The organism is Streptomyces sp. NPDC002138 (assembly GCF_040296485.1).
Classification (GTDB): Bacteria; Actinomycetota; Actinomycetes; order Streptomycetales; family Streptomycetaceae; genus Streptomyces.
Window position 1 is genome coordinate 1 of the sequence record NZ_JBEOXE010000031.1, and the last position, 90,986, is coordinate 90,986.

The window sequence follows — 90,986 nt, forward strand, 5'->3', positions numbered from 1 at the left end:
GCTTCTTGAACTTGACCAGGGCCAGGTCAGGCTCGACACCGGTGGTGTCACAGGACATCGCGAGACCGATGGTGCCGGTCGGCGCGAGCACGGAGCCGGGCCGCGGCCAGGGCGGCCAGCCCGTCGCGCAGCTCCGCCACCCGGAGGGCCCAGGGGTCCACGAGCAGGATCAGGGGTCCGGTGGACGGGGCGTCAGATGCGGCGCGCCGGACCCGCTCGACCTCGGCGGCGAGGGTGGAGACGTCCACCTGGTCGTTGAGGTGGAAGGCGAGGTCGGTGGCCACGTCCACGAGCGGCCGACCGGTCTCGGGATGGTACGGATTCCAGTCGTCCGGGCTGTCGCCGTAGTAACGGGGATCGCGCCCCTCGGGCAGGTTCCGCCTGGTGGGGGCCACCACGGCGAGCCGCAGGCTGTCCTCGGGCCCGGCGGTGGAGCGGGCGGTGGACCTGAACGCGGTCGGCGCCAGCCGGTAGTCGAAGGCCTCGGCGGGGCCGACTCGGGAGGTCTCTCCCACCGTGACGATCCTCCTGGCCAGCTGATACACCACGCGCTCGTACTCCTCGGCGTACGACCGGATCTTCATCAGTCCGTACAGCCCGTGTTCCGTGTACGACTCCCCGAAAGAGCTGGAATTGAACTGCAGTTGCCGCGCCACCGGCGGCATCAGCCCCGGTGGTACGGGAACCCAGACCGCGGGAACGATGGCGTTGACCGGTTCGGAGCTGCGCGCACGCTGGTAGATGGACCGCTGGGCGAAGGCGTACCACTCCCTGCCGCAGGTCTCGCTCGCGAAGTAGCGGGGCGAGTAGAGCGGGACGAACACCCGGCAGGTGGCCAGTACCTCGCTCAGCTGATCCGACCAGTTTTCCCCGGGGTGCATCTGGCGGTCCATGAAACCCGCGACGGCGCCCTCGCGGAGGTCCGTCATGGCCATCACCTCGGAGCCGAGATCGCGGAAGAAGCGCTCGACCCACAGGTCAGCGTGAGGGCCCTCCGAGCCGAAGCGTGGCGTGTGCGCGTAACTGAGGAAGAAATAAGGGCGGTTGTGGTCCAGCCCGCGCGTGCTCCGAGACCCGCCTCCCGCCCGGCCCTCGGGCGTCCCGCCGAGGCCCTGGAGCGTACGGCCCGACGCGCGGGCGAACGGTTCCAGTCCGGCGGCGATCCCCGCGTCCCCCTCCGCGTCGGGAACGAGGGCCGGGAAGCGGCCCGGGGCGCCGGTGTGCGCGGCGACGAACCGGCTCAGCGCGTCCCTCGCGCGCAGCTGGTCCCGCGCGCCGAGCCGCGGCGCCAGCCGTTCGCGTACGCCCTCCCGGAAGCTCAGCACCGGCCCGCCGCTGCGGCTCCCGGTCCCGCGGGCGCCCCCGCCCGCGCCCCCGTTCCCGCCTTCGTCCGCGTCGACGAGGAACAGGCCGCCCACGACCACCTCGGCCAGGTCGGCCGCGGTCGCCTCCGGGACGAGCTCCTGCCGGATCACATGGAGGAGGCCGGTGTGCAGCCGTGGGTACGAGGAGCAGAGCACCGCCAGCCGCACGGCCGGCGTCGAGGCCCGCCGCAGGAACGCCTCGGTCAACTGCCCGGCGTCGGCGGGGGGCTCCGGGAGGGCGGGCGCCTGGCCCGGCAGGCCCGGTCCGGGGACCAGGACCGCCTCGCACCCCTCCGGGTCCCCCCGCATCAGGGTGCGCGCCCAGCGGGAGACGGCGCGCGGGGACAGGCCGACGACCGGCAGCGGCAGCCAGGGGCTCCGGCGGCCGTCCGGCGGCGGGAAGGCCTGCTCGGCCAGGGGCGGAGCCGCGAACCGCAGCGCGGTGTTGGGCGCGCCCGGCGCACCCGGCGGGGTGACCTTCACGGCAGGGAGGTCGAGGCCGGAGTGCCGCCAGATCCGTGGCGGCAACGGGTTCACCAGCACGGTGGGGGTGGCCGCGGCCGAGCCGTGCAGCCGGTCCCAGAACGCGCGCTCACCCCCCGCGCCGGTCACGCAGTCCGAGAAGACGAGCACCAGCCGCCGTGGCCGCGCCGACCGCGCGCCGGTGCCCCCGAGGCCGCCCCGGCCCGCCCCGGCGGGGGAGAGCGGCTCCCACGGGCCCGCTTCCCGGACCCGCAGCGTCCGGAAGGCCCCCGTCGAGGCCAGCACCTTCACCAGCTCGGCGCCCGTGTCCTCCCAGACGGCCATGGTCGGCGACCGGTCGAGGACGACGGTCAGATCGAACCAGCGTTCCGGGGCCGGGCTGAACGCGGGCAGCAGCTCCCCGCTGCGCGCGTATCCCGCCACCGTCGCCCCGATGTCCAGACGCGTACCCCGGCCCGCCGTCCAGGCCCGGCGCAGCGGCCGCAGCGCGCGGGCGATCTCGCGGGCCCGCGGGAGCGCGGCGCCGCCGGGCATGGACACCTCCTGGGCGGGGATCGCGTCGCCACCCGGCGCGGACGGTCCGTACACCCCGCGGTCCGGATTCCACCGACCGATCCGGTCGCGCGGGTCGGCGGAGACCGCGCCGGCGCCGGGCTCGGCGACGGCCTCGACGGCGGCCGCCGGGGCACGGCCCTCCGCCGTGGCGGCCAGCCAGAGCAGCTCGGCGATCGCGAGCCCGTCCAGCCCCCGGCCGAGCCCGTGCAGGGCCGGGACCACGGCCGCCAGCGCGGCGCCGTCCCGGGCCGTCGGTTCCGGCGGGGACGCCGGGGCGTCAGGCACCCGAGAGGTCCCTCATGAGCAGACCGATCAGCTTCTCGCGCTCCGTGCCCTCCGACCGGGCCGGACCGTCCAAGAGGTGAAGCGTGCCCAGCAGTTGGTCGATGGCCACGCTCTCGCCCGCCGCCACCCGCCGGACGAAGTCGTCCACCAGCTCCGCCGCCGGACCAAAGTCGCCGACGTCCAGGCGCAGGTGGCCGCGTACGACGTCACGGATCAGCTCGGCCGTCGGCTTGGGCATCGTGTAGCGCACGCAACGCCGCAAGAAGGGCGCGGGAAGCTCCTGTTCGCCGTTGCTCGTCATCACGATGAAGGGGAACTCGGTGCACTGCACGTGCCCGTGCTCGACGAGGTGGCGGGCCTCGCTCTCCCAGACCCGCACCCGCGCCTCGTCCTGTTCCTCCCGCATCAGCTCGGTGACGCGGAACTCCCCGCGCTCCAGGACGTCGAGGAGGTCCCCGGGCAGGTCCAGGTCGGCCTTGTCGATCTCGTCGATGAGCAGCGCGCGGGGGCGCGGCGACGGCAGCAGCGCGGTGCCCAGCGGTCCGAGGGTCAGGAAGGCCGCGATGTCGTCCACGCCCGCGTCGCCGCCCGCCCGCGCCTTCTCCTGCTGGAGCCGGTGCGCGTGGATCCGGCCGAGCGCGTCGTAGCGGTACAGGGCGTCCGCGAGCGTGCTGCGGGAGGTGACGTGCCAGCGCAGTACCGGCCCCAGGGCCAGCTCCGCGGCGACCTGCTCGATCACCGTGGACTTGCCGGTGCCCGGGCCGCCCGTGATCAGCAGCGGGCGGCGCAGCGCCAGGGCCGCGTTGACGGCCTCGGGCAGCCCCTCCGGCGGCCGGAACACCCCGGCCGACGAGGGGATCGGGAAGGTCCGCCACGGCGGCGGTGCGGGCAGCGCGGCGGCCGGCCTCGGCACGCCGTCACCGCGGTAGTACGCGTCCCAGGTCATGGGGTCCCCTCATCTCGGTTCCGGACGCCGGGCGCCGTCCGGATGAGCCGGCAGAAGCGCAGCCAGTCCTCGTCGTCCCAGACGGCGCGCAGATCGGCGAGGTCCGCCCCGTCGGCGCCGCGCCAGCGCTCGCGGTAGGCGCGCGCCAGGGCTCCCGGCATGGCCCACCAGTCCCGGTCCAGGCTGCCGTGCCGCTCCTCGGGGAAGCCCGCCCCGGTGTGCGGCCACAGGAGGACGGGCGTGTAGGCCAGCAGGAGTTCCAGCAGTCGGGCATCGGCGCCGGGGTCCCGGGTGAGGCCGATCCCCCGCGCGTAGCGCCCGACCCGCAGGTGACCGCGCAGGGTCTGCGCGTCGGTGAGGTCCTCGTGCCCCAGCCAGTCCACGGGCGTGCTCCCCTGGCACCGGGCGATCGCCTCCCAACGCGCGGCGACCACGGGCTCGATGCTGCGCAGTGCCGCGTCGGGGGTGAGCCGGCTGCTCCAGTGGAGGCGTACGTCGTAACGGATGCCCAGCAGCATGGCGGCGCCCGCCTCTTCGGGCCGCCAGCTCAGGAGCAGCCCGCTCGGGACGGCCAGGTCCAGTCGTTTCAGGGGGAGTTCCAGGGGCCGGGCGTGGTCCTCGGCCCACAGCACCGCCTCTTCGACGGCGCCCTCGGCGCCCTTGCGGTCCCCGGTGTCGCTGGCGAACTGCTCGTGGTGGATCACCGAACCGTCGAGGAGCAGCCAGCCGTCGAGCACTTCGGGCCAGTCCCCGATGAGGGAGGAGTGCAGGCTGACGACGAGGCCGAGCCGTTGGCCGTCCGTCCGCCGGGCGGTGTGCTCGATGGCGTCGTTGACCTCGACGGGCGCCTCGATCCGCTCGGCCCAGGCGCGCAGTTCGGGGCCTCTCGGGTCCTTCCCGCAGACCTGGGCGAGGAGCGTGACGAACCGGGCCACGGTCGTCCTGCCGTCCCGGTCGGTGGCCGGGTGGTTGAAGGTCAGCTCGTCGATGATGCCGACGTCGGTGAGGTGCGGGGCGGTGGCGGGCAGCCGCCCTTCGGCCGCCAGCATGCTGTACAGGGCGTGCCGCAGCCGGGCGGTGGTCAGCTCGGCGCCGATCCACGACCGGATGAACGCGACCGTACGGACCGCGACGAGCAGTCCGTCGACGGCGCGCAGGGCGCGCTCGCGGTCCGGACCGGGCGGCCGGAGCAGCAGGTCCGCACGGCAGCGCAGCGCCGCCCGAAGGTCCGGGGCGCCGTCCGGGACGGGCAGCGGGGGATCCAGGGCGGCGAGCGACTCGGTGAGTTCCTCGCCGGCCAGTCGGCCGCCGAGACCGCCCAACAGCCCTTCGCGGACCCGCGCGTTGCGGGCGACCCACAGCGGTTCGCCGTCCGCGTCGTAGCCGAACCCGGAGACGTTCTGTCCGACGAGGACGGCGCGCAGCGCCTCGCGGGCGTCGGACACGCTGAGGGTGGCTCCGGCGCCGGGCAGCCCTTCCCCCATCAAGGTGGTCAGGTGCCGGGAGAAGGCGAGGTCCACGGCGGGCTGGCCGAGCGCGGAGGCCATCAGCAGCCCCAGCCGGGTCCGGCCGCCCCGGGCGCCCCCGGCCAGGTCCGGCAGTGCGGGTGGCGCTCCGGCGGCGTGGCAGGTGTCGACGATGCCGAGCACGCCGTCGACGCCCGGGTGGTCCACGGCCCGGATCAGCAGGTCGCTCACGTTCACCGCGCCGTGCCGCAGATCCTCGGTGGAGTCGGCGCACATGAGGTGCAGGGTGCTCGTGCGCCCGGCGGCGAAACCGTGCCCCAGGAAAGCCAGGACCAGCGTCGCGCGGTGCGCCGCGGCGTGGTCGATGGCCTCGCCCACCGTGTCCAGGACGGCCCGGCTCGTCAGCGCGTCACCGGTGACCAGCCCGCCGCGCCCGTCCGGCAGACCGGGCTCGCAGGCGCCGAGGGAGGCGTCGGCCAGCGCCGCGTACAGCCCGGCGGCCGCCTGCTCCAGCCGGGTCAGCCGGCCCATCGGCAGGCACTGGGGCGCGACCACCAGGACGTGCCGCCGCCCGGCCCGGCGGTGTCTCACCCGGGGTACCCGCCGGCTCCGCCCGCGAGCCGGGTCAGCTCCTGGGCGACGGGGCCCGCGACGGTCGGCTGGGCGAGGTACTTCTCGGCGGAGTGCACCCAGACCCCGTCCGATTGGACCGACCGGGACCGCGGCGCCACCCCGCGCCCGTTCGCCCGCACGTCCCGCTCCAGCCGGGGCCGCACGGCGAGGATGTCGTCCCGGTCCCAGACGTTCAGCCAGCCGCCGACGCCCTCGGGCACCACCGGCGGCTGCGGGACGAGCCGTGGCCACACGGCCGTCCGCATGGTGATCGGTGAGCCGATCGTGACGAACAGGGGCACGGATGCGGCGAGTTCGTGCAACGCCTCCAGCGCGACCACGGACCCCAGGGAGTGCGCCACCACCACGGCCGGGCCGTCCCCGATGGCCTCGGCGACCCGGGCGCGGATCCGGCGGTCGAGCCCGGAGCCGTCCGCTCCGGGCTCGCCGCGCGCCAGATAGCGCGCCACTTGCGAGAGGTGACTGACCATCACCTTGGGGGTGATCCACTGGGCTGCGCCGCCCCACGGCCGCAGGGCCAGCAGGGTGGTCGCCACGTTGAGCGCGCGCCGTACGACCTGCCCGCCGCCCTGCTCCTGCGCCCGGGGGGCGGCCTCCGCCCGGGCGTGGTCCAGGATCCGCCGCTCCTCCGGGTCGGCCTCCTCCGCGAGGGCGTCCACCCAGGCGACGAGCAGCTCCGACAGGACCGCGTCCGCCGCCGCCTCGCGTCCGCCGTCGGGATCACCGGCGCCCTGTGCCTGGTCCCGGCCGAAGAGGTCGCCGTAGTGTGCGAACGCGCACCGCGCGCCCTCGCCCGAGACCAGCGAGGCCGCCGCTCCGTCGTGTCCGGCGGCCCGCATGCCCGCGGCCAACGTCCGCGTCCATGAGGCGAGTTCGGTGTCCGGATCGCGCGGGCCGCCGATCCCGTGGACGAATACCAGCCGTGGCCGCATCGGACCCTCCCCGTGGCGCAGCGCGGTGTGCTGGCAGGTTAGCAACGGCGATCCGGGCCCGGGCCCGGATCGCGGAGATCGCCCGGGCTCACAGGAACGCCCTGACCGCGTCGGCCAGGACCCGGGCCGAGGTGTCCGCCGCGCCCGCCACCAGGCGGGTGCGCGTGAGGGCGAAGGACAGGCCCCGGGCCCGGTCCGCGAAGGCGAGGGAGCCGCCGCTGCCGTGGTGCCCGAAGGAGGTGGTCTCCCCGGCCATGGCGGGCAGCGCCAGGAAGTAACCGAGCCCCTTGGAGTGCTGGGCGAGCAGCATCCGGTCCTTCCCCTCGACGGCCACCGCGGCGGCGAGGTTCACCCGTTCGCGTGAGAGCAGCCGTACGCCGTCCACCTCGCCCAGCAGCGCCGCGTACAGCCGGGCCGCGGCGCGCGCGGTCGTCGTACCGCAGGCGGGCAGATCGGCGAGCAAGTAGTCCTGGCGGTTGGCGAGTTCCGCGGTGGTCCACACCGACGGGTTGGGCGCGACGAGGCGGACGAAGGGGGCGGTGGGCGGCAGGGAGGCCAGCCAGGCCGCCCAATTCCCCTCCACCAGTGGTGCGGTGCGGCCGAGGGCGGCCGCGGGCAGGCCGAAGTACAGCTCGTCGGCCACCCCGAGCGGTTCGGCGACGTACATGCGCAACGCCTCGCCCGGGGTCAGGCCGGTGGCCCGGCGCACGGTCTCGCCGAGGATCCACCCGAAGGTCCAGCCGTGGTACCCGCTGGTCGAGCCCGGCTCCCACAGGGGTTCCAGCGAGGCGACGACCGCGCACATCGCGTCCCAGTCGCACAGCTCGGCCGGGGTGAGGCCGACCGGGAGCTGGGGCACGCCGATCGTGTGCGTCAGCGCCTGGCGCACGGTCGCCCGCTCCTTGCCGTGCGCCGCGAACTCGGGCCAGTAGTGGGCGACCGGGGTGTCGTAGTCGAGGATTCCCCGCTCGGCGAGCACGTGCACGAGGGTGGCCGTGAAGCCCTTGCCGAGGGAGAAGCCGTGGATGAGTGTGTCCGTACCCGGTACGCCCGCGCAGGCGTCGACGATCAGCTCGCCGTCCGCGTACGCCGCCACCTGGAGCCCGCTCTCCGCGCCCGACGACACCAGCTGGTCCAGCAGCGCGCCGACGTGCTCCTGCGGGGTCGGGCCGTGCAGGGGTGACCGTGTCATGGGGGCATCGTTCCAGGCCCGCGGCCCGTCCGCGGGGCGGCCGGGCCGTCCGGATCGTCACGCGGGAGAAGGGCCGGGTTGACAGGGCAAAGATGTGAGTGGTCTATTACTCACATGAGTGCGACGAAGCCCCGACAGCTTTCCACGGCCGACGCCCGACGCGGCGAGGTGCTCGCCACCGCCGCGCGGGTGTTCGCCGGACGCGGCTATTACGGCACCTCCACCACCGAGGTCGCCAAGGGCGCCGGGATCTCGCAGTCGTACCTCTACCGGCTCTTCCCCGACAAGGAAGCGCTCTTCGTCGCCGTCGTCGAGAACTGCTCCCGGCTGATCCGCGAGCGGCTGGCCGAAGCGGTCGCCGAGGTGGCGAGCGCCGAGCCCGCCGCCGTGCTGGACGCGATGGGAGACGCGTACGCCCATCTCATCGCGGACCGGGACGACCTGCTGAGGGTGCTCATGCACGCGAACTGCGCGGCGAGCGAGCCGGCCATCCGGGATGCGGTGCAGGGCATGTACGCACGCCTGGTGGAGTACGCCCGCTCAGCTTCGGGAGCTCCCGACGAGCTGATCCAGGGCTTCTTCGCGACCGGCTTCCTCTGCAACGTCGCCGTCTCCATCGGCGCCACCGAGACCGACGCGCCCTGGACGCGCACCCTGCTGACGGGCATCCGGCACTACTGAGCACCCGAGGCGTCCGGAGGGACGGCCGCGCCGCCGCGCGGCCTTCTTTTCGGACCAAATAGAGAGTGGTCAATCACTCTCACTTCATTCTCTCCTGTGGAGGCACGCCATGGCCGAAACGGCCAAGCCCTATCTGACCGGTCACTACACCCCGGTCCCGGACGAGATCACCGCTCACGGACTGACCGTCCACGGCGCCATCCCGCCCGAGCTGAACGGCCGCTACTTCCGCAACGGCCACAACCCCAAGCCCGGCGTCATCCCCACCCACTGGTTCAAGGGCAGCGGGATGATCCACGGACTGCGGCTCCAGGACGGCCGGGCCGAGTGGTACCGCAACCGCTGGGTCCGGACCCCCGCCCTGGACGGGGTCCCGTACATCGGCGACGACGGCGTCCCCGACCTGCGCGTCAGCGACGCGGCCACGCACGTCATCGAGCACGCCGGACGCATCCTGGCGCTCCAGGAGGCCAACCTCCCGTACGAGCTGACGCCCGATCTCCGGACCGTCGGCGCCTACGACTTCGGCGGCAAACTGACCTCCGCGATGACCGCGCACCCCAAGACCGACCCGGTCACCGGCGAGCTGCACTTCTTCGGCTACAGCCCCTTCCCGCCCTACCTCACCCACTACGTCGCCGACGCCACGGGTGAGGTCGTCCGCGCGCAGACCGTCGACGGCGCCGGCCCGTCGCTCATGCACGACTTCGGCCTCACCGCCCACCACGTCATCTGGCTCGACCTGCCGGTCGTCTTCGACCCCACCGAACACTCCGGCATCCCCTACGGCTGGAGCGACACCCACACCCCGCGCATCGGCGTCATGCCGCGCTCCGGACCCCCCGTGGTGACCTGGTACGAGGTCGAGCCCGGCGCCCTGCTGCACGTGGCCAACGCGTACGAGGACGAGCGCGGCCGGATCGTCCTGAGCGGCCCCCGCTACGACCGCTCCGCCTGGGGCCAGACCTGGAAGTGGTGGACGGGCGCCCCGGGGTACGCGCCCACACCGATCGTCGGCGCCACCGCCCACCGGTGGATCCTGGACCCCGCCACCGCCGCGGCGCGCGAGGAGGCGGTCGACGACCTGGTGGCCGAGTTCCCCACGATCAACGAGGACCGCACCGGCCTGCCCCACCGCTTCGGCTACTCCGTCGCCTTCCCCGGGGCCGGCCTGACCGAGCACGCCCTCGTCAAGTACGACCACGCCACCGGGCGGCGCGAGGTGGTGCCGATGGGCCGCGACCGGATGCCGGGCGAGGCCGTGTTCGTACCGGCGGCCGGGGGCACCCGCGAGGACGACGGCTACCTGCTCACCGTCGTCAGCGACCTGGTCGCGGACGCCTCGCAGCTGCTCGTCCTCGACGCGTCGGCGCCCGGTGCGGGGCCGCTCGCCACCGTGGACCTCCCGCGCCGGGTCCCCTCCGGCATCCACGGCTCCTGGATCGCCGACGCCCCCGACGCCGCTCACACCCCCTCCGCCACCGGCACCACCACTCTCGAGGAGACCTCGTGATCACCACCCGGCACACCACCACGATCGACGCCCCCGTCGCGACGGTCTGGTCCCTGCACCTCGGCATCGCCGCCTGGCCCAGCTGGAGTCAGGGCATCGACACGGCCGCCATCGAGGGCGAGCCGCGGGTCGGCGCCACCTTCCACTGGCTCACGCACGGCCTCGCCATTGCCTCCACGATCACCGCGATCGACCCCGGCCGGAGCGTCGCCTGGGCCGGTCCGGCCGCCGGGATCGACGGGGTCCACCGCTGGACCTTCGACCCCGCGCCCGGCGGCGGGACCCTGGTCACCACCGAGGAGTCCTGGTCGGGGCCGCCGGTGGACGCCGACCCGGAAGGGCTGCTGGCCGCTCGACGGGTCGCTGATCGCCTGGCTGGCCGACCTCAAGGCGACGGCCGAGGCGCACCCGGTCCCGCCGGCCACGGCGGGGGACCCCGGGCCTCAGACCTGACCGGCGCCGCCGTCCACGGGCAGTTCGGCACCGGTGACGAAGGAGCTCTCCGCCGAGGCGAGGAACAGGGCGGCCGCGGCGACCTCCTCGGGGCGCCCGGCACGGCCGAGCGGGACGGCGGCCGTGACCCGGGCCCGGAGCTCGGCCGGGGCCCCAGCCAGGGAGGGCGTGTCGACCGGGCCCGGGCTGAGCGCGTTGACCCGGATGCCGCGCCCGGCCAGTTCCAGGGCCAGGCTGCGGGCCAGCGACCGGACGGCCGCCTTGGTGGCGGCGTACACCCCGTACCGGGCGGACCCGGCCGAGCCCGCGGCCGAGCCGAGCAGGATCACCGAGGCGCCGTCGCGGAGCAGCGGCAGGGCCCGCTGCACGGTGAAGAAGGTCCCGCGGAAATTCAGGTCCGAGACGGCGTCGAACCGCTCCTCGGTGCAGTCCGCGACGCCGCCCGCCGGTCCGCCGCCGCCCGCGTTGGCGACCAGGACGTCGATCCCGCAGCCCGCCTCCGCGATCCGGGCGAAGAGCCGGTCGAGAGCGGGCACTTCGGTGATGTCACCGGGGACTCCGCTGGCTGCATCTCCCAACTCAGCGACAGCGCGGGCGAGTTCGGTCTCCCGTCGGCCGGTGACGAAGACCCGGGCGCCCTCCCGGACGAACCGGTGCGCGATCGCCAGGCCGATCCCGGCCGAACCGCCCGTGATCACCGCGACCTTGCCGTCGAGCTGTCCCATGACGCCTCCCCTTCGGGGCGTGGGTCCGGCCGCGCGGGCGCCGTGATGGCCGCCACGCGGTGCACGCGCAGCGCGAGCTGGATCTCCAGGGCGCGGGACGGGGTGTTCCAGCTCTCGCCCAGGAGCTGCCGGATCCGCTCCAGGCGTTGCACCACGGTGTTGACGTGGACGTGCAGCGCGTCCTTCGCCTTGGCCAGGCTGGCGCCGTGCGCGTAGTACGCCTCCAGGGTGCGGACCAGCTCGGTGCCGCGCCTGCGGTCGTAGTCCAGTACGGGGCCGAGTACGCGTTCCACGTAGTCGCCCACGTCGGCGCGCTCGCCCAGCAGGATCCCGAGGAACCCCAGGTCGGGCAGGGCGGCGCCGTGCCCGGTGTGCCCCAGGGCGTGCATCGCGTCGAGGCAGCGCAGCGCCTCCGCGTAGGCGGCGGGCAGCCCGCCGGGGCCGGTGGCCGGACCGGCGGACCCCACGGTGACCGGTGATCCCAGGGCCTGCCCGAGATCCTCGGCCAGCGTCCGGGCCAGGGCGCCGGGCTCGCCGGTCGGCGCGAGCAGCACCACCCGGCCCTCGTACAGCCCGGCGAGCCCCTCCAGGGCCCGGGCCTGCCGGGCCGTCTCCGCGGCCAGCCGGGTCCGCGGCGCCGCGTCGCCGTGCAGCACCAGCACCACGTGCGGCCGGGTCAGGTCGACGCCCAGTTTGCGGGCGCGCAGGGACTGGCCATCGGGGTCCCGGACCCGGCCGCCGGGCCCGGCGGTCAGCAGATCGCCGAGCAGCTCGCCCCGGACCCGGTCCTCGGCCTGCGCCATCGAGCGGCGCAGCAGCAGGAGCAACGCCGTGACCAGCGCGGTGCGTTCGAAGAGCCGCCGGTCCGAGTCGGGCAGGTCCGGGCGGCCGGTCAGGCTGATGCTGCCCAGGAGTTCGGGCCCGGCCAGCACCGCGCAGACCCAGATCCCGTCCACGCGCACGGCCCGGCCCCCGGCCCGGGAGGCGGCGATCCCCTGCTCGCGGGCGGCGGCCGGCCCTTCCGTCGGCGCGGGGGAGACCCGGGCCAGCTCGCTCCCGTCGGCGTCGTGCACCACCAGACCGCCGCCCAGCAGCGCGGCGACCTCCCGGGCCAGATCGCCCGTGTCGGCGCCGCGCAGCACCAGTTCGGTGAGCCGGTCGTGGGTCTCGGTCGCCAGCCGCATCGCGTCGCTGTGCGCGCGGACGGTGTCGTTCGCGACGCCCAGGTCGACGAGGGCCGCGCGCGTCTCCTCCAGCAGCCGGGCGCCGTCGATGGCGACGGCCGCGTGATCGGCGAGCGAGGACAGCAGGGCGACCGCCTCGGGCGCGAAGGCGCGGACGGCGCGATCGGCGGCGTACAGCACGCCGATGACCCGGTTGCCCACCCGCAGCGGGACGCCGAGGATCCCGCGCAGCCCCTCCTCGCGGACCCCGCTGTCGATGGCCGGGGTGTGCTTGAAGCGGCCGTCGGTGCGGTAGTCGGCGGAGGCGTACGGGCGGGCGCTCTGCGCGACCAGACCGCCGAGCCCCTCGCCCATGCCCAGCCGCAGCTGCTGGAAGGCGGCCGAGACCGAGCCGTCGGTGACCCGCATGAAGGTGTCCCCGGCCACCGGGTCGTTGAGGGTGAGGTAGGCGACGTCCGTACCGAGCAGCATGCGCGCGCGGTGGACGATGGCCCGCAGTACCGCGTCCAGGTCGCGCAGGGCCGCCAGGTCGCCCGCGGTGTCGAACAGGGCGGTGAGTTCCGCTTCCCGGCGGCGGTGCTGGTCGAGGGTGTGCCGGACGCCCAGGGCCACCCGGGTCGCCTCCTCGACCAGGGCCTGCTCACCGGCCCCGGCCCCGGCCGCGCGGGCGTCCGCCGCGGGCCGGGCGAAGTGGTCGGGCGGAGCCCCGCGGTCCAGCAGCCCGAGCAGCTCCCGCAGCGCGGCGGCGGCCGGGCCGCCGGTCGCGGCGCCGGTCGGGGCGCCGGTCGGGCCGCCGTCCGCCGCCGGGTCGTCCGCCTTGCCCACCGAGGTCATACGGGAGTCCCTTCCCCTGGGCCGTCTCGGCCTCGGTGCGCGGACCGGGTTCAGGCGGTCCGCTGGGTCTGCGCAGCCTTCCGCTCGGGCCGCCCCGCCGGGCCGGGCGCCGAGGTGTCGTTCACGGTACGCGTCAGGTCGCGGCCACGGGTCTCCTTCGCGAAGGCCACGGTGACGGTGGTGACCACGGCCGCCGCGCAGAGGTAAACCGACACCGGGACCGAGGAGCCGTAGTCCTTGAGCAGTTCGACGGCGATGATCGGCGCCAGCGCCCCGGCGACGATCGACGCCAGCTGGGAGCCCATCGAGGCCCCGGAATAGCGGACCTCGGTGTCGAACATCTCGGAGATGAAGGCGGCCTGCGGCCCGTACATGGCGCCGTGCAGCAGCAGCCCGACGGTGACGGCCGCGGCGATGACGGGGAACGACTTCGAGTCGAGCAGGGCGAAGAAGCCGAACGCCCACAGGACCATGCCGCCGGAGCCGATCAGCGTCACCGGCCGGCGCCCGATCCGGTCGGAGAGCGCACCCCAGGCGGGGATGGTGACGAAGTGCACGGCGGAGCCGATCAGTACCGCGTCCAGGGCGGTGGTCTTGGGCAGCCCCAGGTGCGCGGTGACGTACACGAGGAGGAAGGAGGTCAGGACGTAGTACGAGATGTTCTCGCCGAAGCGGGTGCCGATGGCGGTGAGCACCTGGCGCCAGTCCCGGCGGAACACCCGGACGACGGGGGGCCGTTCCTTGACCCCGCGGGCCGCGTCGGCCTCGGCCTTGGCCTGGGCGGCGAGGAAGAGGGGGGATTCGGAGACCGAGAGCCGGATCCACAGTCCGACGATCACCAGCACACCGGAGAGCAGGAACGGGATCCGCCAGCCCCACGCCAGGAACGCGGCGTCCGACTGGACGGAGGCGAGGAGCGCGAGGACTCCGGTGGCCAGCAGGTTCCCGCCGGGCGCGCCGGACTGCGGCCAGGAGGCCCAGAATCCGCGGTGCTCGTCACCGCCGTGCTCGGAGACGATCAGCACGGCCCCGCCCCACTCACCGCCGAGCGCGAAGCCCTGCACCAGCCGCAGCGCCGTGAGCAGCACCGGCGCACCGACCCCGATGCTCGCGTGCGTGGGCAGCAGCCCCATCGCGAACGTCGCTCCGCCCATCATCAGCAGGCTGAGCACCAGCAGCTTCTTGCGCCCGACCTTGTCCCCGAAGTGCCCGAACACCACCCCGCCCAGCGGCCTCGCCAGGAAGCCGATGGCGTAGGTGAGGAAGGCGATGAGCGTCCCGGTCAGCGGGTCGGCCGTGGGAAAGAACAGCTTGTTGAAGACGAGCGCGGCGGCGGTGCCGTAGAGGAAGAAGTCGTACCACTCGATGGTGGTCCCGATGAGACTGGCGGCGACGATCCGCCGGATTCCGGATGGAGCCTTGAGGGCGGTTCCGTTGGAAACCATGTGCACCACTTCCAGGGTGTCTGCGGGGACGTCGGGTGTGGCCACAACGTAGGAGTCCGCAGGTCAGCCGCATATGTGGGCCGCCCTCACAATCGATCCACGACTGATGTACGCGCACACCACACGCCCCGGGACGCATGCCCCGCAACCCCTCCGGAACGGGGTCGTGCAGCCCTGCCGGAATTGCAGAGTTGCACCTGTTCTGGGGAGGTGGCGCCGACTCCAGTGCTGGTTTGGTGCTGGTTACGCTGGGTTGAGCGCGACCTGATTGGGGTCGAGGCAGGGCAAAGCGGAAGCGCGGAGAAGCAGGCTGAGTTCCGCCTCTCGGGCCCGTTTTCGCACTGGGCGTTGGCTGGGTGCCGCCGTGATCGAATGCGAGTGCACGACCCACCCCGGCATGCCGTAGGCAGTTGGCCGGGGTGCAACGAAGACCGGACTCTTGCCGGACCCGGACTTTGAGTACCAGCAGATTCTTCGTCTGTTGGTGGTACAGCAGCTGCATCGGTGCTGACCTGGGAAAACGGTGCTTTGTAAGGCTTTCGTGTGGGGTTGGTCCGGAAATGGTCCGGATCTTGGCCCCCGGAACTCGTGGGGGAGGATGAAGGCTGCGAGGTTCTGGAAATGATCGAGAGCGCGCTGGTCTCATGGGTGATGCGGTACGTCCCATGCTGGCGGGCACGCGGGAACTGTCACGGTAGATGGCTCCCCCTGTGGAGTTGAGCTTCTCCAGGCTGGAAGCCATCGCACATGTGGCCGGACTGTCCACTGCTGTCATACCTCGCCCCTACGCTGGACTCCGCAAATGGGTCTCGACACCGGGGAGGTTGTGTGGCGATCGACGGTGGTCGCGTTGCTGCTCGTGGGTTCCAGTATCAGTACCTGCGCACGGTGGAAGCATTGTTGGTCGGCATACAGCAGGGTGAGGCGACTGCTTGTCGTGTTGAGGGGCCTGGGAATGCGGTGTCTGTCCACCATGTAGATTCGGTCGATTTCGATCTGGTCGACGCGTCTGGTCGCTCGCTGCTTGCGGTGCAAGTGAAGAGTGCTGGTCCGGGAAGGACCGTAAGGGCGCGCGAGGCTGTGTCGGTGCTGGTTCACCTGATTACCGGCTCCGAAGCCGACCAGTACCGTTTGATCACGTCCGCTGTGCCGGACGAAGGCGGTCTGCGTCTGGGTGAGCTGCTGAAGTGCCACGGTGGGGACATTTCGCGTCTCAAGGTGGGGCTTGAGGAGCTGCTGGTAAGGGCTCCGGCCGCTTGGGGCCTCTGTCAGGCGTTGTCCGAGGAGCACTGGGACCGCTTGGGTCGTGCGGGCATTGAGTTCGATGGCCGCACTGATGAGCAGTTGCGTGAAGACCTCCATGGTGCGCTGCGTTTGGAGCGGGAGCGGGCTGGGCGGGGTCTGTCCGGTCGGGCCGGTGGGCTTGTACTGGGCTGTTTGGTTGCAGAGGTGATGCGTCGGGCAGCCGATCCCGGTCTGGCTCAGTGGGATGTGAGCGCATTCCGCCAGTCGGTGCTGGTCGGTGATGAGGAACTGCGTTCGGCTTTGGGCCGGCAGGATCTGGGCATCGTGTTCGGGCAGGTGCCTCCAGTTCCGGAGGTGGACCGGGCCCACCTCGTAGGGAAGGTGGGCGACGTGCTGCTGGGTGGACAGGATTCAGCGCAGGGTGTGCTGACATGTGTCATCACGGGTTTGTCAGGCCTGGGGAAATCCAGTCTTGCTGCCGCATACATCGCGGCTGAGGCCTTCCGCTATGACGCTGTGTTCTGGGTTGATGCTGAGACCGAAGAGTCTTTGGTGGCGTCGTTTGTCCGGGTGCTGGCGCACCTCACGGATGGGACGGAGCAGACGGAGGTGCGGGACCCGAGGCTGTTACGTGAGCGGGTTCATGCCGAGCTGCAGTCGTTGCCGGGGCGTTGGCTCGTGGTTCTTGACGACACGAGCGCGTCCGTTGTCGGCGCCTGGATTCCTCGACAGGGGCGCGGCCGGGTCATCGTGACGACGCTGGGTGGTCATTGGCCGAGGGCGGACGGGCGCATCGATCTGGATCCGATGAGTCGCGAGGAAGCACTGGAGCTGCTGCAGTTGCGGCTGTCGGTTGGCGCGCAGGAGGCCGCCGATCATGCATCGGCGCTGTTCCGCCTGGCGGACGTATTGGAGTACTGGCCGTTGGCCATCGAGGTGGCGTGTGGCTATCTGGTCAGCTGCGGCGTGGGCGTGGAGCGGATTGCAGCTTATTCGGAGACCTTGCTTCACCGGGCGGCTGACGATGAGCAGTCGGTACCTGCCGGGTACCCGAGGACGCTGGCCGCAGCGGTCGCACTGACAGTGGATCGCCTGGCGATCAGTGCGCAAGGCCGAGGCCTGCTGCATCCAACTCTTGTCACGGTAGCGGCGCTGTGCTGGCTCGCACCGCGTCGGGTGCCAGTGCATCTGGCTGCGGCATGCGCATTCTACGAGCCTGAGAACATGCCGCCCTCTCCCAGGTGGTTGGTCTTCGATGAGGTCCAAGTACCGGTACGGGAGGTCATGCGCGAGTTGCTCAACGTCTCCCTTGTGCGGTGGGACGAGCCGCTGCCGGGCCGGGGCGAGTCGTTCCCAGGCAGTGATGACACTGTGTCGATGAACTCGGTACTGCAGCAGATCGTCGGCCGGTACCTGGAGATGGATGAGGAAGCGGTCACGGCCGCTCTGTCGGCTCTTGCCTTTCATACGGACCGATGGCTGCGTGGGGCCCTCCTTACCGGCCAGGCCGAGCGGACCTGGGAACTGGCGCAGCACGCTACTGCGCTTGTGGGGCACATCCGCTCGACGGGGACAGCAGACACGTTCACGGCTCTACTCATGGGTAACCTCGCCGCGTTCCATCATGCCCATGGGCAGTACGAGTCTGCGCAGCGGCTGCTCGAGCTGGAACTGGAATGGCTGGTGCAAGCCGGCAACCCGGACGAGGGAATGGCCGCCCAGGCGCGTACGTCGCTCGCCCATCTCGTTCATCTGCGTAAGCAAGACGGCACCGCCGCCTCCATGGCCGACTATCTGGGCCCTGTGCTGGCCTATCTGCGCCGGCTTGAAGGCCGCCTGCACGACAACGTCGCCGACCTGCCAGCTAAGGCATCCTTGATCCTTCAGATGCATTTACGTAGAGAATCCGATCCTAGGTTGTCGGATCTACTGAAGGGATATCGTGCCCTCGTCGACAATCTGCCCTCAGTCGAGACGGTGCGGACGGCGCAAGACCTCCTGGCTATCCAGGACCTGATCGGGCAAGGAGAGGTCGAGCATGCCGAGCGTGCCGCTGCCGAGGCTCTGGTCAGATGTGCTGAACCGTGGTCTTCGAGCACTGCCGACCTGAGGCGTCTGTTGGTCGAAGCATTGGTTCTGCAGGACAAATGGGTCGAGGCCGATACTGCATTCACCGATTTCCTGCCTTATGCCGGTCCCCACACTCTCCACGGGTTTGCCGTTCATCACTTGGTGCACAACGTCGGCTGTCAGTCGGCGTGGAAATGGGTGCTGACAGGGGAGCAGCGTGCAGTGCAGTTGCTCGGCCGCCTACTACAAGAGACCTGCATCACCGAGAATCCGGCGTATGAGACCGGCACCGACGAAGCGCGGTTCATCCTGTTGCATGCGGTCCACGAAGGCTGGCGCGCCGTGCACGAGGCCGCCGACGATGCGGATCCCCGTGGGCTGGTTGCCCGCCTGAGGGACAAGACGTTCACGGATCCGCATGACCCCGGGAGTGTGTGGGAGAGGATCTACCAGGGATTGATTCCGCGGCTCTCAGCCGTTGCGGGTGAGACCGCACACCGCCTCCAGCAAGAGGCCGGCGAATCCGTGTTTGGCGAATTTTTGCCGGTGTTGCAGGCCAATGAAGACCTGCGTGCCGTGTACGAGGAGGCCGGCTGTCATTCGGTGTTGCCGCTGTCTACAGACCCGGGCTACGGGTTCCTCGCTGGCCGCTCCAACGTGGACATTCTGCTGCCTGAAATCAAGAAACTGATGCCGGCGTCGAGAGCTTTGGCCATCCTGGAGCCTCATCAGATGCTCGGCGCCGCCTTGCTCGAGAACGGTGAATCAGTCGAGCTACAGATCCACCGGGCCTGCGGCAAGGGTTTGCGTCGTCTGGTTGGGCCGCAGCCGACCATCCCCTCACAGCAGCACCTCACACTCACCATCACGGGCCGAAGGCTGACCCTCGAGCACGACGATGGCACCGTGATTGCCCGCGCCAATGCGACGGCATCAGGCCGGTGGCGGCAGGTAGCGCGCGATCGTGGCAGCGTGCTCGTGCTGTACGGCTACGGTCTAACTCTCAGCGACCCGGCCGCGCATCGGAAACTCATGACAGACCCTGCAGAAGTGCACCGCCGGTTCGCCGAGGCGAGCGGCAGCGGACTGCTTGCGGCTGCCCTCGTCTCCGTGCGCATACAGCCCGGTCCGATCAGTCCGGAACCAGCCGCAACGGCAGTCCGCCGACAGCCTTCGCGTACTACCCGCGCTCGGCGGAAAGGGCGGCGCGGGTAGGGTCCCGGCGCTTTGCTGGCTAGCAGATGAAAGCGGACAGTCGTGGCGGGCCAGCTCGGTAACCAGGATGCCTCTGTTCACGAGAACGCTCGGAACAGAGCCTGGGATGGTGGGTCTGAGGTCCGGCTCGGGTTTGGGAAATGTCAGCCATGGCGGCGCACCTCCGGGCCGACGCAGGCCTTGCCTCCTGGGCTAGCCGTGATGGTCGGCTGCCGATCCCCTGCCCTGACAGTGCCCACAGCCGCTCAGGGCGTCCGCCCCGGACCAGAGGCCTCCCCGCCGAACCTCCGTCGTACGGAGGGCTTGACTTTGGAGAGCGGCTGTCCGCTGCCCAGGATCTTGTCCTGCCCATCGATGAAGGACTTGCCGTTGGTCCGTGACTGGTCCGGACAGGCCTCCGCAAAGCAAACGGAGAATGCCCAGGGTTTCGATCTGATGACCCGGAGTGACTTCAATGGGCTTCTCTGAGAGGCTTAACACCCGCTCCCGGCAATGGACTTCACGCCTTTAGAAGAACCCAAGCCTCTTGGGTGAGTAGCTACAAAGAATATTCTTGGTCTGCTGGTGGTACAGCAGGTGCGCCTAGGCTGAGCAGCGAAGACGGCTGAATCTGGGGCTTCTTGGCGGGCACTGGTCCGGGAACGATCCGGATCTTGGTCTGCGGCGTTCGGGAGAGAGGACTGCGCGAGCGGTGGTATGTCGTTGTGCTGAACCCCACCGGTGAGCCGCACTTCTCCTCGAAGGGCCGATTGCTGAGGCGATCCAGTTGCTTAGCGTGAGCGCTGCGTCGACAGCTGTCGGTGGAACTGTTCGAGGGCGGCGACGTAGGGCAGGCCTTCAAGGGGTTCGTCGAGGAGGAACCTACGGGTGAGGTCGAGCAGTTCGTGGGAACGGGTGAGGAAGACCCAGTGGTCGGCCTCCTCGATGGTGGCGAACACCCCTTGGGACGACATGGCCGCCAGTGCACGGTACTCCGTGGGCGGGCTGGCGACGTCGTGTTCCCCGATGTCCGCTAGCAGAGGAGGCTGCAGGCCGCTCGGTTGGGCCGCCGCGTAGAGAAGCTCCAGGCAGCGCCTCCACATACCGATCTGGCCCTCGTCGGCCGTGGTGAGCATGTCGTTGAGGACCCACTCCATGGTCGCCCGCCCTCGTACCGGACGGGCGGGGTCGAGGCACAGCAAGCGGGCGATGATCTCGCGCGTCACATTCGCGCCGCGCCGGGCTTCGCATCAAGGCCGCCAGACCGGCCGGATCGGTGCCACGCGGCAGGGCGGGAGGGCGTGCGGCGACGCCGGTCAGGACGACGCGTTCCGTGCGGTCCGGGTGGCGCAGGGCGAGTTGGTAGGCGATCTCCCCGCCATGGGAGGTGCCGCAGATGTTCAGTCGGCCGATGAGGGGGAGGGTGTCCGTGGCGCTGTTGCCCTGCGCTGCCTACCGGTGGGTGAGCGTGACGTCGGGAGACTACCGCTCGGTCCAGGCCTGGAGGCGGGCGTACCCGGCTTCGGTGTCCGCTCCGACGCCCGGGCTGAACGCCTCGCCGGTGACGATCAGGAGGCGGCTGTCGTCGTCGAGCGGTGCCGTGCGGACGGACCGTTTGCCGTCTTCCTCGGTGATGTACATCCCCCGGGGATCGAGGTGGGCGGGCAGACGGCCCGCGATCACCAGGTCACGGTGCTGCGTCAGCCGGGTGGCGAGCGGAGCATGGTCGAAGACCGGGTGGTGGGTGGCCACCACGACGGGCCTGGCGGTGGCGGTGGCACCCGAGTCGGTGGTGAGCCGACACGGATCCCTGCCGTCGAGCCCCGTGTCCATCCGGCCTTCGAGTGGACCGTTCATAGGAGGGAAGGGCGACCTCGGAGAATGCTGATCGGGGCTGCGCCTGGGGCTGCTCGTCTCCACCGTGGTGGTGGATGAGGGCGGCGGAGGGGTTCGCTGTTCGAGGAGTTGGCGGCGCGCGAGGCGGCTGAGACAGCGACTTCTCAGGACGCAACCGGATCTCTCCGGTAAGATCTTGATTTGTTACCGGCGAGTAGAAGTGGCGGAGCGGCATCGCGCCCTTTGGTCTCGCCCCGTTCCGGGCCCTCGGTGGACTCAGGTGGCGTGGAGATGACGAATCATGTCGGGGACTGGGCGCTGTGGGGGATGCCGTGGTGGTTGCGTGGCGATGGTCGCGCTGGTCGCGGACGGCGTCCGGGGCTGACAACTCGGGTGTGGTGGTGGTCGGGTGAGGACGTTCGGTGAGATTCTGCTGGGGTTTCGCCGGGCGGCGGGGCTGACGCAGGAGGAGCTTGCCGAGGCCGCCGGGTTGGCCGCCAGGTCGATCAGGGATCTGGAGCGGGGCCGCCGGGAGCGGCCGCAGCGTCGCACGGTGGAGATGCTGGTGTCGGCGCTGGGGTTGGCCGCCGCCGACGCCGCCGCGCTGCTCGCCGCCGGCCGTTCCGGGCTTCCCGGCCGACCGGGGAGCCCGCTGGCCGATGACGGTGTGATGGGGCCGGGCCTGCTCGATCGCCGCAGTCAGCTGGCGGTCCTGGAGGCGGCAGCTGGCGCGGCGCGGGCCGGTCAGGGTGCGGTGGTGCTGGTGCGTTCGGGCGCGGGGATGGGGAAGACCTCGCTGGTGAACGCCTGGGTTGCCGCCGAGCAGGCGCGCGGGAACCGGGTGATGCGGGCCAGTGGCGGAGAACTGGAGCAGGACTTCGCCTTCTCGGTGCTCCGGCAGCTGGCCGAACCGCTGCTGGCCCAGGCCGGCCGGGCGGGGCGGGAGCGGCTGCTGGCAGGCCCTGCGGAGCTGGCCTCGCACGCCTTGCGCGTGGAGGGGGCCGGCGCGGGCGGGGAGCCGACGCCGGAGGCGTCACTGGGTGTGCTGCACAGCTTGTACTGGCTGATGGTCCATGTCACGGACGACGGGCCACTCACGCTGGTGATCGACGACGTGCACTGGGCGGACGGCCCGTCCGTGCGGTGGCTGGAGTACCTGGCCCGAAGGCTGCGGGGCCTGCCGTTGCTGCTGGTGCTGGCGGCACGGCCGGACAGCGGGACACAGGCCGAGACCCTGCTGGAGCAGATCGCTGGACAGCCGCACTGCTTGCAGGTCGGGCTGCCGGCGCTGGCCGCCGACAGCGTGGCCAGGCTGGTGCGGACGACTCTGGGGCAGGACGCCGAGCCGCGGTTCGTCGCTGCTTGCGCCGAGGCGACGCAGGGTAATCCGCTGCTGCTGCGTGAGCTGCTGCGGACCCTGGCCGACAACGGGGTCAGGCCTGCCGGGGATCAGGCCCATCGGGTGGAGGAGTTCCGGGGCCGGATCCTGGCCGCCACGGTGGTCAAGCGTTTGGCGGGTCAGCCGGAGCCGACCCGGCGGCTGGCCCGGGCCCTGGTGGTGCTGGGGGACGGGACCGCCTGGCACCTGGCGGCCGAACTGGCCGGGCTGGGCGAGGCCGAGGCCCGCGAGCACGGCCACCAGCTGCGGCGGATCGGTGTGCTGGGGCCGGGCGAGGCGGCGCGCTTCGATCATCCCCTGGTCCGCGCCGCGATCGCCGAAGCCGTCATGGGGCCGGTGGAGTCGGCCGCCGGGCACGCCCGGGCGGCCGAACTGCTGCGACGCGAGGGTGCGGCCGGAGACCTGGTGGCGACCCATCTGCTGCTGGCCGAACCGAGCGGTGAGGCCTGGCGGGTGGAGGCCCTGCGGGAAGCGGCGCGGGTGACCCGCGGCCGAGGCGCTCCGGAGACCACCATGACCTATCTGCGCCGGGCCCTTCGGGAACCGATGTCCGTCGCACAGCGCGGCCCCTTGCTGCTGGAGCTGGGCGCCGACGAGCTGCAGGTCGATGTCACCGCGGCCAGGCATCACCTGACGCAGGCCGCGTCCGCGCTGACGGACCCGTACTCCCGGGCCCAGACGGCCCATCTCCTCGCCAACGCGCTGTTCATCGGGCACCAGCACGCGTGCGCCGTCGACGTCCTCGCCCGCGCTGTGGAGGACCTGCGGCAGACGGACGACGGCACCGGGCTCGGCCGTGAGGTGTCGTGGTACCTGCAGGCCCAGATGCTGCTGATCGGCTACGAGCACCTGTCCACCCTGCCCGCCGCCCGGCAGCGGGCCAGGCGGCTGTGGGAGCACGACCTGGCCGGTGACACACCGGGGGAGTGCGCGGTCCTGGCCGCGCTGTCCGCCTCGGCCGTCACCGGGGACGCCAGCGCCTCGGTCACCAACCACCTCCTCGACCGGGCCCTGCGCGGCGGGATCGCGGGAGTGGACCAGGCCGGAATGCTCGTCAGCCTGACCGGGATGGGATTCGTGACCACCGACCGCCTCGACGACGCGGCGGCGCAGTTCGACCAGGTCGCCGACCTGGGTGTGCGGTGCGGCTCGTTCCGTATGGTGTCGGCGGCGATGATGTGGCAGCTGACCGTCCGGGCCCGTCGGGGACGGCAGCTCGCACTCACCCCGGACCTCGGACATCCCGGTACGACGACCGGGGACGGCATGGAGCACCGGGTGCGGCTGGCGATGATGGCCCAGGTGGGCGAATCGCTGATCGAGCGGTGCGACCTGGCCTCGGCCACCCGGGCCCTGGTAACGGACGCCGACACCCACCAGGTGGGCTGGCTCTGGCAGGGGCCGACGCTCCTCGTCCGCAGTCGCCTGCACGCCGAGCGGGGCAATCCGGCCGCTGCCCTCGCGGTCCTGCTGGACTACGGTGCACAGGAGAAGCAGGCACAGGTCACGAACGTGGCCATGATGCCGTGGCGGTCGCAGGCGGCGCTGTTGCACCTGGCACTCGGCCAGCGCACGGACGCGCTCCAGCTGGCTACCGAGGAGCTGGAGTTGGCCCACCGGTGGGGCACCGAGCGAGCAGTCGGCCTGGCCTCGCGCTGCCTGGGCGTCGTCGTGGGCGGCCCCGAGGGGGAGGCCCACCTGCGCGAGGCCGTGGCCGTGCTGGAGCGCTCCCCGGCCCGCCTGGAACTGGCCCGGGCACGTTACGAGTTAGGGGCCGCACTGTCGCGCGCGGGCGCGACCGGCCAGGGCCGCCGGGCCCTCACCCAGGCGCTCGACCTCGCGCAGACCTGCGGCAGTACCCTCCTGGCCGGCCGGGCCCGCCGGGCACTGGCCGCCGTGGGGGTGCGCCCGCAGGCCGCGCCGGCGCCGGCTCCGAGCCTGTCGATGACCGAGCACCGACTGGTGGAGCTGGTCGGCGCCGGTCACACTGACCGCCAGGTCGCCCAGGCCCTGCTGCTGACCCCGCAGGACGTGACCGGACTGGTGGAGCGGGTGGGCCACAAGCTCGGGGCGACCAGCAGGGCGGACCTGGCGCGCCTGTCCGGGGCCGCCGGGGGCGGGTTCGGGGTCGGCTGGTTCGGGGCCTGAGCCGCCGCCCCGTACGCAGGCGGCAGGGCCTGGACCTCCCGTGCGAGAGGCCAGGCCCTGCCTACGGTCCGTCGGCCCGGATGGCCGGCCGGGCGAGCGTCTACTGGAAGCGCTCCCCGACGCCGGCGCCGTCCGAGCGGGCGCGGAGCATGCCGCTCTGGTCGCCGCCGTAGCCGACCTCGGCCGACACGTACTGGCCGTTGGCGGCCGAGCGGATGGTGTAGCCGGAACCGGAGCGCTCGATGGTGAACTGCTCCCAGGCGCCGATGGCGCCCGACCGGGCGCGGAGTTCACCGTACTGGCCGCCGGTGTAGCCGAGTTCGGCCGTGACGTAGTTGCCGTTGGCGGCCGACCGGATCGAGTAGAGGCCGTTCTTGTTGTTGCGGCACAGAGCGAACTGCTCCCAGGGGCCGACCCCGCCGGCGCGGGCGCGCAGCATGGCGTTCTGGTCGCCGGTGTAGCCGAGTTCGGCCGAGACGTACTTGCCGTTGGCCTGCGCCCGCAGGGAGATGGCCGTGGTCACGCAGGTGGTCTCGTCGGGGGCGATGCCACCCAGCAGGGTGTTCAGGTAGGTCTGGTACGACTGCAGCGTCTCGACGGCCTTGCCGAGCGTGGGGCGGGCGGCCGGGAGTTCGTTCCAGGTGAGCTCCCGCTGGTGTCCGTGCCGCCAGCCCCGGGTGTGCACCGGATCCGTGCGGGGGCCGTCGCCGTCGGGGCTCTTGGCGTCGATGTTCTGGCCGCTGTCCTGGTAGGACTGCAGGGCGGAGGCGTTCCAGCCCTCTACGCCGCCCCAGGAGAAGAGCTGCTGGTTGGGGGCGGGGTACAGCAGGTTCTGCATCACGACGGCGCCTTCGTTGCCGCCCAGGTAGCTCGCGACCTTCTGCTTCTGGGGGTTGAAGAGCAGGAACCGGCCGCGCTCGCCGATCTGGATCCACTGGCAGTAGAGGTTGGAGGCGTCGAACTGTTCGAGCCAGACGCTGTCGTCATCGGGACTGGCGCACAGGACCTGGTCGTTCCAGTTCCCGTTGGTGAGGAACACCGGGGTGAGCATCGGCTGTGTCTGTGTGGCTGCCGAGGCGGGGGTCGCGGACAGTCCGGCCAGGATGGCCAGCGCCGCGAGGAAGGCCACGGCCACGGACCGCAGGCTCCGTACAGCGGAACCGGCAGCTCCTAAGAAGCTATTCATGGGTCTGATGTCCTCAGCTGTTCGGGGTCAGCGCATAGCGAATGGTCTGGGTCTGGATGAGCCCGCGGCGGAAGACGAACGTGTCGACGCCGTGCCGTGCCTGGTTGGTGTCGGAGGCGGCGGACCACTCCAGGAAGAGGACGTCGCCTTCGAAGGTCTGGATCTTCAGGTCCCACTTGGCGTGGGGGAGGTCGGCGAAAAGCCGGGTGAAGCTCTCGCGAACGCCGTCCCTGCCGTGTTTGACGCCGTCCGGGGTGATGACAGCCGCGTCGGGGGCGTAGTTCGTGACGATCCGGTCGAGGTCCTCGGCGACGAGCGCCTGTCCGTGATCGCGGAAGATCTCTTGTGGGGTTCGGGCGGTTAGGTCGTTCACGGGCAACACCTTCCTGTGCTGGATGAGTGGGATGCTCTGCCCATCGGGCAGCACGCTGTGGACCCCCGTGCGAGCAAGCGACGGGAACCCGTAGAGAACCCCTGCCGCTTGATCGTGTACAGCAGAACATCGCGGCGGGTGGGGACACCAGGAAGGAAGAGGGGAAGGCCTACCGGAAGGAACACGGGAAGGCCACCGGACGGCGTTGTTCACTCCGAGATCGCTGGCGACGGGACTTGAGCGTCGCTCCCGGCCTCGACCGGGCCTGGCGGAACACCCCCGCATGGGCGGGTGCCTCCCCGATCTCGGTCCTGTCTCTTTGGCCGCCCACCTTGGGGCCCCGGGGTGCCGGCCGCCGCGGGACGGGGGCGGATGGCGGGTGTCAGCGTTGCAGCGCCGTACGGAGCGTGAGTCCGTGGTGGAGCCGGAGCCGGTGCAGTTCCCAGGAGGACAGGGGCGTCACCGTGACGGGGGCGCCGAGGATGAAGACCACCTGGGCGCCCGCCGGGACCTGGGCGTAGGCCCCGGTACCAGCAGCACAAAGCCGCGCCCGGCGGGGCGGCGGCTCGTGGGCGCAGGCGCGCTGGTCATGGGGTCATCGCACGATCCGCTGGCCCGCACGACACGACTGGGCGGAAGGCAGCTCCGGTCGGAGCCTCAAGACCATGTGGGGGCCGAGGGTGACAAGGCCGGGGCGGCGCATCCCGGCCGGGACTGCGTGGTGGTCAGCTGCGTCGCAGGACGGCCCAGGTGCCCCAGCCCGCTTCGGATTCCGTTGTCTCCCAGTGGCCCGGCAGCGCGTCGGCGACTTCTTCCGCCGACAGGTACAGCGGGCCGTCCTGGCCGAGCTGGTTGATCCACAGCAGTACGCCGTCCGGTGCCAGGACGCGGGCGGTCTCGGCGGGGAAGAGGAGCATGTCGATGGCGGCGATGGCGGCGATCGACTTGTCGGCCACGGGGAGTGCGCTCGCGTCGGCACGTATGCGGACAGGGGAGCGGGTGGTGGCTTGGCGGAGCATCTGCTCGGACAGGTCGAGGCTGATCACGCCGGGGAAGACGGATTCGAGATGAGACGTGAAGTGGCCTGTCCCGGAGCCGACTTCCAGGCAGCGGCCAGCCGGCAGTGGCCCGCCGCGGGTGAGGGCGTCGAGGAGCGGGTCGACGCGGCCGGTCGCCTGGGTCGTGTCCCAGTCTGCGGCGAGCTGGTCGAACAGCCCGCCGAGGAAGGCTGCTTCCCCGGCCCCCCACTGGCGTCGGCCGGCGGCCAGATCGTGGGCGAAGGCCCGAAACGCCTGCGCTGTGTCGTGTGGCGGCAGCGGTTTGCCGTCCGGGCTGGGCAGGATCCGCGGCAGGATGCGACTCATGGGACCAGCTGAGCACTCGCAGGGGGCTTCGGGATCGGCCTGGGGGTGGAAATCCCTCTCCACCCCCAAGCGGAGTGGTCAATGATTGCCCTCAGGGTGCTGGTGATTGCCCGGCTGGCTGCCGTGCCGCGCATGGCCCGTGCTGGGGCCGCCGTGTGCGTCGTGGCCGGTGCCGGGTGAGCCGCCCATCATGCGGAGCATGTCTCTTCCGCCGGTGCGGAAAAACCGGATCAGGAGCGCGGCGGCCAGGAGAAGGAAGACGATGTTGAGCCAGGTGGTGTAGTTCCACGTGATCCCTTCCATGGGGATCTTGGCGTCGGCCTGGTCGGGGATGAGGCCGAGGCCGCCGAAGGTGAACTCCACGATGTACCCGGCGATGACGGTGGCGAGGTAGAAGGTGCCCAGGAGGAAGAGGGCCATTTTCGGTCCGTAGTACTTCCGGTAGATGTTCAGGATCGGGAGGATCAGCAGGTCGGCGAAGATGAACGAGACGACGCCGCCGAAGCTGATGCCGCCCTTCCACAGCACGACGGCGAGCGGCACGTTGCCGATCGAGCAGACGAACGAGGCGATGGCGACCAGCGGGCCGATGATGGGGCCCCAGAGCTTGGACGCCAGCGGGTGGCCTTCGAAGAAGAACGTGCTCCAGAACGCGTCCGGGACCCAGGCGGCGATCGCGCCCGCGATGAGCAGGCCGATCACCAGGTCGCGCAGGACAGCCGCCCACTCCATGACGAAGACATGGCTCGTGGACGTGAAGCCCTCGCGGGACAGCAGGCGCCGGGTGAAGGAGCCCTCGCGCTTCACGGACATGTCCATCGCGGCGTGGCCCTCCATCGAGCCTGCCAGTCCGCGCTCCGCCTGCTCGCGGGCCTGGTGCAGGAGCTTGTCGCGCAGGAACAGCCGGAACAGCACGGCCAGGACGACGATCATGATGGGGCCGCCGACGAACTCCGCCGCGGTGAACTGCCAGCCCATCAGCAGGGCAAGGATCACCCCGAGCTCGACGACCAGGTTGGTGGAGGCGATCTCGAAGGCCATCGCGGCGGTGAAGTCCGCGCCCTTGCGGAACAGTGAGCGGGCCAGCGCGACGGCGGCGTAGGAGCAGGAGGAGGAAGCCGCGCCGAGACCGGCGGCGATGGCCAGGGTGCGGGGGCGGTCGTCGCCGAGCAGGGAAGCGACAGTGGATTTGCGGACGACGGCCTGGACGACCGCGGACAGGGCGAACCCCAGGATCAGGGCCCAGGTGATCTCCCAGGTCATGGAACCCGCGATCGACAATGCGTGCAGTACGGCGTGGATCATTCCTGAAGCCTTCCGAGAAGAGCACGGCATGGGGCCCACCGACACGTCGCACCCGCGCAGCATGGCGGGATGGGCGCGGGGCGCCACCCGGGTGGGTGGCACCCCGCAGGGTTCAGCCGACGTGGAGAGTCAGGGCCGCGGTGTGGAGCTTGCCGCCGGTCTGGAACTGCAGGAACAGCCGCCAGTTCCCCGAGGTCGGCAGCTCCGCGTTGAAGGACAGTTCCGGCCCGCCGTGACCGCCGTTGACCTTGGTGGTCGGGTGCAGGTGCGCGAACGCGGTGTCGCCCTCGTGGAAGGCCGTCAGGTGGGCGTACGTGTCCAGGTAGGGCTCAAGGTCGGTGACGGGCTTGCCGTCCTTGGTGACGGTGACCGTCAGCGGGTGCGCCATCCCGGCCATCGGCTCGCCCTTGACGGTGACGGTGTAGCCGTCGGCCTCGGTGGTCTGGGCGGCGGCCGGCAGCGGCGTCTTCGTCTCCGTGCCCGGGACGGTGACTGTGCGGGACAGAACGAACGCTGTTTCCTTGCCGACTCCGCTGTTGGGGGTGAAGGAGGCGAACATGCGCCACGCTCCGGGCGCGAGCGTGTCCAGGGCGGCCGTCCACGTGCCGTCGGCGGCCATGGTCGGGTGGATGTGCTGGAAGCCGGTCAGGTCGGAGCGGATGGCGTAGAAGTGCATCCGCTTGGTCTGGTCGACGGCGAAGGCGCTGACGGGCTTGCCGTCCGGGCCGGTGACGGCGAACCGGTAGGCGGCCGGCTTTCCTGCCATCAGGGTTGTGTCGGTGCTGGTGAGACGGTAGCCGTCCTTGGTGTCGGACAGGCCGTCGCCGGCAGCCATGTGGTCCATGCGGGGCATGTCACCCATGGACGGCGATGCCGTTGCCGAGACGGACGCGGACGGCTTGGCGCCGTGGTCCATGCCCGGCATCGAGGAGGATTCGTCGTTGGAGGAGCCGCAGGCGGTCAGCGTCAGCGCGAGCGCGGCTGCGGTACCGGCCGCCGCGAGGGCGCGACGGCGCACGGTGGGACGGGGGGAAGCGAACATGGTGGTGGTCTTTTCCGGGTGGGCGCACCACGCTGGGCGGGCGCGCGGAGGTGAGCTGGACACGTGCCGGGCCCGGGATACGTCCGGGTTCCGGCGGGGTCCTGTCAGGTCCGCGCGATACACACCTGGAGCAGCAGACTTCGTCCGCCCGACGGCGGCCCGCGGCGCCCCGTTCGGGCGGGCGCCAGGGTGCGGCCCGCCAGGAACAGGGCCGTGAGGATACTGGCGACGGCCAGCAGAGCGGGTGCCGGCAGCGGGGTCGTGTCGCGGGCGGGCGTCGAGACGCACGTTGTGCCGTCCATCGCCGCCGCGCCTGACGCATGCTGCGTGCCCGGATGCGCCGTCACTTGTCCTGCGGCGGACTGCACCGCGCCGAGATCGTGGGAGATCATCGCGCCTGGTGCGGGGACTTCGTGCATCCCAACGGGCGTGGACATCGCGCCGTGGCATCCTTCGGCGGCGGTGGCCGGTGCACCGTGCATGAGGAACAGGCCGAGCAGGACCGCGCACAGCGCCAGCAGTGGGGCGAGACCCCGCCTGCGTAGCTGTCCGCTGCCGGCCATCACTGCTTCCTTCCCCATGTGATCGAACGCGGCCGTTGCGTCGCCACGTCGCCTCGACCATACCCCGGCCCGGTACCTGGTGCCGGGGTATCAAAGCTGCTGTGTGACGTTGCCGACCCCTTCGGACGTGCAGACGTCGGACGTGAAAGCTGTCCCCGCGGGCGTACCGGCTGTGGCGCAACGTCGGGATCGGCGGGATCGGCGGGATCCTGCCGAGCGGGCTGGGGGACGAGAGCTGGCGCGGCCGGTGCTCGGGCCGGGATACCGCGTCACGCCGGCCGGGCTCTGTCACCTCACGCCCGACGATGGCCTTGAGGGGTCGGGGCCGGCTTCGAGGGTTCCGCCACACATCCAGTCCCGCCAGCACTCACATGTGCCTGGGCCCGGCCGTGGGCCTGTCAGTGCTGGACCCGGGCGATGAGGAGGGCGACGTCGTCGTGGTCGCCGGGGTGGCGCAGTGCCTGGAGGAGCATGTCGCAGGTCTCTTCCAGGGATCGCGGCGGCTTTGCGAGGAGGGCGAGGAGAGCGTTCAGACGTTCGTCGATGGCCGCGTCACGGGTTTCGACCAGGCCATCGGTATAGAAGACCAGTTGGTCGCCCGGATGCAGATCGAACGTGGTGGTGTGGAAGGGGACGTCGCCGACGCCCAGAGGGATTCCGGTGGGCAGTTCCAATAGTTCGGGTGGCCGTCCGGGGCGCATCAGCACGGGGGGCAGGTGCCCCGCGTTGGAGATGAGGCATTGGGCGTGGTGGGGGTCATAGACCGCGTAGACGCAGGTGGTGATGGTCTGCCCCATGGGGTCGGCCAGGCGGTCGAGGTGACGCAGTACCTGGGCGGGGTCGAGGTCGAGTTCGGCCAGCGTGCGGGTGGCGGTACGGAGCTGGCCCATCGTTGCGGCGGCGCTGATGCCGCTGCCCATGACGTCGCCGACGACGAGGGCGGTCTTGTCGTCCGTCAGGGGGATGACGTCGAACCAGTCGCCGCCGACCTCGTCCGCCGCTTGGGCGGGCTGATAGCGGTAGGCGATCTCCAGGCCGGGCGGGTCCGGTGGCTCCTGAGGGAGGAGGCTGCGCTGGAGGGTGAGGGCGGTGTTGCGTGCCTGCTGGTACCAGCGGGCATTGTCGATGCACACGGCGGCCCGCGCGGCCAGCTCGCTGGCCAGGACCTCATCGTCCGCGCTGAACGGCTCCGGATTGTGGAGGCGCTTGAGGTCGAGGGAGCCGAGGACTTCCCCGCGGGCGATGAGAGGCACGGCCAGGTAGGAGTGCAGTCCTGCGGCCGCCAGCGCCCTGGCGGCTTCGGGACTGCGGGCGATGCGGATCAGGTCATCGGCGTCTACGTGGGGCACGCGGACCGGGCGGCCGGTGTTCACGCACCGGGTGACCAGCCGGTCGGCGTCGTAGCGCGCCACCTCACCCGGCGGATCGGCCGCACCCACCGCCTCGCTGGGGTACGCGGCGGCCACGGCCAGGGCCCGGAATACCGCTGCCCCTTCGTGTACGGCAACGGCCGCACGACTGTGCAGGATGCTGTCGAGCACGTCCACCGCGGCCACGTCGGCCAGTTCCGGCACTGAGACCTCGGCGAGTTCGCGGGCGGTCTGGTCCAGGTCGAGCGTGGTCCCGATGCGCAGGGAGGCGTCGGCCACCAGCGCGAGACGCTGCCGGGCCCCGGCGGCCTCGGCCGTGGCGCGATGCCGATCACTGACGTCGACGACGGAGGTCGCGACCCCGAGCACCTTCCCGTTGGAACCCTCCAGCCGGTAGAAGGACACCGACCACACGTGCTCACGGTCCGGGTCGGCCGGGGTGTGCCCCGTGGACTCCCGGTCAAGAATCGGGATTCCGTCGGCCAGAACCTCGCGCATCGCGGCCTCGATGGCCTCGGCGTCCAAAAAGGGCAATGCCTCTCGGACGTTCCGGCCGACATGCTCGGAAGCCGGCAAGCCGTTGATGCGTTCCAGTGCCGGATTGACGGCCACGTACCGCAGGTCGGTGTCTATCACCGCCAGCCCTATCGGAGACTGCGAAATCAGCCGCGTGGACAGCGCCAGATCCTGCTCCACCCGCCGCAACGTCGCCTGGTCGGTGGCCAGGCCCAGGGCATAGACGCCATTCCGTCCGTCCTCCAGCCGCATGTTCCGGAACTCCACCAGGCTCGTGCCGCCATTCTTGTGCCGCACGGGAAACACGCCCGCCCAGCTTCCCCCGCCTGCCATGACGCGAGCGAACAGCTCGACCACCAGTTTCAGGTGCTGCTCGTGAACCAGCAGCCGACCAGCGAACCGGCCGAGTGCCTCGTCCGCGGTGTACCCGAACAGTTCCTCGGCCTGCGGGCTCCACAACGTGATCCGCCCCTCTGCGTCGAGCACCAGAGCGGCGACCTTCAGGACGTCCAGCAGGCCCCCCGGCTCGGGTGAACCGCCATCCGCGGACGGGCCGGGGTAGACCGGGAAGGACTCGGCTGCTCGCATCCTAGAGCTCCTTCCACACCCGCCACCGCTGGTGACCCCTACTCTCCGCCCTCAGCGGAGCCGGCGTCTGCCGGAGCGGCGCCGGCGCAGCGCGTGATCCTGTGCCCATCGGCGTCCACCACAGCGTGGGTGCATCGCTCACGGGTATCCGCTGACCGGGTCATCCTGAGTCCCGTGGGCCCGTACAGACCCGTTGGCTGCGCACTCCCAGCCTCCCCCCGGCCATCGATCGACACCAACCCAGGCGCACCGTTCCTGACCTCGGTTTGCCCGGTTCAGGCGGCCGCGTCCTGCGGCAGGCCGCGGGCGGTGACCACTCGGGCGCTGCCGTCCGCCAGCCGGTAGGAGAGGCCCACCACGGCTGTCCGTCCGTCGGCCACCTGGTCGGCGAGCACCCGGGAGCGGTCCAGGAGGAGGTCGACGGTGTGCCGTATGTGTTCGGCGATGATGTCGTCGTCCTCGGTGAGCCCCGCGGCCCGGGCGGCCAGGACACTGGGTGTCACGCGCTCGATGACATCGCGTACGTATCCGGTGGCGGCGACACCGTCGGTCAGGGCGGCGCGGGTGGCTGCGACCGCCCCGCACGTGTCGTGGCCCAGCACCACCACCAGCGGGCAGTCCAGCACGCTCACGCCGTACTCGATGCTGCCCAGCACCTCCGGTCCCGCCACGTGGCCTGCTGTACGGACGACGAACAGGTCACCCAGGCCCCGGTCGAAGATGATCTCGGCGGCGAGACGGGAATCGGAGCAGCCGAACAGTACGGCGAACGGGCGTTGAGCGGGCGCGGTCTCGGTGCGCCGCGCCGCGTCCTGGTTCGGGTGGCCAGGCGTGCCCGCGATGAACCGCTGGTTGCCGGCCAGCAGCAGTTCAAAGGCCTCGGACGGAGTCGGGAACATTGCGTCGGTCATGGCCGCAGGCTACGGCGCCGCAGCCCTCCACACCACGGGGTCCGCCAATGGACCGAGGATGCGCCGACTGCGGCTGAAACCGGAAGGTCACGGCTCCAGCAGGTCGGGGACGATCTTGCGCAGGTCCTCGACACTGATCGCTCCGGCACGCTTGAGTACCGGTACCCGGCCGGTGAGATCCACGATCGAAGATGCGACGGCCGCCTCGGTGGGCCCGCCGTCGAGATAGACGGCGACCGCATCGCCGAGCATGCCCTGGGCGGCACCACAGTCCTGCGGGGAGGGGTGACCGGTCAGGTTGGCGCTGGAGACAGCCATGGGCCCGGTCTCGGCGAGCAGGTCAAGCGCCACGGGATCGGAGGGCATCCGGACCGCGACCGTGCCGTGGGTCTCCCCGAGATCCCAGGTCAGCGACGGCCTGTGGCGCACCACGAGGGTCAGGCCGCCTGGCCAGAAGGCGTCCACCAGTGCCCGGCCTTGCTCGGGGAAGTCGGAAACAAGATCGGCAAGGGCATACGGGGAGGCGACCAGCACGGGGGAGGGCATGGCCCGGCCACGGCCCTTGGCCTCCAGGAGGCTCCGCACCGCGTCGCGGTCGAACGCGTCCGCACCGATGCCGTAGACGGTGTCCGTCGGCAGCACCACCAGCTCCCCTCGGCCCACCGCCAGAACCGCTGCACGCAGCCCCTCCGCCCGGCTCGACGCGGTAGAGCAGTCATAACGAAAGGCCATGGTCGTCCTTCATCCCGCCGGGCGCGCGGCCCGTACCCGCTGGCTTACCCTGGCACGCTACCGGGATGCCGGCCCCGCCCTCTCGTACGTGCCGCCCGGCAGATGGAGGACCACACTCCGGTTTCGGCCTCCGGACGCTTTCCCGTACCGCGGCTGTGCTGGCGTTTGCGGGCAGGCGGATTTGTCCGGCGGCCCCATCTGTGTGGTGCCGGACTTGCGTGCAGTAGTTGACTCGCTCGTAGGGGTGTTCGTAGGCGTGTTCGTAGTGGTGGCACGGGCGCCGGCGAGGGCGCTGATGAAGGCGAGCGCCGGCTGACCGGCTGTGAGTCGTGTCGGCGTCGTGTGGCGCAAGCGCAGGGCGCTGTGATCCGAGCACTGTGTGACGTCCAGGTGGCGTCCTCTCGTGCCGCGCCGGCTCAGTACGCGGCGGCTCAGTACGCGGCGGTTACCGCGCCGAGGCTCACCTGTGCTCACCGAGCCGCAGGTATCCCCGCAGGCCGCATTCCTCCCCACAGGTGGGCCGGTATTCCCACTGTCAGAGAAGGATGTTGAAGCCCTGCAAAGAGTCCTCTGTTCGCAGCCTCGAAGGCGTGTCGCAGTTGCGGAGATCGAGCATGTCCAGGAAGCGGGCAAGTTCGTCGATATCTGCCGCGTGCGCTGCCAGGACTCTCCTGGCAGCGCGACGCTCACGGTCGAGGTCATCGAGGGCGCCATCGTCGGGCACAGGGTCCATAACGGCTATCCGACCACCCCCGCGCACAATGCGCAGCCCGACGCTTGAGCTCGGCAGGGCAGGTCAGGCGGGTATGTCTGGGCGGCCGGTGGGTGTTCAGCGGCGTACGCGGGTGAGCTGGGTGTTCATTTCGGTCAGGAACCGGACCACGGTGTGCAGTTCGTCCGGGCTGAAGTGAGAGCGTGCGGCATCGGTGGACCGGGCCAGGGGCCGGAAGTACTCGCGTGCGGCCGCGCGGCCGGCGGGTGCGTAGTGGATGTGGACCACGCGCCGGTCATCGGCGGCTCTGGCCCTGTGGATGTGGCCGGCCTTTTCCAGCCTGTCCAGGCAGGCCGTCACGGCGCCGGTGGTCAGGTTCATGTGGGTGGCCAGCCGCCCTGGGGTGATGGGGCCGTCACCCTGTTCGGGGTCGGCGTCCAGGATCGCGATCAAGGCCTGGACGTCCGTCAGGTGCAGGCCCTGGGCCTGGGCGAATTCGTGGGCGATCCGATTGAACTCCGCGTTCATGGCCCGCAGCAGCACGGCGAAGGACTGCATCCCGATCGGGTCGTCGGACGGAAGAGCGGGGGGAGTGGTGCCGTCGCTGCGCATGCACACAGCATATGGTCTCTCAATGGTTGAGATACTTTCTCGCTGAGATGTTGAAGGGGTGTCCATGAGAGGCGCAAGGCGATGGGTCCGCTGGCTGGTGCCCGTGGTGCTGCTGGTGGTCTGGCTGGGGATCGGCGGTGCGCTCGGCCCCTACGCGGGGAAGCTGGGCGAGGTCTCGACGAACGACCAGGCCGCCTTCCTGCCGCGGAGCGCCGAGTCCACCAGGGTCCTCCAGGAGCGCAGGGCTTCCGAGCGGTCCGAGTCGGTACCCGCGATCATCGTCTGGCAGGCCCGGGACGGCGGGCAGGTCACCGAAGCCCGGCAGCAGGAGGCTACGCGGGCCATCGCTGCCCTGGCCGGGCAGCGCGGCGTACAGGCGCCGCCGTCGCCCGCCGTGCGCTCCGAGGACGGCCGGGCCCTGCAAGCCGTCGTCCCGCTCGCCCCCGACCTCGGTAAACAACTGCCGACCGTCCTGGAGGAGGTGAGGTCGGCCGCAGGCTCGGTGCCGGGACTGGGCGTGCAGATCGCGGGTCCCGCCGCCACGCAGGCCGATCTCGCGGATGCCTTCTCCGGCATCGACGGGCTCCTGCTGGGTGTCGCTCTCGGAGCCGTGCTGCTGATCCTGCTGCTCGTGTACCGCAGCCTGCTGCTCCCGCTGATGATCATCATCAGCGCGGTGTTCGCCCTCGGGCTGGCGTGCGCGGTCGTCTACGTACTGGCCGACCGCGGCCTCGTGCGCGTCGACGGTCAGGTCCAGGGAATCCTGTCCATTCTCGTCATCGGCGCCTCGACCGACTACGCGCTGCTGCTGGCCGCGCGGTTCCGGGAAGAACTCGCCGCGCGGGGGGACCGGACGGCCGCGGCGCTCGCCGCCGTCCGCCGCTCGGCGGGCGCGATCACCGCCAGCGCCGCGACCGTCGCCCTGGGCCTGCTCGCCCTGCTCGCCAGCGACCTGACCAACAACCGGGCTCTGGGCCCGGTCGGCGCCATCGGCATCGCCGCCTCCGTCCTCAGCACCATCACCTTCCTGCCCGCTGTTCTGGTCCTCCTCGGCCGCACCGCGTTCTGGCCCGCCACCCCCAAGCCCGGCGATGCCACGGCGCAGGGCCACACCGTGTGGCGCCGCATCGCAGCCGTCATCGACCGGGCACCCCGCCGCATCTGGGTCTCGACGACGCTGCTCCTGCTCGTCCTGGCCGCCTTCTCGCCGGCACTGTCCTCCAAGGGCGTGCCACTGGAGGAGATCTTCGTCAAGGACGCCCCCTCCGTCGCCGCGCAGAAGACCCTCGGCCGGCACTTCCCCGGTGGATCGGGCCAGCCCGTGGTGATCATCACGGACGCGGCGAAGGCATCCGCCGTCGAGGCCGTCGCCCGGGCCACGCAAGGCGTGGCCGCGGCCGCACCTGTCACCGCCTCGGGGCGGCCCGGTGGCGGCGAGCCGCCGGCCGTCGGCGGCCGGGTCCGTATCGACGCCACCCTGAAGTCCGCCGCCGACAGTGACGCCGCGAAGCAGACGGTCGCCGAACTGCGCGCACGCCTGCACGCCGTACCGGAGGCGGATGCGATCGTGGGCGGATACACAGCCCAGCAGTACGACACCGAGCGGACCGCGGCCCGCGACCGCACCGTCATCGTCCCGGTCGTCCTCGGCATCATCTTCCTCGTCCTCGTCCTGCTCCTGCGGTCCGTCCTCATCCCGGTGCTGCTCGTGGCCACCGTCGCGCTGAACTTCCTCGCCACCCTGGGCGTGTCCGCACTCGTCTTCGAGCACCTGCTGGGCTTCAGCGGCACGGACGCCTCCGTTCCCCTCTACGGCTTCGTCTTCCTCGTGGCGCTCGGCGTCGACTACAACATCTTCCTGATGTCGCGCGTCAGAGAGGAATCCCTCACCCATGGCGTCCGCCAGGGAGTACTACGCGGGCTGACCACGACCGGCGGCGTCATCACCTCGGCCGGGGTGGTCCTCGCGGCCACCTTCGCCGCGCTCATGGTCATCCCCCTCGCCTTCCTCGTCCAGATCGCCTTCATCGTCGCCTTCGGCGTCCTCCTCGACACCCTTGTCGTCCGCTCCCTCCTGGTCCCGGCAGTGGTCATCGACATCGGCCCCCGCAGTTGGTGGCCCAGCGCCCTGGCCCGCGTACAGCACTCGGACCCAGATGCCGGCGAACTGCCGCGCAAGCCGTAGCAAACGGCTGCCGAGCATAGTCAGGATGGTGATGCCGGCGATCAGGAAAGCGCTGCCAGCGGTGATGTTCACGATGCGGGTGCTGTTGCCGACCCGAGGCCGTCCCGGCCAGAAGCGGGATGCCGACAGACCGAGATCGCGGAAACGGGTGCGGATGCTGACCGACGGCCGTATCGCTCGGGCCGCAAGCTGCCCCGCCCGCCTCCCGCTCCACCGTCCTTGCTGCCGTAGGGCACTGGCCGCGCGTGCGGGCGGCCGGCGGGGCCGCGTGGATCCGGTCTCAGCCAACCCGTGACGTGCCGGACGATCCGGTGCGCCATGCATGCGAACATCGAGGTCGAGTCACATCGTGCGTCAGATACCCTCCGCCGTCAGGCTTCTCAGCGCTGCGGCACTTCCGCTGGCGCTGACGGCCTGCTCCTTCATTGCCCCGAAGGCCGCGGCGCCGACCGCGGGCTCGCCGTCGGCCGCCGCAGTGCCGTCCACCGATCCCAACAAGGGCCTGCTGACGGGCAAGCAGCTCAAGGCGGCGCTCGCGCCCGCCTCGTTTTTCGCGACCGGCTTCACCGCCGACCCGGAGTCCATGCGCGACACAGGCACCACCTACACGCTGCCGGCCACCGAAGAGGTGCCCACCCCCGACTGCAATAAGCTCGGCGGGACCTCATGGACGGAGATCACCGGGATCACCGGCGTCTCGTTCGCGCAGAACGCGTACGTGAACAAGAATTCCTCCGAGGAATTCGCCCAGGAGATCGACGTCTACCAGGGCACGACCGCCACAACCGTGCTCGACGCACTGGGCAAGATCTCCAAGGCATGCCCGAGCTTCACCGACAACGGCACCCACGCCAAGGTGAAGGTCACCGAGAAGCCCCTGACCGGATTGGGCGACGGCGCCTGGGCCATCACCGAGACCAGCACCGCCTGGAGAGGCGGCACCACGCTGGTGGCCGCGCGGGTGGGCACTTCCGTGGTGACCGTCCTCGTCAGCAGCGCCACCGACAACGGCGCAGCGGGAGGGACCAAGCTGACGAAGCAAATGGTGGCGTCCCTCACGGGCAAGGCCTGACGGCAGCGGCCCCTTCCGTGGCGCTGCTCCCGCTCCGGCGGGTGCCGCACACCACCCGGGCTCGGCGGGCCGCTGATGCAGGCGTGACACTTCGGCAAACGCCCAGAGCCCTCGCGTGTCGGCTGGGACGGCTCCTGCCCCGTCTGGCGGAGCCGTGCCGATGTCTCGTCTGATCTTGGTGATGTGCGGCTGATCTCAAGGCGTGGTGTCGGCGAGGAGGGTTTGCGCCAGCTGCCGGATCAGCACCTGGGCCGCCTCCTCCAAGTGAGGGAGCATCACCAGCCGTTTCCGGTGCCGCAGACTCGCCGGACGGTCACCAGCGCTGTGCGCTTGGGCTGTGCGCTTGGGCTGTGCCGACCGCTCCAGCGCCTGGGTCCTCGAGCGGACAGTGAACAAGGAGCGAGCGCGGTCGGGGGAGAGTAAGACGGCCAGCCGCAGTTCCACGCACGGTAACTCGGCCTCGCAGCGCGGCGGACAGAAGTCGGGCAGTGGAGGCGGGGGCTCTTCCGAGCGCACCAAGGACGAGCTCTATCAGGAGGCAAGGATGCGCGGGATCGAGGGCCGCTCGACCATGACCAAGCAGCAGCTCAAGAATTGCCTCGACCACTGAATCGTTTCATGGGTCAGCCCGCCGCCAGACCCGCCCGTGGGTTGGTGGTCAATGCTTGAGGGCGTGCTGCAGCTGCTCCTTGTTCATGTGGGAACGGCCTTGGATGCCCTGCGCTTTCGCTTCTTGCCGTAGCTCCTCCAGGGTCTGACGGGAGGAGTCGTCTCCCGCGCTCCTGCTGCCTCGCTTGGAGGCGGATGCGCGGTGGCTGGAGCCGTTGCTGCCGTTGGGGTGGAGGGCGACCTTGGTCCAGCCGTCGTCGCGGTTGTCGAAGTGCTCGTACGCGGATGAGGCCTCGTCGAGGGTGAGTTCGTGGGAGACGAGGAAGCTGGGCTCGGCCTTGCCGCCGGCGATCAGGTCGCGCAGGGCCCGGTTGTAGCGCTTGACGGGCGCCTGGCCGGTGCCGATGTGCTGGCCCTTGAACCAGAGCATGCCGAAGTCCAGCGGTATCTTTCCCTGGGCTTCGAGCTCGCCCTGGGCCTCGGCGCCTCCCGGATCCTCGGGCAGGAATACGCCGACCACGCCGATGCCGCCGGTGAACCGGACGGAGTCGATGAGCCCGTTCATGGTCAGGGTCGCGTCTTCCTTGCCCTGTGGGTCGTGGGCCTGGTAGCCGACGCATTCGCAGCCGTTGTCCGCGCCCAGGCCGAGGGTCGCGTCCTTGACGACCTCGGCGGGATCCTGCTCGGCGGTGTTGATGGGGATGGCGCCTATCTCCTCGGCGATCCGGAGCCGGTCGGACTGGTGGTCGGCGACCCAGACGCGGCCGGCGCCTTTGAGGATCGCGGAGTAGGCGGCCATGAGGCCGACGGGGCCCGCGCCGTAGACGATGGTCTGGTCGCCGGGCTTGACGCCCGCCATTTCGGTGGCGTGGTAGCCGGTGGGGAAGATGTCGGCCAGCATCACGTAGTCGAGCTGCCGCTCGGCGCCGTCCTCGCCCAGGCGCAGGGCGTTGAAGTCGCCGTACGGGACGCGCAGGAGTTCTGCCTGGCCGCCCTGGTACGGGCCCATCTCGGCGAAACCGTACGCGGCGCCGGCCATGTCCGGCTTGGGCTGCATGGTGAGGCAGTAGTTCGTGAAGCCCTGCTCGCACTGTTTGCAGAAGCCGCAGGCGATGTTGAAGGGCAGAACCACCCAGTCGCCGACCTTGACCTTGCTGACCGCCTTGCCCACCTCGACGACCTGGCCGAGGTTCTCGTGGCCGAGGGTCCGGCCCGTCTCGAAGGAGGTCCGGCCTTCGTACATGTGCAGGTCGGAGCCGCAGATGTTGGTGGTGGTGATCTTCACGAGAATGTCGCCGGGGTGCTCGATCTTCGCGTCGGGGACGTCCTTGACGGTCACCGTCCGCGGTCCTTCGTACACTGCCGCTTTCATGGTCTTTCCTTGCCGACGCCACGTGCTTCACCGGAGTGTCCACGGCGAATGGTGGCACCTTGTCGGAGTGTCGGAGTGTCGGAGTGTCGGCGCGGTCGGCTCTGCCAGGCGACTCGACCGCGGGGAGCGTCCGCCTGCCTCGGCGGTGACGCCTCTTCCATGCCACCTACCCCGCTCGCGTCACATCACGCGGAGCCCCATGCCGGATCGAGGGTCCTCAGGTGCTGGCGAGGCTTTGCCGGCCCGACCTGAGATCGGCCAGGAGGCGGCCGGCGTCCGTGAGTAGCGTGCCCTGCAAGGCGTGCGCGGCAGGGGAGGTTTCCGGTGTGGCCCGTTCCTCCTGCTGCACCTGGTCGAGTTCTCCGGCCGCTTCGTCGATCTTCGCATCGAGGAGGTGCGGATCGGTGTGTGACGCCTGGCCGATCTCCTTCATCGCCTTGGCCACAGCGCGCAGGACAGTGCTGAAGCGGGGACGGAAAGGAGCCGGGAGGCTCCCGAGTTCCCCGCTGTCGAGGGCGTAGTCCAGGGTCCGGGTCATGGAACGCAGGTGGTCCATGCTGCGTTCGGCGACAGTGATCGCTTTCGGGCGCGAGGGAGGGCCTCGCCGGAGCCGTTGATGGTTCGGCGTGGGTTCATGCGACCGTTCTCGATCTCGGCTTCGATGGAGTGGCGGATGCGCTCGCACTCGGCGGACAGCCTGTGCCAGTCGCGGCGCCATTGGCGCAGGTGATCCCGGTCGGGATCGTTTGCTTCGAGGGTGTGGGCGAGGTCGTCGAGGCGCTGGCCATGGTGGTGTAGAGGTCGGTGACGGCTTGCTGCCGATGTCCGGTGTGGCAGGCGGGGGCAAGGACGAGGTGGGCGGTGAGGCCGCAGAGCGCGCCGATGCCCACCGAGGCGATCAGGTGGCCGATGTAGTCGATCTGCCCCTGTCCGGAGGAAAACGCGAAGAAGCCGACGATGGCGACCTGGATGCCCTGCTGCCCGAAGCGCCGGATCCTGCCGACGCAGAGCGCGAGCAGGGTGAGGAGGCCGAACGTCCAGCCGTGGATGCCGGCCACGGCCGCCAGCGTGGCGGCGAGCGTGGCGCCCACTGCCATCGCCAGCACGTACTGGAGGCAGTCGAGCACCGAGCGGTACACGGTTGCCCGCAGTGCCACCAGCGCGGTGAACGGCGCGAACGTCGAGACGGCCGGCGGCAGCAGGTAACGCGCCAGGACCCACGCAGCCATCGCCGCGATCACGGTCTTGGCGCCGAGCAGGACCTCGCCCCGCTCGCTCCCGGCTCTTCGCACCGCGCGGCGTAGATAGTTGGCTCGATCCGTGACCGCCGACCAGATCCTTCGCACCGTAGCCACCCCTCTGGGCACGCGCGGCGACCGTCCTGCCGGAAGACCGTCTCGCGAGCCACACCCGCGAAGCCTGGGGCCACGAACGCAGCGCACTGGGCAGCAGGCTCTCGGCCTCTACCGGACCCGGACGTGATACCCGGGCGTTGGCGTGAACGATTCTGCTGGCCGTCGGCAGCCATCAGCCCGATCATCCCAGGGGCTTGTTGCGCGGCGGGCGATCCTGTGGCGAACCCGTTTGTGGAGCTGTCCCTTGAGAGCCTGCCGCCTCACTCGCCGGCTACCAGAGAATGTGCGCGCAGATGGTTTTGCCGCCGTCGGGGGTGGGTTCGGTGTGGGTGTGGGTGGTGAGGTGGTTGATGATGTGCCACCCCCAGCCGCCGGTTCCGTCGGTGTGGGGTGGGCGGGGCTTTGGTGGGTGGGGGCTGGCGTCGGTGACGCGGATTTCGATGTGGTCCTCGTGGAGTTCCAGGCGGAGGGCGCAGGGTCCGTCGGTGTGGCGGATCGCGTTGGTGACGAGTTCGTCGACGACCAGGAGCACCACGTCGGTGCTCTCGGGCTGGGATGGGGCTCTGGCATGTGCGGCGTGGTGAAGGAAGCCGCGGGCGGCGTCACGTGCTGATGTCGTGGGCTGGCCGGTGCGCGGCACTGGCTGGTCGAGAACGGGCGCGGTCACGGATTCTCCCTCCACACGGTGAACCTGTAGAGCGCCTGCCCCTCCTGCACGCACATACCCGGTTTCACTCCCATATGGAGGTCTTGTCCCCTCGTGTCATGCGGTGTGGGGGCCGTGCCAGTCCAGGCACAGGACGGTGGCGTCGTCTTTCGGCGGCCGGCCGTCGTAGGCGCCGGTGACCGCGGCGACCAGGGTGCGCACGACTTCGCGTGGGTGCTCGGCGGCGGTCTTGCGCAGGAGGGCGGGGAGGTCGACTGCCGAGGCTTCGCGTTCCTGCATGCCGTCGGTGTGGAGCAGGAGGCGGTCACCACGTTGCAGGTCGAGGTCCTGGACCCGGTAGAGGCCTTGGTGGTGGGCGGCGCCGAAGGGCAGGTCGACATGCAGGGGCAGCTCGTCGACGGCGCCGTCGCGCAGCCGTAGCGGCCAGGGGTGGCCGGCGTTGACGAGCCGGGCGCCGCTCCCGTCCAGCGCGATGCGCAGGAGTTGGCCGGTGGCGAAGGTGTGGTGGCCGTGCTCGAGGAGGGCCTGGTGGGCTTGACGGGCCTGTTCGGTGAGACCGGCGCCGGCGCGGCGGGCGCCGCGGGAGGCGTTGACCAGCAGGGTGGCCATCAGTGAGGCATTCACGTCGTGGCCCATGGCATCGGTGATGGACAGGTGCAGGGTGTCGTTGTCGAGGCTGTAGTCGTAGGTGTCCCCGGCGATGTCGGAGGCCGGGACCAGCGCCCCGGCAAGCGTGAACTGCGCGGCTTCGCAGGAGGCGGCCGAGGGCAGGAGCTGGCGCTGGATCTCCGCGGCCAGACTCACGGTGGTGGTGCGGTTGCCCCAGTGGTAGAGATCGGTGAACCGGCGGTCGGTGACGATGATGTACGCCAAAGCGTGCGCGGCCTCTGCGACCTGCTCCAGCACATCCGGTGTGACCTCGGTGAGAAACAGCTCCAGCACACCGATGGTGTCGCCGCGGTTGGTGACCGGCGCGAGGACCCGCTGCCCCTGCCCTCCATCTGCTGCCAGGACCAGATTCTGGGCGCGCAGGACCTCGTCGTACACGCTGCTGCCACCAAGGGGCACCTGGGCGGCGCGGTCCTCTTCGTGTGTGGCCGCCGTGTCGTGGACCCGCAGCAGACGCCGGCCCACGACATCGACGAACAGGAACGACACGGACCGCGCGCCGAACCGGTCGCGCAGGTTACCCGCCACGACATCGAGGGAGTCCACCGGAGCGGCAGCCTCCGCCGCCGCCAGCACCTCGGCCAGCCCGATCCGCTCACCTGCCACATCAGCCTCCCTCTGCCATGAAATGCTCTTTCCCGCGAATGCGCCAGAAATCAGGCTGGGTCGCATGCCCGCGTGGGGAGCCTTCGCCATAGTCTTCGCCCCTGCCCTCACCTCCGGTTTCATGGACGGCCCGTCTCCTCGGATACCGACCGATCGGCCCAGAGACTGGGGGAAGCCCTATCGGACGGAGCCAAGGCTCGGCTGGTGCTGGCTGGGTCCCTGCCCCGGCCCCTGGAGAGGGTTCTGGAGCTCACCCAGGCCCGCACCCTGTTCCGTATCGCCGACAGCGTGGAAGCGGCCCGCCGCCCGTAAGCCACATCAGCCGAGGCGGGCCCGCGCTGGCCCCCTCTCCCGGCCTCGACCTGCGCCCTGGTGGCCGCCTCATGCTCCACACCGACGGCACGCAGGAACGCGAAGCCGATACCGCCGACCGGCCCGCGCTTCTCCACAAGAGTGCCGCCGAACATCCGCGCGAGATCGTGCGCACCCACCAGGCCCCCGCCGAACCGGCGCCACCATCACCCTGCGGCGTTCTTCGGCGACGCTGTGCACCGCTACCCGTCGTACGCGGACCGCTTGCATCCCCTGGGACTTGTGGCCGGCTGCGGCGCTTCAGGCCTTGGTGTCCTTGGGCGTCTGCGGGTGCTCCGCAAGGAGTGCGAGGAGACCCGCGATTTCGTGCCCCGCTTCCGCGGGGTGCCGGAAGCGCGCGCCGGCATTGATCGTGTAGTGGTTGCGGCGCGCGTCGGCGGACCGGGTCCGGGTCAGGTAGCCCGCTTCCTCGAGGTCGGCGACGATCGCCTGGACGCTGCGCTCGGTCAGGGCGCAGACCGATGCCACGTCGCGCAGGCGGACCCCCGGATCACGGGAGATCGCGAGCAGCACCCGGGCATGGCTGGTGAGGAAGGTCCATTGCGCCCCGCCGGTGGGGTTTCCCATGTCTCTACTATGCCCGCACGATGACGGGGTATGACTTGACACGGCATGAGCACGAGATGCACATTTCATGTAATTAATCGCGTATATCCGGGTACAGGAACGTACGTACTGTGCGGCACCTTTCGAACCGGGAGGCGTCATGTCTTCCCCCCGCGTACCCATTCCCCTTCCGGCCCTTCCGCCGGATCAGGCAGCGCGAGAGGCCCGGTCGCTGCGCCTGTGCGTCACGCCCCGCGTGGACGAGGTTCGCGTCACCGCACGCGGGGAGATCGATTTCGACAACGCCTCGTACCTGGGAAATGTCCTCACGGCCGTACTCAGCTCGTATGAGGGTCCCGTACGGCTCGATCTCGCCGGGGTCGCCTTCTGTGACTGTTCGGGGCTGCGTGAGCTTCTACGGGCTCGTCTGCTGGCCGTCACCGGGGGCCGGACGCTCGACATCTGTATCGAGAGCGCCTGTGTCGCCCGCTTGCTGGAGACCACCGGGACCGCCTGCCTCCTCCGCTCCGGTGGGAGGTCGGCACCGGCTCCGGAGCGCTCCCGTGTGGTGCCTCCGTCCCTTCCCACACAGGGCGCTCCGGACTCGCCGAGACCGCGAGCGGGCACGTCGGCGGACTTCGCGGTGGAGTTTCAGCGGGTCGGGGACACCCTTCTGCTGACCCTGCACGGCGAGCTCGACCTGCGCTGCGACGTGCGCCTGCTGGCCGAGCTTCCTCCGCACGGGGCGGCGATAGCCGTCGATCTGCGAGACGTGCCCTTCATGGACCTGACCGGCCTGCGCTTCCTCACCGCCCTCCAGCAGTGGGCCGACGAGCACGGTGCCGCGCTTCTGACCACCGGATGGCAGCCTGACCTGCTGCGTCTCATGGAGACGGTGGCCCGGGCCCGCCGTGCATTCCCCAGCCTGTCCCGCTACGCCCGGCTGCGCCCGGCGCGCGAGCTGCGGGCAGCTCTCAGCCACCGGGAGGCCCTGAACAGGGCTGTCGGACTCGCGAACGCGCGAGGCTGGGAGAAGTCGGCCAAGGCCCTCACCCTGGCCTCCACCTCCACGCCTCCGCGGCCGGCCCGGGGATGAAACCGGACCTCGCCGCCGAGCCCGAACCAGTCGGCCGATCCGGCAGGGCGATCTTCCACACGACGCCGCACTGCCGGGCTTGCCCGCTGTTCAGACCCGGCGTAGAGCGCTGCTTCGCCAACGGGGCGCAGGCGCGTGCCGGGTGTCGAGTGGCCGCGTACGACGCGCAGCGCAGCCCTGACCGGCGCGGCACGCTTCCCTGTCCGAGGCCGCTGATCGCCGATGCTCCCGCTTGAGCAGGAGCCACTGCGGCGGCCTGGTGTGGGAAGCTGGAAGTGATGAAACGCTCCGGCTCTTCGCTCGAGTCCTGGCGTCGTTCCGGAGGCATGGCCGCACGGCGGCTTCGATCGCCGGACGTGGACACGGCGGACGTGGACACGGCGATCGAAGCCGGCCGTGTCCCGAGCATGTGCCGAGGTTGCCCCCCTCTCCTTCTCCGTACCGGTACCCCGCGCAAGGGGGTCCGCCGTGAAGTCCTACGCGACACACGTGCACCTCTACGGTTCCGTGGCGGTGCTGACGCTGTGCGCCAAGCCGGCCGCAGGCGACGGCGCCACATGCCTGGAGCGCCTCGCCCACGCACTGGAAGGGATCACCGGCAGCGCCGGTTCCCTGGTCCTGGACCTTGACCGTGCTCCCTGCCCCGCTCCAGTGGACGCCTTGGCGGCCATCGACGTGTGGGCGGCCGAGCAGGCGATCACGGTGGTGGCCCTCGCCTCCTCCCGCCGTTGCGTGGGAAGGCGCCGATCCGCAACCCCGGCCCTGCGCACAGCCCCGGCCGGCCTCGCGCCGTACAGCGCCCTCCGGGATGCGGGTGTCGAAGCAGCGCGGGTGCAACAATTGCGCCGGGACATGGGCGTTCGGGTGCTGGTGCGTCAGGCAGCGGGAATCCGGCAAGCCCGCCACCAGGCACGCCCGTTGGCCTGAGGACTGTGCCGCGGTGTCGCGGCTCGTTGGGTGGGTAGCAGCCAGGAAAGAAAGAGAATCGGGCATGTGATGCGGGAGGTGAAGCACCGTGGGGGATGACTCCGCCTTCTGGCAGGGTGAGGGTCCGCCCTTCGGTGCGGAGGACCTCGAACGCCTGTCGCAGGTTCTCGCGGGCTCCATCGTGGGCGCCTCCGGCGTCGACACACCGGCCGCGCTGTGCCGGGCGTGCGTGGACCTCCTGGACATCACGGGCGCCTCGGTGTCCCTGAGCGGGGACAACGACGCCCAGGCCCTGTGGTGGTCCAGCGACACTGTGGCCGGGCAGCTGGCCGAAGCCCAGTACTCACTCGGCGACGGTCCGTGCCGCAGCGCCATGGCACTGGCCGCGCCGGTACTGGCCGCCGACCTGAAAAGCGGCACGGACGCGCGCCGCTGGCCGGTGTTCGCCCAGCAGGCCCTCGAACTCGGAGTGCGCGCCGTGTTCTCACTTCCCCTGGGCTCAGGCGGTCTCGCGGTGGGGACCCTCGATCTCTACCGTGACCGCCCGGGCCCGCTCTCCGAGCGGGACCGCGCCTACGCATTTCCCGCGGCCGACGCGATCACCACCGCGCTGCTCACCCTCCAGGCACAAGAGCCCCCGGGCGACGGGCCTGCCGCCTGGCTGGTGGCGGCCGAGCGCGACCACGACGAAGTCCACCAGGCCACAGGCATGGTCATGGTGTATTTCGACCTCAGCGCCCCGCAGGCGCTCGCGCGCCTGCGGGCCCACGCCTTCGCCCAGGGCCAGAGCGTGACCGAAGCGGCCCGTGACGTTATTGCGGGAACGGCCAGATTCGATGATTAGGTTTGCCCGGCACGGCCGGACCGGAGCAGAGAAAACGGTGACGACAGACATGAACCGCGAGCAGGAGATCACCGAGGCGTTCTTCAGCCTCACCGATACCGTCGCCGACGACGTGGACCCCCTCACCCTCCTGCGCCGCCTGGTCGAACACTGCGTACGCCTCACCGGCATGGATGCCGCCGGCGTCATGCTGGTCAACGCCCGCGGCCATCTGCGCTCGGTGGCCGTCACCGAAGACCGCGTCGAACTCACCGAAATGTTCCAGGCCCAGATCTCCGAAGGCCCCTGCGTCGACTCCTACGCCACCGGCCGGCCCGTCCACGCAGACGACCTCACCGACGCCGAAGACCGCTGGCCCACCTTCACCCCGCTGGCCCGTGCCGCCGGATTCGCCGCCGCCCACAGCTACCCGCTGCACCTGCGCGGCCAGAACATCGGCGCCCTCAACCTGCTCGCCCGAACCCCCACCCCCATCCCGCCCGGCGACCGCCACCTCCTCCAAGACCTCGTACACACCGCCACCACCTCGGTCCTCACCTGGAGCCCCGACCCCCTGCGGCCCTACGACATCGTCACCCGCACACAGGCGGTCCTCTCCGCCAAGGCCGTCCTGGACATCGCCTCCGGGATGATCGCCGCCACCGCCCACATCACCCCCAGCCAGGCCGCAGACCGACTGCGCACCTACGCGGCCGCCCACTCCCAACGGAGCGTCGACATCGCCGAAGACCTCGTACGACGGCGCCTGGCCCCCGAAGCCGTCCTCACACCCGCCACCTGACAGGGCAAGCACGTCCCTCAGTCACCTCCGGCCAAGGTTCCATCTCTGTGGATGGCGCAGGCGTATCGCCTGTCCGGGCCAATTCCCCGTTCCGGACGAGCCGGACGACGGTGCGCCGGGTACACGGCGCCGGGGTGGCCGGCCGCACCACCCGTAACGGATGTCGAGGAGGCGCTGGTGGACGGGAGCGCGCTGCTCAAGGAAGACCACAAGACGGTCGAGAGGCTGTTCAAGCAGTTCGAGAAAGCCGGCGGCGGCCATGCGCAGGGCGGCGTCGGCCAGGTCCGGGTGGATGTGGGCGACGGCGTCGCGGGCGACCGTGACGGACAGGTGCGTGATGTGGGCGTCGAGCGCGGAGTACAGCGCGCACCGCTCCGTCAGGAGATCCGTTACCGGTGCACAGCAGCATGTGCCCAGCCGAGGATATGACCGCCACGAGTCCGGGTGGGACACTGGTGTTACCAGTGGTAGGGCGCGCCGTTGGGTGGCGTCCGCCAACAACGACGGCAGGTCGGTCATGACCAAACACCAGAAGCCATCGCAGCCCGCGCACGGTGAGGGCCCCAGCCGGTTCGAGGGAACCGAACAGCACGGCTGGTCACCGGACGTCGACGAGACCAAACAGCAGGACAATCCCAGCGCCCACCGCTCCTTCCACCCCGAGAAGCACGCTCCGGGCAAGGGCCGCGGGAGAACGGTGGCGAAGGAGGAGTCGGGCAACCCCCACGGCCGCCCGGTCGAGAGCCGCAGCACACGCGGTGAGGACCAGAGCAAGGGATCCGGCGAGAAGGGCATGCACGACCTCGGCCCCAGAGGCCGCTCACAACGTCCCAGCGGAACCAAGGACGCCTCCGCCACCACGGGCGTGGACCCCCAGGACCCGCCCGGCACCCGCAGTGGCGGATAGCCGACCGAGGCATGGAGGCTGGGCCACGCCTACTGCGAAGGCTCCCCCATGGGGGATCGGGGTTACAGCTCCGCGGGATCCTGTGGTTCCAGTGGCTCGAGTGCCGGTCCTTGGAGGATCTGGCCGTCTATGCCGAAGCGGGATCCGTGGCAGGGGCATTCCCAGGTCCGTTCCGCGTTGTTGAAGGCGACGAGGCAGCCGAGGTGGTTGCAGGCGGCGGATACGGCTTGCAGTCCGCCGCGCTCGTCGCGGTGGACGGCGCAGGGCTTGCCCCCGGCGCGGACCACGGTTCCCTCACCGGGACGCGGGCTCTCGACAGGGCCGTTGGTGCCGTCTCCGAAGGTGTCCGGGCGGTCCTTGACGAATTGCTTCCCGGTGTCCCACTGGGCCTTGAGGAGGGCCGGGGCGGAGCGCAGGGCGGAGCCGAGGCGGCCGGGGTCGTACAGACCTTCCCACGGCTCTTTCCCACCGTTGATGAGGGAGGCGATGACCGTCCCGGCGAGGACCCCGCCCGTCATGCCCCAGCCGGCGAACCCGGTGGCGACGTAGGCGTTGTCGCCGCGCCCGGGCAGTCGGCCGATGAGGGGGGATGAGGGGGAGGGTGTCCGTGGCGCTGTTGTCCTGCGCTGCCCACCGGTGGGTGAGCGTGACGTCGGGAAAGTACCGCTCGGTCCAGGCCTGGAGGCGGGCGTAACCGGCTTCGGTGTCCGCTCCGACGCCCGGGCTGAACGCCTCGCCGGTGACGATCAGAGGGAGTGCTTGGAGGCGGCACGCGCGGGCCGGACGGATGCCCTCGCCCGTCGGCGGGCGGCCGGACGAGCCGCTGCGAAGGCAAGCGCACGGGCCAGGGCGGCGGCCCAGACAGCCGACAAGCTCACCGGCCTCTGAGTGATCAGGGGCACCGATGCTGGCGGTGACCCCGTAGGCCGTGGCAGCTGGAAGGAGCCGTGGCAGCTGGAGGTAGGGGAGGCGCTGGTCGGGGCAGCTTGGGCGCCGCGTCTTTCCAGGCCCGTCGCCCTGTGTCCGAGCCGCTCGACGCCCTTGGTTGCGGCAACGTGGCAGGGGTAGGCGCGAGCTATCGACCAGCCTGGTTTGGCGAGAACCCCGCGCTCCATGACGGTCACCCTTGGTGGCCGAGGGTGCGAGTACGGGTGGTCTCGTCGGCTATGCGCGGCACCGGTCGCGCGCGTGACGATGGGCTGCCATGTGAACGGTGGAGGCACCATGGGCCTCAAAGACTTCGCCCTCGACGTCACCGAGCAGCCCGAGCGGCCCGAGCGGACCGTGGTGTCCGTGAGCGGTGACATTGACTACGAGACCTGCTCTTCGCTCACCCGCGTCGTGGACACGCTCGTACTGCCCGGCCGGACACTGGTCCTCGACCTCGCCCGCGTCACGTTCCTGGGCACGAGCGCCCTTCCACGTCCTTCTCGCCCTACGCGCCCGCGCCATCGACGAGGAATGGACCCTCGAGCTTGCCGGCACCCCGGAGCAAGGGCAAAACGTTCTCGAGCTCACCGCCACCCGCCACCTGTTCACCCTCCTCCCCGCCCTCGCACCGGCCCTGCTGTGAACCATGCCCCCGCAGTCCGAACAAGCAGCCCCACCGGCTCAAACACCAGGGCCCATGTCAGCAGACCCGTACGTCGGAGTCGCGAGCGGCTCTGAATGCGTGGAATCGCGCCCGACAGGCCTATCCAGACGGCCGGTTCCTGCCAGCCCCCGCGGAGACACCCACCCTCTGGAGGGCCGCGCCGCCGCGGGACCAGGGCGCCTGGGATATCGGAGCGAACTGGGCCCACGCACTTCCCGGCGAGGCGCCAAGGCGGCCCCGACCAGATTGAAAGGGAAGCGGTTGCGCTGGCTGGTAGCGGACCTCCCCGGACCAGTAACCCCTGGACGGGCGAGGCGAACCCCGTACCGCCACGATGCCACTGGCGATACCCGCCTTACCTTGGCGAGGGCCTGCTCCCGCAGGCTGTAGACCTTCCCGAAGCCCTTGCCGCCGGGGCCGAGGTAGTGCGTCTTGTCGAAGAAGATCGGGTCCACCTCGGCGAGGTCGACGAACCCGGCGATCTCCAGCGAGCGCGAGCGGCCCGGGGCGATCTCGTCCAGCTCGGCCGGCTCGACCAGGACGTACTCGCCGCCGATGTCGTAGCCCTTCACGATGTCGTCGAGCTCGACCTCGTCCCCGGTGCGCTCGTTGACGCGGCGGTTGCGGATCCGGTCGGAGGTACCGCGCTGCAGCTGATGGAGTGGATCGTGTGGCTGTCGGTCGCCGTGTACAAGCCGACCGGCAGGCTGACCAGCCCGAACGACGGATTCCCGGCCCACACGGGACGCGCCACAGCAGCCACCTCCTCCAAAGCCCCTCCATCCAGCGCACAGCGCCTATCCGTTCGGTCGGAGAATGAGGCGAAGCCGCCGGTGGCGGCCAGGCGCAGGCGGCCGGCTTCTGGTCCTCGCCATGGCATCCGGCGTCCCCACTTCTCCGAGCCTGCCGACGCGGGCAGTGGGGCCCTTTGCGGCGCCCTGGACGGTGTGTTCCAGGGCGGTGCGGAGATCGCATCGGTGGTGATCGCAGCTGCGGGTGGGTCCTGCGCGTGTCTGGAACCGCTCTCGGTACGCACGACCATCCGAGTCCCGGCCCGGATCCGGCGCAGCGGGCGGCTGTATGGCTCTCGCTGTGCCACGGCGATCCGGCCAGATGGCTGCGTCGGGGCGTGTGCTTCGCCGAGTTCGGCGAGGTGGGGGAGCATGCCCGCGACCAGGGAGGCCGGGGGCCGCCCAGGCTCGTCTGATCAAACGGCTCAGGCATCGCGTGTCGCGCGGGCAGGGGAAGGAGCGTGAGCCGCGGGGGCGTCATGATCGGGTGTATGCGTACGATCACGGGCTGGGTGCTGGCGGGCGTGGTGTGCCTGGCCGCTGTCTCGGGGTGCGCGACGGTCGGGGAGCGGGCCCGGGCGGCCGAGGCGGCCGCTCTGAGCTTCGAGCGGGCGCTGGCCTCCGGCGGCGTGCGGGTGTGTGACGTGCTGGCGCCCGCGACGCGGGAGGAACTGGAAGCCGAGGCGCCGTGTGGCCCGGCCCTGGCCGCGTTGCGGCTGCCAACCACCACCGGTTCGGCGAAGCAGGTCGATGTCTACGGTTCCCAGGCGAGGGTGGTTTTCGCGCAGGACAGCGTCTTCCTGGCTTCCTTCCCGGACGGGTGGCGGGTGACGGCCGCCGGGTGCACTCCCCGCCCAGGACGCCCGTACCGCTGCGAGCTGAAGGGGGACTGAGTGGCCCACGTCCGCATGCTGTTCGTGATGTTCCTGGTCGGGGTATTCGGCGGCCTCGCCTACGCCTTCACGGTGGGGCTGATGCACCGATGAGAACGAGCGTGCGGTTCCTCCGGGACAACGGGCTGACGCTCGCGTTCGGTACCGGGTCCTGCTCTGCCTGGCAGGCGAAGCCATCGCCGGACACGCGGAACTGAACAGCACCCTCAAAGCACAGCGCCTCCACCCGCTCTCCTTCGCCGACTACCTCTTCACCTCGGACTTCATGGTCGATGTGACCGAGAACTGGCAGTCCGAGTTCCTCCAGTTCTCCCTCTACATCATCGGCACCGTCTGGCTGGTGCAGCGCGGATCGCCGGAATCCAAACCCCTGGACAAAGCAGGCACGGAAACCGACAAGGAACAGAGAGTCGGCGCGTACGCGCGTTCCGACTCTCCTCGCTGGGCGGTGTCCGGCGGCTGGCGGCGCGCCCTCTACTCGCGCTCGCTCGGCCTGGTGATGACCGTAATCTTCCTGCTGTCGTGGCTGGCCCAATCGGTCACCGGGGCCATCACGTTCAACGAGGAACAGCTGCGGCAGCTCCAGGAACCCGTCGGGTGGACGACGTATGTGACGTCGGCCGAGTTCTGGAACCGTACGCTGCAGAACTGGCAGTCCGAGCTGCTGGCCGTGACAGCGATGGTCATCCTCTCGGTCTACCTGCGCCAGCGCGGATCACCGGAATCGAAGCCCGTGGGCGCCGCCCACGCCACCACAGGAGTCGAAGGCTGACCGGCTGCGCGCCCGCGGGACCATGGCGCCGCAGGGGAATGGAGATCGCGGCGAGCTCGCCGGAGAGGGGCTTCCCGCGGTCCCTGGTCTGGCCGCAGGCAGGTCTCGAAGACGCGTGGGGGGCGGGGGCGGGCAACTGTGCCCACGGACGGACGGACGGAGGGCCGGGCTCGGGCCTGCCGTGGACCTACCTCCCGTCCACGTCGTCGTTCCAGTGCGGGTCCTCACGCCATTGCTTGTTGCGGTCGTTCACGGTCTGCATGGCCGAGGCGGCCTCCTGCCGGGTCGGGTAGGGGCCGAGGCGGTCGGGCCCGGGTTCTTCCGCGACGGACTCTGTGCGGGTGTCGAAGTACCACTGGCCAGGACGGGCTGCGTTGTTGTCGCTCATGCCGGTCCTGATGCTCGGCATGAGGCCGGTCAAACCACGGCGCAGTGGATGTGGCGGCTGAGAAACATGGCCGCCTGCGCTGATAAGAAACAGGTAAGTTCTGCGTGCATGGCTTTGGTCGGTCCGGGCACACGATGCCTTGGAGGTTGATAATCATGGTTCCCCTGCTTCTTGTTCTTCTGCTGGTTCTGATTCTCTTCGGTGCGGGTTTCGCGCTGAAGATTCTCTGGTGGGTCGCGATCGCGGTCCTGGTGCTGTGGCTGATCGGTTTCGTCGCCCGCCCGAAGGGCGGCAGCGGCCGGTGGTACCGCTGGTAGCCGCGGCATAGAACCACAGCTCAGATGTGGTGTGGCGGTGGCCTGTCCCCCCGAACCCGGGGGGACAGGCCACCGCCATGTCGTCGTTCCCGGTCGCTGGTTTTGCGGTACCGGGTGAAACCGGATATCGGGGGTAATCGTGAGGGTGCCGGGGCGGTCGCCGTGACGCAGCAGGGGACCTGCTCACCTCCAATGATCGACGGCCGTCTCGGACCCCGGTAGATCTCATAGGCGTGAGGACGAGAAACCGGGGCAGGCGGACGGCAGAGCGGAACGGGAGTTCCGCCGCTGTCGCAATACGGAACGAGGCAGGCGGGCAGAGGATTTGATGTCCCTATCCGTCTTCCCATGCCCGGAGGAGTTGTTTTCGCATGACTGAGAATGTGTGGGGTTACCGTGAGACGTCCGGCCGTCTGGCCGGTGCGGACCTGACGGGCTACAAGGTCGAGGCGACGGACGGTTCCATCGGCAAGGTCGACAAGCACTCCGACGAGGTCGGCTCCGCGTACATCGTGGTCGACACCGGTCCGTGGATCTTTGGCAAGGAAGTACTGCTGCCCGCGGGAACGGTCAGCCGCATCGACGCGAACGAGGAGAAGATCTACGTCGACCGGACCAAGGAGCAGATCAAGAACGCTCCCGAGTTCGACAAGGACAAGCACCTCGGCGACGCGGATTACCACCGCCAGGTCGGCGGCTACTACGACGGCCCGCACCGCGTGTGACGGCTGCGGCCGCGGATGCGGACTGGTGATGTGCGCGGCGGGGGTGGCAACCACACGGTTGCCGCCCCCGCCGCTGCTGTACCCCCAGCCCCAGCCCTCGCCCACGTCGGCGCCGGCGCCGGGCAGCCGAAAAGTCAAGGAACAGCACCGGCATCGCCGGATCGGGGGCATTCACGAGGATCAATGGCCGGCCGCCAACCCCACGACGAAGGAGGGCACGCGTGGACCAACTGCCCGCGCCAGGCCACCCAGGGCGCTGCCTTCGCGCAGGCCACTGGTGTGGTGATGGCTTTTGGTGCCTTGCACGACTGACGCGGCCCACCGGATCCTGGCGAACACCGCCTGCGCCGCGGGCGCCGCTCCCCGCGGCTCACCAAGACTCTGATCGCCGCCCGCGCGTCAGCGCCTCATCGAGCCGTTGCTCGAGGCCCTCCTCCGCACTGAGATCGGCCGGGCCCAGGCCCCGCCCTCCGCCGCGTGCGTCGCGCTGCGCCCGCGAGTGCAGATGTTGCGGGTGCACACCTGAATGCGCGCTGCCCGCCGTAGTACCCCTCGGCGATGATGTGGTCGCGGGTGGGCACGAGGGTGTTATCCACGATGAGCACAGGGTCTTGGTAAACCTCTTGCGTTGGCGGGGTGCGAGCATCGGCTCGCGGTGGCCGATGATGCGGCCAGCCGCAGACTCGGATACTCCCAACAACGGCGCCAGTTGGCGCAGAGTCAGGTTTGTGCCCAGTAGGCGGCGCCCAGCAGCATGCGATCCTCCAGTGGCAGGCCGGCATCCCGCGCCGCCGGACGGCGGCAGCGGCCCGCATTCGGCGGCACACGATGAACCAGCCTCCCCTTGCGGAAAGCAGGCACCTTGGTTCGTGACAATAGCCACGGCTTATGATGGCGACTTCTCCATGATTTCGGATGACCCGGTTCGCCTTCGTCACCGCTCCTCTCCTGCTTGTGGTCTACGGTCCGATCCGGCTTCCGGCTCCGGCGTCCAAGGAGCCTGGCATGGCGTGGACGGCCGGGCAGCTCGCTTTCCTGGGCGGGGTGTTGTTCCTCGCCTGGGTCTGTGAGGGACTGCGGCGTGCGGTGGTTGCCTCGGCGGCCCCGGCCCGGCGGCGCATGGTCTGCACGGCGTGGGTGGTGGCGCTGGCGGGTGTTGCCGCGGCGTCGGCGCAAGCGGTGATCGATATGTACGTCGGTATCCGGGCGGCGGACAAGCCGGAGATGAGTGACATCTTTGACCGGGTGCAGTGTGCCCGGTGTGCTGCCGGTCGTGTACACGGTCGTACCGCTGTTCCTGTACGTCGGCATGATCGCCCTCCTGGCCGGCCTTGAGGGCCCCGTCACCATCCGCTCGCTCGTGCTGTTCGTTGTGGGTACCGTCGCGATCGCGCTTAACTTGGGCTTCCTCCCGCTCGGCGGGCTGTGCTACCTCCTGGCATTCGCCCCCTCCGCGACCGCGTGGCCGCCCCGCAGGTCACTGTCCCCGGACGGCCGGGCCGGCGGGCCACCCCGGTCGATGCCTCACGTGAAGAGTGCCGGTGTGGCCGTGCAGGTGGTTCGTGTCGGGACGGGCCGGAAGGGTCTTCGACTCGTGACCTGCCTGCTGGGAGCAGTCGCCATTCGGCTGGAGCACCCTGCAGACGCTGGCTGGCCACTGCATGCGGAGGCGTCTTCGAGGGGCTCCGGCCCGTACGGCGTGCTTCTTTCGCACATCCAGTTATGTGCCCCGGTGGCCGCCGCCAGGGGGATTGCCATCTCCCACAGCTCGATGCCACGTATAACCGCTGTGTTAACTGGCGTTGCAAGATGAGACGTTGATCCAACCCCTCCGCCGCCCTGATGCTGGTCCTGTCGGGAACCGGCCACAGGGAGGAGACCAGGGCGTGAACATCACCGGGTCGGCGGTGCTGTTGACCGTCGACGATCCGCCGGCATCGAGCCTCTTCTTCACAACCCATCTGGGTTTCCGGGAGGTCCTGGTGTCTGAGGAGGCCATCCACCTCTCACGCGACGACGCGGCCACCGACCTCGTCGTACTGCGGTCCGAGGCCGAACCGCACGCGCTTTGGCGACAGCCGGACTCGCGACGGGAAGTGCTGGTGTCCTTCACCGTCACCGGCCTCGCCACCGAGTACGAGCGCCTGCGGCGGGACGGCGCACGGATCGTGGCGCCACTTCGCCAGGAACCCTGGGGGGAGTGGACGCTACGGCTCGCCGACCCCAATGGGGTCGTGATCCAGCTCATGGAGTGGATCCCACCCGCGGGCGCCTGACGAACCTTCATCACCCGTACCGACGCCGAGCGTGCCACAGCATCAGGAGCAGCGGTACGCACCCGAGCGCCTGTGTCCCTCACACCCGTGCTCCACGGGACCGCGCACCATCGAGCCTCGAACGAGAGAAGCAAATGACCGCCCCGTCACCTGTCATGCCCACGTCCACGCCCATGCCCATGCCCAATATGAGCGGGAGTCCACAGCCGACCGCCGCCGTCTCCGTCCTCGGTTTGCGCAAGTCGTACGGTGACAAGACCGTCCTCGACGGCATCGACCTGCGCATTCCGGCCGGCTCGGTGTTTGCCCTGCTCGGGCCGAACGGCGCCGGTAAGACAACCGCCGTCAAAATCCTGTCCACGCTCATCACTGCCGACGGAGGGCAGGCCCAGGTCGCCGGCCACGACCTGACCGCCGACCCGCAGGCCGTCCGGGCCGCGATCGGTGTCACCGGGCAGTTCTCCGCCGTCGACGGCCTGATCACTGGCGAGGAGAACATGCTCCTCATGGCGGACCTGCACCACCTGTCCAAGCGTGAGGGCCGCCGCGTCGCGGCAGAACTCCTGGAGCGCTTCGACCTCACGGAGGCTGCGAAGAAACCGGCCTCGACCTACTCCGGCGGAATGAAGCGCCGACTCGACATCGCCATGACCCTGGTCGGTGATCCGCGGATCATCTTCCTCGACGAGCCCACCACCGGCCTCGACCCCCGGGCCCGGCACAACATGTGGCAGATCATCCGCGAGCTGGTCACGGGCGGCGTCACCGTGTTCCTCACCACTCAGTACCTGGAGGAGGCCGACCAGCTCGCCGACCGCATAGCCGTCCTCAGCGATGGCAGGATCGCCGCCGAGGGGACGGCCGAGGAACTCAAGCGGTTGATCCCCGGCGGGCACGTCCGGCTCCGCTTCTCCGTCCCGTCCGCGTACCAGTTCGCCGCCGCCACCCTGCGCGAGGCCGCCCGGGACAACACGGGGATGACGCTCCAGCTCCCGAGCGACGGCAGCCAGAGCGAACTGCGCTCAATCCTGGACCGGCTGGACGCCGTCGGCATCGAGGCAGACGAACTGACCGTGCACACCCCCGACCTCGACGACGTGTTCTTCGCCCTCACCAGCACAGCCACCGCTACGCATCACAGCCCGCTCGGCCAGACGAAGGAAACCGCCCGATGAGCTCCATCTCCCTCGCCGCCCGCGATTCGGCCACGATGCTGCGCCGCAACCTGCTGCACGCCAGACGCTACCCCTCCCTCACCCTGAACCTTCTCCTCACGCCGGTCATGCTGTTGCTGCTGTTCGTCTACATCTTCGGCGGCACCATGAGCGCGGGTATCGGTGGCGGGAACCGTGCCGCCTACGTCGCCTACATCGTTCCCGGCATTCTGCTGATGACCATCGGCTCCACTGTCGTCGGCACCGCGGTGTCCGTCGCGGGCGACATGAGCGAGGGCATCATCGCCCGTTTCCGCACCATGCCGATCCACCGGGGGTCCGTGCTCTTCGGGCACGTCGTCGGCAGCGTGCTTCAGGCGGTCGCCAGCGTCGTCCTCGTCGGCGCCGTAGGCGTGGCCATGGGCTTCCGCTCCACGGACGCCACCGTCCTGGAGTGGCTCGCGGCGCTCGGACTGCTCACGCTGTTCGCTCTGGCGTTCACCTGGATCGCGGTCGGGATGGGCATGGCGAGTCCCAACGCGGAGGCGGCCAGCAACAGCGCGATGCCGCTGATCCTGCTGCCCCTCATCTCCAGTGCCTTTGTCCCGACCGACGCGATGCCCGGTTGGTTCCAGCCCATCGCCGACTACCAGCCCTTCACCCCGGCCATCGAGACCCTCCGCGGCCTTCTCCTCGGCACCGAGATCGGCAACAACGGCTGGATCGCCGTCGCCTGGTGCGTCGGCCTGACGTTCCTGGGCTACCGGTGGTCTCAGGCCCAGTTCAACCGCAACCCCAAGTAGCCGACGCACGAGCCCGGGCACCTTTCGGCGGCCCGGCCCGGACGTGGGCGGCGTACCCCCACGCCACCGCCGCCGTACGCCGCCCACGTGCGGGCTGCTCAGAAGCTGAACACTCCAAGGTCGCGGACGGTGTCGGCGAGAGCGCGTATCGGATCGCTCTCCGCTTCGGTCCGCCAGATCAAGGCATAGGACAGTGCGGGCAGCCCGGAAACGGGTATCCATCCGACGTTCGACATGCCCCAGTACTGGGTGACGTGGCTGGGGAAGGCGTGGATGATCTCGCCCATCGTGACCAGGTTGATCAGCTCGTCGGGGCTGGTCACGATCTGGGACCGTTCGATCGTCCGTCCTCGTGGGGTGTGGAAGGGCAGGTAGTGGTCCTCCCAGTAGTCGGGCATGTCCGGGGCCGTGGCGTGCGCGAAGTCGGCGAAGTCCTCTACTGCCACGGTCGATTGGCCGGCGAGCTCATGGCCCGCGGGTACGGCGAGCAGCCGTGTGTCGGTGCACAGGACCGGGCCGGTCGTGAGGTCGGGTTCGTCCACGGGCAGCCAGGTAACAAGGACGTCCATGTCTCCGGCGCGCAGCCGGCCGAACGGGTCGAGGAACGGAACCGGGCGGATCTGGAGTTCCCACTGTGGATGGCGGGAGCGGAAGGCCTGCCAGTAGTGGTGCATGGCGGTGACGTTGAACGGCATCATTGCGACGCGAAGCCGGGAGGTGACCCCCCGGGCGGCCATCCGCGCCCGTTCGAGGGAGTCCTGAAGGCCGCCGTAGATCGGCTGCAGGTCATCCCGTAGCTGTCGGCCTATCTCGGTCAGCCGCACAGCTCGGCTCGTCCGTTCGAAGAGAGCGGCTCCGATGCGCCGCTCCTGCTTCTTCACCGCCTGGCTGACGCGCGCTGGAGAAACGCGCAGACGCGCGGCCGTGCGGCCGAAGTGCAACTCCTCGGCCAGGACGAGGAAGATCTCGATGTCCCGCAGCTCCACTCGTCCCCCGTGCCTGCATGGATAACCCCTCGGCTACCGCGTGGTGCGAACGTACATGTTGATCACGGCCGCGACGAGCAGCGGGTATCAGGGCTCCCGAGCTGCTCCACACATCACCGTTGCCGAGGCCGTTACCGGAACAGTCGCGCTGCGTACCGAGACCGGCGACCTGTCGATCGCCGCCGCCGGAGTCTCGGCCTTCATGGAGGAGGGTCCTTCCCAAGGTCAGATCCGCAACGCCCTGAAGAGCACTGACGGAGCCCCCGACTTGACCATCCACGCCAGCACGTCCCACGGCGGCATCACCGCCCGCAGCCTGCAACTCTCCGCCATCCCGGACGGTTCGCAGCCATTCAAGGAGCTGCACCCACATGACCGACCTGGCGATCTCGGCGCACAGCCTGCGCAAGTCCTACGCCGACGGCATCCACCTGAATGTCCCGGCCGGCACTGTGACCGCATTGCTCGGCCCGAACGGGGCAGGCAAGGCCACTGCCGTCAAGACCCCGTCGACTCCCGGGCGCGTTGCTCGCCTGGGCACGGGCCGATCCCCTCCGGCCATGAAACCGGTGGCGGAACAAGACCCCCCGGGATGCTGCCGGCCCCGTCCGGCCCCCAAATTCTGTGCTGCTTCCTGCGGCATTTCTACCGATTACTAATAAAAGGAGCCGACTTATGAGCGACCTGACCAACACCGTCACCCAGTACCTGGACCTCTGGAACGAGGCCGACGCCGACCGTCGCGCCACCGGCATCGCCGACCTGTTCACCCCTGAGGCCCCCTACATCGACCCGCTCGCCGCGGTCGAGGGCCACGCGGGCATCGCGGCCGTCCTCGCGGGCGCTCGCGCGCAGTTCCAGGGCCTCTCCTTCGAACTGCACGGAAACGTCGACACACACCACAACATCGCCCGCTTCCAGTGGGCCCTGGTGACCGGCCCGGGCGCCGAGCCCATCGCCATCGGCTTCGACGTCCTCGTCACCGACGGCGCCGGCAAGATCACGGGCGTCTACGGCTTCCTGGACAAGATGCCCGCCTCCTGATCCGCACCGCTCGCCCCTCGCCGCGGCGCGAGAACACGTCAGTGACACCGGGGCCGGGACGCGCACAGCGTCCCGGCCCCGGCCGCCGGCCGCCGCGAACACCAACTCGGATCACCGGGCGTGCCCCGGATCTCCTCGATCCAATTCGGTACTGCGAAGCAGGAAAACCTACGGGCCCACCGGGGCGTGGCCCATGGCGACTCGGTGACCGGTCCCGCTCCCCGCCCGTACCGCATGACCTTGGAGGTAATCGACCGCCGCGGCGTCACGGGGCCAGGATGGTTGTCGCACCGGACAGCCGCTCACAGCCATTCCCTGAAGGGACCCCGCCATGCCGTACTTCGAGTCCGCCACCGACCGCACCCGCCTCCACTTCGTCGACTACGGCCCCTCGGACGGCCCCGTCATCGTTTTCGTCAACAGCTCGTACTTCGGTACCGAGATGTGGGAGTACCAGATGCTGCCCCTGGCGGCCGAAGGTTTCCGCTGCGTGGGCTTCGACCGCAGGGGGCACGGCAGGTCCGAGGACGTCTGGGGCGGCTTCGACCTCAACACCCTCGCCGGGGACCTGGGCTCGCTCCTCGACCATCTGGATCTGCGCGACGTCACCTTGGTCGGGCATTCGATGGGCACGGTCGAGGTGGTCCGGTACCTGACGCTGCGCGGTACCGACCGGGTGGCCCGGGTCGCCCTCGTCGGCGCAATGGCCCCGGGGCCGGCCCGTTCCGCGGACCACCCGGAGGGACTGGACCCGGAGCTGATCCGCGGATTCAACGAGACCTTCCGGCAGGACCGGGCGAAGTTCTTCTCCGACGGGGCCGACGCGTTCTTCGCCCGACACCTGCATGGGCCGCAGGTGTCGGACGCGTACGTGGCGTACATGGTGGACCGCTGCCTCGGTGCAACGGCGCGCGCCGCCAACGCCCTGGGGGACATCCTGCCCTCCCTGAACCTCGTCCCGGAGCTGGTGAAGATCGACTGCCCGGTCCTGGTCATCCACGGATCGGACGACGTCTCCGCGCCCCTGGCCCTCACGGGCCGCCGCGCGGCCGACCTGATCCCGGGGGCGGAGCTGCGCGTGTACGAGTACGCGGGTCACGGACTGTTCGCGACCCACGCGGACCGCCTCAACGACGACCTGCGCGCCTTCGTCTTCGCCCCCCGCCCCGCTGAGCCCACGCCCGTCCGGTAGTGCGTGGGCTTGCAGCACAGCTGGTCTCTGATCGAGGATCTGGTGCCGCTGAATACATATGCACAAGACATTCGTCGCCAGCGCCGGAGTCGGCGACAGCACGCCCTCCGGCTACACCATCAACTTCAGCGTGCAGATCGACGGCGGCGGCGTCGAAGAGTTCACGATGGGGCCGGGAGACGGGCTGAAGCAGCTGGTCATGTCCCTTGTCGTGGTGTAACTGATCATTCCGTGGTGGCGGGCAGGTTGGTTTCGGTGTCTGGATAGAGGCTGTCCATGCTTTCGGTGGAGAGGTAGCGGCGGGGGAAGACGATCCATTCGTCGTGGAGCTCGACGAGCACGGCGGTGGCGAGGCGGCTGACGGCGGCGGTGTTGGGGAAGACCTGGACGACGTCGGAGCGTCGTTTGATCTCCCGGTTCAGCCGCTCGAGCGGGTTGGTCGACTGGATCTTCTTCCAGTGCTGGTGCGGGAAGTCCGCGAAGGCGGTCAGGTCCTCCTTCGCCTCGAGGAGCATGGCCTTGAGCTTGGGGAACTGCCCGCCGAGCATGTCGGCGACGGTGTCGAGGTGGGCCCGGACCGTTTCGGCGGTGGGCTGGGCGAAGAGGGTGCGGATGGTCGCGGCGACCATCTCCGCGGATCCCTTCGGGATCACGGAGAACACGTTGCGGACGAAGTGGACGCGGCAGCGTTGCCAGGCGGCGCCGATCATGACTTTCCGGATGGCTTTGACCAGTCCGCTGTGGCTGTCGGAGATCACGAGGCGGACGCCGGTCAGGCCTCGTTCCCGCAGGTGACGCAGGAATTGGGACCAGAAGGCTTCGGTCTCGCTGTCGCCGACCATGACACCGAGAACCTCACGGCCACCGTCCTCAGTGACCCCGGTCGCGATGACCACGGCCTGGGAGACGATCCGGTGCTCGACGCGCGCTTTGACGTAAGTGGCGTCGAGGAACAGGTAGGGGAACCGGATGTGGTCCAGGGGCCGGGTGCGGAACACCTCGAGCTGTTCGTCGAGGCCGGCGCAGATCCGGGAGACCTCGCTCTTGGATATGCCTGTGTCCGAGCCAAGGGCTTTGACCAGGTCGTCGACGGAGCGGGTGGACACGCCGTGAACGTAGGCTTCCATGATCACGGCGTAGAGAGCCTGATCGATCCGGCGCCGGCGCTCGAGCAGGCTGGGGAAGAAGCTCCCAGTCCGCAGCTTCGGGATCGCGAGCTCCAGGTCGCCGGCCTGTGTGGTCACCGTTTTCTCCCGGTGCCCGTTGCGATAAGCGGTGCGGGTGTCGGCCTGTTCGCCCCACTCGGCGCCGATCCGTGCGGTGGCCTCGGCCTCGATCAGTTCCTGCAACAGTCGCTGGGCGACCTCCCGGACGAGTTCAAGACCGTCTGCCGAACGTAGTGACTCGATCAGGCGAAGTAGGTCATGCTGGGACAAGGCCACCGTGCGCTCCTTGGATTGAACTGCCCGTTCACCAAGGACATTTGCACGGTGGCCTGCCCCGTTCTCAGGGAGCATTCACCAACAGCCGATGCACGCGGGAGCACCACGACGGCGCACTCTCCAGCCAAGATCAGTTACACCACTCGGCGGGACACCATCAAGCAGCTGACGATCGACGTCCAAGCAGGATTCCGCCACACAGGTTCCCCGGCCGGGGGTGGCGACCTGAACGGCAGACCCGTGGGTTCGTGGTCCGGGCTCGCGGCGGGTGCTGTCGGCGTGTCCGGCGGTGTCGGCGCCCCTTTCGCCGCCGCGACGGCCTGTATTTAGCCGACCGCGTGAACGCCGGAAACAATTCAGGGAGCCGGCTCGGGCATGCGGTGCCCGCTCGCTTCGACCGGGGCTCCGACTTGGGGAGGACATGCCATACCGTTCCTCCTCTGTGCCCGTACTTTGCTAGGAGCCATCGTGCCGCTCAACGCCCGCCGCCAGCGACAGGCTTTCGATGCCGTAACCCCTCTGTTGGCCCCGGGGGAGTCGGTCGAACTGATCACCTGCGCCAACGTCGGCACTGTCTCCGTGCGTCGGCAGGTTGCGACCGCTGTTGTGGTCGGCGTGATGTCTGCCGGAACGCTGATGGCGACGGTCCGCCCGCGACAGATGTACGTCATCCTCACCGACCGGCGTCTGGCGTTCTTCGATGCCTCAACCAGCACAGGCAAGCCCGGCCAGCTCCTCATAGACCTCCAGCGGCCCCATGTGTCGGCGGGCGTGCCGAAGAAGGGCATGCTGGGGCTCACGCTCGTTACCGAGCTGGTTGTGGCCGGCCAGAGTGACGGCCTCAAACTGACTTTCCCGGCGCCGTGCCGAGAAGAAGGCCGACAGCTGACGAGCATCCTGACAACCGCTGGCTGATTGAGCTTTCCTCCGCAGCTTGGCTATGGGGTCCGGCGGCTGCCACCGAACGGTAAGCGCCAGGGCCGCCTCACCGCCCGCTAGCCGCGGGACAGCCACCCGCCGGCGAGGCCGGTGCTGTCGCGTGTGCGCTGTCCGCGTTCTTCGAGGAGGCGGCGGAACCCGCCCACCGCGTACCGCTCCCGGTTGCCGTGCCGGTCCCGGGGAGGCCGGCGAGGTCGGCCATGTACTGCTGGGGCTGCGTCTGCCGGCCGGTCACGACGACCCGCATGATACGCACGCTTCGTTGACCAAGCGTTCTGGTCGCGTGATGCACGGGCCGCCCTGCATCTGGCGGAGACGGCCGCGGCCTGACGGTCGTGGGCGGGTGTGCAGTGGCGTTTTGCCGGTGAACCCGGCGCCCCGGGCGGGTGAATTGCCTGTCCGGGGCCTGTCGCCGCACGGTGCGGGGTCGGTACAAACACCGTCGTGATGATCACGATGATGCGGGCCGCGACCGCGGCCGCAGCAGCTGCCCTCGCTGCGATCTCCCGTTTTGGGGACAGTGGTGTGAGAGAGGTCAGGTGCTCACGCGAAGGCGAGATATCGCACCCATCGGCTCCGCCGCCCGCGTCGTGATGGCGTACGCGCTGTCGGCCGATCTCGTCTGGTGCTGTCGGTCGTCCTGCCGGTGGGCATGCTGATGGCCGTCTCCGGATGGGCAAGGTGTACGGCCGCCGCGTCGTCATGGCGGACATCAGCTGACTTCCGGAGCCGGACACGGGGCTCAGCCGGTTCATCGGGTGCCGGGCGCCTTCCTTGGCACGAGTACGGCGACTGCTGCGGGCGGCCCGGGGAAGTCAATGGTGGGCGATGCCGTCGCCGTCATGGTCGAGCTGGAGTCCCTACCGTGTGTGGCGTTGCTGTGGATCCGCGCCCGACGGGGCTGCCACCAGCTCACTCGGCCCGGGCGCTCCCACCCAGGCTCTTGGTCTGCCGGGCGGCCGTCCCGTCCGCCTTGCGGTTCAGTTGCTGAAGCACCTTCACCGTGGTGACGTAGTCCGTGTTCGTTGATGCCCTCGTGGAGGGCGGCGCGGATCGCGGGGGTGTTGCGTGCAAGCTCGACGCGGCCCTGTTCACCCGTCTCGGTGAGCCACAGCCGGTCCTCAGCGTCTCGGGTCAGCCAGCCGAGCGCCTGGCGGGCCTGCCCCCAACCCGAACTGTTGCTTACCGCAGGCGGATTCGTCAGCCGTGAGCCCGGCGGGACCCACCCCATCCCCTGGTCCCTTCACCAAGCTCAGCAAGCAGCACCAGACCCTGGGCTACCCGCTCGCGGTCATCACCCGACGCGGCACCGCCCCCGCCCGCTCCGCCCTCGCCACCACTGCGGACCTCGCCGCGTTCAGACTCGCGCAGGACGTGTGGAAGCGCGCACGGCGCGGTTGGGGCGTGGTGATCGAGCCAGTGCAAGCGCCGTACGTAGGTACGTACGGTAAGAAGCGCCCGATTTGTTAGCAGCGCGGGTGTGGTGGAAGCTGGTGGTGAGGTCTGCGGGGACCCGGCAGGCGACTTCGTCAGCCCGCCCCGGGTTCGCGACCACCGTGGGCCCGGCCCTCGACCATGTCGCGGCCACCCGACCACACCGCGCGAAAGCCGCCCTTCCAGCCGAGGTGACTCCATGACTCACCGCTCGCTGCGACAACGCCTCGTCATTCATGCCACCTGCGTCGCGCTGGCAACGGCCGGAGCGCTACTGCCCGCGCACGCATGGGCCGCCGGCCCGGTGATGCCGCGCCTTCCTATGGCGCGCGCCCTTCCCGCGGCGGACTGGGTGGAGGTGACCGACAACCCGAGTGGCATCACGTTCAAGCTTCCAGCACCGCCCAAACTGACCCGGACCAGCAAGCCGACCTGCCGCACGTACACGGCCGCCAGTGCCGCGACGAGCCAAACCGTCGCCGTCTGCGATATCCCCGGGACCGACAAAATGGAATACCTCTACTCGACGGCCGACGGAGCCCTCGACTCGTTCCGCAAAAAGGCGGGGAGTGACGTGGACTCCGGCACCCAGGAGACCGAGGTGGACGGCCGCCCCGCCCTGGACCTCCATGCCTCCGGCAAGAACGACCCTCCTCACCGCCTCCTGTTCACCGCTCGCTACATCGCCGATGACCCTTACACCGTCTCGGCCCTGAGCTTCGCCTACGCGAAGAACGAGAAGGCCCTGGACCAGGAGCACCAGCAGCTCCTCGACAGCCTCCGCATCCCTTCCTGACCGCGTCGGGCCGCCTCGGCCACATCGGCAGGTATCGCGGCGGGAACCGGTCGCGGCGCGGTGGGCAGTCGGCCGGGGTCGGATGCGGTCTTCGCCGCCTACCTCGGCATACTTGCCCTGGGTGCTGCCGTCGTCCCGCTCAGCCCGGACCACCCGCTGCGCCGCAGCGCCGACATGTGCGAGCTGGCCGGGGCCGATCTGGTCCTGGCCGCGGACGGGAGCGGCGCCGCGGCCCTCGTCGGAGCCGTGGTCAAGGCACCTGTCGTCGCGCTGGACGCGCGCGGCGACATCCTGGATCGAGCTGCCCGGGGTGCGCCCCGACAGCTGCCTGTCCCAGGTCATCGGCATGACCTTCGACGCGTCGGTGTGCGACATGTTCTGCGCCTGGGGCGCGGGCGCCACCTTGGTCGTCCCCGCCCGCCGGGAATTGCATCGCATCGTCGACTACATAGTGGACCGCGAGCTCTCCCACTGGAACTCGGTTCCCTCGGCCCTCGCCATCGTCGAGGGCCTCGGCCAGCTGGTTTCGTGAGCACGCTCGTCAGCGACACGCCGGCGGTCCCCCTCGACGGACCGGACGTCACGCCCGAGCACTGGTACCGCACGGGCGACCAAGTGCGCTGGTCCGGCGACGAATTGGTGCACCTGGCACGCCTCGACGACCAAATGAAGATCGCCGGTCACCGCATGGAACTGGGCGAGATCGAGGCAGCCTCACCCGGCTGCTGAAGGTGGACCAGGCGGTCGTCCTGGCCGACCGCAGGGCGGGGGGCCTCGACCTTGTCGCCGTCTACCGCGGCACCCCACTGCCCGCCCGGGAGCTGTGCGCGCCTGCGCGAACGCCTGCCCCGCCAGATGGTCCCACGCCGCTACCGGCACGTCACGGAGATCCCCCCCGAACGCCAACGGCAAGAAGGACCGCAAGCGGCTGCTGGCCGAACTCGGCTGACGAACAACCCGTCGCCCGGTGCCGGGCGACGGGGCCTTCCTCACGACGTCAGCCGCGGGCGTCCCACGCGGCGAGCACCGCGTCGTGCTTGTCCTTCTCCAGACCGACGGGGATTTTCCCCTGGAGGTACTTCGGCCGCGGGTACCCGCCGTCGTTCAGCGCCCGCCAGGTGTCGGCGACCGTCTCGGCTACGGGGCGACAACGCATCCCGGCGGCCAGGGCCTTGGCCGAAGAAGCGGTCCAGGTGCCTACGACCTCGGGGATGTCCGGGGCCCAGAGCGGCACCTCGGTCCACGGCTGCACCCCCTGGTCCTGCAGGAACTGCTCGTCCGCCCAGACCAGTTCGGTCTGCGCGCCGGTGGCTTCGACACAGGCGCCTCGTCGACGAGTGCCCGGCCCAGAAAAACGGTTTCACCGATAAGAAGGATCTTCATGCCCGTAAGGCTTTCATCCTGCAACTCACTCGCCAAAAGCACCTTTTCATACCGGCGGCCCACCCGCTCGCCGACTGTCGGCGGAGGCCTACCGGACACCCACCGGGTGCGCGGGGTCGCGGCTGGGCAGGCCAGTTTGCTCAAATGAGTTCTCTCGATGATGTGGCCGAGCGCGACGGCTGGCTGTGCTGGGTGTGCGACGAACCAGTCGACCCCGACAAGTCCGTGCACGACCAGGAGTGGCACAGCGTTGACAGCCGGACCGCCGACCGGAAGGCCAAGGTCGCCGAGCGGCTTGCGCACCGCGGGTACAACAGCCGCAAGGGCGCGGTCAAGGTGGTCATCGCTTGGCCGGACCGCCTGTACGTGGTCGAACCCGCGCCGCTGGCCACCGTTGCCGCGCGGCTGGAGCGCAAGGGGGGCCGCGAGGTGGTCAGTCGTTGTTCGACCAGGCAGGACGCCCAGGAAGCGACCGATTGGCTGGTGGACCGGTTCTCCCCGACTGGTACCGGGGCTGCCCGTGACCGTCGACATCGAGCTGGGCGGCGGCCAGTTCCTCGTCATCCTGGCCACCGGCCACCGGCCGCCGCTGAACGGGGATCACCAGGGCTCCGTCCCCCCCGAGCTGGGGTGGCGCATCTTTGGGAGCTCTCCAGTTCTTGGTGTACAGAGCGTGACGAAGACCGTGCTGCTGATGTCCTTGGTGGAGACCCCAGTGTGGTGTCGGGACGAAGGGCGAGCGGCGACTTCGGGACCCGTGCTGGTCCGGTGCTGGTCAGACGGGGAGCGGTCTCGCGGGAGGCCATGAACACCACTTCCAGGGGGTCTGCGGGGACGATCGGTGTCGCCACAACGTAGAAGTCCCCAGGTCAGCGGCATATGTGGCCTGTCATCACAATCAGGCCCAGCGAGATGTGCCCCACCACCACACGACCCGAACCGATCCCCTCGGATTCCTCTCGGATTTTTCCTCAAGGGGAGGGGCAGGGCCTACGGCGTACCTCGCCTTGGCCGCGGGACCAGGCCTCGGCTCTCGCTGGATCGGGCCCGGTGGGGCCGCCCGGTGGGTGTCCGTCTTGAGAGAGGGGTGCTGTATGAAGGCCTACGGGGGGACGGTGCCACCGCCGGGCGAGCCGAGACTGTCAGCCGGCGATGTGGGCCTGTGCCGGCACGAGTACGGGTTCTCGCCGGGCCGGATCCTGCGTGTTGGCGACGCCCGACGGCCGGGCGGTTCGCGGTCGTAGCCGGCCCAAGGACCGGTAGAAGCGGTCCGGAAGGAACACGGCATCGGCGACGATCATCACGCCGGAGAAGAGTGGCAGTCCCAGGAGGACCGCGATTCCGAGGTGCAGTCCCAACAGCATGATCAGCACGGGGTATTTGAGCCTGCCGAAGAGGACGAACGGGAAGGCGACTTGGAGCAGCACCGTCAGGTAGCCGGCGATGGCGATCGCGACCGAGTGCTCGTCCATGAGGAGGGACAGTTCGGGCCAGGGCCGGAAGAGCTCGAGGTTCAGGACGTAGTGGAGGGCGGTCCCGTTGCCCCAGGAGCTGCCCTGCACCTTGTACAGGCCTGCCGATCCGTAGAGGAAGCAGACCTGGGCGGCGATGACGAACATGCCGCAGTTGTGGAGCACGGCGCTCATGGTCCGGCGGAACTCGTGGAACCACCGTCGGATCCGGCCCTCGTCCGCCGCCGGATTCGCTTTCCTGCGCGCGTCCAGGGACCAGCGTCGGCCGCACGCGGTGAAGACGAGGTACACGGACATGAGGAGGGTGAGGTTGTCGCCTCCGTCCGTCATGAAGATCGCCCGGGCGTGGAATGACGCCACCACGACCGCGAACAGGATGGACACGAACCTGGTCCGCCAGCCCAGTACGAAGAGGGCGGACGTGGCGAGAGCGGCCGCGTAGCAGACCTCGAAGTACGTCCGGCCGTCGGACAGGGTGAGGATGCTGAACCACCCGGTCTCGTCGAAGAGCTGTTTGGCCAGCGCGGGTGTCCACGGTGAGCCGGGGCCCCAGATCTCGTCGCGGTGCGGGAACTCGCGCAGCAGGAAGACGAGGTAGAGCAGTCCGTACCCGATGCGCAGGACCGCGGCGGCGTACAGGGAGACGGGCCGCTCGGTCAGCAGGGCGAGGAGCACGCCCAGGCGGTCGCGGTCGCGCTGCCCCGCGGGGCGGGAGGGCGTGGTTTCCGTTGTCGCTTCAGTCTGTCGCATGGGGGGCCACCTTCCACCAGGGCAGGTATCGGGTTTCGAGGGGCGCGGTGTCGGCCCGGGCCGGGTGTGGGGCGCCCGCCGTGTTCGGCGCTGCGACGGAGTGCGTGACCACCCGCAGCTGGATGGAGTCGAAAGAGCCGCGCCGGTGGGCGGCGACGCGCTCCGCCGCGATGTTGCGCAGGTACGTCCGCATCATCACGGCCCGCTCCGAACGTGGTTCGTCATCCCCGCCGAACGCTTCGAGGTAGCCGCTCCAGGCCCGGCGAAGCGTGTTCTGTGCCGTATGGCTGGGGAAGGGGTTGTGCTCGACGGCGGCGTTGTCCACCGCGCTCAGGTCGAACCAGCCGCTCACCTCCGCGCTGCCGTCGGGTGCCGTCCGATGGGTCCTCGCGGAGACCTGCCGGTTTACGGACTCCGGGTCCGGGGCGAAGAGCCGCCAGTTCTGCTCGAACAGGGGGTATACCCACGCGTTGATCGGCCGGCTGTACAGCTGCGATACCGCGTTCGGTGGTGCCACGTGCAGAAACACCAGGAGGACGTGGATCAGCGCCGTTGCCAGACACAGGACGACGGCGGCTGCGGTGCCCGCCTTCAGCGGATTGCGTCCGGGTTCATTCCCGTCCGCGTGGGGTCCGCTGCCTCGGCCCTCGGTGTGAGCCCCGGCCTCGGAGCGCTCCGGCTCCCTCACCTCGGCTGATTTCACGCCACCCAGCACGGCCCCACCCGGCCTTCCCATCGTGACTGCTCATGTTTTCCGTTCCTTGCGGCTTCCGGAGGTCGTCCGATGTCACTCGGACAAGGCGGGCCGGATGCCCCGGCAGCCGGCCCGCCTTGAGACTCACGCGTGCCCGTCGTGCCCGTCGTGCCCGTCGTGTTCGCCGTGCTCGCCGTGTCCGCCGTGCTCGTCATTCTTGTCGTGGTCGCCGTGGTCGCCGTGGTCGCCGTGTTCGCCGTGACCGGGCTTGCCGGGCTTACCGGGCTTCTCGTGTCCGGGGAGCCCCGGAATGCCGTGACCGGGCTGGCCCGGGATGTGGTGACCGGGCTTTCCGGGCGGCTTCGGGATGCCGCCACCGATCGTGCCGCCGGTGATCGGGCCGGCGGTGCCGCCGGTGGTGCCGCTGGTGGTGGTGCCTGCGACGAGGCCGCCCGTCGCTCCACCCAGCACGCCGCCCAGCAGGCCGCCGCCTGTCGTCGCTCCGCCGAGGACGCCGCCCAGCAGGCCCCCCGTGGTGGTACCACCGGTCGCGGTGCCACCCGTTGCCCCGCCGGTGGTGCCGGCGATGAGACCACCCGTGACCAGACCGCCCGTGGTCCCGCCGGTGGTGCCGGCGGCACACGTCCCACGGTTGATCACGTTGGTGTCCATCGTCACGGCGCCGTTACGGGCCAGCGCCCGTCCGTCGATGTCCGCCCCCGTGGTCAGGGAGATGGAGGTCAGAGCCATGATGGTGCCCACGAAGCTGGTATCAGTGCCGAGCGTGGCCGAACTCCCGACCTGCCAGTACACGTTGCAGGGGGAGGCCCCGTTGATGAGGGACACACTGCTGGAGGTTGCCGTCGTCAGACCCGAACCGACCTGGAACACCCACACCGCGTTGGGGTTGTTCTGTGCGTCCAGGGTGAGGGTGCCGGTGAGTCCCAGAGTGGAGGGGGCTGTGTACACGCCCGGCACCAGCGTCAGGCCCCCGGCGTCCGGGGGAAGAACCGCGTCCGAGGACTGACCCGCGGCGTTGTTGTAGGTCGTGACCAGGTCGCGCTTGGCCTGAAGGCCCACAGCGTCGACCGGCCCGGAGTGCTGGGTACCTCTCACGACGCCGGGAGGGAATCCGCTGATTGCTGTTCCCGGACTCACCCCGAGATCACCGGTGATCACCGAAGGGCCGGTGTTGGTGATCTCCGAGCCGGCCAGCACCGCAAAGCTTGTGGCCGTGCCCAGAGGTACAGGTGTGGCGAGCGCGTTCGCCTGCGTGGGTGTCACCACGACCACCGCCGAGGCGATCACCATGGCGAGAGCCGTCGCGATCCAGACCGGCGTGGTGCGCCGGAGCGCCGAGCCGGAGATATGCAGCGTCATCGAGGGGCCAACTCCTGTGAGTGGATGGTGGCGTAATCGACGGTTCGGGTCACATAGGACCGTCCGTCGCGTTGTCGCTGGCATATTACGCAGAAACCTGCACCGGGCCGGGATTCATTCCGCGATTCCCGCGCAATCCCACATTCTCGCCCAGCAGGAAATCGTATAAAGGAGTAATGGAGAAATGAGCCTTGTGGGGGAAATGGCAATTCCTGTGCCCCTGCGGCCGGCTCTCCGGTAATTTTCGAGGCGACGAGGGAAAGCGGGTCGGCCGACAGTAGGTGCGACACGGTGCGAGGAAGGGTCCAACTCCCCCTGGATCATGACAGTCTGCTCGTTTGATCAAGGTTTTCGGAGCGGAGGAACATACGCCGTGGGCGTCGACATCAATCCCACCGTCAGCAGGCGCCGATTGGGATCGGAGCTACGCCGGCTCCGGCAGGCCAGCGGCATGACGACGCAGCAGGTGGCGGAGCGATCGCTGATCTCCCAACCCAAGATCAGCCTCTTGGAGAACGGCCGCCGCCTCATCAAACCGCGCGACGTGCGCGATCTGTGCGGGCTGTACGGAGTCCAGGACCCGCAGCTTGTCGACGACCTGATGCGTCTGTCCCGGGAATCAGGGCGCCAGGGCTGGTGGAACGACTACGGCGACATTCCTTACGGCGCCTACATCGGCCTGGAGGCCGAGGCTGCCACGATCCGGACCTACGAGTCTCTGATGATCCCGGGCCTGCTGCAAACCCCTGCTTACGCCAGGGCGGTCATCGCAGGAACGATCCCTCGTCTCACCGCGGACCAAGCGGCCACGCGCCTCGAGGTACGGATGCGGCGACAGCACCGGCTGAGCGCCCCCGTCAGGCCACTGCGTCTCTGGGCCGTGCTGGACGAGTCGGCTCTGCGGCGCGTCGTAGGCAGCCCGGACGTGATGCGTGAACAGCTCGAGCATCTGACCCACCTCGGTGCCCAGCCGCATATCACCGTCCAGGTCCTCCCTCACGAGGCGGGGTCCCACCCCGGTGTCGCCGGACAGTTCTCATTGCTTGAATTCGCCGACACCACCGATGTGAGCGTGGTCTATCTGGAGAGGTTCACCAGCGACCTTTATTTGGAGAAACGATCCGACGTGCGGCTCTACGGGGACATGTATGCACATGTGCAGGCCCGGGCATTGAGCCCGGACAGCACTCGGGACTTCATCGCCGAAGCCATCAAAGGGTACGTCGGCTTCGGTGCGGGATTCCACCCGACCGCTCGCCCGTTATCCCCACCGCACACCTGACCCGGTGAACCTTTCCGGTCACAGCACTAGCGGAGATCGCGCCGCCCGCCGAGCCAGGAGGGTCGCCGGTGGGCCGGGGCCGGGGCCGGGGCCGCGGTTCGGGGGTGGTCATCGCCGAGGGCCTGGGCGGTTTCGGCGCGCGCGGCGTCCCGTTGCTCGATGAGGTCCTTGCGCTCGCGGTCCACCACCGCGCTCTCCCGCTTCGTGGGGAGGGATTCGCCGTGGCGGGCGAAGCGGTTGCGGCGGGCGGCCCGGCGGGCCGCGGCAAGGACGAGGGCCAGGCCGAGGACGACGGCCGCGCCGATGGCGATCCCGTACAGGAACAGCGCCCCGGTTGAGCTGGTGACGTGGTACCCAAGGACGGAGAAGTCGTTGGTGAGCTCGTGGGCACTGCCCAGATTCGCCATCACCCCGGCCACGGCGAGGATCAGCGCGACGATCAGGATGATGAGGCCGAGGATGAGGATCATGGAGTGCTCCCAGCTCCGCACTGCCGCGTGCGAATGAGCGGTGGTCGGCGGAAGCCCGCCGATCCGATCGGCGTCTACCCGCAGACGGAGGGGCCAAGCATCCCGGCCCCCGTGCATGCCGGGGGCGGGATCCTGGCCCCGGTCCTCTCAACGCCGCTGATCGCATGGGCACTCGTTCGCCTCCGCACCGCTGACACTCGGACCGGAATGCGCAGGTTCGTGGCGTCCTGATGCACGTCGAGCCGGTTGCGCGGGGGCGCTGAGTTGAAGTCCGGCTTCGGGCTAGGGTGCGAGAGGGTGGCGGAGGGAGACGTAGTAGTCGCCGACTGTGGACAGGTAGTCGTGGTCGGCTGTCTCGCTGTCGGTGGTGAACCGGGGGGCCGCTTTGATCTCTTCCTGCGTGACCGGGACTGTCACCGTTTGTGCTTCGGTGTCGATGCGGGTGACGGTGCCGGCCGGGATCAGGATGCTCTTGCCGAACACCCATATGCCGGTGTCGACGACCAAGTGCTGCATGCCGGGCTGGTCCTGCTGGCGGTCGACGTGCCCGATGGCACCGTCAGCGGCTTCCACGGTAAAGCCGGCCAGTGACTGCCCGGACGTGTAACCGCTGTCCTGCGCGTACATCCACATACCGCTCACGGACCGTCTCCCCATCGTCGGCGACCGGACGTGGTGGCTCGGTGCACCACCGGTTCGCATCTTTGCGACCGGATGCCCCCGTGTTTGCCGCGCAATCGAGATCCCGCCCCGTCACCTCGTGAGTGATTCAAGATCGCGAGCTCGTGGAGAGCAATGCGCACACTGAGTTCAGGGCGAGGCCGGCGGAGTGGACGATTCGGCGGCGCGGCGGTATTCGGCGTTGATGCGCTGCGCCTCCTCCAGTTGGTCTTCGAGGATGATGATGCGGCAGGCGGCGTCGACGGCCATACCGCCGTCCACGAGCTCCCGCGCGCGGGCGGCGATCCTCAGCTGGTAGCGGGAGTAGCGGCGGTGTCCGCCCTCGGAGCGGAGCGGGGTGATCAGGCGGGCTTCGCCGATGGCGCGGAGGAAGCCCTGGGTCGTGCCGAGCATGGCGGCGGCCCGGCCCATGGTGTAGGCGGGGTAGTCGTCGTCGTCGAGACGACCGAACGAGTCGTCCGCTGTCATTTGCACCTCTCTGTGGAACGCGTGGAGGGGCCCTGGTGCCATATGGCACCAGGGCCCCGAAGGAACTGCTACACCATCTGTCGGCCCTATTCCTGCGCCGGCCTTCTGTTTCCGCTGACCCGGCCGAGCTGCTGCCGGGAGTGCGGGGATCGCGGTTGCTTGACCGGAGACCACCTCACGATCGATGTCCTGCGGTACCCGGACTCGGACTTCCGCCCGGGCGATCCTGATGGCGCCAAGCTCCTCCGTTCTTCCCTCGGTGATCAACTACTGGGAAAGCGGTACTGCGTATTGCTGGTGATGCGTACTGCTCTACTGCTCTACTGCTCTACTGCGTACTGCGTACTGCTGAACTGCTCGCGGCCTGACCAAGCGCCACCCTTCGGCAGCCAGCCCCGTCGCCCATCGTGCGTCTGCTCTGGCTTGGAACCCCACTGCCGGACTTCCCGGTGCGCGCGTCCGCAGCCGACGCCTTCACCGAGGTGCTGCTCACTGATTCCGCTGCTGGGTGTTGCACCTTCGGGCACTGCAACTGCGGTAATTCCTGTACTGCTCGCGGCGGCCCCTGATCACTGCGGGCCCCCCGGTCCGGTCGTCAGTCCCGTCGCCGTCCTGCACCTGCCCTGGCTTCGAAACTCCACCACCGCACCGCCCTGCGCACTGCAACTACGGGTACTGCTGCCCGGCAGTTCGTCCCTGCCGGGCCCTGCGGTCTCTCTGGCTACGAGAGAAACCATAATCACGTCACAGCGCAATGTCTACTCCAGCCACGATAGATTTGCTCTTGGCTGGTGGGGAGACAATCGGGCTCGAGCATGCCGCAGCTCCCCGATGACGCGATCGCAGCCCGTCGTCGCAGCCCTGTGTGGTCCTTCCGGTCAGGGGTAAGCGGACAAAGCGGCACTGATCCTCGAGAACGCCGCAGGACGGGGTGAAGGACATGCGCCACCTGAGCACGCTCGACAGCCATACCGGCCGCCCGTTGGAGTTTTCCTGCCGGCCCTTGCGGACGGCGCAGGCCCGTGAGGCCGCAGCCGACTTCCTGGCCGGCCTCAACCCGCCACCACCCGAACCGACCGTCCAGAAGGTGGTGTTGCTGGTGTCGGAACTGGTGGCCAACGCGTTCCGGCACGTCGGCACGGTCACGTCCATGGAGCTCCGCGCCGACCGCCATCACATTCAGGTCGTCGTCGAGGACCCCGGCCCGGCCCACCCTCAGGGCCGCGCTCCCGACCTCACGGGCCGGAGCGGCGGATTCGGTTGGCCCATGATCCAGCGACTCGCCCACCACGTCACCGTCGCCCGGGCCCGGACCGGCACGGGCAAGGCGATCACCGCCACCCTCGCCCGCTGAACCCGAGTCGTACGGCCTGCCGGCCCCGGTCCGGGCGTGGATCAGGGCCGCGCAGCGAACGCCGCGCGGCCCTGATCCGGTACACCTCGGATCCCGCCGCCATCGCGGACACTCGCTGTTCGGTTGCTACGAGCTGTATGGACAGTCGTAAACGCCGATCGCGGGGGCCGCGGGCGGGGGTGGGGAGGGGTTAGGCCGGGGTGATGTTCTCGGCCTGGGGGCCCTTCTGGCCCTGGGTGACGTCGAACGTGACGACCTGGCCCTCCTGGAGCTCACGGAAGCCCGAGGAATTGATCGCGGAGTAGTGGGCGAAGACGTCCGGGCCGCCGCCCTCCTGGGCGATGAAGCCGAAGCCCTTCTCCGCGTTGAACCACTTCACAGTTCCCGAAGCCATGTCATGCCTTTCCAGTCGATTGAACGCTTCCCGCAACGCGCGGAAGGCGGAGGTGATCGTCCTGGTTCCTGCGGCACAGCACAGCAAAGCGCCCACGCCGAAGGCGTGGGCAAAGGGGACTTCCGAACCACGACAGCTGCTCCGAACGCTACACGCCCACAACGGCCCGTCACCATAGGAAACGAGGTGCGTCGCACTCCGCCATTTGTGGATCGGAGGGAGCGGTACGAAGCTCTTCTCGTCCCGCACCACCGGCGTGACGGCGGCCCCGTGCCCTCCCGCCCCGTCGGACCGGCGGATGGGCGCGGACCCGCGCCGGACAGCGGATCGCCGGTCGGGAGGGTGTCGCCGGGGCCCAGCGTGGTGGTGGCGGTGGCGAAGGCCGCGCTGGGCGGATGCCGACGAGGAGACCGCCCGGGGTGGGCAGGAAGTCGGCCGGTCGGTGGCGCAGAAGCTGTTCGTCAGCTCCTCACCCAGCTCGGGACGCTCCGCATTCCCCATGATCACCGGCGCCATCGCCGCCGACCAGCCCAGGTAGTTCGCCTCCAGCGACTCCAGCAGCTCGTCGATGTCCGGGGCGCTGAAACCGCCCCGGTAGCCCTCGTCATCGAGGTACCGGAGGGAGGGGGGAGGGGGCGACCATCACCAGCGCCCCGATGCGCTCCGGAGCCATCCCGGCGGCCAGCACACCGATCATCGCGCTGACCGAGTGCCCCACGAACACCGCGTCGCGCAGGTCGAGCGCCTCGCACACCTCCACAGCATCGCGGTCATACCCGTCCAGAGAGGCGTAACGGTCCTTCGAGAACGCGGACGGATCCGACTTCACACAGGGGCTCCGGACATGCGGGAGGGCCCGGCCGGCAGGTGCCGGTCGGACCCGCTTCGCTGTCGGGCGCCGACTCGCGCCAGGCCCCGCGGGTCAGACGGTCGCCGGGATACCGAAGCGCGCGGAGGCTTGCTGGAGCGGGCTGAGGGCGCGCGTGAGCACGGGCGCGGCGACGCGGGGAAGAACGCCGCGGCAGGTGAAGCCGAGCCGTGTCATGGCCCGGAGGACTTCGCCGGCACTGAAGTCGCGGCGGTCCTGGCGGGTGATGACCTGGCCGACCTGCTTGAGGGGGTAGGTACGGCGGCCGATGATCACGGACTCGCCGATGACTTGTTCGGGTTTGATGCCCTTCATCGATTCCAGGACGCCGCTCTTGGTCAGGTCGAACGGGAAGCGGGCGATGACACAGCGCATGATGCCTCACAGGAAGAAGGGGACGGTCGTGCCGCGGTGAGGGGGATCAGCGGGCAAGGGCGAGGACGCCCGGCGCGCTTCCCTGCTCGTCGATGACGGGCAGGGCGGCGAGCCCTCGGTAGCGCATCGCGTGCCCGGCCTCGGCCATCGTGGGCGTGGGAGAGGTGAACGGCCCGTGGTCGCCGAGGACCGCGCGCAGCCGGACCCTGTCCGTGTACGTGTCGGCGTCCCGGATGGTGGTGAGCTGGGCGCGGGTGACCAGAGCGGTGCACAGGCCGTCGTCGTCGCAGACGAGCAGGTGTCCCGTGCGGGCACTGGCCATGACGGCCAGGGCCACCTCGACCGTCATGTCATCACAGACCTGCGGACCGGCCGCTTCCGTCGCGTCGTCCACCGTCCGGTGCGCGGGGTGGGCGTTCGCCGGGCGGGGCTGCATCTGGACCAGCGTCAACACGTGCCTCCTGCAGAGATGGGTCAGCTTTCTGATCACGTGGTTCTCAGGCCGCCGTACCGAAGGAGGTCTGGCGCACGCTCGCGCGCCGGGCGGCCGAAACGGAACCGCGTCGGCCCCGGGAGGCTGCGCTGCGCTTGGTTCGCTCGGATACCGGCGCGGTGATGGTGACGGGGATGCCGGAGGGGGTCCGGGCGCCGGTGATGCGGGTGAGTGCTTCGTCGCCGGGGCGGACCTGGGTGGTCTGGGGGACGATTCCGGCGGCGGCCATGAGGCGGGCCATGTCGCGGCGCTGGTGGGTGGTGACCAGGGTGACGACGCTGCCGGACTCGCCGGCGCGGGCGGTGCGGCCGCCGCGGTGGAGGTAGTCCTTGTGGTCGGTCGGCGGGTCGATGTTCACGACGAGGTCGAGATTGTCGACGTGGATGCCGCGCGCCGCCACGTTGGTGGCGACCAGCACGGTGACGTGGCCGGTCTTGAACTGGGCCAGGGTGCGGGTGCGCTGGGGCTGGGACTTCCCGCCGTGCAGGGCTGAGGCCCGTACGCCGTTGCCGAGCAGGTGTTCGGTCAGGCGGTCGACGGCGTGCTTGGTGTCCAGGAACATGATCACCCGGCCTTCGCGCGCCGCGATCTCGGTCGTCATCCGCTGCTTGTCGGCACCGTGGACGTGCAGGACGTGGTGCTCCATCGTCGTGACCGCTCCGGCCGAGGGGTCCACCGAGTGCACGACCGGGTCGGTGAGGTAGCGGCGGACCAGCAGGTCGACGTTGCGGTCCAGGGTGGCGGAGAACAGCATCCGCTGGCCTTCGGGACGCACCTGGTCCAGGAGTGCGGTGACCTGGGGCATGAAGCCCATGTCGGCCATCTGGTCGGCTTCGTCGAGGACGGTGATCGCGACCTGGTTCAGGCGGCAGTCGCCACGGTCGATGAGGTCCTTCAGCCGGCCGGGCGTGGCCACGACGACCTCTGCGCCGTTGCGCAGCATGTTGGCCTGGCGGCCGATGGGCATACCGCCGACGACGGTGGCCAGGCGCAGCTTCACGGTGCGGGCGTAGGGGGCCAGGGCGTCGGTGACCTGCTGGGCGAGTTCCCGGGTGGGGACCAGGATCAGCGCCAGCGGCTGGCGGGGCTCGGCGCGCTGTCCGGAGGTGCGGGCCAGCAGCGCCAGGCCGAAGGCGAGGGTCTTGCCGGAGCCCGTGCGGCCACGGCCCAGAACGTCACGGCCCGCGAGGGTGTTGGGCAGGGTGGCGCCCTGGATCGGGAAGGGCGCGCTCACGCCCTGCGCGCCGAGTGCGGCAAGGAGCTCGGCCGGCATGGCGAGGTCGGCGAAGGCCTCGACGGCGGGAAGCGCGGGAGTGATCGTCTTCGGCAGAGCGAACTCGCCCTGAACCGCGGCGGGGCGGCGCCCGTAGCCGCCCGAGCGGCCCTGGCCCCCCGAGCGGCCCTGGCCCCCCGAGCGGCCCTGGCCCGCCGAACGGCTCGGGGCGGGCGAACCGAAACGGCTGCCCCGGTTGGAGCCCGATCCCGATCCCGATCCGAAAGCGGGGCCACCCGTGCGGCCGCGGGCTTGAGAGAAACGGTTGTTCGTGCGTGTGGGGTTCATTGGGAACCTTCCTTGATACGGCACGCATCAAGGAATTCCCGCAGCGGAAGAACAGCGCAGGGAATCACAAGAACGGGCCGAATGAAATACGAAAGTGAATCCGGCTCACAGGAAGATCTGCGAGCGCAGGTGCTGGAATGGGTGGCGTCATGCGGACGCACAAGCCAGTGAAATCAATGCGCGCGCGACCCCGAGGGGGCCGCCTGCTTTAATTCTTAGCCCCGTAGGAGTGAACGCACTGCGGGGGTGAAATGTGTGCAGCTGGGGCCCGCACCCCGAGGGATGCGGGCCCCAGCTGCACAGCGCACGTCAGCGTCAGGCGGGAACGATGTTCTCCGCCGTCGGGCCCTTCTGGCCCCTCGCGATGTCGAAGGTGACCTTCTGGCCCTCGAGCAGCTCGCGGAAACCCTGAGCGGCGATGTTCGAGAAGTGGGCGAAGACGTCGTCGCCGCCACCGTCCTGCTCGATGAAGCCGAAACCCTTTGCCGCGTTGAACCACTTCACGGTGCCAGCAGCCATGTTATTTCTCCCTTTGGGGCATTCCAGCAGTGCCCGCACTTGCGCACACTGTGTCGCCGCGCTGATGCCCTGCCCGGAGAAATAACCGGAAATATAAAGCGCTCTCATGTGGCATGGAGGCCAGAGTGACGGCGCTTGAAGTTTTTGGGTACCAAAACTGCAACCGAGATCGACAGTAGCACGCTGAAGTGGACTGCGTACGGCCGATATTGCCGCCTCGTGTGGTGCGGTAAAAACTCTCCCGGCGAGGTCTGTTAAATCCTTAGACCGCGGGGACAGGTATTGATTCGCCCCCAGAGCAACGTTTCGCGGGCAGCGGTGTCCGGCGGCTGCGGCGCCCGCGGTTCGTCGGTCGGCTCGGCAGAGAAGCGGAGTGCGCGGCCCCTTAGCACGCGTTGGCCGACGCCGTGTCAGCAGCCGAGACCTGCGGTGAAGTCTTCCAGTGCCGCGGCGACCAAGGCGGGCGCCTCCAGGGGCAGCAGGTTTCCGCTGGCCGAGATGACGTCGAGCCGGCCATGAGGGAGGTGGGGCACGAGGACCCGCCGGCCATGGGAGTCCGAGGCGTTCAATCCCGCACTTCTGGACACCTGCGGCATCAACGTCTAAGTCTTCGACGTGCCGCACTTGTCCCCATCGCCCCATCGCCCCATCGCCCCATCGCCCCGTCGGACACCGGTCGGACCGATGACCGGCAGACACGAGCCGTCTGACACACGCCTCTCACCCCGTCGCTCTCGATACTCGGTTCTGAGGAGCGGTAGAGGAGCGTTACTGGAGCAGGATCATCTTGCGGAGTAGTTCGAATCCGGCTCGGCCGTAGAGCTGCCTTTTGATCTTCTTGATGCGATTGACGGCGCCCTCGATGCTGCCGGAGCTCCAGTGCAGGGTGAGCCCGGCTGTTACGGCGTCGAGGTCCCGGAGTAGGTGGAGTGCGAAGCCGGTGAGGCCGGGTAGTTGGCTGGCGTCGACTGTGTCGATCCAGGCAGGGAGCCTGGCACCCCGACGGTCGCTGAGGATCTCGCCGAAGTCGCGGACATGGCCAGCAGCCGTGTCCAGTTCGGGGCAGCGGGCGAGGACATCCTTCAGGCCGCCGCGGTCGTCCTCGCTCAGCGAGGTGGGGTGTCGGGTGAGCCAGCCGGTCACCTGGCGCACCGTCGGAGGCTGGGGCGGCGCCCCAGCCGGAGCCCCACGCAGGGTGGCGATGTGGCTGCGGACCATCTGGTAGGTGACGGGCGCGTTGTTGGCGACGAGTTCACGGCGGAGGTGGGTGACGCTGGTGCATCCCTCGGCGAGGCGTCGTTCCAGGTGGGGCTTGTAGGGGTCCAGCCTGCTGGGTCGGGCCGGTTGCCGCGGATGGTGTCCTGCCGGCGTGCGGCGTTCGCGTATCGGAGCACGGTGTTGAGGCCCCAGCTCAAGTGCTGGGCGATCGCCCGGCGTGAGTGACCTTGAGCAAGGAGCTCGTGGACCGAGGCGTGCGCGGCCTCTTTGCGCTCAACCCGCCGACCGATGGGCGCCGGGTCGTCCTGCGGTCGGCCGGAAGTCAGTCGGGTGGCCTCCGGCAATATGCTGCTGGGTGAAGGGTCGCGCAGGCAGTCGTAGTGGGCGGCAACGCAGGTCTGCACTGCTCGGCCGAGGCCCTGCCACAGATGGAACCGGTCGGCGACCCGCAGAGCGTCGGGGGCACCGCGCCGTGCTCCCTCGGCGTAGGCGCCCGCCCGGTCCCGGCAGATGATCTCCACGCCGGGGTGGCGGATCTCCAGGCGGCCAGCGTCCCGGCCTCGCGGGTCGGGAGCACGTCGACCACGCGATGGTCTTCGATGCTGGTCAAGACGGTGGAGTAGGTCTGGCCGCGGCGGATCGCGAAGTCGTCCACACCCAGCACACGCGGCGTGCTGAACCGTGGATCGGGCAGTGCCATGACCCTGCGGAGCAAGGTTATCCGTCCCGCGCCGAAGCCCAGCTGGGCGGCCAGCCGAGCTCCGGCCCGCCCGGCCAGCGCGAGCCCCGCTCGCTTCAAGGCGCGGTTGAGCCGAGTCGTGAATCGTGCGTACGGGGCAGCCAGCTGCGAGAACGGCTCGGCGAACGTCCGACGCGGGCAGTGCGCCGAACAGGCGCCGACCTCGACCAGGTGCCCGGCGGCGTCACGGCTGTCGGCAGCACCTGTCTTCGCTCCGGAGTTGTCCACCCACCATCGTGCCCTGTCTCCCGGTTCGGCTCACCACCAGGCGCCCGCGGACAGCGGGCCGACCGGCAGCCTGGCGAGGGAGCCGATGTCGGATATGCGCGCCCCGCCCTCGCTCTCCCAGGCGTCTTCCCGGTTCCGGAGGTCGGGCCTTCGGCCGATGACGGCTTCGGCGGCGATCAGCGCGCGGGCGGTCAGGACGCTGCCGGGGACGGCGGCGGATGCCATCAGGCGGGCCGCGGCGGCGGGTGCGGTCTGGGGCGGTACGACGAGGAGGTCCCAGCGGCCGACCGTGGAGAGCAGGATCAGCTTGTCGGGGTCCTGTTCGGTGAACCAGCCCACGTGCACGGTGTGCCCGGTAACGGGCACCTTGTGCGGGATGACGGGCCAGCGGGTGGGGTTCACGGTGACGCGGGTGATGCGTCCCCATGTCTCTGCCAAGGCGGAGACGAGAACGGGGAGTTCGGCTGCGAGGTCACGGGAGCGGGGCCACCAGGCTCCGTCCAGCTGCCCGGCGAGGGTGGTCTTCGGCGTGAGCACGAGGCGAGCGGGGCGAGGAGACGAGGGAGGTGCGGCAGGTACGGCGCGTTCCAGGGCGATGGTCATGGTGGAGACCTGTCTCCGGGCCGCCCGCAGTTTGACGGCCCGGCGTATTGATCGCCGGAAATGACACCTGAGTTGCGTCCGATGCGCGAAATACTCCCGGTGTCTCCACCGTACTCCGGTGTGGAGATCAAAAGGGGTTTTGACCAGGCATTTCCGCAGAGGCGGAGGTTCGTGTTCCAGCCGTCTGCACGGCCGACGTGGTCAGGGCGCAGTGGACGTCGACCCCGCCTTCCACGGCGAGCGCGAGACGTGCTGCCACCGGAATGAGCGATGCGTCGAGCACGCCGCCGGAGAGGGTGACCATGCCATGACCCTGCTGGCCGACATCTTCCCCACCGCCTACGAAGTGGGAGTGCTGAACGGCACCGTGCGGCCCGGGGACACCGTCGTCGTGGTCGGCGCGGGCCCCGTGGGGCTCGCGGCCATCGCCACGGCCCGGCTCTTCTCGCCGGCCCGCGTGATCGCCGTCGACCTCGCGCCCTCCCGGCTGGCGAAGGCCCGGGAGCTGGGCGCGGACGCGGTCGTGAACGCCGCCGAGGAACCGGAACGGCTCGTGGACGACCTGACCGACGGGCTCGGCGCCGATGTCGTCATGGAGGCCGTCGGGGTGCCCGAGTCCTTCGAGATGTGCACCCGCATGGTCCGTCCGGGCGGCCGGGTAGCGAACATCGGCGTCCACGGCAAGCCGGCGACCCTGCACCTCGAACACCTGTGGATCAAGGACATCACCCTCACCACCGGGCTCGTGGACACCAGCTCCACGCCTATGCTGCTGCGCATGCTGGCAGCGGGCAGGCTGCCGGTGGCATCGCTGATCACCCATCATTTCGAGTGGGCGCAGATGGAATAGGCGTACGAGGTGTTCTCGCATGCCGGTGAGACCGGTGCGCTGAAGATCGTGCTGGGCGGACCGCGCCATGACGACGTGGCCGTGTCCAACCCGTCGCGCGTCCAGAAGGCGTGACGGCCTCGGTGTGCCAGGCCGCCGATGGCGTCGAGGGGACCGTCCGGCCCCGTCCGGGTTCGCCCCCCGGCCCGGGACACGTGACCTTCGGCGGCAGGATCACGGGTATTTTCGATCACACGGTCCTGACCGCTCGCGCTCCGTTCGGCGGGGACGGGCTGGGAAGCGGCGTGGTGATCTCTGCCGCAGCCGGTGTCCGGAGCGTCGCAGCCGCGGTCTCGCGGGCGAGGAAGGAGCCGAGTTCGCCGATGGTGCTCATCAGCGGTGCGGGGAAGACCACGGTGGTGTTCTTGTCGACGCCGATCTCCACGAGGCTCTGCAGGTTGCGCAGTTGGAGGGCGAGGGGGTGGGCCATCATGGTGTCGGAGGCGTCGCCGAGTGCGGCGGCGGCCAGCGACTCGCCCTCCGCGTTGATGATCTTCGCCCTCTTCTCCCGCTCGGCCTCGGCCTGGCGGGCCATCGCCCGTTTCATGCTGTCGGGGAGCTGGATGTCCTTCAGTTCGACCAGGGTGACCTCAACGCCCCATTCGGCGGTGGTGACATCGAGGATCTCCCGGATGCCCATGTTGATGCGGTCGGTCTCCGACAGGGTCTCGTCGAGGGTGTGCTGGCCGACGACCTTGCGCAGGGTGGTCTGTGCGATCTGGTTGATGGCGGTGCCCACGTTCTCGATCGCGATGACCGACTTCACGACGTCCACGACGCGGAAGTAGGCGACCGCGGAGACGTCGACGCTGACGTTGTCCCGGGTGATGATGCCCTGGGACTGGATGGGCATGGTGACGATCCGCAACGACACCCGGTGCAGGACGTCCGCGAACGGAACGATGACCCGTAGGCCCGGCGCACGGGTGCCGACGAGCCGGCCGAACCGGAACAGCACACCCTGCTCGTACTGCTTGACGACCTTGACCGCCATGGCGAGTACGAGCAGGACGAGAAGTGCGAAGACGATCAGGAGAACGATCAGAACTCCCATGGTGGTGCTCCTCCCGGAGAGGACCGCGCCCCGGGGGCGAGGTCCCGAATCGTGTGGCGGAGCAAGGAGGGATGACCCGGATCCGTCGCAGGGCTGCGCACCTGTACGGCTTGGTGCCGCGAGCCTGCCTTTCTCCAGGGTCGCTCTGTCCCGGCCGGCGGGGCAGGGGCCGAACGGTCCACGTTTCCCGAGGCTTGTCCGCCGGGCCCGTTCGGTCACCGGGGGACGCTCTTGGTGCTGCGATCCGTCGGGGTGAGGCGGGAATCGTCGAACCGGGCGGTGAGCCGGTCGGTCACCGCGACGACTCCGTCCACCTGCCGGGCCAGCCGCAGGGCGACGGGAATCTGGCTGCCCCTCGCCAGTCGGCCGTCCAGGGTGACGACCCCGTCCAGGACGTGCACGTCCACCGAGTCGGAGCCGATCCCCATGGTCTCGCCGAGCACGTCCTCGATCAGACAGCGGCGTATCTCGTGGTCCGGGCGCAGGAACACACGGAGCAGGTCCCGTCGGGTCACGATGCCGACCAGGCGGTCCTCTTCGTCGACGACGGGAAGCCTCTCCACGCCGCGCCGGGTCATCAGGCGGGCGGTCTCCGCGACGCTCAGCTCGGCATGAACGGTCACGGCCGGCGCTGACATGAGTTCCCGGGCGTTCAGGTGGCCGAGGGCGAGAAGGTCGGTCCGCGAGACGAGCCCGATGACGCGGTCGTCCTCATCCAGGACCGGCACTCCGCTGATGTCGTGTTCGACGAGCAGCGCGGACACGTCCGCGGACGGAGTCCGCCCGATGACCGAGACGACCTCGTCGGTCATCAGGAAGCCGACTTCGGCGTGCCTCATGTGCGGTCCTCCTGTCAGCGTCATCCGGCGGACGCACCGTGCGGAGCGCCTCACCAGCCACCATCCACCGTGGCTCGCCCGCGGCGCGAGGGCCGAACGGTCCTGTGCCAGGACTGACCGGCCCCGGCGGTGTGCGCCCGGGACTACGCTGAAGGAGCGGGGCGGGTGCGCGGAGCCCCTCGACGGCGCCGGAGGTGTCCATGGTCGGGGACGATCGCGATGCGGCGGCGAGCGGCATTCCGCAGCTGAGGCTGGACGCGCTCAAGGCACAGATCGCGGAAGCGCGCGGTACCCGCGACCGGTTGACCGGGCTGCTCGAGGCGGTCATGGCGGTGGGGCAGGAGCTGGACCTGGCCCAGGTGCTGCGCGGGATCGTGGAGGCCGCGGTCGTCCTCGTGGACGCGGAGTACGGTGCGCTGGGCGTGGTGGGGGACGACGAGCGACTCGCCGAATTCATCCCGGTGGGCATCAGTGACCAGCTCCGGGCGCGGATCGGAGCCCTTCCCACCGGCCACGGACTGCTGGGCGAGCTGATCAGACACCCGCGGCCACTGCGCTTGGGAGACCTCTCGGAGCATGTGGCCTCCGCCGGGTTTCCGGATCACCACCCGCCGATGCGTTCGTTCCTCGGTGTACCGATCCGGGTCCGGGACGAGGTGTTCGGCAACCTGTACCTGACCGAGAAGCGGGGCGGGAAGGACTTCAACGCCGAGGACGAAGGGGTTCTGTCCACCCTCGCGGTCGCCGCGGGTGTTGCCGTGGACAACGCCCGTCGGTACGAGGAGGTCCGGCTCCGGGAGTGCTGGCTGGCCGCGAGCTCCGACTTCACGAGCGCGCTGTTGTCGGGCTCCTCCGAGATCAAGGTGCTGGAGGGCATGCTGGAGCGGGCCCGGGACATCATCTCGGCCGAGATGTGCGTCTTCTACCAGGTGGGGCCCAGCGGCGAGCTGCATGGTTCGCTGGCCCTGGGGGAGGGCGCCGAAGCGCACCGGGGGGTCGTCCTGCCGGGCAGTGAGGGGATCCTGGCCGGGCTCGTCATGGCGCGGGGCGGCCTGATCACCTTCGCGGATGTTGCCACCGATGTCCGGGTCGCGGCGCAGCCGGACGTCTGGACGGGCTTCGGGCCGGCCGCGGCGGTCACGGTGGGCACCAGGGCGAAGCTGCGGGGTGTGCTGATGCTGGCGCGGCGGACCGGGCGGCCGGCGTTCGCCGCGGCCGAGGTCGCGCCCCTGCCCGGTTTCGCCGGGCAGGCCGCCCTGGCGCTGGAACTGGCCGACCGGCGCCGCGACACCGAGCGGGTCAGCCTCCTCGCGGACCACGACAGGATCGCCCGCGACCTGCATGACCTCGCGATCCAGCGGCTCTTCGCGACCGGGATGACCCTCCAGAGTGCCCAGCGCTTCGTGGAGCAACCCGAGGCGTCCGAGCGGCTGAGCCGGTCGATCGACGACCTGGACGAGACGATCAAGATCATCCGTTCGACCATCTTCGGACTCCGCGACCACGAGGCGGCGGCCCGGCCGCCGGGGCTCCGGGTCCGCGTGGTGCGCGCCGTGGGTGAGGCGGCGGCATTGCTCGGCTTCGCTCCCGCCCTGCGCATGGAAGGGCTGATCGACACCGACGTGCCCACCCCGGTCGCCGACGACGTGGCCGCCGTCCTCGGCGAGGCCCTCACCAATGTGGCGCGGCACGCGCGAGCGGCGCGGGCGGAGGTTTCCATCATCGTGGCGGAGGGCGTGCTCGGCGTGACGGTGAGTGATGACGGTGTGGGTGTCGCGTACGGCGTCCGTCGGAGCGGTCTGCGCAACCTCGCGGAGCGGGCCGAGGCTCGCGGGGGCGCGCTGTCCGTCACGCCGCGCCCGGACGGCGGCGGAACCCGCCTGGACTGGCGGATCCCGCTCGGCCCTCCCGGGTGAGCGACCGCTCAGCGGCCCGATTCGTCGTGCTCGCGCACCTCGGCGGCGATCACTGCTGCTTGGACGCGGCGCTCGACCCCCAGCTTGGCGAGCAACCGGGAGATGTGGTTCTTGACCGTCTTCTCGGAGAGGAAAAGGCGTTTGCCGATCTGCCGGTTGGTGAGGCCCTCGCCGACGAGTTCCAGTACGGCGCGCTCCCGATCGGAGAGCACCGACAGCCGCTGATCCTCAACCGGTTTCCCGGCGGTGGGGTCCCGTAGGGAACGCATCAGGCGCGCCGTCGTCGCCGGGTCGAGCATCGACTGCCCCGTCGCCACCGTCCGGACGGCGGCGACCAGATCCGAGCCCCTGATCTGCTTCAGGACGTATCCGGCGGCGCCGGCCATGATCGCGTCGAGCAGTGCGTCCTCGTCGTCGAAGGACGTCAGCATGAGGCAGGCGAGTTCCGGCATGCGCGAGCGCAGTTCGCGGCAGACGGTGATGCCGTCGCTGTCGGGCAGCCGGACATCGAGCACCGCGACATCGGGCCGCAGGGCGGGCCCCCGGGCCAGGGCCTGCGCTGCCGTGGCGGCCTCGCCGACCACCTCGATGTCGGGCTCGGCGTCCAGGAGATCGTGCAGCCCCCGGCGGACGACCTCGTGGTCGTCGAGGAGGAACACCCGGGTGGGCATCGGGGCGGCAACCGGTGCATCGGACATCCACGCCACACCCTCGGCTCGGGATACGTCTGGGGTCAATCGTCTCAGATGGTGCTCCCGCTGCCGTGGGGCGCGTACAGGTCGAGGAGCCGGATCTGGGCGGAGACGAGCCGGTGCACGAGCACCTGACCCACCCAGTGCCACATCGCGGAGGCGAGCGCGGGGTCGGCATCCATCAGCGCGCGCACGGCGGCGGCGTCGAATTCGTCGGTGCGCACCGGCGTCCTGGCCTCGGCGCCGAAGTGCCAGGTGTAGGGACGGAACAGCCAGGACCAGCCGACGAGCTCGCCGGGACCGACCGTCTCGACCACCGCGGCCTGCCGACCGGGTACGTGTACGTCCATGCCGACGCTGCCCGACCGGATGACCCAGAACCGGCCGGCGTGCCCGCCCTGGTTGAACAGGCGCGCGCCGGCGGGAAAGTTCGCGTCGTGGGCGAGGGCCAGCAGGCTGCCGCGCTGCTCCTCGGACAGGGCTCGGGTGAAGCGGTCGGGGGAGGATGTGAGCCGGTGCAGGGATGAGGTGCTCATGGCGGTTCTCCGTTCGGGTCCACCTCCAGCCTCCGCCGGTGGCGGCGGCCCGGAAAGGGCCGTTCGGTACCTTCCCGGACCCGTGCGGCCCCCGTGCCTGCCGCGGGGCGATCAGTAGGGCCAGGACCAGTCGTCGACCTCCGGCAGGTCGGTTCCGTGATGGCGGATCCAGTCGTGACGGCGGATCCAGTCGTGATGGCGGATCCGCTGGTCGGACATGCTCTGGCGCAGCGCCGCCGCTCGGCCGGCGAGTCCCGGGACGCGGTCGATGACGTCCATGACGAGCCGGTACCGGTCGAGGTCGTTGCGCACCACCATGTCGAAGGGAGTGGTGGTCGTACCGGACTCCTTGTAGCCGCGCACGTGCAGGTTCGGATGGCCGGTCCGGCGGTACGCGAGGCGGTGGATCAGCCACGGATAGCCGCGGTAGGCGAAGACGACCGGCCTGTCGGTGGTGAAGAGCGCGTCGTACTCCGTGCCGGTCATCCCGTGCGGATGCTCTGCCCGTGGCATCAGGCGGGCGATGTCGACGACGTCGACCACCCGCACGGCCAGCTCCGGGAGGTCCCGGCTGCGCAGAGCGTGATCGGCCACCGCGAGGAAGGTGTTGGCGTCCGGGGGCAGCTAGGGGGTGTCTGACGGATGTCCGCGGCGTCGCGGCGCCCGGCACGCGCTCTCGCCGCACCGACCGAAAACCCGAGTACGTCCAGTACACGG

The 90,986-nt window shown here is 70.0% G+C and carries 82 protein-coding genes and 9 pseudogenes; 36 read left to right on the top strand and 55 right to left on the bottom strand.

Annotation, left to right across the window (positions count from 1 at the left end; genetic code table 11):
* Positions 1-110: 110 nt before the first annotated feature.
* The 5 genes and pseudogenes from ABT084_RS20815 to ABT084_RS20835 all read right to left on the bottom strand — a co-directional run.
* Positions 111-2,687, bottom strand: a pseudogene (locus ABT084_RS20815) (TIR-like protein FxsC); the annotation flags it as partial.
* A complete protein-coding gene (locus ABT084_RS20820; RefSeq protein ID WP_351045892.1) occupies positions 2,680-3,633 on the bottom strand; it encodes an AAA family ATPase in 954 nt (317 codons plus the stop codon). The gene ABT084_RS20820 and the pseudogene ABT084_RS20815, both read right to left, overlap by 8 nt.
* Entirely contained in the window at positions 3,630-5,690 is a 2,061-nt protein-coding gene (locus tag ABT084_RS20825; protein WP_351045894.1) for a vWA-MoxR associated conflict system protein, read from the bottom strand. Before ABT084_RS20825 ends, ABT084_RS20820 begins: the two co-directional genes overlap by 4 nt.
* Positions 5,687-6,664 carry a lipase family protein gene (locus tag ABT084_RS20830; RefSeq protein ID WP_351045897.1) on the bottom strand — a complete coding sequence of 326 codons (978 nt, stop codon included), beginning with the start codon at positions 6,662-6,664 and terminating at the stop codon, positions 5,687-5,689. Before ABT084_RS20830 ends, ABT084_RS20825 begins: the two co-directional genes overlap by 4 nt.
* Positions 6,665-6,752: 88 nt before the next feature.
* Entirely contained in the window at positions 6,753-7,856 is a 1,104-nt protein-coding gene (locus tag ABT084_RS20835; protein ID WP_351045900.1) for a serine hydrolase domain-containing protein, read from the bottom strand.
* A gap of 114 nt (positions 7,857-7,970) precedes the next feature.
* On the opposite strand from ABT084_RS20835, the gene ABT084_RS20840 reads away from it, so the two are divergent.
* From ABT084_RS20840 to ABT084_RS20850, 3 genes and pseudogenes are all read left to right on the top strand, one after another.
* Positions 7,971-8,537 carry a TetR/AcrR family transcriptional regulator gene (locus ABT084_RS20840; RefSeq protein ID WP_351045903.1) on the top strand — a complete coding sequence of 189 codons (567 nt, stop codon included), beginning with the start codon at positions 7,971-7,973 and terminating at the stop codon, positions 8,535-8,537.
* A gap of 109 nt (positions 8,538-8,646) precedes the next feature.
* The gene (locus tag ABT084_RS20845) at positions 8,647-10,050 is read left to right on the top strand and encodes a carotenoid oxygenase family protein (protein WP_351045905.1); all 1,404 of its coding nucleotides are present in this window, start codon (positions 8,647-8,649) and stop codon (positions 10,048-10,050) included.
* A pseudogene (locus ABT084_RS20850) lies at positions 10,047-10,361 on the top strand (SRPBCC family protein); the annotation flags it as partial. The gene ABT084_RS20845 and the pseudogene ABT084_RS20850, both read left to right, overlap by 4 nt.
* Before the next feature lie 132 nt (positions 10,362-10,493).
* Here the strand turns inward: ABT084_RS20850 and ABT084_RS20855 are convergent.
* From ABT084_RS20855 to ABT084_RS20865, 3 genes are read right to left on the bottom strand one after another with little or no spacing between them, the layout of a single operon-like run.
* Positions 10,494-11,228, bottom strand: coding sequence for an SDR family NAD(P)-dependent oxidoreductase (locus ABT084_RS20855; protein ID WP_351045908.1), 735 nt, complete (start codon positions 11,226-11,228; stop codon positions 10,494-10,496).
* Entirely contained in the window at positions 11,198-13,246 is a 2,049-nt protein-coding gene (locus ABT084_RS20860; protein ID WP_351045911.1) for a helix-turn-helix domain-containing protein, read from the bottom strand. Before ABT084_RS20860 ends, ABT084_RS20855 begins: the two co-directional genes overlap by 31 nt.
* Positions 13,247-13,296: 50 nt before the next feature.
* Entirely contained in the window at positions 13,297-14,691 is a 1,395-nt protein-coding gene (locus ABT084_RS20865; protein ID WP_351045913.1) for an MFS transporter, read from the bottom strand.
* A gap of 828 nt (positions 14,692-15,519) precedes the next feature.
* On the opposite strand from ABT084_RS20865, the gene ABT084_RS20870 reads away from it, so the two are divergent.
* Positions 15,520-19,221, top strand: coding sequence for an NB-ARC domain-containing protein (locus ABT084_RS20870; RefSeq protein ID WP_351045915.1), 3,702 nt, complete (start codon positions 15,520-15,522; stop codon positions 19,219-19,221).
* 770 nt (positions 19,222-19,991) lie between these two features.
* Here ABT084_RS20870 and ABT084_RS20875 read toward each other — a convergent pair.
* Both ABT084_RS20875 and ABT084_RS20880 read right to left on the bottom strand, forming a co-directional pair.
* Positions 19,992-20,357: an alpha/beta fold hydrolase gene (locus tag ABT084_RS20875; RefSeq protein WP_351045918.1), complete on the bottom strand. Its 366-nt coding sequence runs from the start codon at positions 20,355-20,357 to the stop codon at positions 19,992-19,994.
* 325 nt (positions 20,358-20,682) lie between these two features.
* Complete coding sequence (locus ABT084_RS20880) at positions 20,683-21,057, bottom strand: hypothetical protein (RefSeq protein WP_351045921.1); 375 nt, start codon at positions 21,055-21,057, stop codon at positions 20,683-20,685.
* Between the two features lie 388 nt (positions 21,058-21,445).
* Here ABT084_RS20880 and ABT084_RS20885 point away from each other — a divergent pair, with 388 nt between their 5' ends.
* Complete coding sequence (locus tag ABT084_RS20885) at positions 21,446-24,583, top strand: ATP-binding protein (RefSeq protein ID WP_351045924.1); 3,138 nt, start codon at positions 21,446-21,448, stop codon at positions 24,581-24,583.
* 100 nt (positions 24,584-24,683) lie between these two features.
* Here ABT084_RS20885 and ABT084_RS20890 read toward each other — a convergent pair whose 3' ends face one another.
* From ABT084_RS20890 to ABT084_RS20930, 9 genes are all read right to left on the bottom strand, one after another.
* The gene (locus ABT084_RS20890) at positions 24,684-25,718 is read right to left on the bottom strand and encodes a fascin domain-containing protein (protein WP_351045927.1); all 1,035 of its coding nucleotides are present in this window, start codon (positions 25,716-25,718) and stop codon (positions 24,684-24,686) included.
* A 64-nt stretch (positions 25,719-25,782) separates the two neighbouring features.
* On the bottom strand, positions 25,783-26,142 hold the full coding sequence (locus ABT084_RS20895) for a nuclear transport factor 2 family protein (protein WP_351045930.1): 360 nt from the start codon (positions 26,140-26,142) through the stop codon (positions 25,783-25,785).
* 725 nt (positions 26,143-26,867) lie between these two features.
* A complete protein-coding gene (locus ABT084_RS20900; RefSeq protein WP_351045933.1) occupies positions 26,868-27,506 on the bottom strand; it encodes a class I SAM-dependent methyltransferase in 639 nt (212 codons plus the stop codon).
* A gap of 78 nt (positions 27,507-27,584) precedes the next feature.
* Positions 27,585-28,808 (bottom strand): permease, encoded by a 1,224-nt coding sequence (locus ABT084_RS20905; protein ID WP_351046083.1) that lies wholly within the window; start codon positions 28,806-28,808, stop codon positions 27,585-27,587.
* A gap of 115 nt (positions 28,809-28,923) precedes the next feature.
* Positions 28,924-29,853, bottom strand: a complete 930-nt coding sequence (locus tag ABT084_RS20910) for a DUF8832 domain-containing protein (protein WP_351045935.1) — start codon at positions 29,851-29,853, stop codon at positions 28,924-28,926.
* Between the two features lie 104 nt (positions 29,854-29,957).
* A complete protein-coding gene (locus ABT084_RS20915) occupies positions 29,958-30,416 on the bottom strand; it encodes a hypothetical protein (RefSeq protein WP_351045938.1) in 459 nt (152 codons plus the stop codon).
* Positions 30,417-30,814: 398 nt separating this feature from the next.
* Complete coding sequence (locus tag ABT084_RS20920) at positions 30,815-32,890, bottom strand: SpoIIE family protein phosphatase (RefSeq protein WP_351045941.1); 2,076 nt, start codon at positions 32,888-32,890, stop codon at positions 30,815-30,817.
* A 275-nt stretch (positions 32,891-33,165) separates the two neighbouring features.
* Positions 33,166-33,801: a carbonic anhydrase gene (locus ABT084_RS20925; RefSeq protein WP_351045944.1), complete on the bottom strand. Its 636-nt coding sequence runs from the start codon at positions 33,799-33,801 to the stop codon at positions 33,166-33,168.
* 87 nt (positions 33,802-33,888) lie between these two features.
* Complete coding sequence (locus ABT084_RS20930; RefSeq protein ID WP_351045947.1) at positions 33,889-34,533, bottom strand: L-threonylcarbamoyladenylate synthase; 645 nt, start codon at positions 34,531-34,533, stop codon at positions 33,889-33,891.
* A gap of 466 nt (positions 34,534-34,999) precedes the next feature.
* Here ABT084_RS20930 and ABT084_RS20935 point away from each other — a divergent pair, with 466 nt between their 5' ends.
* Positions 35,000-35,314, top strand: a complete 315-nt coding sequence (locus tag ABT084_RS20935; RefSeq protein ID WP_351045950.1) for a hypothetical protein — start codon at positions 35,000-35,002, stop codon at positions 35,312-35,314.
* A gap of 48 nt (positions 35,315-35,362) precedes the next feature.
* On the opposite strand, the gene ABT084_RS20940 is transcribed toward ABT084_RS20935, so the two are convergent.
* A complete protein-coding gene (locus ABT084_RS20940; RefSeq protein ID WP_351045952.1) occupies positions 35,363-35,857 on the bottom strand; it encodes a MarR family winged helix-turn-helix transcriptional regulator in 495 nt (164 codons plus the stop codon).
* Between the two features lie 64 nt (positions 35,858-35,921).
* Here ABT084_RS20940 and ABT084_RS20945 point away from each other — a divergent pair, with 64 nt between their 5' ends.
* The 3 genes from ABT084_RS20945 (at position 35,922) to ABT084_RS20955 (ending at position 39,724) form a co-directional block, all read left to right on the top strand.
* Positions 35,922-38,042, top strand: a complete 2,121-nt coding sequence (locus ABT084_RS20945) for an MMPL family transporter (protein WP_351045954.1) — start codon at positions 35,922-35,924, stop codon at positions 38,040-38,042.
* A 349-nt stretch (positions 38,043-38,391) separates the two neighbouring features.
* Positions 38,392-39,114, top strand: a complete 723-nt coding sequence (locus ABT084_RS20950; protein ID WP_351045957.1) for a hypothetical protein — start codon at positions 38,392-38,394, stop codon at positions 39,112-39,114.
* 322 nt (positions 39,115-39,436) lie between these two features.
* Positions 39,437-39,724, top strand: coding sequence for a plasmid stabilization protein (locus tag ABT084_RS20955; RefSeq protein ID WP_351046086.1), 288 nt, complete (start codon positions 39,437-39,439; stop codon positions 39,722-39,724).
* A 48-nt stretch (positions 39,725-39,772) separates the two neighbouring features.
* Here the strand turns inward: ABT084_RS20955 and ABT084_RS20960 are convergent, their stop codons facing one another.
* The 6 genes from ABT084_RS20960 to ABT084_RS20990 all read right to left on the bottom strand — a co-directional run bounded on the left by ABT084_RS20960 (position 39,773) and on the right by ABT084_RS20990 (position 45,331).
* Positions 39,773-41,095: a glutathione-independent formaldehyde dehydrogenase gene (locus ABT084_RS20960; protein ID WP_351045959.1), complete on the bottom strand. Its 1,323-nt coding sequence runs from the start codon at positions 41,093-41,095 to the stop codon at positions 39,773-39,775.
* Positions 41,096-41,312: 217 nt separating this feature from the next.
* Positions 41,313-41,651 carry a hypothetical protein gene (locus tag ABT084_RS20965; protein ID WP_351045961.1) on the bottom strand — a complete coding sequence of 113 codons (339 nt, stop codon included), beginning with the start codon at positions 41,649-41,651 and terminating at the stop codon, positions 41,313-41,315.
* A 76-nt stretch (positions 41,652-41,727) separates the two neighbouring features.
* Positions 41,728-42,441: an aromatic acid exporter family protein gene (locus ABT084_RS20970; RefSeq protein WP_351045963.1), complete on the bottom strand. Its 714-nt coding sequence runs from the start codon at positions 42,439-42,441 to the stop codon at positions 41,728-41,730.
* 280 nt (positions 42,442-42,721) lie between these two features.
* Positions 42,722-43,117, bottom strand: coding sequence for an ATP-binding protein (locus ABT084_RS20975; protein ID WP_351045966.1), 396 nt, complete (start codon positions 43,115-43,117; stop codon positions 42,722-42,724).
* Positions 43,118-43,213: 96 nt separating this feature from the next.
* Positions 43,214-44,392, bottom strand: coding sequence for a PP2C family protein-serine/threonine phosphatase (locus ABT084_RS20980; RefSeq protein WP_351045968.1), 1,179 nt, complete (start codon positions 44,390-44,392; stop codon positions 43,214-43,216).
* Between the two features lie 612 nt (positions 44,393-45,004).
* Positions 45,005-45,331 (bottom strand): MarR family transcriptional regulator, encoded by a 327-nt coding sequence (locus ABT084_RS20990; protein ID WP_351045971.1) that lies wholly within the window; start codon positions 45,329-45,331, stop codon positions 45,005-45,007.
* Between the two features lie 139 nt (positions 45,332-45,470).
* Between ABT084_RS20990 and ABT084_RS38050 the strand changes: the two genes are divergently transcribed.
* From ABT084_RS38050 to ABT084_RS21015, 4 genes are all read left to right on the top strand, one after another.
* Positions 45,471-46,406: an STAS domain-containing protein gene (locus ABT084_RS38050; protein ID WP_502968985.1), complete on the top strand. Its 936-nt coding sequence runs from the start codon at positions 45,471-45,473 to the stop codon at positions 46,404-46,406.
* A gap of 468 nt (positions 46,407-46,874) precedes the next feature.
* Positions 46,875-47,333, top strand: a complete 459-nt coding sequence (locus ABT084_RS21005; RefSeq protein ID WP_351045974.1) for a hypothetical protein — start codon at positions 46,875-46,877, stop codon at positions 47,331-47,333.
* Between the two features lie 88 nt (positions 47,334-47,421).
* Positions 47,422-48,177, top strand: coding sequence for a GAF and ANTAR domain-containing protein (locus ABT084_RS21010; RefSeq protein WP_351045977.1), 756 nt, complete (start codon positions 47,422-47,424; stop codon positions 48,175-48,177).
* Positions 48,178-48,226: 49 nt separating this feature from the next.
* A complete protein-coding gene (locus tag ABT084_RS21015) occupies positions 48,227-48,958 on the top strand; it encodes a GAF and ANTAR domain-containing protein (protein ID WP_351045980.1) in 732 nt (243 codons plus the stop codon).
* A gap of 258 nt (positions 48,959-49,216) precedes the next feature.
* Here ABT084_RS21015 and ABT084_RS21020 read toward each other — a convergent pair.
* A pseudogene (locus ABT084_RS21020) lies at positions 49,217-49,339 on the bottom strand (cysteine hydrolase); the annotation flags it as partial.
* 136 nt (positions 49,340-49,475) lie between these two features.
* On the opposite strand from ABT084_RS21020, the gene ABT084_RS21025 reads away from it, so the two are divergent.
* Positions 49,476-49,865 (top strand): hypothetical protein, encoded by a 390-nt coding sequence (locus tag ABT084_RS21025; protein WP_351045983.1) that lies wholly within the window; start codon positions 49,476-49,478, stop codon positions 49,863-49,865.
* Between the two features lie 62 nt (positions 49,866-49,927).
* Here ABT084_RS21025 and ABT084_RS21030 read toward each other — a convergent pair whose 3' ends face one another.
* On the bottom strand, positions 49,928-50,383 hold the full coding sequence (locus ABT084_RS21030; RefSeq protein ID WP_351045986.1) for a Rieske 2Fe-2S domain-containing protein: 456 nt from the start codon (positions 50,381-50,383) through the stop codon (positions 49,928-49,930).
* Between the two features lie 706 nt (positions 50,384-51,089).
* On the opposite strand from ABT084_RS21030, the gene ABT084_RS21035 reads away from it, so the two are divergent.
* Complete coding sequence (locus ABT084_RS21035; protein WP_351045989.1) at positions 51,090-51,533, top strand: STAS domain-containing protein; 444 nt, start codon at positions 51,090-51,092, stop codon at positions 51,531-51,533.
* Here the strand turns inward: ABT084_RS21035 and ABT084_RS21040 are convergent.
* Complete coding sequence (locus ABT084_RS21040; RefSeq protein WP_351045991.1) at positions 51,477-52,199, bottom strand: Ku protein; 723 nt, start codon at positions 52,197-52,199, stop codon at positions 51,477-51,479. The two genes, ABT084_RS21035 and ABT084_RS21040, sit on opposite strands and share 57 nt — an antisense overlap.
* 542 nt (positions 52,200-52,741) lie before the next feature.
* Here ABT084_RS21040 and ABT084_RS21045 point away from each other — a divergent pair.
* Positions 52,742-53,143, top strand: a complete 402-nt coding sequence (locus tag ABT084_RS21045; protein ID WP_351045994.1) for a hypothetical protein — start codon at positions 52,742-52,744, stop codon at positions 53,141-53,143.
* A gap of 193 nt (positions 53,144-53,336) precedes the next feature.
* The gene (locus ABT084_RS21050) at positions 53,337-53,915 is read left to right on the top strand and encodes a DUF6766 family protein (protein ID WP_351046091.1); all 579 of its coding nucleotides are present in this window, start codon (positions 53,337-53,339) and stop codon (positions 53,913-53,915) included.
* A 187-nt stretch (positions 53,916-54,102) separates the two neighbouring features.
* On the opposite strand, the gene ABT084_RS21055 is transcribed toward ABT084_RS21050, so the two are convergent.
* A complete protein-coding gene (locus ABT084_RS21055) occupies positions 54,103-54,303 on the bottom strand; it encodes a hypothetical protein (protein ID WP_351045997.1) in 201 nt (66 codons plus the stop codon).
* A gap of 155 nt (positions 54,304-54,458) precedes the next feature.
* On the opposite strand from ABT084_RS21055, the gene ABT084_RS21060 reads away from it, so the two are divergent.
* Positions 54,459-54,620 carry a hydrophobic protein gene (locus ABT084_RS21060; RefSeq protein WP_283450316.1) on the top strand — a complete coding sequence of 54 codons (162 nt, stop codon included), beginning with the start codon at positions 54,459-54,461 and terminating at the stop codon, positions 54,618-54,620.
* A 371-nt stretch (positions 54,621-54,991) separates the two neighbouring features.
* Positions 54,992-55,345: a PRC-barrel domain-containing protein gene (locus tag ABT084_RS21065; RefSeq protein WP_351046000.1), complete on the top strand. Its 354-nt coding sequence runs from the start codon at positions 54,992-54,994 to the stop codon at positions 55,343-55,345.
* A gap of 551 nt (positions 55,346-55,896) precedes the next feature.
* Here ABT084_RS21065 and ABT084_RS21070 read toward each other — a convergent pair.
* A pseudogene (locus ABT084_RS21070) lies at positions 55,897-56,202 on the bottom strand (helix-turn-helix domain-containing protein); the annotation flags it as partial.
* 148 nt (positions 56,203-56,350) lie between these two features.
* Here ABT084_RS21070 and ABT084_RS21075 point away from each other — a divergent pair.
* The 4 genes from ABT084_RS21075 to ABT084_RS21090 all read left to right on the top strand — a co-directional run bounded on the left by ABT084_RS21075 (position 56,351) and on the right by ABT084_RS21090 (position 59,578).
* Positions 56,351-56,680 (top strand): hypothetical protein, encoded by a 330-nt coding sequence (locus tag ABT084_RS21075; RefSeq protein ID WP_351046003.1) that lies wholly within the window; start codon positions 56,351-56,353, stop codon positions 56,678-56,680.
* 551 nt (positions 56,681-57,231) lie between these two features.
* Positions 57,232-57,621: a VOC family protein gene (locus tag ABT084_RS21080; protein ID WP_351046005.1), complete on the top strand. Its 390-nt coding sequence runs from the start codon at positions 57,232-57,234 to the stop codon at positions 57,619-57,621.
* Positions 57,622-57,794: 173 nt separating this feature from the next.
* A complete protein-coding gene (locus ABT084_RS21085) occupies positions 57,795-58,796 on the top strand; it encodes an ATP-binding cassette domain-containing protein (RefSeq protein WP_351046008.1) in 1,002 nt (333 codons plus the stop codon).
* The gene (locus ABT084_RS21090) at positions 58,793-59,578 is read left to right on the top strand and encodes an ABC transporter permease (protein ID WP_351046010.1); all 786 of its coding nucleotides are present in this window, start codon (positions 58,793-58,795) and stop codon (positions 59,576-59,578) included. Before ABT084_RS21085 ends, ABT084_RS21090 begins: the two co-directional genes overlap by 4 nt.
* A 98-nt stretch (positions 59,579-59,676) precedes the next feature.
* On the opposite strand, the gene ABT084_RS21095 is transcribed toward ABT084_RS21090, so the two are convergent.
* Positions 59,677-60,564 carry a LysR family transcriptional regulator gene (locus ABT084_RS21095; RefSeq protein WP_351046011.1) on the bottom strand — a complete coding sequence of 296 codons (888 nt, stop codon included), beginning with the start codon at positions 60,562-60,564 and terminating at the stop codon, positions 59,677-59,679.
* A gap of 371 nt (positions 60,565-60,935) precedes the next feature.
* Between ABT084_RS21095 and ABT084_RS21100 the strand changes: the two are divergent.
* The 4 genes and pseudogenes from ABT084_RS21100 to ABT084_RS21115 form a co-directional block, all read left to right on the top strand.
* A pseudogene (locus tag ABT084_RS21100) lies at positions 60,936-61,079 on the top strand (ATP-binding cassette domain-containing protein); the annotation flags it as partial.
* A 160-nt stretch (positions 61,080-61,239) separates the two neighbouring features.
* On the top strand, positions 61,240-61,608 hold the full coding sequence (locus ABT084_RS21105; protein ID WP_351046014.1) for a nuclear transport factor 2 family protein: 369 nt from the start codon (positions 61,240-61,242) through the stop codon (positions 61,606-61,608).
* A 331-nt stretch (positions 61,609-61,939) separates the two neighbouring features.
* Positions 61,940-62,800: an alpha/beta fold hydrolase gene (locus ABT084_RS21110; RefSeq protein ID WP_351046016.1), complete on the top strand. Its 861-nt coding sequence runs from the start codon at positions 61,940-61,942 to the stop codon at positions 62,798-62,800.
* Between the two features lie 58 nt (positions 62,801-62,858).
* A complete protein-coding gene (locus tag ABT084_RS21115; protein ID WP_351046019.1) occupies positions 62,859-63,020 on the top strand; it encodes a hypothetical protein in 162 nt (53 codons plus the stop codon).
* A gap of 4 nt (positions 63,021-63,024) precedes the next feature.
* Here ABT084_RS21115 and ABT084_RS21120 read toward each other — a convergent pair whose 3' ends face one another.
* Positions 63,025-64,242 carry an IS256 family transposase gene (locus tag ABT084_RS21120; protein ID WP_351046021.1) on the bottom strand — a complete coding sequence of 406 codons (1,218 nt, stop codon included), beginning with the start codon at positions 64,240-64,242 and terminating at the stop codon, positions 63,025-63,027.
* A gap of 468 nt (positions 64,243-64,710) precedes the next feature.
* Here ABT084_RS21120 and ABT084_RS21125 point away from each other — a divergent pair, with 468 nt between their 5' ends.
* The 4 genes from ABT084_RS21125 (at position 64,711) to ABT084_RS21145 (ending at position 68,140) form a co-directional block, all read left to right on the top strand.
* Positions 64,711-65,157 (top strand): hypothetical protein, encoded by a 447-nt coding sequence (locus ABT084_RS21125; protein ID WP_351046024.1) that lies wholly within the window; start codon positions 64,711-64,713, stop codon positions 65,155-65,157.
* Positions 65,158-66,814: 1,657 nt separating this feature from the next.
* Positions 66,815-67,411, top strand: a complete 597-nt coding sequence (locus tag ABT084_RS21135; RefSeq protein ID WP_351046027.1) for a hypothetical protein — start codon at positions 66,815-66,817, stop codon at positions 67,409-67,411.
* Positions 67,412-67,721: 310 nt separating this feature from the next.
* Positions 67,722-67,943 carry a hypothetical protein gene (locus ABT084_RS21140; protein ID WP_351046028.1) on the top strand — a complete coding sequence of 74 codons (222 nt, stop codon included), beginning with the start codon at positions 67,722-67,724 and terminating at the stop codon, positions 67,941-67,943.
* Positions 67,940-68,140, top strand: coding sequence for a hypothetical protein (locus ABT084_RS21145; RefSeq protein WP_351046029.1), 201 nt, complete (start codon positions 67,940-67,942; stop codon positions 68,138-68,140). The genes ABT084_RS21140 and ABT084_RS21145 overlap by 4 nt, the downstream gene beginning before the upstream one ends.
* Before the next feature lie 268 nt (positions 68,141-68,408).
* On the opposite strand, the gene ABT084_RS21150 is transcribed toward ABT084_RS21145, so the two are convergent.
* Positions 68,409-68,663 (bottom strand): hypothetical protein, encoded by a 255-nt coding sequence (locus tag ABT084_RS21150; protein ID WP_351046030.1) that lies wholly within the window; start codon positions 68,661-68,663, stop codon positions 68,409-68,411.
* 275 nt (positions 68,664-68,938) lie between these two features.
* Between ABT084_RS21150 and ABT084_RS21155 the strand changes: the two are divergent.
* Positions 68,939-69,377, top strand: a pseudogene (locus ABT084_RS21155) (hypothetical protein); the annotation flags it as partial.
* Positions 69,378-69,936: 559 nt separating this feature from the next.
* On the opposite strand, the gene ABT084_RS21160 reads toward ABT084_RS21155, so the two are convergent.
* The 3 genes from ABT084_RS21160 to ABT084_RS21170 form a co-directional block, all read right to left on the bottom strand.
* On the bottom strand, positions 69,937-71,016 hold the full coding sequence (locus ABT084_RS21160) for an HTTM domain-containing protein (protein ID WP_351046033.1): 1,080 nt from the start codon (positions 71,014-71,016) through the stop codon (positions 69,937-69,939).
* The gene (locus tag ABT084_RS21165; RefSeq protein WP_351046036.1) at positions 71,003-71,719 is read right to left on the bottom strand and encodes a DUF5819 family protein; all 717 of its coding nucleotides are present in this window, start codon (positions 71,717-71,719) and stop codon (positions 71,003-71,005) included. The genes ABT084_RS21160 and ABT084_RS21165 overlap by 14 nt, the downstream gene beginning before the upstream one ends.
* 135 nt (positions 71,720-71,854) lie before the next feature.
* Positions 71,855-73,090, bottom strand: coding sequence for an ice-binding family protein (locus ABT084_RS21170; protein ID WP_351046038.1), 1,236 nt, complete (start codon positions 73,088-73,090; stop codon positions 71,855-71,857).
* A gap of 373 nt (positions 73,091-73,463) precedes the next feature.
* Between ABT084_RS21170 and ABT084_RS21175 the strand changes: the two genes are divergently transcribed.
* On the top strand, positions 73,464-74,372 hold the full coding sequence (locus ABT084_RS21175) for a helix-turn-helix domain-containing protein (protein WP_351046040.1): 909 nt from the start codon (positions 73,464-73,466) through the stop codon (positions 74,370-74,372).
* A 26-nt stretch (positions 74,373-74,398) separates the two neighbouring features.
* Here the strand turns inward: ABT084_RS21175 and ABT084_RS21180 are convergent, their stop codons facing one another.
* The 3 genes from ABT084_RS21180 to ABT084_RS21190 form a co-directional block, all read right to left on the bottom strand.
* Positions 74,399-74,842 carry a hypothetical protein gene (locus ABT084_RS21180; RefSeq protein WP_351046043.1) on the bottom strand — a complete coding sequence of 148 codons (444 nt, stop codon included), beginning with the start codon at positions 74,840-74,842 and terminating at the stop codon, positions 74,399-74,401.
* 282 nt (positions 74,843-75,124) lie between these two features.
* On the bottom strand, positions 75,125-75,484 hold the full coding sequence (locus ABT084_RS21185; protein ID WP_351046046.1) for a PRC-barrel domain containing protein: 360 nt from the start codon (positions 75,482-75,484) through the stop codon (positions 75,125-75,127).
* A 168-nt stretch (positions 75,485-75,652) separates the two neighbouring features.
* Entirely contained in the window at positions 75,653-75,991 is a 339-nt protein-coding gene (locus ABT084_RS21190) for a MerR family transcriptional regulator (RefSeq protein ID WP_351046049.1), read from the bottom strand.
* Positions 75,992-76,931: 940 nt separating this feature from the next.
* On the opposite strand from ABT084_RS21190, the gene ABT084_RS21195 reads away from it, so the two are divergent.
* Positions 76,932-77,345, top strand: coding sequence for an ATP-binding protein (locus ABT084_RS21195; protein ID WP_351046051.1), 414 nt, complete (start codon positions 76,932-76,934; stop codon positions 77,343-77,345).
* 190 nt (positions 77,346-77,535) lie between these two features.
* Here ABT084_RS21195 and ABT084_RS21200 read toward each other — a convergent pair whose 3' ends face one another.
* The 10 genes and pseudogenes from ABT084_RS21200 to ABT084_RS21250 form a co-directional block, all read right to left on the bottom strand.
* Positions 77,536-77,739, bottom strand: a complete 204-nt coding sequence (locus ABT084_RS21200) for a cold-shock protein (RefSeq protein WP_351046094.1) — start codon at positions 77,737-77,739, stop codon at positions 77,536-77,538.
* Between the two features lie 438 nt (positions 77,740-78,177).
* A pseudogene (locus ABT084_RS21205) lies at positions 78,178-78,595 on the bottom strand (alpha/beta fold hydrolase); the annotation flags it as partial.
* 66 nt (positions 78,596-78,661) lie between these two features.
* A complete protein-coding gene (locus ABT084_RS21210) occupies positions 78,662-78,982 on the bottom strand; it encodes an SCO5918 family protein (protein WP_351046053.1) in 321 nt (106 codons plus the stop codon).
* Between the two features lie 46 nt (positions 78,983-79,028).
* Positions 79,029-79,433, bottom strand: a complete 405-nt coding sequence (locus ABT084_RS21215) for a CBS domain-containing protein (RefSeq protein ID WP_351046055.1) — start codon at positions 79,431-79,433, stop codon at positions 79,029-79,031.
* Positions 79,434-79,479: 46 nt separating this feature from the next.
* Entirely contained in the window at positions 79,480-81,036 is a 1,557-nt protein-coding gene (locus ABT084_RS21220; protein ID WP_351046058.1) for a DEAD/DEAH box helicase, read from the bottom strand.
* A gap of 315 nt (positions 81,037-81,351) precedes the next feature.
* Positions 81,352-81,555: a cold-shock protein gene (locus ABT084_RS21225; protein WP_351046060.1), complete on the bottom strand. Its 204-nt coding sequence runs from the start codon at positions 81,553-81,555 to the stop codon at positions 81,352-81,354.
* A 768-nt stretch (positions 81,556-82,323) separates the two neighbouring features.
* Positions 82,324-82,707, bottom strand: coding sequence for a transposase (locus tag ABT084_RS21230; protein ID WP_351046063.1), 384 nt, complete (start codon positions 82,705-82,707; stop codon positions 82,324-82,326).
* A 388-nt stretch (positions 82,708-83,095) separates the two neighbouring features.
* Positions 83,096-83,473, bottom strand: a complete 378-nt coding sequence (locus ABT084_RS38055; protein WP_502968987.1) for a transposase — start codon at positions 83,471-83,473, stop codon at positions 83,096-83,098.
* Positions 83,474-83,770: 297 nt separating this feature from the next.
* The gene (locus ABT084_RS21245; RefSeq protein WP_351046068.1) at positions 83,771-84,343 is read right to left on the bottom strand and encodes a DUF5994 family protein; all 573 of its coding nucleotides are present in this window, start codon (positions 84,341-84,343) and stop codon (positions 83,771-83,773) included.
* Positions 84,344-84,470: 127 nt separating this feature from the next.
* The gene (locus tag ABT084_RS21250) at positions 84,471-84,647 is read right to left on the bottom strand and encodes a hypothetical protein (protein ID WP_502968986.1); all 177 of its coding nucleotides are present in this window, start codon (positions 84,645-84,647) and stop codon (positions 84,471-84,473) included.
* A 9-nt stretch (positions 84,648-84,656) separates the two neighbouring features.
* Here ABT084_RS21250 and ABT084_RS21255 point away from each other — a divergent pair.
* A pseudogene (locus ABT084_RS21255) lies at positions 84,657-85,307 on the top strand (zinc-binding dehydrogenase); the annotation flags it as partial.
* Positions 85,308-85,422: 115 nt separating this feature from the next.
* Here the strand turns inward: ABT084_RS21255 and ABT084_RS21260 are convergent.
* A complete protein-coding gene (locus ABT084_RS21260) occupies positions 85,423-86,286 on the bottom strand; it encodes a slipin family protein (RefSeq protein WP_351046071.1) in 864 nt (287 codons plus the stop codon).
* Positions 86,287-86,501: 215 nt separating this feature from the next.
* Positions 86,502-87,125 (bottom strand): CBS domain-containing protein, encoded by a 624-nt coding sequence (locus tag ABT084_RS21265; RefSeq protein ID WP_351046073.1) that lies wholly within the window; start codon positions 87,123-87,125, stop codon positions 86,502-86,504.
* A 200-nt stretch (positions 87,126-87,325) separates the two neighbouring features.
* Here ABT084_RS21265 and ABT084_RS21270 point away from each other — a divergent pair, with 200 nt between their 5' ends.
* Positions 87,326-89,041, top strand: a complete 1,716-nt coding sequence (locus ABT084_RS21270) for a sensor histidine kinase (protein ID WP_351046076.1) — start codon at positions 87,326-87,328, stop codon at positions 89,039-89,041.
* 8 nt (positions 89,042-89,049) lie between these two features.
* Here the strand turns inward: ABT084_RS21270 and ABT084_RS21275 are convergent, their stop codons facing one another.
* From ABT084_RS21275 to ABT084_RS21285, 3 genes and pseudogenes are all read right to left on the bottom strand, one after another.
* Positions 89,050-89,739: a response regulator gene (locus ABT084_RS21275; RefSeq protein WP_351046078.1), complete on the bottom strand. Its 690-nt coding sequence runs from the start codon at positions 89,737-89,739 to the stop codon at positions 89,050-89,052.
* A gap of 44 nt (positions 89,740-89,783) precedes the next feature.
* Complete coding sequence (locus tag ABT084_RS21280) at positions 89,784-90,269, bottom strand: cyclic nucleotide-binding domain-containing protein (RefSeq protein WP_351046080.1); 486 nt, start codon at positions 90,267-90,269, stop codon at positions 89,784-89,786.
* 111 nt (positions 90,270-90,380) lie between these two features.
* A pseudogene (locus ABT084_RS21285) lies at positions 90,381-90,893 on the bottom strand (phosphoketolase family protein); the annotation flags it as partial.
* Between the last annotated feature and the right edge of the window lie 93 nt (positions 90,894-90,986).

Coding starts and splice junctions, on each gene's coding strand:
- ABT084_RS20835 (WP_351045900.1), bottom strand. CDS start 7,856: ATGACACGGTCACCCCTGCACGGCCCGACCCCGCAGGAGCACGTCGGC.
- ABT084_RS20900 (WP_351045933.1), bottom strand. CDS start 27,506: ATGAGTCGCATCCTGCCGCGGATCCTGCCCAGCCCGGACGGCAAACCG.
- ABT084_RS21220 (WP_351046058.1), bottom strand. CDS start 81,036: ATGAACCCCACACGCACGAACAACCGTTTCTCTCAAGCCCGCGGCCGC.
- ABT084_RS20960 (WP_351045959.1), bottom strand. CDS start 41,095: ATGAAAGCGGCAGTGTACGAAGGACCGCGGACGGTGACCGTCAAGGAC.
- ABT084_RS21090 (WP_351046010.1), top strand. CDS start 58,793: ATGAGCTCCATCTCCCTCGCCGCCCGCGATTCGGCCACGATGCTGCGC.
- ABT084_RS21060 (WP_283450316.1), top strand. CDS start 54,459: ATGGTTCCCCTGCTTCTTGTTCTTCTGCTGGTTCTGATTCTCTTCGGT.
- ABT084_RS20925 (WP_351045944.1), bottom strand. CDS start 33,801: ATGACCGACGCAATGTTCCCGACTCCGTCCGAGGCCTTTGAACTGCTG.
- ABT084_RS20865 (WP_351045913.1), bottom strand. CDS start 14,691: ATGGTTTCCAACGGAACCGCCCTCAAGGCTCCATCCGGAATCCGGCGG.
- ABT084_RS20920 (WP_351045941.1), bottom strand. CDS start 32,890: ATGCGAGCAGCCGAGTCCTTCCCGGTCTACCCCGGCCCGTCCGCGGAT.
- ABT084_RS21225 (WP_351046060.1), bottom strand. CDS start 81,555: ATGGCTGCTGGCACCGTGAAGTGGTTCAACGCGGCAAAGGGTTTCGGC.
- ABT084_RS21045 (WP_351045994.1), top strand. CDS start 52,742: ATGCGTACGATCACGGGCTGGGTGCTGGCGGGCGTGGTGTGCCTGGCC.
- ABT084_RS20930 (WP_351045947.1), bottom strand. CDS start 34,533: ATGGCCTTTCGTTATGACTGCTCTACCGCGTCGAGCCGGGCGGAGGGG.
- ABT084_RS20860 (WP_351045911.1), bottom strand. CDS start 13,246: ATGACCTCGGTGGGCAAGGCGGACGACCCGGCGGCGGACGGCGGCCCG.
- ABT084_RS38050 (WP_502968985.1), top strand. CDS start 45,471: ATGTCTTCCCCCCGCGTACCCATTCCCCTTCCGGCCCTTCCGCCGGAT.
- ABT084_RS21280 (WP_351046080.1), bottom strand. CDS start 90,269: ATGAGCACCTCATCCCTGCACCGGCTCACATCCTCCCCCGACCGCTTC.
- ABT084_RS21200 (WP_351046094.1), bottom strand. CDS start 77,739: ATGGCTTCGGGAACTGTGAAGTGGTTCAACGCGGAGAAGGGCTTCGGC.
- ABT084_RS21195 (WP_351046051.1), top strand. CDS start 76,932: ATGCGCCACCTGAGCACGCTCGACAGCCATACCGGCCGCCCGTTGGAG.
- ABT084_RS21210 (WP_351046053.1), bottom strand. CDS start 78,982: ATGCGCTGTGTCATCGCCCGCTTCCCGTTCGACCTGACCAAGAGCGGC.
- ABT084_RS21135 (WP_351046027.1), top strand. CDS start 66,815: ATGACTCACCGCTCGCTGCGACAACGCCTCGTCATTCATGCCACCTGC.
- ABT084_RS20915 (WP_351045938.1), bottom strand. CDS start 30,416: ATGGCCGGCAGCGGACAGCTACGCAGGCGGGGTCTCGCCCCACTGCTG.
- ABT084_RS21110 (WP_351046016.1), top strand. CDS start 61,940: ATGCCGTACTTCGAGTCCGCCACCGACCGCACCCGCCTCCACTTCGTC.
- ABT084_RS21105 (WP_351046014.1), top strand. CDS start 61,240: ATGAGCGACCTGACCAACACCGTCACCCAGTACCTGGACCTCTGGAAC.
- ABT084_RS21275 (WP_351046078.1), bottom strand. CDS start 89,739: ATGTCCGATGCACCGGTTGCCGCCCCGATGCCCACCCGGGTGTTCCTC.
- ABT084_RS20945 (WP_351045954.1), top strand. CDS start 35,922: ATGAGAGGCGCAAGGCGATGGGTCCGCTGGCTGGTGCCCGTGGTGCTG.
- ABT084_RS20990 (WP_351045971.1), bottom strand. CDS start 45,331: ATGGGAAACCCCACCGGCGGGGCGCAATGGACCTTCCTCACCAGCCAT.
- ABT084_RS21115 (WP_351046019.1), top strand. CDS start 62,859: ATGCACAAGACATTCGTCGCCAGCGCCGGAGTCGGCGACAGCACGCCC.
- ABT084_RS20880 (WP_351045921.1), bottom strand. CDS start 21,057: ATGAACGGTCCACTCGAAGGCCGGATGGACACGGGGCTCGACGGCAGG.
- ABT084_RS21065 (WP_351046000.1), top strand. CDS start 54,992: ATGACTGAGAATGTGTGGGGTTACCGTGAGACGTCCGGCCGTCTGGCC.
- ABT084_RS21015 (WP_351045980.1), top strand. CDS start 48,227: ATGAACCGCGAGCAGGAGATCACCGAGGCGTTCTTCAGCCTCACCGAT.
- ABT084_RS21025 (WP_351045983.1), top strand. CDS start 49,476: ATGACCAAACACCAGAAGCCATCGCAGCCCGCGCACGGTGAGGGCCCC.
- ABT084_RS20910 (WP_351045935.1), bottom strand. CDS start 29,853: ATGTTCGCTTCCCCCCGTCCCACCGTGCGCCGTCGCGCCCTCGCGGCG.
- ABT084_RS21030 (WP_351045986.1), bottom strand. CDS start 50,383: ATGACGGGCGGGGTCCTCGCCGGGACGGTCATCGCCTCCCTCATCAAC.
- ABT084_RS21270 (WP_351046076.1), top strand. CDS start 87,326: ATGGTCGGGGACGATCGCGATGCGGCGGCGAGCGGCATTCCGCAGCTG.
- ABT084_RS21245 (WP_351046068.1), bottom strand. CDS start 84,343: ATGACCATCGCCCTGGAACGCGCCGTACCTGCCGCACCTCCCTCGTCT.
- ABT084_RS21075 (WP_351046003.1), top strand. CDS start 56,351: ATGGCGTGGACGGCCGGGCAGCTCGCTTTCCTGGGCGGGGTGTTGTTC.
- ABT084_RS21250 (WP_502968986.1), bottom strand. CDS start 84,647: ATGGTCACCCTCTCCGGCGGCGTGCTCGACGCATCGCTCATTCCGGTG.
- ABT084_RS21085 (WP_351046008.1), top strand. CDS start 57,795: ATGCCCATGCCCAATATGAGCGGGAGTCCACAGCCGACCGCCGCCGTC.
- ABT084_RS21160 (WP_351046033.1), bottom strand. CDS start 71,016: ATGCGACAGACTGAAGCGACAACGGAAACCACGCCCTCCCGCCCCGCG.
- ABT084_RS20875 (WP_351045918.1), bottom strand. CDS start 20,357: ATGGAGTGGGTCCTCAACGACATGCTCACCACGGCCGACGAGGGCCAG.
- ABT084_RS20940 (WP_351045952.1), bottom strand. CDS start 35,857: ATGCGCAGCGACGGCACCACTCCCCCCGCTCTTCCGTCCGACGACCCG.
- ABT084_RS21170 (WP_351046038.1), bottom strand. CDS start 73,090: ATGACGCTGCATATCTCCGGCTCGGCGCTCCGGCGCACCACGCCGGTC.
- ABT084_RS38055 (WP_502968987.1), bottom strand. CDS start 83,473: ATGGCACTGCCCGATCCACGGTTCAGCACGCCGCGTGTGCTGGGTGTG.
- ABT084_RS20830 (WP_351045897.1), bottom strand. CDS start 6,664: ATGCGGCCACGGCTGGTATTCGTCCACGGGATCGGCGGCCCGCGCGAT.
- ABT084_RS20845 (WP_351045905.1), top strand. CDS start 8,647: ATGGCCGAAACGGCCAAGCCCTATCTGACCGGTCACTACACCCCGGTC.
- ABT084_RS21055 (WP_351045997.1), bottom strand. CDS start 54,303: ATGAGCGACAACAACGCAGCCCGTCCTGGCCAGTGGTACTTCGACACC.
- ABT084_RS20820 (WP_351045892.1), bottom strand. CDS start 3,633: ATGACCTGGGACGCGTACTACCGCGGTGACGGCGTGCCGAGGCCGGCC.
- ABT084_RS20840 (WP_351045903.1), top strand. CDS start 7,971: ATGAGTGCGACGAAGCCCCGACAGCTTTCCACGGCCGACGCCCGACGC.
- ABT084_RS20965 (WP_351045961.1), bottom strand. CDS start 41,651: ATGGACCACCTGCGTTCCATGACCCGGACCCTGGACTACGCCCTCGAC.
- ABT084_RS21035 (WP_351045989.1), top strand. CDS start 51,090: ATGGGCCTCAAAGACTTCGCCCTCGACGTCACCGAGCAGCCCGAGCGG.
- ABT084_RS21260 (WP_351046071.1), bottom strand. CDS start 86,286: ATGGGAGTTCTGATCGTTCTCCTGATCGTCTTCGCACTTCTCGTCCTG.
- ABT084_RS21180 (WP_351046043.1), bottom strand. CDS start 74,842: ATGATCCTCATCCTCGGCCTCATCATCCTGATCGTCGCGCTGATCCTC.
- ABT084_RS21190 (WP_351046049.1), bottom strand. CDS start 75,991: ATGACAGCGGACGACTCGTTCGGTCGTCTCGACGACGACGACTACCCC.
- ABT084_RS20855 (WP_351045908.1), bottom strand. CDS start 11,228: ATGGGACAGCTCGACGGCAAGGTCGCGGTGATCACGGGCGGTTCGGCC.
- ABT084_RS21265 (WP_351046073.1), bottom strand. CDS start 87,125: ATGAGGCACGCCGAAGTCGGCTTCCTGATGACCGACGAGGTCGTCTCG.